Origin of the sequence: Enterovibrio litoreus (assembly GCF_045679545.1) — a bacterium.
Lineage (GTDB): Bacteria > Pseudomonadota > Gammaproteobacteria > Enterobacterales > Vibrionaceae > Enterovibrio.
The window spans coordinates 2594417-2709759 of record NZ_CP166194.1; the positions used below are offsets into that span (position 1 = coordinate 2594417).

Below are 115343 nucleotides of genomic sequence, written 5' to 3' on the forward strand. Positions count from 1 at the left end.
TACGGTAATGACGCGTCTGTTTAGAGCGAGAAACCAATTGAAAGAGTTCATGGACAATCAAAATGAGACACAAAGAGGAGCGAAGAATGGACGAGCTTGAATTTCGTCGTCGCCTTCTGGCTGACCCTCAAGATAATGATCCCGAGTTGTCGGCTGCAAAATTATCCTCACCGGCCAACCAAAAACTGGCATCTGAACTCGACAACTTAGATGCGCTAATTGATCAGGCTTTACGTGTAGATGTGCCCGACGATTTGGTCGACAAAGTGTTGTTTAAACAAAGCAGCCACGTGATCCGTGAAAAAAGAAAACCAAAATTTCATTTGGCTATCGCGGCCTCAATCGCCTTTGTGTTTGGTGTGATGCTTGGGCAGTTCAATTGGCAAGCATTCCCCATTTCGCCAATACAGCAAAACTTAGGGCAGATAGCCCTGCAACATTATTACGATGAGGGGCCGTTTGCTTTACAAGCCAATGAAGGGGCAAGTATTCAACAAGTGAATGCCAAACTGTCTCCGCTTGGAAAAAGCTTTAGTGGTAGTTTGCCAGGAACGGTTTCGTATCTTAATCACTGCAGTTTTGATAACAAACATGCTGTTCACATGGTGTTAAAGGCTGAAAATGGCCAAGACTTCACGGTATTTGTTGTCCCTCAGCAAACGCCGAACATGGAAAAATATACCGATGGGAATATGGAAGCCATTTCACTTCCTGTGAATAGCAGCAGTGTGATTGTTGTGGGTAAAGAAGGGGCAGACATTCTTCCACTTGCTGAACAATTGAAGCGCCATTTGAATCAAAAAGCGTAAACACACACTCTATTACACTTTAACTAGGGAGCCGATGGCTCCCTTTTTATTTTCTATGAAGAACAATAACCTGCGCCATGACGACTTCGTTTATGAGATGCCACCTCATAACTGGTCAGATTTCCAATTAATGATCGACACAATAGAATCCACCTAGCTTATTTAAAAGCACATAAAACTATAAAACTATTATAAATTTCATTGGATTAATTCACACCATGAATAAGAAGCGTCTGTTTATCCGTTCAGCAGTGGCAATCGCTGTTGCGGCAAGTTCTACATCAGCTCTCGCGGCTGGCTTCCAGCTAAATGCTCAATCAGCAACAGGCATTGGTCGTGCGTTTGCCGGTGATGCCGTTATCGCTGATAACGCATCGGTGATGGCACGAAACCCTGCAGCAATGGCTTTGTTTGATGAGAAAGCCTTCTCTATAGGCTTTGAAAGCATCACGACACAAATTGAAGTCAAAGATGCTAAGTACTGCGGTCCAGCTTGCGAAGTAACTAATGGTGCAATCCCTGCCACTACAGTTGATGACACTGACGATGTAGGTGGTACATCCATCGCACCAAACATTCACTTCATTATGCCATTGAACGAGAAATTCGCGGTTGGCGTTAATGCGTATTCCAACTTTGGCACCAAGACTGAGTTTGCTGACGACTATGTAGCAGCAGAATACGGTGGCTTGACCGATGTGAAAAGTTTCAACTTTGGACTGGCTGGCTCTTACCGATTGAACGAACAATGGAGTTTCGGTGCTGGTATCGATGTTATCTACGCGGAAGGCACCTTAATCCGAAAACCAAGTGCGCAGGTGACTGGCGCGTTGAGCCTTAACACTCAAACCCAACCTCTTGTTGGCCAGCCTCTACTAAGTGTTGATGGCGCAACGGGGATTGAAGTTGGCTTCAATGTCGGTACTGTTTACGAACTGGATGAAAACAATCGCTTTGGTTTTGCTTACCGTTACAGCCCTGAGTTTGAAGCTGAAGACGACAAAGGCCAGACAATCACATTGCCTCTGCCTGATATCGCAGAGTTTTCAGGCTTCCACAAAATCGAAGACACCAAGTTTGCTGTTCACTACAGTGTTCAGTACATCGGTTGGGGTGCATTTGATCAAATCGAATTCTCCAACCTTCAAGGTAGTGTAGTCAGTGGCGACTATAACAAAGCTTACGGTTGGCAAGATGGCTGGCACTATAGTATTGGTGGTACCTACTATCTGAATAATGATTGGACATTGCGTGCCGGTTACATGTACGACACCAGCGCACAGGATGAACTAACATCAATTTCTGTTCCAGACTCCGACCGTCAGTGGTTCTCTACAGGCTTAACTTACAACCTTGATCGCAGCTCAACGATCGACTTTGGTTTTACTTATCTGATGGGGGAAAAGGTGTCGGTTAATGAAAGCACACAAAACCCTCTTGATGGGTCAACACTTTCTTCTGTTTCAGCTACAACCCAAGCGAATGCAATCCTAATGGGCCTGCAATACAGCCGTAGTTTCTAACAAGGCTGAACATCACTTCTATTAGAAAAGGGAGCATTGCTCCCTTTTTTGTTCGCTGAAAATCGATAGAAAAGTCTCACTACTTATCAGTTATCTACTTTTTTCAGCGTACATAAGCATGCCTAATGGCGAATTTAGCCATACATGTGTTCGCTGAATTTCAGCGTACACATGTGCCAAACACCTCTTTATATAGACGATCTATCGGAAGATGGAACACATAGCAAAATTTCCATCTAAAAATATTCAACCTAGTTCATTAAAATTGCATCCAAAGCTTTGGTCAGTACCCTATAGCGACCTTCAAAAACAAGAAATCTATTATAATGAACAAGAACAAACTTCTTCCGCTGGCGATTGCCGCGGCACTTGGCTCTCTTTCTTCTACTTCAGCAATGGCTGCTGGCTTTCAGCTTGCGGAGTATTCTGCAACAGGCTTGGGCCGCGCATACGCGGGTGAAGCGGCAATGGCTGACAATGCCTCTGCACAATTCCGTAACCCTGCCATGCTGACTTACCTGCCTGGTACACAAGTATCAGCGGGTATGATTTACGTTGACCCAAACGTTGATGTAGATGGCACTACCACTAGCCTGACTGGCAAAGAAACTGCGACGTCATCACATGATTTTGCTGATGCTGCCGTCGTGCCGAACTTCTATGTGTCACACCAAGTGAACGATCAGGTGTTCCTTGGTCTTGCTCTAAGTTCTAACTTCGGTATGCACACCAAGCTAGACGACAACTTCAAAGGCACGCAGTTTGGCAATGAAGCCTCTGTGATGACCATGGAAATTAACCCTAACGTTGCTTACCGCATCAACGACCAATTCTCAATTGGTGGTGGCGTTCGCTTTGTAATGGGTGAAGGCAGCATTGGGGCGAAGAGCTCCGCTGACTTTATGGGCGGTCTAGTTCCTTCGGGCACCACACTAAAATACATGGAAGGTGACGACACATCTTGGGGCTGGCAGGCCGGTGCCGCTTGGCAGATCAATGATGCTAACCGTATCGGCTTTAACTACCGATCAGAAGTTGATTTGAACCTTGAAGGTCATGCGAATGGTTTTGCGTTCAATAAAGAAAAATACTCTAATCCAATGAATTGGATGAGTAACGAACAATATGCTGGAAGCATGGCACTCACTCTGCCTGCAACTGCCGAGCTTGCAAGCTTCCACCAGTTGACGGAAAAAGTTGCGGTACATGCTAGCGTGAACTGGACGGATTGGAGCACATTTGAAAAGCTGGAAGCGAACATTCCTTCTCTTTCTGAGCCTTCACAAATCGTAAAACAAGAGAATTGGAAAGATAACTACCGTTTTGCAGTAGGCGCAACCTATGAGCTCAACGACAAAACCCAGCTTCGCTCAGGCGTTGCTTATGATACAGCTGCAGTCGATGACGCAAACCGCACCATTACTATTCCAGAAACCGATCGTTTATGGCTAAGTTTGGGAGCTGGTTATGAGTGGTCTCAAAATCTCACGCTAGATGCAGGCCTCACTTACATTTTCGCAAAAGATGCAAACGTGGTTGAACCACGCCCAGGTATTGAGTCTGATGCATCAGGGGCGCTATTCGGCGGTAAATTCGAAGGCCAAACAACCGGAAGCGTTTGGCTGGCTGGCGTTCAAGCGACATATCGCTTCTAAGTAAGCAGATATAAAAAATGGCCACTCATTGAGTGGCCATTTTTGTTGCTACCTTTTTATTACTAGTTGCTATCTGTTTATTACTAGTAGTTATCAATTTCGTCTAACAAATCTTCATCAAGATATTGGTCGTCCGGTTCAGGTTCTTCAATCGCTTTGCCACCGCGTGCTTTAAATTCTTTATGCTGCAAGTAAGCATCACGGGCGAACGCATACGGGTCTGGTGAATTTTCTAACAACGGCTCTTGCGGCACCATAGCGGCACGATCTTCCATCCCATCTAGTGCCCACTTAATAATAGATTGAGGCAGAGTCAGCAGAGATAAAGGTGGATAAAGGTCATCAACCATATCGCCAGCACCTTCACGCAAGGTTATCGGACCATAGACAGGCACCATAAAGTAAGGGCCTTGTCCGATGTCGTAATACCCCATCGCATCACCAAACTGTCGGTCGTCCAATTTTTGAATATTTGCTGCCGAGGCGATATCTATCAAGCCAGCCAGTCCAAAAACGGTATTAATCCAGAAACGATTAAAGTGCGTCACCGCCGCCTCGCCTTCCAGCATCACGATACTGTTTATCATGCTCGCTGGCTCTCCAAGGTTATCAATAAAATTTGACACCCCTGTTCTGGCGAAGCTTGGGACGTAATTGACATAGGCGAGGGAAACCGGACGGGCTATGTACGGATCCAAAATGTCATAGTTGAAGGCCCACATGGCGCGGTTGAATCCTTCAAAGGGATCATTCGGGTGCGAGACGTCAAATTCAGCATTTGTTTCCGCATCCACGGCGCTTTCATCAGGCGCCTGCGCACAACCACTCAATCCAATAATAACGCCAACTGCCAATATCAGACGTTTCCACATTATTAATATTTTTCCTAAAAAAGAGGCTGGTTATTCACCAGCCTTATCCATTTTTCCTCAATTATACCCGAGTAACTTCAAAATGCATGCTCAGATAAGAACGACATGTCAAAGTGGGTCGGCGATAATTCGGCTAATTCTTTTGGTTAATCACTATCTGTGATGAACCGCCTAGGGCAAATGGCTCACTCTCACCAAACCAATCGCCATCTTTAGTCATCACATTGCCATCACGATCAATGCGAGCTTTGACCAGCACATTTGGTAGTGACGACATCAGACGCTCTGGGATCATACTGTCTGCATCGGTGAGCTCCACATCCAGCGGGAAACTGCTGAGAGGGATTCGCTTCGCGGCCACGGGCATTGGCGCACCGTCGGCAGAGTGAACAGAAACAATAAGTATGCCCTCATCAGGAATACCGACTGCGTCATCCAGTGAAATTGTCACAGAAACCGTTTGACCATTACCTGCACCAACTTGTGCTTGTGCGCGTGCAATACTGCGATCCAGCATCGAGATACGAGGGTCGTTTTCAGGCAGAAGCTGCTTCATGGTTGACCATGCGGCAATGGCTTCATCATTAGCATTGCGTTCGAACGCTTCGAATGCAAGTAGAGACAAGGCTTGCAGGTTGCCATGATCTGTCTTGATAACCTGACGCAGCAGATTTCGCGCTGTTTCAACGTTTGTTTCGTCACCACTCAACATCAAAGACTGGGCGTAGCCAAGCTTCACGTCACTGTCGTTTGGCATGAGTCGATACGCTTTACCCATCGCGCCTTCCGCGGTTTGAATATCACGATTCGCTAAACCAATACGACCTAACAGCAACCAGCCCATGGCATCGTCTGGCGTTTGTGAAAGCTTAGTGCGAAGCGACAAGGTAAGATCGGCCATTTCTTGGTCAGTCATTGGCTCTTCGCTGTCAGACATCAGACGACGCGATAGCTCAGGTAATCTTTCAGCTGTTTCCTGCCACGCGACAACCTGCTGGTGATTGCCTTCAAGGAAGTAAAGCGCATAACTCAAACCAACCAGAATAAGCACCCCCGGTAAAAGCATCAGCATCGATACTTTGCTTTGGGTCTTTGCGGTATTGCTTTGCGGAATATCGTCTAGCAGTGATTGTTGAAGCTCGACAGCCAATTCACTTTGGTTGTCGACTAGGCCTTCATCGGCTTCTTCATCCAACTCATCCATGCGATCACGAAAGAAGGCTTTATTCAATTCATCACGGCTGGCCGCTTCATCTTGGTCTTTACCCAGATAAATCGGCACCACAAAGAGTCCAACAGAGACAAGTACCATTAAGGCTGTGATCAGCCAGAACCACAATTCGGTCATCCGTTTGTATCCTTGTTATCTTTATTGGCAGACGGGTTATCTTTATTGGCAGGCGGGTTATTTTCGGTGTCGCCACCCAACAACACGGCGAGACGCGCTTGTTCATCAGCATCAAGCTGAGCTTGCGCGACGTTGGCTTTTGGTTTTCGACTGCGCATGACCAAAACGGTAAACCCAATAATCACAAACACTGCAGGGCCAGCCCACAGAATCAAGGTAGAAGGTGTCAGCGGCGGATTGTAGGTAACAAAGTTGCCATAACGCGCCACCATGTATTCCACAATCTCATCTTCATTCTTGCCTTGTTTTAGCATCTCATAGACCTTCAAACGAAGGTCTTGAGCCAGTCCGGCATTCGAATCAGCAATATTGTTGTTTTGGCATTTAGGGCAGCGAAGCTCTTTGCCTAATTTGTTAAATGCATCTTCTTGCTGAGGCGTATCAAATTCATACACCTCAATCGCGGCAGAGACCGAAAACACGGCGCTAGCTGCGAGCAGAAGCACTAGCCAAAAACGCTTAATCATCCTTTGGCCTCCGCAAGCATTTGCTCATACATTGGCCCAAGTTTATCCTGCCAATTTCGTTCATTAACGTCACCAACATGGCGATAACGGATCACACCATTTGCATCGATAAGGAAGGTTTCTGGCGCGCCGTACACACCCAGATCCAGCCCCAGCATGCCGTTACCATCAAACAGGCTCACCAGATAAGGGTTGCCCAATTGATTTAACCAACCAATGGCTTTAACACGATCGTCTTTGTAGTTCAGGCCGATAATTTTTACGCCATTAGCCGCTAACTCATTTAGGTACGTGTGTTCTGCGTAACAGGTTGGGCACCATGTTGCCCACACGTTTAGCAATAACGGCTGACCTTTGAAGATGTCTTGATCATACAATTTGCCGGCTTCGGTCAGATCTTCTAAACGAAATTCAGGCACAGGTTTACCCACCAGCACAGACTCTAACTTGGTTGGGTCATCCCCTTCCGCATTTTTACCAAGCTGCACAAAGAACACAGCAACCAGCGCCATAAACGCGACAAACGGGATAAAGAGTAAAGGACGTTTCACGTTCACGCCTCCTTCACGGGTTCAGCAGAGACTGCCAAGTCTGATTTTTTGCGAAAACGGTAACGCTTGTCAGACATGGCGAGCAAACCACCAATAGACATAATCAATGCACCCAACCAAATCCAGCGAACGAACGGCTTATAGTAAATACGGATTGCCCAAGCACCATCATCCAAACGCTCGCCCATCGCGATATACAAGTCTCGTGTAATGCCACGATCAATATCTGCTTCAGTCATCATTGAACGCTGTACGGTGTAAAAGCGTTTTTCTGCATGCAGTGTATTGATCCGCTTGTCACCACGATAAATATCGAAATCTGCCACGTAGCCATCGTAATTTGGGCCGTCTTTATCGCGCAAACCCGCAAAGCGGAACTCATAACCTTGCATCTGGACACTATCACCAGGCGCCATTTTCACATCACGTTCAATATCGTAGTTTTGCACCATCGCAATACCCAATATTGAAATCGCAAGACCAAGATGCCCGAATACCATCGCCCAGTGACTGCGGCCTAGCTTACCTAACCCAGTCATCAAATTGTGACGGTGCGTAGCGCGTTGGTACAATTCTATCGAGAGCAGAATGGCAATCCAAAGCCCCATCACTGCGCCTAGTGCCGCTAATGGTTTGAAGGTATCTGCGAAAATCCAAACCAGACCAACACCAATAGCAACAGAAGCCACACCACTGAAAAGTAATTCCTTCTTCACGTTTTTCAGGTTGTCACGTTTCCAACGAATTAGCGGACCAATCCCTAGAAGAAAAACAAATGGAACCGAAAGCCAAGTGAACAGAAGATTGAAGAAAGGTTCGCCGATAGAAACCGACCCTAAACCAATCTGTTTGTGAACCAAAGGCAGTAGCGTACCGAGCAGCACAACCACCAGCGCAGCAATCAGGAGAATATTGTTCGCGAGTAGCACGTTTTCACGTGATACCAATTCGAAGTTTCCGCGCGATCGCACTTCTGACGCACGTAACGCATACAGCAACAATGAGCCACCGATAACTGCGACAAGGAATGCCAGAATAAACAAGCCACGAGCAGGATCAGACGCAAAGGCGTGAACAGAAACCAGCACGCCAGAGCGAACCAAGAAAGTACCTAATAGACTTAAAGAAAACGCAGAGATAGCTAACAAGACCGTCCACGCTTTAAACGTGCCGCGTTTCTCTGTCACAGCCAAGGAGTGCATTAATGCAGTACCCGCTAGCCAAGGCATGAATGATGCGTTTTCGACAGGATCCCAGAACCACCAGCCACCCCAGCCAAGTTCGTAGTAAGCCCACCATGAACCCAGTGCGATACCCATGGTTAGGAAAACCCACGCGGCCGTCGTCCAAGGGCGAGACCAGCGCGCCCATGCGGTATCAAGGCGTCCAGCCATCAAGGAGGCAATGGCGAAAGCAAACGCGACGGAGAAGCCCACATAACCCATGTAAAGCATTGGTGGGTGAATAATCAAACCGGGATCTTGCAGCAGAGGGTTCAGATCTCGACCGTCTACAGGGAAGTAAGGCAATGTGCGTTCAAACGGGTTCGAGGTAACAATGATAAACAGTAAGAAACCAACACCTATCATACCCATGACAGCCAAAACACGCGCCACAGACTCTTGTGGCATGCCACGGCTAAAGATCGCAACCGCCAATGTCCAACCCGCTTGGATTAACACCCAAAGCAGCAAAGAACCTTCGTGATCGCCCCAAACTGCGGTAAGACGATAATACCAAGGCAGCGCACTGTTGGAATTACTGGCTACATAGGTAACCGTAAAGTCATTGACGTAAAATGCCCAGCTCAATGCAAAAAATGACATAAGCAGCATGAGGAACATGCCGATGGCCAAAGGACGCGCTGAGCGCATCATGGCTTGGTTTCCGACCTGAGCGCCCCAAAGAGGGTAAATGCTCAGCAAGACCGAAAAGCCCAGTGAAATCATGAGGGCAAAATTGCCCAGTTCAGCAATCATTAGTAGTTACCTTGTTTTTGCTGCTCAGTGTATTCAAGCGGCGTGTGGCTCTTGTTCATTGCTTCCGCAATTTCAGGTGGCATGTATTCTTCGTCATGCTTCGCAAGCACTTCACTCGCGTAAACAGTCGTCGCGTTGATAAGTTCGCCTTGCGCCACAATACCTTGCCCTTCACGGAACAGGTCAGGAAGAATGCCTTCAAATTCGACAGTCACTTCAGGGCCGATGTCCGCCACTCTAAACGTCACTTTTAACGATTCAGGATCACGACTCACTGAATCTTCAACCACCATGCCACCAATGCGAAGTCGCTGGCCAACATAAGGTTTAGAACCGTCGGGTTTGCCTTGCACGATTTCGGTTGGTGTGTAGAAAAGATCCATGTTCTGATTCAACGCATACACCATCAAACCAACGGTGGAGCCAACCCCTAGTACCAGAGCAAGCGCCAGCCCTAATCGTTTTTTACGTCTTGGGTTCATAAGGTGTTCTCCATCTTTTGGGCTTTCTCAATACGTTGCTCTCGGGCAACTTTGTTCTTAATTTCGCGATACAATTTTCGACGCGTGAGATGGGCCGAAAACACCACCCAAAACATGGCGAAAAACGTAATTGCAAATGAACTCCAAACATAAGCGGCATAGCCACCCATATCCAAAAATGCGGAGAAGGAACTAAAATGCATGGCTAAGCTCTCCCTACCAATTCACGTACCCACGGACGGTGCGATTCACGTTGTAATATTTGGTTTTTCAGCGCCATCAATGTCGCAGCGCCAAAGAAGAATGCAAAGCCAAATAGGTTAAGCAGCAATGGCCACAACATCTCAGAGGCTATCGATGGCTTGGCAAATTTAGTGATAGTTGCCCCCTGATGCAGGGTATTCCACCACTCTACGGAGAAGTGAATAATCGGCAAGTTAATCACACCAACCATCGCCAAAATTCCCGCGGCACGAGCGGCCGTGCGGTCATCATCAAATGCGTTGTAGAGCGCGATAACACCGAGATAAAGGAACAGCAAAATAAGTTCAGACGTTAAGCGAGCATCCCACACCCACCATGCACCCCACATAGGCTTGCCCCATACTGCACCAGTCACCAGTGCGATAAAGGTAAATACGGCCCCCACCGGCGCCATCGCCGCTGCCGCCCAATCAGACGTTTTGATTTGCCACACCATACCAATGAACGCGGCAATGGCCATCGACATGTAAGCGCCCATTGACCAAATGGCCGCGGGTACATGAATGTATATGATTCGGAAGCTATCGCCTTGCTGATAGTCAGCGGGCGCGAATGCCAAACCCCAAACTGTACCTGTAATCAAAGACAACAGTGCGAGTACCGCAAACCAAGGCAATAGCGTATTACATAACTTGTAGGTTGCCTCTGGCTTGGCATAAGGATGAAGCCATTTCCACATTACTTTTATCGCTCTCAATTAATCACAAAAATGGGGCTATTGAACGCTCACACGCAATGCTGCGGACACAGCAAACGGCATGAGTGTTGCCGAACCCACCAGCATTGCACCTAAAATCGCAAGCTGACCGTTGATCGGAAAGCCATTCGAGGCCATCTCGATCGCTGACGTTGCAAAGATCAAAACAGGTATGAACAAAGGCAGAACAAGAAGGCTGAGCAAAACACCACCTTTACGTAGCCCTACCGTAAGCGCAACACCAATTGCCCCCAAAAAACTCAAGGTTGGCGTACCAAGCAACAATGTAAGCACCACGGCTTTATAAGTTGCCCAATCTAAAGACAGTAATACTGCCAATAGCGGACTTATGATCAACAAAGGCAAACCTGTCAGCAGCCAATGGGCAACAATTTTAGCAAAAGCCAATACCGATAAAGGCTCTGGCATCAATAACATTTGCTCTAGTGACCCATCAATAAAGTCGTCACGGAACAAGCGCTCTAGGGATAGTACAGCGGCTAGCAACGCTGCTACCCAGATAATACCAGGCGCAATGTCAGCCAGCAGGTTTGGACCGGGCCCAATCCCTAGCGGAAAAAGCGTGATCACTATGATGAAAAACCACAACGGGTTCAGCATGTCTGATTGACGTCGATACGCAATAAGCAGTTCGCGTCGAATCACCTGATACATGGCCAATCCCATTACGCGCCCAACCTAATGCGGCGCAACAACGGATTTCCGTCAAACATATCTTGGTGGGTGGTGAACAACACCATCCCTCCGTCGTCTACATGTTTTTGAAAGAGATTTTCCAGCACTTTTACGCCTTGCTTATCGATTGCGGTAAGAGGTTCATCAAGTATCCACAGCGGCGATTTGCTGATCCACAGTCTGGCTAATGCCACTCTGCGGTTTTGCCCTGCCGAAAGCTGTGCTGCTGGCACATCTTCTCGTCCTGCTAATCCTACTCGGGCCAATGCATCCCAAAGCGCGCCTTCATCGGTCTCACCGTGCATTTTTTGATAAAATGCCAGATTTTCAAATGCAGTCAGCTCACGCTTCACGCCAGTGCTGTGCCCTAAAAAAAGCAGATTACTGTAAAATTCTTCACGTGATTTTGTCACTGATTTTCCCTGCCAAAGCACATCGCCGGATTCGGCTAACCCCAACCCTGCAATGATTCGTAGCAAGGTGGTTTTTCCGGCACCGTTGGGGCCTTCAACCTGAACAAGCTCGCCGGGCGACACGGTAAAGCAAAGGTCTTCAAACAGCACTCGTTCATCACGAATACTGTTGAGTTGACGAACTTCCAACATGAGAAATCAGTGTTTCCGATAAAGTATTCAAAATTGTGCCCGATAATAACATAGAGGTTTTTAATACTGTTAGTGGCGTGATCCCGCTCTTGTTCGCCATGCGTTAATAATTGTGAGTAAATATGAAAATAGATAACGTGAGCAACATCAGTGCATTAACGCTTGAGAGCCTAAAAAACAAACTTCAGGGCGAACTGTTGCAGGTCGGACAAGAGAAAACGTCTACGAGTTCCCCCACTCAGCCGGTATCTTCTCAAATTGCGCAGTTTTTAAGACTGCTCAACCTGTTTCCCCTTCTGCTGCACTCATCACCCTCTGCTACGGTGGGGAAATCCAATGAACCGAGCCCCCTCGGTGCGCTTTTAAAAGCACTTGTCATACCCAACACCCCAGAACTTGCGGCAAAGTGGTTGGCTGAGCGGCATGCCGACAAAGCACTGCTTGAGGCGTTAAAGTTTGCCGCATCAGGGGCGGACAGCGAAGGCGGAGGAAAACTCAAAGCACTCCTTATGCTACTCACTGAGCAACGGGTATTAGACGGTAACAAGGCCAATGAATATCATTGGTATTTCCCTCTGAGTCAGTTATTGCCAACGCCAGTACATATCACCGCTAAAAATAAGACCCGAGGTAAGCGGAAAAAATCCCTTTGGAGTGTCACGATTAACCTGACACTGTCAAAAAACCGCCAACTGAGCGCCACAGCAGAATTAGACGGAAAATCATTGGCATTGCATTTCTCGACAGATTCACCCTCGGTAGAGCAGCTGCTCGAACAGACTATCCCCGCCCTAGAGAAGCAGCTCAGTAAACACGACATTTGCGTCTCTCATTGCGAAATACGGGTGACAGAAGACAGTCAACCCACACTCTTAACGTCAGGAGTGAATATTCAAGTATGAAAAAGCCCAAAAGCGCAGTGGCGCTTCGTTATGACGGTGTCAACGCACCACAAGTCAGTGCAAAAGGCTATGAAGCTTTAGCCGAGAAATTGATTGAAGAGATGGAGAAGAATGGCGGTTTGATACACAGTGATGAAACTTTAATAAATTGGCTATCTGCATTGGAAGTGGGCGATGACATCCCAGAGCAATTGTACATAGTGATTGCAGAGTTGATTGCTTTTGCATGGTATTTAGACGGAAAAACCCCGCCCGGATGGGAAGGGTCTGTCGTCAACAAATCAGTGTGAGCGCAGCGCTTTCTCCTCAAAAAGAAGAGAGCCTATCTCACCATCCGTTGCTTTCTGATGCTCAGTAAAAGTTCCGCTTCGGCTTTTGGAAGATCACATTCTTCCATCAGCTCATGAATATCGGCACCTAACTCCACCATCTTGCTTGCTCGACTGTACAGGCGACCATCCGGATCGTGCATTTCTAACTCGTTTTGCTTATCAACCAAGTCATCGAATCGTTGGGAAAGCTCGGCAAGTTTCTGGCTCATGCCTATCGAGCCAGCACGCAATTCATTGAATTGCTTTGACAGGCTCTCATGCTGCTGGCGAGAGTTTTTATATAACAGCTCCATAGCCTGAAATTTTGCATCCAAGCTCAAGCGGGCTTTTTTCTCTCGACGCAGTAGCAAGAAAGCAACCACCGCCACAGTGATAGACACACCGAGCGGTAGCCAATGCAATGCGACGTCAAGCATTACAGCATAGCCATGTCTGACCACTCATCGTCAGAGAGCAGCTTGTTCAAGTCAACCAAGATCAGCAGACTGCCATTGCGGTTGCTAACACCTTGAATAAACTTGGCACTTTCATCCGTACCCACACTTGGCGTGGTGTCAATTTCAGACGTTCTGAGGTAAACCACCTCTGCAACGCTATCCACCATGATACCAATGACTTGCGATTCTGCTTCAATCACGATTACACGCGTATTGTCAGAAACATCGCCTTGCATCAAACCAAAACGAGAGCGCGTGTCGATAACCGTCACGACGTTACCACGAAGGTTGATGATACCCAGCACATAGTCTGGTGCACCCGGAACCGGCGCGATTTCGCTATAACGTAAAACTTCTCGAACCTGCATGACATTAATGCCATAGGTTTCATCTTCCAATTGGAAGGTCACCCACTGCAGAACCTCATCATTCACGTTATCTTTTTGAATTTCAGCTACCTGACCCATTTATTTTCCTCTTTAACGTGCTGTGCTGCGTCAATTACACCAACGCGTTGGCATCTATACCTTGATTTAGCATGGCAATTAGCGCTTCGACGTGAATCAATGCGCACATCTTTTGTTTTACTAATCCAGCCAACCAAGGCCGTTTGCCAGCTTGTTCACGCCATCGCACTTGTTCGCCCTTAAGTGACTCTGTGCCTAGTAGGGTATTGCAAGCCAACCCCCACTTGCTGTCACCCAAGATCACAATATAACTATAGCCGTCGCGATGGCTGTTATCTGTTATTTTTTCTGGCATTACCCACATTGCCGTATCGACAACGTCGAGTTGCTGATCACGTTCAGTCTGCAAACCCAAGTACCAGTCTGGTCGACCGATAAGATGATTGCAGTCTTCCAGCTTGTGAATCCCCCCAAGCTCCGCCAATGGCACAGCATAGGTCACACCAAACGATTCAAAGAACAAGACCTGAAATGCATACTCTGATGCAATGTTTTGCCAAGGCGGCGCAATGTCTTCATCGGCTTGCGTTTCAGGTTCAGTTTGTGTCTCTGTATCAGTTTCTGCATTAACTGATTGGTCGATCTCAACATGGTCGATGACAATCTCTTCAACCTGTTCGATGACCACATCATCAACCACTGCCTCAACGACAGCTTCAACCGTGGTATCGATATCAATCTCTTCGGCGACCTCAGGCTGAACATAAGTGGTTTCTGTTTCTACCGCTATATCAATAGCGGCTTCTTGAATCACTTCTGTAGCGGTATCTACCTTTGTATCAATATCAACGGCTAAATCCTGGGCTTCAGTCACCAATGTCTCAGCCAAAGCGTCGACCTGAGCGCTGACAACAGCTTCGACGACAAGCAGCTCTTCCTCTTCTACTTCAATTTCTACTTCTAGATCTTCTTCTAGCTGAAGTTGACTAAGCAGCTTTTCAACGGACGACAGATCCCTTTCTTCTTTGGTCAGCGTCGCGCCATGAAAATGAGTGATAGGTTCAACCAACACAGGCTGAGGTTTAAATTCAGCTGTTTCTGCAATCTGCTGCGCAGTCGCATCCGTGTCTTGCGCCTGTGGCAGACTATCGTCTACCAACAACGCATCAAAATAATCGTCCAGCGCCTGAACGCTGGACAAGCCACGGCTATCTTTCATCCTGTTCCAGTCGCTCCAAATAAGAGAGCAGCGTTTTATAAGCAAATACGCCGCGACAGTTTTTCGCATAATACGAAGGCGGCATGTGCTTTAAGCTGGCATCGCGAAATTTCGTATCAATCGGCACAGCGGATGTCCAAACCTGATCGGGATAACGCACTTTAAGCTCTTGCAACGTTTCCAACGAAGCCCGTGTGCGTTTGTCATACATGGTAGGAACAATGCACACTTTAAATGCTGAGCTTCGGGATTTTTGCATGATCTGTAATGTTCTGATCATGCGTTCCAAGCCTTTCATAGCCAAGAACTCTGTTTGAACCGGGATCAGAATACGATTACTGGCTGCCAAGGCATTCACCATCATCACCCCCAAAATAGGCGGACAATCGATCAGCGCGTAATCGTAATCTTCTTCAAGACAAGCCAAGGTTTTTTTCAGCATTAACCCCATTCCGCCACGATTACCCATTGCGCGATCCAGTGTGGCCAGCGACATATGCGATGGCAACAGATCGAGGTTTTTGTACTCAGTGTTCAGAATGAGAGGTTTAACCGTATCTCGATTGATAGTCTGCAGTTGGAATAGATCAAACAACGTGCGCGGCAGCTTGTCCGAATCGTAATTCAGATAGGTTGTCAGCGACGCATGAGGATCGGTGTCGATTAACAACACACGTTTGTTTCTTTCACTGAGAAGCCCAGCTAGGGTAATGGTCGAGGTTGTTTTCCCAACCCCACCCTTCTGGTTTGCAATGCTCCAGACTATCACAGCCGCTCCTTAAGACAGATTGAGCTCGACGAGGATGCGCTCTGCAATGCGATCAAGTGGCAGATCTTCCGTAGAAATCCCTGCTTTGGCCACTGCTTGCGGCATGCCATAGACAACACAGCTGTCCTCATCTTGTGCCCAAACGGTTGAACCTTGTTGTTTCAGCATTCTAGCACCGTCACGACCATCAGCCCCCATCCCGGTGAGGATCATAGACAGCACTTTGTCGCCATAGACGTTTGCAGCTGAACCGAATGTCACATCAACACACGGTTTGTAGTTCATACGATCGCCACCGTCGATAATTTTGACACGCGTTGAACCTGGGCGTCCATCAATCATCATCTGCATGCCACCGGGAGCCAGATAAGCAGTTCCCGCTTTCAATGGCTCACCATCTTCTGCTTCTTTCACAGCAATCTTACACAAGCCATTTAAGCGCTGAGCAAAGGCGGCAGTGAAGGTGGAAGGCATATGCTGAATCAACAAAATCGGCATCGGGTAGTTGGCAGGTAACGCACTGAGCACTTTTTGCAGTGCAACCGGGCCACCTGTCGACGTACCAATTGCAGTCAATTGATAACGCTTACCACTGGCTTTGAAACGACCTGTGGCTGAGGCTGTTCGCGCGATCGGGACAGCTGTAGGCGTTGGCGCACTGCCCGCTAATGGTCTCACCGGTGTACGTCCAGGTATTGCACTGGACGTTGAGGTTGCCATAGCAGGTGAAGGCGTCGCCGCTGGACGACGCATGAACGAACGCTTACGCGCAATTTCGTTCACACGTTGCTGCAACAAGCCGACTGCTTCATCACGATTGCGCGCGATGTCTTCGAATTTCTTCGGCAGGAAGTCAAGTGCGCCAGCATCCAACGCATCTAGCGTTGCTTTTGCGCCGTCATGTGTCAGTGAGGAGAACATCAAAATGGGTGTTGGATTGGTCCGCATGATCTCTCGAACCGCAGTAATACCATCCATAACTGGCATTTCGATGTCCATCGTAATGACATCGGGTTTCAGCTTAGCTGCTTTTTCTACTGCCTCTTTACCATTGACTGCACAGTCAATCACTTCAAGGCGAGGATCCCCGTTGATAATTTCACTCACTCGGCGGCGGAAAAAGCTCGAGTCATCCACCACCAGTACTTTCACTGCCATGTTATTCCTTCAAATTATTATCGACCAGCGTAGCGCTTGAGCAGATTAGGAACATCAAGAATCAATGCTATGTGTCCATCACTGGTGATGGTTGCACCCGCCATACCTGGCGTTCCTTGCAACAATTCATCCAGCGGTTTGATGACCACTTCTTCCTGTCCAATCAACGAATCCACCACAAACGCAACAGGCTGATGGCCCATCTGAACCACCACGACATGTCCGCTGTCTCTCACTGTCGCCCTTGTCTTACACAACCAATCTTGGAGGTAGAACAAAGGAATGGCTTTTTCACGAACAATAATGGTCAATTGGCCGTCAATCGTATTGGTTTTCGACAAATCCAAGCCAATGATTTCATTAACATTAGAGAGAGGAAACGCAAACGGATTGTTACCAATGCCGACCATCAATGTTGGCAAGATCGCCAGCGTGAGGGGCACTTTGATCGAGATAACAGTGCCGCGACCAAGCGCCGAGTCGATAGAAATCGTCCCGTTAAGCTGGGTGATAGCAGTTTTCACCACGTCCATGCCCACACCACGACCGGAGATGTCTGAAATCTCGGTTTTGGTTGAGAAGCCTGGCGCGAAAATCAGGTTGAAAGCTTCGGTGTCCGTCAAACGCGCTGCCGCGTCAGCGTCCATCACGCCACGATTAACCGCAATGCCACGAAGTTTTTCTGCATCCATACCGCCACCATCATCTTCAATGGTAAGCAGGATATGATCACCTTCTTGAGATGCAGCCAGCGTCACAGTGCCTACGCGAGGTTTACCGTTTTGCTCGCGAACGTCGGGCATTTCAATCCCGTGGTCAACCGAGTTACGCACCAAGTGGACCATTGGGTCGGCCAGTGCCTCAACCAAGTTTTTATCAAGATCAGTTTCTTCACCGCGCATTTCCAGCACGATGTCTTTTTTGAGCGTACGTGCCAAATCGCGAACAACGCGAGGGAAACGGCCAAACACCTTTTTGATGGGTTGCATGCGGGTTTGCATCACTGCACCCTGCAAATCAGCCGTCACAACGTCGAGGTTCGTAACCGCCTTCGCCATGTGCTCATCTTCGCTGTTTGCGCCTAAGCTCACCAAGCGGTTACGTACAAGTACCAGCTCACCCACCATGTTCATGATGGTATCGAGCGTAGACGTGTTAACACGTACTGTTTGTTCTGGCTGAGGAACCGGTGTTTTTTTCTCTTCCACCTTCGCAGGTGGTTTCGCTACTGCTGCCGGAGGCTTTGCTGCTGGTGCTTCTGCTTTTGGTGCGGGAGCAGGCGCTGGCGCAGGTTCTGCTTTTGGCGCTGCAGCCGGTGCAGGCGCTGCATTTTCGATAGGGCTTTTGCCCTTACCATGCAAGTCGTCTAACAGCCTTTCAAATTCGTCATCCGTGATTTCATCACCGCTTGGGCTTTCTACTGCCGCATTTTGTGGCGGCGGAGAGGCTTGTGCAGTGTTATCAAGGGCTGGGCCTTTACCAGAACCGTGTAGGTCATCCAATAATTTATCGAATTCATCATCGGTCATATCGCCACTGTCGGACGGGGCCGAAGGAGCGACGGGATCTGAACCACCCGCTGTTGGTGATTGACCTTTACCATGAAGCTGATCGAGTAGACGATCAAATTCATCATCGGTAATTTCGTCAACAGAATCACCAGCAATCGCATCACCACTGTCTGTTGGCATTTCAGTGACAACTTCAGGTTCTGGCTCTGGTTCTGGCTCTGGCTCTGGTGCAACAGCTTCAGGCTCTGCTTCGTCTTCAGATGCCGGTCTGCTGTATTTGTGCAATGCTGCCAACAACTCCGGATTTGCCGCTGGTGCAGGCTCGCTTTGCTGAACACAGGCAAACTGCTCATTCACGGTATCGAGTGCTTGAAGGATGATATCCATCACTTCTGCATTTATTTCGCGGCCGCCATTACGGAGGTTATCAAAGATGTTTTCGGCACCGTGACAGGTGTCGACCAGCTCTGTGAGTGACAAAAAGCCTGCGCCACCTTTAACCGTGTGAAACCCTCGGAAAATTGCGTTCAACAAATTACGGTCTTCTGGCGTTTTTTCCAGATCCACAAGCTGTTCAGACAATAGTTCCAGAATTTCCCCTGCTTCGATCAAAAAGTCCTGCAGGATTTCTTCATCCATTTCAAAGCTCATAACGCCCCCTAAAAGCCAAGGCTAGAAAGTAAATCATCCACATCATCCTGACTCTGCATCACATTTTTCTCTTGACGCTGTTCCTCAGTGACGACGGGACCTTCAGCCTCGATGCCAGTTTGTTGTACTGTTTCTGGTTCTAATTCTTCCTGCTCACCATCCAACCCGAATGCAGTCAGGATTTCGACCAGTTGTTTTTCAACTTCTTGAACCAAATCGATAACACGACGGATAACCTGACCTGTAAGGTCTTGGAAATCTTGCGCCATCAGGATCTCGGTGAGTTGACCATGTAACTTGGTGGTATCACCTTCAACCTGCGTCAACAAACCATCTATCTGATGACACAACTGCTTGAAGTTCTCAAGGTCAATGCGCCCCCCCATAAGATTGTTCCACTGCGGTCTAACCTGAGCGAGGCAATCTTGGAGGTTATCAGCGATAGGTAACGTCGCCTCTACTGCGTCCATGGTTCGATTGGCAGCAATTTCCGTTTTTTCCATAACAAAATTAAGGCGATCTCTTGCATCAGGGATTTCGCTATTAGCGAGATCATTGATACGGGGATCCAAACGAAAATTTGAGAGCGAATCGTGCAGCTGCCTGGTCAGTTTCCCAACCTCATTGAAAAGAGGATTGCGCGTGTCGCCGGACAATTTGACCAACAACTCATTTGCGCTTTCCTGATTTCCGTCTTCAAGCAGACTGACCAATTCTTTAGCTTGGTCGAGTGTTATCATTTTTTTTATTATCCTTCACTGCGCGAAGAAGCAAATCACATGCGTTCGAAAATCTTATCCAGCTTCTCTTTCAGGGTTGCTGCAGTAAATGGTTTAACGATATAACCATTTACACCCGCCTGAGCCGCTTCTACGATTTGTTCACGCTTGGCTTCTGCCGTGATCATCAATACCGGCAGATGCTTGAGATCAGCATCGGCACGAATATTTTTGAGCAGATCAATGCCCTGCATACCCGGCATGTTCCAGTCAGTGACGACAAATTCAATACCACCCTTCTTGAGAATAGGCAGTGCTGTTAAGCCGTCATCTGCTTCAACGGTGTTGTTGAAACCCAGATCACGAAGGAGGTTTTTAACGATACGTCGCATTGTTGAGAAGTCATCAACAATGAGGATTTTCATATTTGTGTCCAAAGTTGCCTCCGGTGAGGTCCCTTATAATTATAAAAACTTACTTTGACCAAGCAGTAAGCTTGGTCCGTAACCGCTGCATTGCCTGATTTTGAATCTGGCAAACTCGGGATTCGCTGACCCCGATAATGGCACCAATCTCCTTGAGGTTAAGTTCCTCGTCGTAATAGAGAGAGAGTACCAAAGCTTCTCTTTCAGGGAGTCCTTTGATGGCTTTGGCTAGGTGCGCCTTAAAGCTATCTTCAGCGACTTCCTCAAAGGGAAGATTCTCTTCACGATGACTTTCTGTCACGAAAGCATCTTCTGAAACGCCCAGATCTTCGATGCCAATGAGTCGGCCGGCATTGATGTCATTCTGAATCTGGTAATACTGGTCGAGGCTCATACCCAGACGTTTCGCAATTTCTTTGTCGCTAGGATCTCGGCCTAACTCGCCTTCCAGTTGCGAAATCACTTCGCTGATCTGGCGGTTATTTCTATGTACAGAGCGCGGAACCCAGTCACCTTTTCGAATGTCATCTAACATGGCACCGCGAATTCGGATCCCGGCATAGGTTTCAAAACTTGCACCTTTCGAGGCGTCATAGTTTTGTTGCGCCTCTAACAAGCCAATCATGCCCGCCTGAATCAAATCATCAACCTGCACATTCGGGGGCAAACGTGACACAAGATGATGAGCAATACGCTTTACCAGCGTGGAATATTGCTCAAACACTGTCTCCGTTGAGGCACCTGTCCTGCTGTAGGTGAGCGCTCTATTCACCGAGGTAGTCCCCAGCGGCTTCATCACGCACAAGCAAGCGCTCTACAAAAAACTCCAGGTGTCCACCTGGGTTTCGAGGTACTGGCCAGGTCAGCGCTTTGTTCGCCAGCGCGTTCAAAGCCAAGGCTGCAGGCGATTGAGGAAACGCATCAACGACCACTTTTTGCTTCTTCACTGACTGACGCACCCGCTCATCTAATGGAACACATGCTACTAATTCTAGATTAGCATTCAAAAATCTTTCTGTTACACGCGTTAATTTTGTAAATAAATCGCGACCTTCTCGATAACTGCGCACCATATTGGCGACAATTTTGAAGCGGGTAACGCCGTGTTCACGGCTTAGCAGCTTGATCAACGCATAGGCATCGGTAATGGAAGTAGGCTCATCACATACGACAATTAACACGTCTTGAGCCGCACGAGAGAAGCTCAAAACCATGTCTGAGATGCCCGCTGCTGTATCGACAAGCAGCACATCGACTTCTTCGTCCAAGGTACCAAACGCACGAATGAGGCCTGCGTGTTGTGCGGTCGAAAGCTCTGTCATGCCACGCATTCCTGATGAAGCAGGAATGATCTTTAAGCCATGAGGGCCTTCTACAATAATGTCTTTAAGGTCACAGACACCTTGCATTACGTGGCTAAGGTTTTTACCAACACGTATACCCAAAAGCACATCAATATTCGCCAAACCCAAGTCGGCATCCAGCACCATGACTTTTTTACCTTGCTTCGCCATGGCCATGCCGATACCCAAGGTAATATTTGTTTTTCCTACGCCACCCTTGCCACCGGTTACAGTGATCACTTTGGTGCGAGTCGGGTTTGTCAGACGGCGGAGGCCGCTTGCTTGATCTTGCATGGTTGTCTCAATCATAAAAGTCCGCCGCATTCGACTCTGGTACATCATGACTCCAGAAATGGTTTTGCTGCTCTGAATCTTGATCCATCAGTTCACTAGCCCTGTTAACCAGATATCTTCCACTGGCGTGACGAATGTCTTCTGGCACTCGTTGCCCATCAGCCAAGTAGGTTACTGGAAGCGCGTTTTCTATGGTTACGCTCAGTAACTCTCCTAAACTTAGAGATTCATCCAATTTCGTTAACACACACCCTGAAAGGGGAATGCGTCGAAAATGATCAATAGTCTCTTGTAACACGCGACGTTGTGAGGTGGCGGGTAACACAAGTAGGCTTCGGATATGTGAACCACTGCTTTGAATCAGCGTATCAAGTTGTTCTGATAGCCTCAGATCGCGCTGGCCCATGCCCGCGGTATCCAGCAGTATCAGTCGACGGTGACGTAACTGATACAGAATATCGGCCAGTGTGTCTGCATCTTTAGCAACTTTTACCGGACAACCTAAAATTCTTCCATAAGTCGCCAATTGCTCGTGCGCGCCGATACGAAATGTATCTGTTGTCACCAGTGCTATCTCTTCTGGGCCGAAGTCCATTGCCGCCCGCGCCGCAAGTTTCGCGATGGTGGTGGTTTTCCCTACGCCAGTCGGCCCTAAAAGGGCAATAACGCCACCGGTTTCCAATAAGTTCTCGCTTGAAGTAATCACCTGATCTGCCACAAGTTCTAGCAATTCGGACCATGCTTCATTAGGGGCGGTATCTTCCGGAATATATCCAGCCAATTGGTCAGCCAACACCGGAGAGATCCCCATTTTTTCCAAGCGTTTGATTAACATGGCGCGAAGTGGTTCTTTACGCTCAACTTCTTGCCACATTAGACCTGATAGTTGGTGTTCCAGCAGGCTGCGAATCGTTGCCATTTCTTTACGCATCGCTTCCATTTCATCAGGTTGGCGAGGCGCTGGCTTTCGTAATTCTTTGCGTGTGTCGTCAAGACGATTTTCCTGACGCATTGCGCTTCTTGGGTCTCGGCGCTCTAAGTCGTCACGTTTTTGACGATAAAGGCGGTCCAATTCCTGACCTTTGGCTTGCTGGTTGCTACGCGTCGCGGTTGAACCGTAACCTTGACCAGCAGCATGATGACTTTTTGCATGACCATTTTGTGCAGTGTTGTTGCTCGGCGTGCTGTTCGGTCGACGAAGCGATTGCTTCGCCGCACCATAGGCTGCTTCCGTTTCACGACGACGTACGTCATTTTGACGGGCAAGTAGTGCACTGAGTGAATCAACTTCTTGTTCGGGCTCTTCAACACGCTCGCTGCCTGGCAGTTGCGACTGATAGCGATCAAGCAAGCTTGAGAACTTGCTACCCAGCGCGCCACCAAGGGGCTTTTTGGCCGCTTCTTTGTTGATATCACGACGCAGATGAACTTTGTCATCAGCCACTCGACGCGGCTGTTGTGCGCGATCCATACTCTGCGCCATTTGTGTTTTCGCGGCTTCTTTGCGCTCGTCACGAGTTGGCGTTTCAGTATCAACGGCCGCCACGATTTCGACACCGCCGGTCACTTTCTTGTTCGACATGATGACCGCATCCGCGCCAAGTGCTTCTTTCACTTCGGCTAATGCAGTACGCATGTCTTTGGCAAAAAATCGTTTAATCTTCAAAATCGTTGTCCTGATTTACTGATGCTCGGCATCAGTTGCCAACCGCTCTTACAATTCTTATTTGTTTTTCGTCTGGCACTTCCTGATATGACAGGACACGCAATGACGGAATCGTGTTCTTAACAAACTTGGCCAAGGTAGAGCGAAGAACCCCTGAGGTTAACAATACAGCGGGTTCACCCTGAAGCTCTTGCTGCTGTGTTGCTTCGGACAAGCTTTGCTGTAGTCGCTCTGCAAGCCCTGGTTCTATACCTGTGGACTCGCCACCTGATGCCTGCATAGTTTTATGCAATATCTGTTCCAATTCAGGAACCAGCGTAATGACGGGTAATTCGGGTTCTATACCATTGATTTCTTGTACGATTAATCGCTTGAGCGAAATACGCACCGCGGCCGTCAAAATGTCAGGATCTTGACTCTTCGGCGCATACTCTGAAAGTGTCTGTATGATAGTTCTCACATCACGAATAGGGATGGCTTCGTTAAGCAGGTTCTGCATCACTTTCACCACCGCACCTAGCGAGACAAGATCGGGGATCAAGCCTTCAACCAAGCGTGGGGCTTGCTTCGCCAGCATGTCGATTAAATTCTGTGCTTCTTCATGGCCCAACAAACGCTCGGCATTGTTAGTCAACATCTGGCTTAAGTGGGTTGCTAGCACCGTGGCAGAATCGACAACGGTGTACCCCAGCGCTTGCGCATGCTCGCGCTGAGATTTATCAATCCAAACCGCTTCAAGGTTGAATGCAGGGTCGACGGTGGGCTCACCATCTATGGGGCCAAACACCTGTCCGGGGTTAATCGCCAATTCTTTGTCTGGGCGAATATCCGCTTCACCAACCGCGACGCCCATCAAGGTTATGCGGTAGCTGTTTGGTGGCAGCTCAAGGTTATCGCGAATGTGCACGGGCGGAATCAGGAAACCAAAGTCTTGTGATAGTTTTTTACGCACGCCTTTCACACGGTCAAGCAGCTCACCACCTTGGTCGCGGTCAACCATTGGAATTAAGCGATAGCCCACTTCCAAGCCAATCACGTCAACGGGTTGTACATCATCCCAAGACAGTTCTTTCGGCTTCGGTTTGACCAAATCTTGCTTTGGTTTTTCCTCTGCTACTTTCTTGGCATTCTCTTGCTGTTTGATTTTCCAGTATGCAAAACCACCACAAATGAGTGCCAACGTTAGGAAAGGAAAATGAGGCATACCCGGCACGACACCCATAACCACCAGAATACCCGTTGCGATGATCAACGCTTTCGGGTTATCAACAAGTTGGAAAACAACCTGCTGCCCCATGTCTTCGTCAGTGTTTTGGCGCGTCACCATGATGGCAGCGCCAATAGAGAGCAGTAGCGACGGTATTTGTGCGACCAGGCCATCACCAATGGTCAGCAAGGTATAGATTTCAATCGCATCCGAGAAACTCACACCATGCTGCACCATACCAATCGACAAACCGCCGATGATATTGATCGCCAGAATCAAAATACCCGCAATGGCATCGCCTTTTACGAATTTTGATGCACCGTCCATTGAACCGTAGAAGTCTGCTTCCTTGGTGACTTCAAAACGACGCGTGCGAGCTTGGTCTTGGTTGATTAATCCGGCATTCAAATCGGCATCAATTGCCATTTGTTTACCTGGTAATGCATCCAAGGTGAAACGGGCGCTCACTTCTGAAATACGGCCCGCACCCTTGGTCACAACCATGAAGTTGATGATCATCAAAATCAGGAAGACCACCAGACCAACCGCATAGTTACCGCCAATCACCACAGAACCAAAAGCGTCAATAACCTGACCTGCAGCACCGGGCCCTTCATGGCCGTGCAGCAATACCACACGCGTTGAGGCAACGTTCAGCGCCAAGCGAAGTAAGGTTGCTATGAGAAGAACGGTTGGGAAGGCCGCGAAATCGAGAGGTCGGCGAGTATAAATGGTGACCAAAAGGACGACAAGCGACAGCGCGATGTTGAATGAGAAGAACATATCGAGCAAGAGAGCAGGGACAGGCAGTATCACCATCGCCAGCGCCGCAAGCACCAAAATAGGTGCGCCGACCGCAGGCATTACACCAAGCTTGAATGGGAGTTTTTCTTGGACCTTGTCGTAGAACGGCAAAGAGAGCTTCATGGGTCGTCGGTCGTCTCGAGATAAATCACTAGTTGCTATCTAGCAAAAAACGAACCATGTTTTTTTGGCTTTTATTTCAACAAAATGGCACTAACTGTGTATTTTCCCGCCAATTAGCGCCGTAATTCTGTCGGTATCGGAAGCTGTTGGTTCGCCAACGATGTCGGCTTACGCCCACGCCCTTTTTGATACTGTTTAAGCTGGAACACATAAGCCAGCAATTGTGCCACTGCCGCAAACAGCCCATCGGGGATTTGCTGCTCCAGTTCTGTGCTGTAATACACGGCACGCGCTAATGGCGGAGCGGGAACAATGCTGATGTCATGCTCTGCAGCTATCTCTCGAATTTTGATTGCCATAAAGTCCGAGCCTTTAGCAACCACGATAGGAGCGCGGTCTATTTTGCTGTCGTAGCGAAGGGCAACGGAATAGTGCTCGGGGTTGGTGATCACCACGTCAGCAGAAGGCACTTCAGCCATCATACGGCGTTGAGCCATTTCACGCTGGAGCATTCGAATACGCCCTTTTACTTCAGGTTTACCTTCCGTATCTTTGTATTCGTCTTTGATTTCTTGCTTGGTCATTTTTAGCTGATCATTGTGCTGCCAAATCTGGAACGGCACATCAATCGCGACCACTACCAGCAAAGAGCAACAGATCAGCAGGACAAAATTGAGCAAGATATCGAGCGCGTGATACAGGTTAGTAGGAAACATTTCGACATTTAGCTGATAGAAGTCACCAATACTCGACCACATCAGATAAAAGGCCACCCCTGCCACCAGCGCGACTTTCAAAATCGATTTGAGCAGCTCCACCATACTCTGCATGCCAAACATGCGTTTTATCCCCTGCAGTGGGCTCATTTTGGAGAGCTTAGGTCTTGCTGCTTCCCAAGAGAACGACACCCCACCCAGCGCTGATGCGCCAAATAGCCCCGCGACAAACAGCATCAACAACACTGTCGTCAGTGGCCAAGCAATGTGAAAAATCGCCCCGTAGGTAATCAACCCTAAGGTGGTGACATCGAATATCTCTTCCCGTGAGAGCGTGAAAAGCTTGCGCATGGTTTCCATCAGCGCTTCACCCACACTTTCGCCAAACCACATTAAAGCGATAGCGCCAATCACCAATACCGCGACGGATGCCAGTTCTCTTGAGCGCGGTACTTGACCTTTCTCCCGCGCCTGCTCTCGCCTTCGGGGCGTGGCGTCTTCTGTGCGTTCTTGGCCTTCGTTTTCTGCCATTAGGCACCTCCGCTCACGTTACAGTCGAGACGAATCAAGTCACAGATGGCATTCACACCTGTATCCCAGTGGTTCAGATAATGCGGTAAGATCCCGCTGAGCAAATACATGCAAATCATCAAACCAACCAGCAAGGCAAAGGAAAAGCCGAGCGAGAAAATGTTTAACTGAGGCGCGGCACGGGTCATCACACCAAAGGAAATGTTGACCGTCAGCAGGGCAATAATGCCCGCCAGCGCCATGCCCAATGCCACACTGAACATGATGCCAAACCAATCAGCCAACGCGCGATAATCGGCAGACTGCAGCGTTTCACCAATCGGCAAGCTTTTGAAACTCAGTACCACCAGTTTGAGCATTTGCAAATGCCCATCGGTAGAAAGAAACAGCATGGTCGCGATAAACAAATAGAACTGACCAAGCAACGGTGTGTTTTGACCATTGGCGGGGTCAACCATTGAAGCGAAGCCTAGGCTCGACTGCATACCGATTATCTGACCGAGCAACACAAAGGTTTGCATCACGTACTGGGTGATCGTGCCCATCGCAATGCCGATCAGCAACTGCTGCGCTAACACCAAGAAGCCGCCAAAGGACACCAACTCGACGGTTTCGGGAATACGCGGTATGGCAGGCATCACAGCAAAGGTAATGGCGAGAGACAGATACAAACGCACCCGCACAGGGACGAAACGTGCCCCGAAAAACGTCATGGTCATCATCATGGCGGAGATGCGTGTCAGCGGCCAAAAAAATTGGGCCATCCACTCAAGAATTATGTGCGCGGGATATTCCATGCCGAGTGCTCAGTCAATACAGCAGCGTGGGGATTTCTTCCACCAAACGGATGAAATATTCCATGAGCATTCTCGTCATCCAATGTCCAAAGAACATCAAGGCAACCAGTGTCGCAATCAAACGCGGCAGGAAACTCAGTGTTTGTTCATTGATCGATGTTGCCGCTTGGAAAACAGCCACGATCAAGCCGACGATAAGACCCGGAATAATAATGGCGCAAACCATAATAAGGATGAGATACAGAGCATCTTGAAACAGCTCGACAAACGCTTCTGGTGCCATAGCGAACTCCTACCCAAAACTGCCGGCTAATGTGGACAAAATGAGGTTCCACCCATCCACCAGCACAAACAGCATGAGCTTAAATGGCAAGGAGACAATCATGGGTGACAACATCATCATACCCATGGCCATCAGTACAGACGCCACCACGAGATCGATAATCAAAAAGGGAAGAAACAACATGAATCCAATCTGGAAGGCGGTTTTCAACTCAGAGGTGATAAACGCAGGGATCAGCACTGTCATCGGAACTTGTTCAGGCTCGGTCGCATCCGAACCAGACATGTTTACAAAGGTTTCCAAGTCTTTCACGCGCGTTTGCTTGAGCATGAACTCACGCAGCGGTATCTGAACACGGTCAAAGGCTTCGCGAGAACTGATTTCTTCGTTCAGATACGGTTGTACCGCGGTCACGTTCATGCGGTCGATAACCGGTGACATCACAAAAAAGGTGAGGAACATGGCAATGCCGATGATGACCTGATTCGACGGTGTTTGCTGCAAACCCATGGCCTGCCGCAGTATCGACATCACTACCACTATACGGGTAAACGATGTCATCAAAATCACGATGGCGGGAAGGAAACCTAGCGCTGTCATGAGCGCCAGAATTTGCAACGTCACCGAATAGTCTTCACCCCCATCAGGGTTGACCGTCATCGTCAGCGCCGGAATTCCACCACCGCCATTCGTCGCGCGCATCATTGAGGCTTCACCCGCCTCACTGATCAGCGTTTCAGCGACCGTTTCAGACGCGGGCGCAGGCTCTTCTTGTGCGAACGCCAGCGGTGTGACAAAAAAACAACAAAGCGCCAGAAAAATGGCACTGACAGATTTAAGACGCATCATTTTTTCTCAGGATCTGATTAAGTTGAGAAGAAAAAGACGGACCTTGCTCTGGTTCAGCAACAGGCGTATCCAAGGTTTTCAGTAATGTAATTTGATGCGGTGTGACACCCACCAAGACTTGCTCGCCGTTAACATCGATCACAAGGACACGCTCTTTTTGCCCAAGCGGCAGTTGGCTTATGACTTTCAGCCCTGACTTGGCGCCCATCAGCGAAGGGACTTGCATACGCTTAAGTACCCATGCCAATCCAAAAATCACACCGATCACCACCAGCAGAGCCACAAAGGTTGTCGCTAGGTTTTCACCAGTAGAGACAGCCGCAAACGCGCTCGGCGAAAACAGTAACCCGATTGTCGTGAGTCGTAGAAGTGCCATTATTTCTCTTCTTCATGTTAGTTTTTTGAGCAATTTACCTGTTTAAGCAAAATTCAGGCCGAAAAAAAGCACGCCAGCAGAGGCGTGCTTTTTTGATGCATCTTTTCTGGCATTCAGGGGCAATGCCAGTGCAATGACTTATCCGCTCGATGACCTATTCGTTTGAGACTTACACATCCGAAAGATCAGACAGTTAGCGCAGTTTCTTGATACGCTCAGTTTGGCTGATCACATCCGTTAATCGAATACCAAACTTATCATTGACCACAACCACTTCGCCATGGGCGATCAAGGTGCCGTTGACCAACACATCCAGCGATTCACCCGCTAGGCGATCTAACTCCACCACCGAACCTTGGTTCAATTGCAGTAAGTTGCGGATATTAATATTGGTGCGCCCCACTTCCATCGAAATGGTCACGGGAATATCGAGAATGGCATCTAGTTTACGGGCTTCATCGGCATTAATTGGGGGCGCTTCGTCCACCAACTCATCCAGTGGCGCCGTTTGAACGTCATCACCGCCTTCCACTTCTGCCTGCTCAGCAAGCGCTGCAGCCCAATCGTCTTCTACATCACTCATGATTATCTACCACATCGTGTTTGTCAGTGTTAGTCATCGTGCTTCAGTCTGTTATCATCAATGTGCTCTAGCCCAGGCACATCTTCTTCTTCCAACAGCACGATGTCGCTTTTCGCCACTTCAGGGCGTTTCAATTTCTCGCTAATCTTAATGGCGAGATTGTCGTTAGCTTGTCCCATTTTTCCGCGGAACGTCGGTAAATCTTCGACATAAACCGTGCAAGCGTCTGGCATTTTCACCGGAATCACATCCCCGACTTCCAGTTCCATCAGATCACGCAATGAAAGCTGGGTTTCTAGCAGTTTCGCTGTTAACTCAACTTCCACATCCATCACTTCGTCTTGCAACGCTTTTGACCAACGAAGGTCAGTATCCATCTTGTCGCTTTGGATACCCGCATCCAGTAATTCGCGGATTGGCTCCACCATGGAATAGGGCATCACGACGTGGAAATCACCACCACCGCCATCCAATTCAATGTGGAATGAGCTCACCACAATCACTTCTGTTGGGCTCACAATGTTCGCCATTGCGGGGTTCACTTCGGAGTCGAGATACTCAAACTCCACTTTCATCACGGGTGCCCATGCGTCTTTGTAGTCTTCAAATACCAGTTTTAACAGCATTTGAATGACACGACGCTCAGTTGGCGTGAACTCACGGCCTTCGATACGGGCGTGGAATCGACCATCACCACCGAAGAAGTTCTCCACCAAAATGAACACCAATCGCGCTTCCATGGTCACGAGCGACGTCCCTTTCAAAGGACGGAAGCGCACCATGTTCAAGCTCGTTGGGACAAACAGGGTGTTTTGGTATTCGCCAAATTTCACCATCTGAACGCCGTTAATCGACACTTCAGCAGTTTTACGCAGCATATTAAACAAGCTGATCCGCATATGTCGCGCGAAACGCTCGTTAATCAGCTCCAGCGTGGGCATGCGCCCACGAACAATGCGGTCTTGCGATGAGAAATCGAAATTGGAGGCGGAAGCAACATCGCCACCGCCACCCGATTCGGGCTCATCGTCTTCTGTATCGTCCACACCATGGAGGAGCGCATCAATTTCGTCTTGACTGAGTAGATCGGTCACATTGCACCTATTGCATTACAAAGCCAGTAAACAACACCCGCTCAACCACAGTTTTGCCGGTGACTTTTTCCATTGCAGCCTGAACGGTGTCGACTGCTTGTTTTCGGACTTCCACTTGTCCTTGCGGTGTACGCAGCTGTTCCACGGTTGCCGCCCCAAATGTCGTTAGGAGGCTGTGTTCAACCAGCGGTAAATTCTGCTTTGCCATTGTTTCATTTCTATCGCCACGCACCATCAACTGAACATTAACTTGCACCAGTCTCTGTTGCATATCTCCTGTCACGTTGAACACAAACGGTTGTGGCAAGGTGACATAAATGGCCTGTAAATTGACTGGTTCGGCTTCTTCAATCACGATATCTTCTTGTGCCGAACCGCTGTCGCCGCCCATAAGGAATAAGAAAGCACCCGCACCGCCGCCCAGTAACACCAACACGGCGACAATAATAATGATCAGCTTCTTTTTGCCGCCACCACCACCACCGCTGCCACCTTCTATATCTTCATCTGCCATGAATCACCTCAAGCTCTCGATTAATCCAATTTCACATTCAAAACACTCGCAGCATCAATGCTACATTAAGCATAATAGTCAACGCGATCCTTTGATGAGTTGACGTAGAGCTCATGGTTGATACTTGATCGATCGAGTTCTTGTTCGCTTTCCCCGCGGCCAAACCCTGAAGCGTCACTTTGTCCACCTTCTCCACCTTGGCCATTCCCTTGTTGGGATTGGCTTCCAGCAAAAGCCTGACGTCCACCTGTATCTTGCTGTTGTACGGAAGACTGTGAAAGTTGCAAACCTTGCTGCTGCATCATTTCACGAAGGCGTGGCATAGATTGTTCTACCAATTCTCGTGCTGCCTGGTTGGCAACGGTAAATTGTACCGATGCCTGATCTTGGTTCATTGACAATTTAATTTGCATCCGACCAAGTTCGGGCGGATCTAAGCGAATGTCCACATGTTTAAGGTTTTTCGACAGCATCACGTTGACACGCTCTGATAAGGCGTTCGCCGCATCGGCCTGATTTTGGCTCATCTGCAACGGACTTTGTGCAACCGTGGTGTCTAATCGCGCCGCCGTGGTCGAACTTTGATTACCAAAACTAGATGCTAACTGTTGTGCCAATTGCTCGGTTTTCACGTCAGTGCCGGGACGGGTCGCATCTGACAATGATTGTGCCGATGCAGCCTCTAACGCAGCACTGCTTGCATTCAGTTGCGGCTGAATATCACTTTGCATTGCCGCAGGTGTCCACGGAATCGCGGCAAATGCTGACATGGCAGTAGCTTGTGCAGCAGAAGGATTCACTGCCGCATGCACTGCCGTCGCTGTTTGAGTCATGTTTGCTTGTGCTTGTGTGGTTAAACCACGCGCCGTTAACTCATTCATTAAGGCACTTGGCTCACCATCGCCAGCCAGTGGTGAGCCCTGACCAGATTGCGCAGCCAAGGCTTGAGCGCGAAGCATCGCGTCTTGCTGACTTTTAGGCAGTGACTCAAACGCAACACCGGCTTTTGCCAACATTTCAGGGGTAATTTCACCGTCGATGCCAGCCTCTACCACTTGCGTCGCGGTACCGACAATCTGAGTCTGCATCAACGGAGATTGCACCTGCTTTACGCTTTCTGAAAGCAACGCAGCACGTTCCGCGTCCGACAGTGTGTCAACGCCTGCCGCTGCTAACAAAGCAGGATCTGTTGTCTCTGCTGACTCACTCATGGCGCCCAACCCTGCCGCCATGACCGCTTGTTGGTCATCGAGAATCGCGACGGATACACCATTTTCGGTGAGAGCTTTATCCGTCACGGCAGATTTCTCTGCATCTGACAGCATGGCTTTCGTCATCACAGGTTGTTCACTTTGAAAGCGCTTGTCTTGTTGAGCCAAGAGCGCGGCCTGTTGTTCATCAGAGAGATTATCGCTATTCGCCAACACAGCAGCTTGCTTGCTCAGCAGCGCGGGATCGACGGCAAGATTTGGATCGCTCTCAGACGGCAACCTTTTGCCTTCTGTCAGTTTCTCCGGCTTAGCAAGCGTAACCTCTGCGCCATCAACTGACACTTTGGTATCGTTTTGAAGCGCTTGGCTAGATTCATTTAAGCGCTGCAACAAGGCCTCACCGTCTTGCTTAGCAAGTTGCTGCAACGCAGGCTTATCACTTTCTGCACTTTTAACATTGAGTGCCAATGCCGCATCTTCACTGCTGGTGCTTGAACCGAGGGAGGACTTCCCTTCGCTAGCTGAAGCGTTTTCAGCGTCAGGAATGTCTCCCTCAAGCGCCAAGTTTTCGGCACCATCACCATCAACCGCCGTCATGGATTTTAGCAAGGCATCACTTATGGCTTCTTCGCTTGCTGCATCACCCTCAGTTAATGCAGCGTCACTGGCTAGCTCTGGTGTCGCTTCACCCTCACCAGAAACCAACTGGGCAAGTTGGGCGAAAAATCCTTCGCCCTCACTTTCAGTGACTTCGGGAGACAGAACGCCTTTGCCTTCGCCTAGGGCTGCATTATTGTTTGAAACGCCTGAGAGTAAGAAACTGGTTTGGCTCATAGTGATCCCGCTTCATAAACTTTGTCGTAAAGGGCAGTCTGTGTAGGCTGGCCATTTGTTAATGAGTTTGAAGCAATTATCAGGCCAAGTGGCTAGAAGCGGCTTTTCTGACGGGCAAAAGCGAGGGTCGCGAACTCATCCATCTGTTTTTGATCCAAACGCTCAGCCCGCATTTTTTCTTCGTTGCGGCGTTTTTCAATCAACCATTCGATGGAGCGCGTTTTCTGTCGGCATTGCTGCCAATGCTCACGGCAACGTTCAACATTATCTTCAAATTCGCTTGCCGCTTGGCGTTGTTTTGCCAGTGTCTCATCTAGCTGGACGATAAAACGATTGAGGTGACCATAGCTGCTTGCGCTTAGCCCTTGTTGCCCGCGATCTGACATCTGACGGAAATACTCAAGGCGATAATGCTCGATCTGTTCAACCTGGACATAGTAGCCCTGCAATTCTTGCTGAGCCGCGACCAATATCAAATGCGCTTGGTGCTCGGTGTCTTTCGCTTGATCAAGTAATAAATTCATGGCGTTAGAAGACATACATCACCTACTGCAGAGAAGATCGTAACATGTTCACGCACATGTCATAAGGCACGACATCTTTCATTCCTTGTTGCAGATAGCCATCCAGCCTTGGTTTCAATGTGAATGCCTGATCAATACCTTGATCAGTGCCCGGCTTGTACGCTCCAATGGAAACCAAATCCTGATTTTTCCGACAAACGGAGAGAATTTGCCGTACGGCTCGCGCCATCAGCATATGCTCATCGTTAACAATATTGGGCATAACACGACTCACTGAACGTTCAACGTCTATTGCCGGATAATGACCCGCATCGGCCATTTCACGAGACAGCACTATGTGACCATCCAAAATGGCACGCGCCGCATCGGCAATGGGGTCTTGTAAATCATCGCCTTCCGTTAACACGGTAAAAAATGCCGTGATAGAGCCTTGCCCTTCATCACCATTCCCCGCGCGCTCAACCAATGCGGGCAATTTAGCAAACACTGATGGCGGATAGCCTTTGGTGGCGGGTGGTTCACCGACTGACAGTGCGATCTCACGCTGCGCCTGCGCAAAACGGGTCAAGGAGTCCATTAGCAGTAACACATCTAACCCTTGATCACGGAAATATTCAGCGATAGTCAGTGCAGTTTGGCAGCCCTTTAAACGCATGAGTGGGGATGCATCCGCAGGGGCGGCAATCACGACAGAACGTGCACGCCCTTCAACGCCAAGGATTTCATCAATAAATTCTTTAACTTCTCGGCCACGTTCGCCAATCAAGCCAACCACGACAACTTGTGCCGTCGTGCCTCGGGTCATCATGCCCAACGTAACAGATTTACCTACACCAGAACCGGCAAACAAGCCGATACGCTGACCTTTACCCACGGTCAACAGACCGTTAATGGCTTTAATGCCTACGTCTAACGGCGTATCAATGGGTTTTCTGGCGAGCGGATTGATCGTTGCTGGCGTAAACGACGCAGTTTGTCCGGTAAAAATATCACCCAAACTGTCGAGCGGGTTACCAACACCATCAATGACACGCCCCAACAACTCAAAGCCTACAGGGATACCCTGCTCTTCTGACATCGGCGTGACACGCGCCCCCGGCATCACACCTGATATCTGTTCGCTCGGCATTAAATAGAGGGTGTCACCGGAAAAACCGACCACTTCTGCTTCAATGTTGCCATTGAGGGTCTCGACCTTACATAAACTGCCCACTGGCGCACGGCAACCAATGGCTTCAAGGGTTAGCCCGACAACACGCACCAATTTACCGGAGGCAACGGGTCGCATTGATAGGTTATCAAGGGTTAACGCATCGAGGTTTTCAGACAGGCTGGCCATCATCTTCTCCGGCGTCACCTGTGGGTACAGTGTTGTCTATCTTTTCTTTCGGCTCTTCTGATGCTTCTGATGTTTCTGATGCATCGGCTGAAGTGTCAGCAGCATCTAATGACGTCTCATTAAGTTCGGATTTATCGTGGCGTATTTGCTCTTCGCCATCTTGCTCAGTCACGTTATTTTGCTCAGACGCCAAGGCTTCGTCAGAGTCTGCAGACACGACTTTGTCCGCGCCGAGTATGACATCGGCGTGATCTTCTGGCGCAATGGGTTCACGAGAAACATTTTGTCCAACAAAACGCGCCAAAATTTGTTTGATGCGATCTTCAATGCGGTAGTCCACGACAGAATCCCCACACGCAACCTGAATATCGCCACGATTCAAAGCAGGCTCACTCATCAATCGCCACTCACGATCACGCAACGACGCTTCGCTGTGCGCAGCAGTCACCACATCCATATCGTCAGGGTGCAAGTAGATAGTGATTTGACGCCCAGCCATTGGCAACGCATTCACCGCTTCACGCAAAGTGTTAAGAATCATTTGGGGATTGGTCACGACTTCCGTTTGAATCACCGCTTTTGCAAGGTGCATAACCATATCAATGACTTGTTGCTGAACTTGATGATCAATCTGCACCAACGGAAAGGCCAGCTTTTCGAGCATGGCATCAAGGTGCTGACAACGTTCTTCGATCACTTGTTGCCCTTCAGTTAGCCCTTGCTGATACCCTTCTTCTTTGCCTTCCTCAAACCCTGCGGCTTTACCTTCTTCGAAGCCCGCTTCACGGCCTTCTTCAAATCCCGCGGCACGTCCCTCCTCCATGCCTTCTTCCACTGCAGATTGTCGGATATCTTCCAACGCATCGGCAGTGAGCATAGTGAGTTCGATTTCAGGTTCTTGGTCTTCGTCAGTAGGCTCTGGTGGTTCCCAACTTGGATCGTAGTTGAGCGCAGTCTCTTTCGGCGCTGCGGCAGCTTCCCCATAGCGAGGGATAGACCAACGCTCTAAGGCATCATCTTGCTCTTCAGTGGCACGAATATACCCACGCCGACGATCTAAGCCCATGTTTCACCTGTGGTTTTAACTTGCATCTCGACCTGCGAGCACCATACTTTCACCTGTTTAAACAGCGCTTCTATCTTAAGATACTGAGCACCTAACGGCATACACATCATTAAAGGAACTCGTCCGCACCGCCACCGCTCAGCATAATTTCGCCAGCATCGGCCAGTCGACGCGCCACAGAGAGGATTTCTTTCTGTGCCGCTTCCACATCGGAAACGCGAATAGGGCCCATGGCTTCCAAGTCATCTTGCAGCATTTCTGCAGCACGCTTGGACATGTTGGCAAAGATTTTTTCGCGCAACCCTTCTTCAGCGCCTTTAAGCGCTTTTTGCAGCGCTTCTTGAGGCACGTCTTTGAGAATCGCCTGAATACCACGGTCGTCGACGTCTGACAGGTTGTCGAATACGAACATGAGATCTTGAATCTGCGATGCCATTTCTTCGTCGTTCTGCCCGATTTGCTCCATCAACGCCGATTCCAGCGCGTTATCCATGTAGTTCATGATGTCTGCAGCGGCTTTCAAGCCACCAATTTTGGCGGCTTGCGCACCGGCTTGACCGGCAAACTGTTTCTCCATGATTTCATTCAACTCATGCAATGCTGCTGGCTGGACTTCTTCAAGGTTGGCAATACGCATCACAAGGTCAAGTGCATCACGTTCTGCAAATTGGGTAAGGATTTCCGCAGACTGCTCTGGTTCAAGGTATGAAAGCACGATGGTTTGGATTTGGGGGTGCTCGTTAAGAATAATGGTTGCCACTTGACGGGGATCCATCCATTTCAGCGAGTCCAGACCTTTAGAACCACTACCAAGCAGAATTTGATCCACCAGGTTATTGGCTTTGTCTTCACCCAACGCGGCAATCAGTGCATTACGCACAAAATCTTCGCTGCCCATACCAATAGCGGTAAAACGTTGAATATCTTCAAGGAAATTTCGGTGTACAGCTGCGACCATTTCTTGACTCAGATCTTTCATCTGCGTCATGGCGCCACCCACCTTTTGAACCTGCTTTGGTTCTAAGTGGCGAATAATGCTTGCGGCATCTTGCTCAGTGAGACTCAGCAATAAAATCGCAGCCTTATCAATTCCTGATAGCTGGGCAACATCAAATTCCTTACCCGCGCCCTTTTCGTCATCTTTAGGAGGCATTTTCACTCACCCAGCTTTTCACGACCTGCGCAGCAAGATCTGGTTCATTGGCAACCAATGCTCGTATCGCTTTGAGCAGGTCTTCGTCTTTATGCAAATCTGGTAAATTCAGGTTCGATGAACTCATCGCAAAGTTGCCTGAACCATCTAAATCTGCACCAATCAGGCCGATGTCGTCATCTGGACTCAATGGTAGGCCATCTGGCCCCAACATCTCGCCATTAGGCCCAAGCATGGAATCGTCGTCTTTGGCTGGGTTGATGAGCTTCGACAATGCAGGTCGAATAAGCACCAAGACCACCACAATAACCACCAGTGCAGCGGCCAACCAGCGCACCCAATCGTTGAAGTTCGGGTGTTCATAGATAGGTACGTCGCCAAGCGCTTCCACTTCGGGTATCGCAAACGGCACAGCGATGACGTCTAACACGTCACCACGCATTTCTGAGTAACCCACGCCACCAATCAGCAGTCGACGAATTTTTTCGAGTTCGGGCTCACCCACTGGCGTACGCGTAATTTCACCCGATTCAGCATTAATGCTTGAGATATAGTCCACCGCAACAGAGACGGTTTGCCTTGAGACTGTGCCTGTTTGTGCGCGGCGATGACTAATGGTGGTATCCAGTTCATAATTTCGCGTTGCTTCACGACTCAGCGAGCCTTTGTCACCTGCGCCGCCGTTTTTCAGATCATTCACATCTTCAGGGATAGCGGCATCTGCGGGCGGCTGATTGCTCAACGCACCGGGAATTCCAGCCACGTAATCGCTGTTGTTGTAATTTTCACGGGTGTATTCGCTTCGCGTAGACGAGGTAGCAGGGTCGAAGCGCTTACGTGTCTCTTCCACTGCGCTGAAGTCCATGGTCACGTCCACCTGCGAGGTGTAATTGCCCAAGCCAAGTACAGGGATCAAAATCGAGTCAATTTTTTCGCGCAGTGCTTGTTCTTGTTTGCGCTCTAGTTCGTATTCTTTTCGGCGCTGTGACGCTAAAGAACTCTCATTACCCGAACTCAGTAATCGACCATGTTGATCCGTCACTGTCACGCGAGAAGTTTTTAAACTTGGTACTGCTGACGCCACCATATCAACAATGGAGTCCACCTCTTCTTGCCCTAGCTGCGTCGTGCCGCGAACAGTCAGGAAAACTGTCGCTGACGCTTCCTGATTGTGACGTACAAACACACTTTGTTTTGGCATGGCCAGCAGAACACGCGCTTTGCTGACCGCGCGAATTTTTTCAATGGCGGCGGCAAGTTGACGTTCACGACTAAGCTTAAGACGCTCGCGCTCTAGTTGTTGTGAAACACCAAAGCCCATGTCTTGCATCAAAATGTCGTCACCCTCTTCACGGGCAGAATTAAGGCCAGCACGACTGAGGTTGAGTTTGATAGAGGAATATTCTTTGACCGGAACGCGAATGGTATTGCCTTCCAGTTGGTATTCGGTTTTTTGTTGGTCAAGATGATCCAAGATAGGGATCAACTCTTCGGTTTCGTATGAACCTAATGGGCGCATTTCTGGCTCTTGCACCCAGACAAACAGAAGTGCGAGCAGAGCTAGGCAGATCACCACAGAGGCAACCAAGATCAGCTGACGCGCAATGTCTATACCTCCCAGTGGACCACTGGATGGCGAAACATCGCGTTCCATTAAATCTGGATCGTTTAACGAGCCACCATCAGATGCCATTGGCAGTGCTGCTGCGCCATCTGATACGGCTAGTTGCGTGTTGTCACTATCATCCGCCACGGGTTACTTCCTACTTTAAACAGGCATGTTCATCAGTTCTTTATAAACTTCGACGAGTTTATTACGTGTTTGAACCGTTGCATCAAACGCCACACTGGATTTGTTTCGCGCTAACATCACATCGGCCAAGCTGACACTTCTGTCACCTTGGTCAAAACGCGTTGCCAACTCTCCTGACGATTTCTGTAATGTGTTCACATGATTGATTGCGGTAGACAATAATTCGCCAAAATCTTGTGAGACTTGCTGACCAGTAGCGGCACGACCCACGTTTTGTGCGTCCAATGCCATGGTTTGCATTTCGTGCTGCATCGGGTTGATTTTCATGGTCCATCCTCACTGTCAAAACTTTGGCAATCCGCGCCGTACAAGACATAACGGCTAATCTGACTAATATTTATGCAACTATCGAGCCAGAAATTATAACGTATTAACTCACTAAAAAGCAGTGCTTTACTGCGGAATGTCGATCCCCGCGTCTCGCATTTTGGCTAACTTGTAGCGTAACGTTCGAGGGCTTATCCCTAAACGCTCAGCGACATCTTTCCGGCGGCCTTCGCAAGCACGAATGGTGTCGAGGATAATGGCAAACTCTTGCTCTCTCAGTTCTCCGCCAAGGCTCTCACTTGCGGCGTTCGATATAGATTCAGTTTTGACAGGAATCGCCTGAGGTTGAATGCTTGGCTGAGCAATGTCTTTGGCCGCAACAAGCGATTGGAAACTGCCTGCATCCTGCCAATCAATACCTTCCAATAAAATGTCATTGGCTTCAATTCTGCCTTGCTGACAAAGGATCAACGCGCGTTGCATGACATTATCTAGCTCGCGAACATTGCCCGGCCAACGATAGACCACCAGTTTTTGAACCGCACAAGGCTCAAGATTTGGCGCCGGCTCACCCAATTTACTGCAGTGACGCTGAAGCAAGTGTTGAGCCAGAGGAAGAATGTCGCCAGTGCGTTCACAAAGTGGCAGCCAAGAAATTGGGAAAACATTGAGGCGGTAATATAAATCCTCACGGAAATTACCTTCTTCGACATACTGGCGAAGGTCTCGGTTACTGGTTGCTAATACGCGAACATCCAACTTGATGCTCTTCCGGCTACCCAATCGTTCGACTTCTCGTTCTTGCAGCACACGCAGCAGTTTAGCTTGCAATGACAAATCCATTTCGCTGATTTCATCCAGCAGAATCGTCCCGCCTTGCGCTTGCTCAAATTTCCCTGGGCACGCTTGAACAGCTCCGGTAAACGCGCCTTTTTCGTAACCAAACAAGGTCGCTTCCAGCATATTTTCAGGAATAGCCGCACAGTTAATGGCAACAAATGGGCCATCGGTGCGCAGTGATTGGCGATGGATATGACGCGCCATGACTTCTTTACCTGAACCACTTGGGCCCAAAATCATCACGTTGGCATCTGTCTTCGCGACTTTGTCTGCCAATGCGATGAGCGCCAAACTTTTGGGGTCGGCAACCACGGCATCAGTCGTATCCGTTTTCACTGGTGCATAGCGACTGACCATGTTGAGCAGCACTTCTGGTGCAAAGGGTTTTGCCATATAGTCAATGGCACCCTCTTTCATCGCGGCAACGGCGTCTTGAATATTGGCGTACGCCGTCATCAGCAACACAGGTAACTTAGGATGATGTAGCTTTAAGTTTCTTAGCAAACCCAACCCATCCATGCCTGCCATTTGCACATCAGATACCACGATATCTACGGATTCATGCTTTAACAGAAGCAGGGCTTGTTCAGCACTGTCCGCTTCTAGCCATTGGTAACCAGCAAGCGCCAGCGTATCGACCAAGGCTTCACGCAATCCTTCATCATCTTCAACGATAAGTACTTTGCTCTGATTCATTGTGCTTCTCCTGATACCTTTTGCTGCTCGATATCGCAGTGTTCTGCCAATGGCAGACAGAGTGTAAAACAGGCACCCTGACCCGGTTGAGATTGCAATGTCAGCCTGCCTTTGTGGGCATGACAGACCATTTGTACAACGGCGAGACCAAGGCCCGTGCCCTGCTGTCGCGTAGTGAAAAACGGTTCGAGTATTTTACTTTGGATCTCTTGGGCTATACCGGGGCCATTGTCGGCAACGGAAAGAAATATTTGCCCATTCATCTCTCGGGCATCAACCACAACCTTGCAACCCTTTCCAGCCACTTGGATGGCGTTAACCACAAGATTCGATAGCGCACTTGCCAACGCATTGACGTTGCCAAGTAACTGAAGTGATTCATCGTCACAGTTAATTTCAAAGTCGACATTTTGGTTGCTCACCAGTGCTTCGACCATGGGTTCAAATTCATTGAGCAGATGTTCGATAGAGAAGTTGTTAACCACTTTGTTGTCACCGCCTTTGGCAAATAACAGCATGTCGTTAACCTGCTTTTCGAGGTCATGTAGCCTATCCACCAGCTTCACTTGAAAGCGTTTTCGGGTAGGCTCATTGAGATTGGTCGCACCGAGGTTGGCCGCATAAAGTAATGCACTCGACAAAGGCGTTCTGACTTGGTGAGCCAATGAAGCCACCATTTTCCCTAACGACGATAGCCGTTGAAGATCGCTGAAACGTGATTGCAATAAACGGGTTTCAGTCATGTCAGTGATGAGTATCAACTGGCCAGATGCAGACGCAGATATCGCCAGTTTCACTCGACGTCCGTCACGAAGTGACACTTCATGTCCATCATCTTCTCGCGGTGAAAAAGCACGATTTATCACATCAACCCAGCGCTGTTGTTCAAGTGGCGCACCGAGCAGTCGATTCGCCTCTGGGTTCGCCTCAGCAACGCGACCAAAAGGATCGAGCAAAATGACCCCCGCAGGCATCACATCCAACACTTGTTTGTATCGAAGAACCTGCTGGTCAACGGTCCCTAATGGTGAGTTTTTGGCTTCCATGGTCTTATACTTTCAGCTCTATATTTCTGGCGCTGAACAGCAATAAGCAGATAATGTGCCAACAATTGAATGAATTAACTCAATGATTTGATTGGAATTTAAACAAAAAAGCGAAGTCATTTTTTTGACTTCGCTTTTAAAAGCATCTTATGTAGGAGGTTCTTAGCTGAGAATGTCTTCTTTGTTGAGGCTGTATTTACGCATTTTCTCAACCAGGGTTGTTCGGCGCATCCCCAGCATATCCGCAGCGCGTGCAACGATACCCATTTGGGCTTCTAGTGCTTGTCGGATCATGTCAACTTCGAGATCCGCCAACATCGCTTTCAAATCAACGCCTTCGGGTGGAAGGCCTGATACCGGTGAGTTTGCAAAACCAGGCATGTCTTCTTCAAGATCATCCATAGCAAACACTGCGTGAAGCGCATCACGTTCCAGTGTTTCGCAATCCTCTAAGTGAAGAAAGGGCTCAGGCTGGAACTCTGGAATATCGCTGTAACGATATTTCTTCGGCAAGCGGTTCACATCGACCATCTGCCCAGGATAAAGAATAACCATGCGTTCGATCAGGTTCGCCAATTCACGAACATTACCCGGCCAATCATGTTCGACTAATGACGAAACAGCACGAGGTGTCAAATGAACCTGATTGCCTCCTTCTGCTTCGAGTCTCGTCATGAGCTCTTGAATCAAAAGTGGTATGTCTTCAATTCGCTCTCTCAGCGCAGGCATCTCGATAGGAAACACGTTCAAACGATAGAACAGGTCTTCGCGGAATGTGCCTTCTTCAATCATGGTATCGAGATTGCGGTGGGTTGCAGCAACCACACGCACATTGGATTGAATAGTTTTATTGCCACCAACACGCTCAAAACAACGCTCTTGCAATACGCGCAGCAGTTTCACTTGCATAGGCTGAGGCATGTCACCAATTTCATCGAGAAACAAAGTGCCGCCTTCAGCGAGCTCGAAACGTCCTTTACGGGCCGAAATAGCACCGGTGAAGGCACCTTTCTCGTGACCAAACAATTCGCTTTCTAGCAACTCAGGCGGTATGGCGCCGCAGTTCACTGGGACAAATGGCCCTTTACCACGCGGAGAATGGTAGTGAATATTGCGGGCAACCACTTCTTTACCCGTGCCAGATTCACCCAGAATCAACACGCTTGCGTCAGTGCCAGCAACTTGCTCAATCAAATGGCGCACATCACTGATGGAAGCACTGCGTCCAACCATGCTACGAAATAGTGTGTTTTTTCGACTAAGTTGCGGGATGTTAAATGCCTGCTTGCCCAAAAACTCCTGACAATGTCTGAGTGCATCAGATAATTGCGGATAATTTAGCGGCAATTCCAATTCACCTACAAAATTAGGTAAACCAGATAATTCAGCTTTGTGTTTTGCAAGCGCAATAACCGGAATGTGGTTATTTATGGCCAGGTTATCCAGCACCTGGGATAAACGCTGAGGTGAGTGAATATTACCCAGAAAACAAACGCCCTCTGTTTGCTTCCAGTGCGAATCATTTAGCTCAGTGGTTGAACATAGCAGGTATTGCTCACCAATAAACTCCAAGATAACGCCTACATCGTGACGAAACTTTTCATCATCTTCGATTACAAGAATCTTCGTTAAACCTTGCATGTGTGAGATATATCTGCCCCAAAACCATCAATGTCGTCGACGCGCATAATACCGCCCACAACAGAATAATCCAGCTATTGTAGTTATTGCTTGGTATAAGGCAACAAGAGACACCATAAAGCTGTGACTCTTGTGCCAAGACAGATTAGATTGTAGTGAAAACGAGGCGTTTTTATGCGTCTGCTTGAGTGATATTGTGATATTCAGCGGGTATTTGATCCCACGCTGACTTAATTTCGCGCAAAATGTCGATCACGTCGTCGATCGGGGCATCAAGATTATCTCTGTTCGCTTCAGAGATTTGACGGATCATAAAATCATAAAGTGCATCAAGATTTGAGGCAATTTCACCGCCCTCATCCATTGAAAGACACGTTCTAAGGCTAATCACGATATCCAGCGCTTTACCTAGGCGCTCACCTTTTACGGCAATATCGCCCTGCTGCATGGCTGCTTTACCTTGGATTAGGCGTTCAATCGCACCAGCCATCAACATCTGGATCACCTTATGTGGCGATGCAGCGCTCAACTGACTGTCTATTGACACCTTTTTGTAGGCCTGAAGTGACCCTCTCATAACAATCCTCACCTACTCGAATTTTTTATAAAGTTGTACTGACTTACGCCCTTTTAAATAACGGCTAGCGTCGGCGGCAGCACTATCGCGATGTCTTTTTATTAAACTAAAAATGTGCTCGGTTCGGGAAATCGCTGCCGACCAAGCTTCTTTTTCTGGTGCATCCGGCAACGCCGTTATCTCTGCCAGACATTGCTTTCTTTCCTTCAATATCCGTGCCATTTCATCAGCTTCTACCTTCTCTTCAGAGAGAAGAGTCAGCAGGCGACTGTCTATGACTTCTAATTGCATTAACACCGTGGACGTCGTCACTTCTTTATCCTGGCATGATGTTCATCATAGCGGATAGCTGTGACTGCATCTCACCCATCGCATTGTCCATGGCAGAAAACTGACGCAAAGTGCGATCTTCTAACCCTTGCATACGACGATCTAGGGTTTCCTGTTCATCTTGCAAGCGTATTCTTTGATCACCAAGGCTACTTTCTCTGTTACGTATTGTTCCAGTGAAACCAGTGAACGATTGAACGGTCTCTTCCACTTTACGAGCAAAACCATCGTTCCCCCCGAAAAAGCCTTCAAGCGCGGAGAAGTTTCGTGTCAACTGTTTGTCGAGCATCGAATTGTTGATCTCTAGCCGCCCGTCCATCGTGGTTGAGAGCCCTAATTCACTCAGCGTTTTTAGCGAATCAGGTGCACCTTCGATCGGTGTTGAGAACAGCGAACGCATTTGATTCACGGCAGAACGAATCACGCTATCCCCCACTAACGGGCCACCTTGCTGAGTCTCTGGGTCGTACTTAGATAAAGCTTTCGTCACCTGATAGAAGGCGTTATAAGCATCAACAAACTCAGCCAACGATGCTTTTACTTTGTCACGGTCTTCATCCACCGTCACAGTCACAGGGCCATCTTCCGGTGTTGTGACTTTCGACACCTCAATATCAACGCCGCGAATAGCATCAGAAAAAGTATTGGTGTCACTGGAAACCAGTGCCAATCCATCAATCAAAATGCGCGCATCTTTCGCTGCTTGCATTTCATTCATGGCATTGTTTTGACTTGCTGGGTTAAACGCAAATGCTTGCAATGGACTCGCAATCGGTGCGGTCACCGACAGTGCAAGTTGGTTATCTGCACCGGTTTTATCACCACCTAGAATCAAACGCGCACCGCTATCATCATTAATGACAGAGGCTTTGATTCCTGGATTAGACGGGTGACTATTAATTGTGCGGACGATATCAAGCAATGAGCTCTTATCGGCCGCAATGTCTATGGTTGTGGCTCGGCCACCGAGGTTTAACGTGAGTTGCCCAGCACCAAAATCTGCTTTGGGATCCAAACCGTCAGATACCAGTTTATGAGATTGAGCCAATTGCTGAACATCAATGGAATAGGCGCCGGTAACGGCTTGGTGGTCGGCGGTAGCGGAGACGGCTTCTGCGTTGTCTGAAACCGTACTCCGCGCCGCAAAGGTATTGTCACGGCGAAAGTCATACATCAGATCTTTCATCGTATCGAGGGAAGTTTTGAGCCTACCGTATGCACTAATGTTAGTTTCAACATCGTTCATACTCTTAACGATACGCTCTTGTTTGGGCGCGCGTTCGGCATCAACAATTTTGCTGACCATGGAACTAATGTCCATTCCACTGCCAAGGCCTGTCGCGCTTAAACCCATACTTCACTCACCTCAGTTATACCTTTTCTGCAACTAGCCCCCTCGCATGAAGAGACAGTTGCTGTGCTAGCTCTAGCATTTCCTTCTCCGGAATCTGTCGAATAATATCGCCACTACTCATTTCATAAACAGTGATAATACTCTTGCCAGAATCGTCATCGAGTCGGAATGATAAGCCTTTGTTAAAGGTAGACACAAACTCATCTAGTCGCTCAACCAGCGTTTCAAGCTGTGCTTGCTGTACTTCGCGTGTGCGTTCAAATTTGTTAATTTGTTCTACACGACGTTGGGACAGCTTTTCAGCACTCTCTGCCATTTTTTGCTGGTTTGTGATTTCGGGTTTAGTCCCCCCCACAGATTCTTTACTGCTAGCAACTTTTGTGCCGGACTGTGGAGTCACATGAGACAGGGATGATGTCGAAACGGATGATATGTCCATCTTATTTCACCTCCTGTTAGCCATAGACGGCAAGTAGCACACTCACCGTCATTTCCGCTACGTCTCTATTATCCTAGCAGGCTCAGTGCAGCTGAAGGAGCCTGCTTCGCTTGTGCAAGTATAGACGTACCAGACTGCTGCAGGATCTGAGATTTCGTAAACTGCGTCGTCTCTTTGGCGAAGTCAACATCACGAATACGGCTGTTAGACGCACTCACGTTCTCGTTAACATTGTCCAAGTTAGCAATGGTGTGGCTCAAGCGGTTTTGCTTCGCACCCAGCTCTGCACGGTGTGAATCGATATACTGCATAGCGTTATCAACCAGACCGACTGCTTTTTGTGCGCCACCCACGGTGCTCACATCAACGTCTTTTACCGTTTCTGCCGTTTTGGTTGCACCAGCCATACCTAATGACGTAGCCAGTGAACCTGTAAAGGCAATGTCAGCACCTGATGCGGCAACCACTTGTAGCTCACCATTTTCAGACACCGAAGCAGAAATTTTGCTGTCTGCTTGACCGTTAATGTAAGTCGCGATCTCTTCAACGTCATCGCCATCTTTTGCTGAGATAGAAATGGTTGAAGTTGTGCCATCTGCATTCGTGATGGCCATGTTCAACGAAGAACCACCTGTTGCTGTCCATGCAGCCATATCAACACTTGCAGCAACGGTTGCTTTGAAGGTGCTACCACCCATCATTGCTTCGTCAGCTCGGGTGTTTTTGAACTCCATCATGACAGCTTCACCCGCATCCGCACCCACTTGGAATGCTTTGGTGCCGAATGTGCCATTCAACAGTTTCGCACCACCAAAAGAGGTTGTTTCTGCGATACGGTTGATTTCATCTTGCAGTGCAACAACTTCTTCTTGAATCGCTTTACGCTCTTCAGAGCCGTTGGCACCGTTAGCTGATTGCAGTGACAGATCACGCATACGCTGCAGGATGTTGGTGGTTTCTTCCATCGCACCTTCAGCAGTTTGTGACATTGAAATGCCGTCGTTGGCGTTGCGCACTGCAACATCCAAACCGCGGCTCTGTGAAATCAAGCGGTTAGAGATTTGCAGGCCGGCTGCATCGTCTTTCGCGCTGTTGATACGGAAACCTGAAGACAGGCGTTCCATTGAAGCATTCAGCGAGTCAGTTGAATTATTCAAGTAGCGCTGAGCGGTCATTGCGGGCACGTTAGTGTTTACTGTAATAGCCATAACTATTCTCCTTCGGTACTAAGTCCGGCTTCCGCCCAGCAATCCAGGGAAAACCAGTTCTAAATCTCTCACACCCTATGTAACGGCACATTAAGAAAAACCTTTACACCTTTTTTCCTAATATTTTTACACCCCATGTTTCTTGGTACTGCTTGGGATTTTCCGTTGAATCATAGTGCTATGAGTGTTTTCGCCCTAGGCGAGAAAAACTTTAGGGATGATTTTGAAATTTTCGTTATAACCAAAGTGGCATATAAGACAAACGCAGGCAGGAAGAGCGATACAGAGGAGATTTGCAAATATTTAAAACCAAGAGATTTGAGCAGATACAAAGTGACAGGCACAAAAAAAGCGGCAATTGATTGCCGCTTTTTCGCTAAATTTGAACCTGCTACTGAAGCAAGTTAAGTGCCGCTTGTGGCAACTGCTTAGCCTGAGCAAGGATAGACGTACTTGCTTGCTGCAGGATTTGGCCTTTCGTGAGCTCCGTGGTTTCCTTAGCAAAGTCTGTATCGCGAATACGGCTGTTAGATGCAGACACGTTTTCTTGGATGTTCGACAAGTTACTAATGGTGTGGCTCAAACGGTTCTGCTTCGCACCCAAATCGGCACGCTGGCTGTCTATATACTGCATAGCAGAGTCGATAATACCCACAGACATCTGAGCGCCACCGACATCACTGACATCAATGTCTTGCGTCGTGATAGCTGCGCCAGGTCCAGTCAGAAGACCTAATGATGTCGCTAGCGCACCACCAAAGGTGACATTGCCTTGCAACTTCTCTTCCGCAACAAAGATTTGCAATTGACCATCGTCATCAACAGACGCCGTGACCATTTCATCGGATTGACCGTTAATAAAGGTAGCGACTTCTTCGATATCATCACCCGCTTTAGTATCAATCGTCAGGTTAATGGTGTTGCCCGATTTCGTGGTAAAGGCCATGGTGAGGGTTGCCGCTGCGGCAGACACTTCCCAACCCGCTGATTTACCAGAGGTGCCTACGAACTCAGTGCCGCCCATGCGATAATCATCGGCACGGATGCTAGAAAGCCCCATGATAATGGCTTCACCGGAGTCTGAGCCAATTTGGAAAGACGCTTCGCCAAACGAGCCATTAAGTAGGCGACGACCACCAAATGCTGTGGTTTCAGCAATACGGTTCAATTCATCTTGTAGTGCCGCGACTTCTTCTTGTATTGCAATTCGTTCTGAGCCACCATTCGCGCCGTTTGCGGATTGCAGTGACAAGTCACGCATACGTTGCAGAATATTGGTCGATTCCTGCATTGCACCTTCTGCCGTCTGCGCGATAGAAATGCCATCGTTAGCGTTTCGCATTGCGACGTCTAAGCCACGGGTTTGGGCAATGAGTCGGTTTGAGATCTGCAGACCAGCAGCATCATCTTTTGCGCTGTTGATTCGACTACCAGACGACAAGCGTTCCATCGACGTATTCAGATCATTCGTCGATTTGTTCAGGTAACGCTGCGCAGTCATCGCAGACACGTTGGTGTTAACTGTTACACCCATTTTGCTCTCCTTTGACTTTCGCGTATTTTTGCGAAACAGCCTACCCGCGACAAATAAATCCGATTGCTTAGCGGGACCAGCCTTCAGTTCGTTATTAGGGACGCATCAACCAATGTGATACTTTCTTGCTCAACCTAATACAAATAGTGTGCCAATTTTAAAAAGCCTTATTATTCAACATCATAAACAAAATCACCGGTCAGTATTTTGTTTGGGCGGCAACGTTTTTGTCCTTGGCCTATCGGAGAACGGCAATTCACCGCCTCCAGCTTTTGCCTTTTTACTGCCTGATCAACCATCTTGTTGGATCGACGAACAAAAGGCTTTATTTCATGAATGAGTCCAGGGAGTCAAAAACAACCAAACGCTCAAAAATGAAACAAACGTACTTATAGTTATAGGCAATGGGCATGGTATTTGCTGCTTTTTGTGTTATCGCAATTTGTAACCCCACGCACCCACTCAAAATGGATTCGTTATGACCAACCCTTCCCAACCACAAGACAACACAATGACGCTTGAGCAGGCTTTCGAGCATGGCGTTAGCTTGTACCAACATCAGAAAAAAGGTGAAGCCAGAGAGGTGTTTGAACAGATTTTGCAACAAGCACCGCAAGCAGTTCCTGTCATGCAGGTGCTTGCTGTGCTTGATGTTGAAGACGGTTGCTGGCAAGAAGCGATACGAAAACTCGACACAGCACTTAGCATTGAACCGGGAGATGCCTCCCTGCTGTTTGATAAAGCGCAGGTGCTGGCACAGCAAGGAATAAATAAAGACGCACTCGAGATCGTCGACAGTTTATTGGCGGTAGCACCTGAACATCAAGAGCTGCTAACCATGCGGCAACAGCTTACCGCAGCGATCGGCAATGTGGGGGAAAGCCGCCGAACGGCAAAGTATCAAGCCAATGTGCAATCGCAAGTTGCCAGCGTTATCGATGCTGAAGTCTCTGAAACATTAGCTCTTGCTGAGCAAATGCTGGCATCGGGGAATAAAGAACAAGCCAAGCAGCTCTACCAAGCCGTGGTCAGTGTCGCGGGCGAACAGCCAAAAGCATTATTAGGGCTAGCAAAACTGCAACTTAGCGAGGAAAGTTTCGCTCTCGCAAGGCAAACACTCCGCCGCGCATTTGATGTCGAACAATCTGATACCGAGTTCTTTATCTTACTCAGTCACAGTGAAATCAAGCTGGGGGAATACAAAGCCGCCCGTGATGTTTGTCGTCAAGGTCTTAAGCGCTGGCCGGACAACACCCTTCTTTGCCGCCTCTTGGTACAAAGCTACGAGAAAGAAAGCAATTGGTTAGAAGCGTACCGTACAGCCCTCGAGTACACACGTTTGCATTCGAACGATGCCGATTTGCGATATCGACTAGCAACCTCAAGCTTTAACTTATTGAGGGCGCGACATAACTTCACAACAACGGCCATTCTTGATTGCCAAAAACATATCACGCAGGCAGCGGCCATTGCCGATGAAGAAAATAAGCAGCGCCTGTCGCTCTATCTTGCTGAAGTCCTTTGGTACAAAGGAGAGGCATTGGCATCTAAGCAATTGCTTGAAACACATATGCAGCGCTTCCCTGATGATATAGAAGCCGGATTTAACGCCTGTTTTGTTTATCGTACCCTAGAAGAGTGGGAAAACTATTACCGCACGAATGAGCTAGGTCTGGCCTGCGGTCGCCGCTTACATTACCAAGGTGCATTGCCGCAATGGAACCTTGAACGACCCAAAGACGACATTGTGTTAGTGATGCCAGAACAAGGCGTTGGAGACGAGATTCTCTACTTCCATAATCTCAGGCTGGTGCTGGATAACTGTAAGAAAGTCTACGTGGCCTGTGACCCTCGCCTTGAGCCGATCCTAAGTCGCGCTTTTCCAGAAGCGATCATCGTGCCGATTAAGCGTATCGATCACCAAGATATTGATGTACCCAAAGAGGTCATGGAAGACATTACCAGTTGGATAGCGGGCGGTAGCTTAGCGGCGATATGTTATCAACAATTTGGCCGACATGTTTATCAAGCGAGCTATGTGAATTTAAGCGCGGATATCAATGACACTTGGTACGATCGCCTTGATGCCATTCGAATGCAGAACCCAAACAAAACATTGATTGGGCTATGTTGGCGAAGCGGCCTTGCTGCCGCCTCAAGGAATATTCACTACCTGATTGCCGATGAAGTAGCGCACTTAGTTCGACAGTTTCCTCACGCTATCTTTATTAACCTTCAATACGGTGAATGTACCAAAGAGCTAAACAAGATCGAAAAGCTTTCAGGCGTTCGCGTTGTTCAGCTAGATGGTTTGGATTTACGCGATGATTTTGAAGGAACGGCGGCGGTTATCAAACAGCTCGATGCCGTGATCACCGCAGGTACCGCTGTTCACCGCCTAACCACGGCTGTCGGTACACCTTGTCATGTTTTCTTCGCAGGCAAAGAAGACTCAGACTTTTTAGCGCCACACGCACTGTATTGTGACAATGAATTTGGTTACTTCTACCCACCAATGATGGAGAACAAGTACCCACTCATTGAAGCAATGGCTGCAAATATCCAAGCCAGAACCTAAGCTACGGCTTATCAATCTCAATGAACAACCATCACAAAAGAGGCCAGCAAATGCTGGCCTCTTCGTTTATTGTCGTTAGCACTTATTGATGACCCGCGACCTAATTCCCTTCCAATGCAATGTTTGGCGGGCACGATTGGCGCTTTTCACGCACTGACAGCAACAGAAGCGTCAATGCCGCTGCTCCTGCCAGCATCATGGCAATAATGACAGACTGGTAGTTTTGCCACTCAGCAATCACACCCACCGTGATGCTCGACATCAAACTCGCTAACAAGATACCGTTATTAAACAGCGTGGTAGCAAGCCCCAACTGGCGCGGCATTTTGTTTTGAATGACCACCATACCTAACCCTGCGCTTATGCCTACGGCAATGCCGTTAAGGATCTGCAAGGCATACATTTGCCACAGCACCTGAGTGCCGAACAACAAGGTATAAAAAATACATGCCGCTGCCGCACCAAACACCATCAGTCTTTGCGGTGCCACCTTAGCGGCCCAAAGCCCTGCAAGCACCATCACGGGTATTTCGACAAACGCCGCGAGACCCAGCAGTTGACCTGCAATGGAGCCGGCCATCTCTAACTCTTTGGTGACATACAGTGGTATCGTCGTCACGTACATGTTGTTGGCCCAGAACAGCATAAACACCGCACCAAGATACAAAGGCACACCGTCGATTTTTCGCCATTTCTGCGGCAGTTCTATCGCAGTGTCGTGCTTCTCGATTTTGACGGTTGGGTACATAAACCAAACTATCAGCACCGAAATTGCCATCATAGACGCGGCAAACAAAAATGCGCCGTTGAATCCATACGCGTCTTTAATGATGAACGCGAGTGGTGGGCCAATCACCCAAGACAATGACATCATGGCACGCATCAATGACAGAAACAGTGTGCCGTTTTGGCCCAAGTGCTCGTCAGCGTACTGACGTCCCATGGTAAAGTTTTGTGGCATGGCTGCCGCCGTAAAGCTGGCAATGAACACCATCACCAAGAGTGCCAAATAGTAGTCACGGATAAACACAAACAGCCCCATCACCACGATGAATGCGATTTGTGACCACATAATAATTTGGCGTCGATCCCAGCCCTGATCAGAAAGCTTGGCAATACGTTGTGACACAACAACGCCACTTAAAATCGATATCGCTAAGAATATCCCCATTTGCAATGGAGAAGAGTTAAGTCCATCTACGACATAAATCCCTGATAGTGGATAGAAAAAACCACCACTTAAGCCTGAGAACAGGCTCACTAACAAGTAGCTAAGCGGGGCTTTTTGGGTTAAAAAACGACCATAGTTTTTCATTTATGTCTCTCGCAATAAAACATTACGGTTTCTGGTTTAGTGATGAAACGGTTGAGTGAAGTTTAAGAATAAATATGCGTCTCGTGTGATAGCTATCAAGCAACCACTAATACTATTCATTCATAATCTTTCTGCTTACTGACAAGTTGGCTAAAACCAATGAAAATAATTTTTCTGATGACAAGGTAAAGCACGTGCGACCAACCATCGAGCGCATCAATAAGGCCGTTAGCCCATCCTGGCATTTCGTCGATTACCAGTGTGACCATTCGATCATGGCCTCACATTGTGGCTGGCATTATCACAACGAAATTGAACTGGTGCTTTATCACGATCCTCACAACGTTTCTCCCGGAAAAACCGTATTAGATGATTATATTGGTGACGCCACCCATGGCTGTGCCTATCTGATCGGCCCCGGTTTTCCGCACATGGTCACGCGCTCTTCAACGGCCACACCAGAAAAACCAAGCAGCTCGCATGTGCTTTGGCTCGATCAATCTTGGCTTCAATCCTTGATGGTCACTGTGCCGGAACTGTCGTCCGTCGGTGATTTATTGGTTCGTGCACACAAAGGGATCAAACTGTCCGCCGCTTGTGCAGACGCGTTGTATCCTTTGATGAATGGCACGTCGCAGCGTAAACCGCCCGCACAATTCTTGCGGGTGATCGAAATCCTTCTGCTGCTTAGCGAAGACAAAATGGCGCAAGCCGTGACATCTCGCCCGCTGTGTTTTTACGTCGCAAAAGAAACGCCTGTCATCGACAAACTGGAAAAAGCGCAGCAGTTTATCGCCGACCACTACAACACGCAAATTTCTGTTGAAGACATCTGTAGACATCTGCATGTGAGTGAAAGCTCTCTCTACCGAATGTTTGAAAAACACTTTGCGGAGAGCTTTTCTGATCACTTAAAAAACTATCGACTCGGCAAGGCATGTGAATGGTTGGTACGGTCAAATACGTCGGTGTCAGTGGTGGCGGAGCGTGTAGGGTTCACCAATTTGTCGAACTTTAATCGCCAGTTCAAAACGGCAAAAAACATGACGCCGACTGAATTTCGGCGCTTGTTTAGAAGCTAGGCTTTTGTTTAGAAGCTAGGCGTTGAATCCGAGGCATTTTGCGCCAGTTGAGTCAGACCTTGGTTTGGCTCAACGTTAGATGTAGTTAAACAACGATAAATCTTTCGCTTTCGAAAAGGCTTGTTGCGAGGCTTTCAGTGCCAGCAGGTTTTCATTCATGTCGATCACCGCGGTGGAGTAATCCAGATCTTCCATGGTGCCCAGCGAACGGTTAAGCACCAATTTGAAATCTTGGTGCATACTCTCCTGACGATCAAGCGTCGTTAGGCGCGTACCGACTTCTGAACGGGCTTTGTTTAAGTGCTTAAAGGCTGCAGCGAACTGTTCGGTTACCTGATGCAATTCAGCGGTCGCAGAGGCATCAAAGATGCTTTCGTGGGACAAATCGATGCCTTTTTTAAACGCATCAAACACGTTGAAGGTATCCTGACGCTCTAGTGCAATGGTGTCACCATCTAACATTTCGCCTTCAAAACGCAGCGTTAGCGTACCAAACTCCACACCCGTTTGAGGGTCGTACATGCCCGTGCTAACCACCGCGCCGTTTTGCATCAGTTCATATTGCGTCTGCCCGTCGCCATCGACACGGAAACTCACTGCATATTCCGAAATATCAGCATTGTTAGTATTCGTCGCACTGGCCAATAGCAAAAGTGAACCGCTTTGCAATTCGTATTCAGGCTGATAATCACCAAATGGATTTTTGATTTCCATGAAGACCTGATCGCCAGGATCGCTTGTTTGCACTTCTACCGCAGGGGCAACTTGTGCGGTGCGATGATAGCTATCGCCCGCGTAACGCACATCACCTGAGCTGTCTCGATAAAACGGTTGTTTGCTGGATTGCGTTCCCGCAAACAAAAAGTTGCCGGACTCATCTTTGGCGTTCACCAAGTTCATGAAGTTGTCGTACAGGCCCTTCAAATCTTGACGGTGGGCGGTTCGGTCATCGTCAGACAAAGAACCGTTAATCATTTCCATGGTTTTTCGTTTTGCGCTGTCGGTCAATTGCTCCGCGTCATCAATAGCAATTTCAGCACGCGTTTGACGGTTTCGCGCCAACGTAATGGAGTCAACATACTGATCGAGCTGTTTGTCTTGCTGGCGGAAATTCTGAATATAAATAGAAGCAACCGGATCGTCACCCGAGGTGAGAACACGTTTGCCTGTCGCAAGCTGATCTTGGTTATCCTGCAATTTTACCTGCTGACGCATCAAGTCATTCGAGACTGATTGATAATTGTGAAAACTGGCAATGCGGCTAATCATCACTCACATCCTTATCGGGTTGCACTTAGCAGGGTTTGAAACGCTTCATTTGCCGCCGTCATAATGCGAGACGACGCCATATAAGCGTGCTGGAACTTCATCATGTTTGCCGCTTCTTCATCAAGGTTAACCCCAGAGATTTCTGCCACGCGTCCGGCGGCGGCATCATGTTCAACACGGCTAATATCTTCAAGGCGAGCGAATGATGCTTTTTGTACGCCCAAATCCGTATTCAGGCCCTCATAAACGTCAACCAGGCTTGATCGCCCACCGTCCATGACTTTTTGCGTCTGCAACTTTTGCATGCGGATCAAGTTACCGTTTTCACCGTCAGCAGGAATCAAACTCACTGAGAACACATCTTCCGGCGCAGCACCTTCGGACAACTCAAACACAGTGCCATTTACATTGACAGGAGACGCGGGCGGATACGTTTGAGGGGCCAGCAAAATATTGCCTTTCATGTCCAGCACAGCAAATTGAGACGCATCAGGTGAAATGGCCACCTGAAACTCTTGTTGAGCGCCCGGTTGCAGCACTTTCAAGTCACCCTCGCCCGTTATCACGGATTTGGAGCTGACGTAGCTTTGTGCGGCAATTTTTGCTGAATCTTCCATTGTTACGCCAATTTGACCTGCTGCCTGACGCACCGGTCGGATAACCACGCGCTCACCAGCAGTTAAGCCAACATCCAGTTGAATCTTCAGGCCATCGACGGCAATTGATGGCGGTGTGCCCGTTGGCGTGACAGACATCATGTTCTTTTCTGGATCAACCACAGTGTATTGGCTGCCATCGTATTTCAGTTGGTAGTCGCCAATTTTCAGCTTCGATAAGTCGTCGATATAGACTTTCATCTCTGCAGTAGATGCTGGGCTTTTTATCACACGGTCACGAGCAATATTGTCGCTGTTAAAATCAACAAAAATATTTTCGCCAACGGCACCACTCAGATCATACCCCTGACTTTGAAGATCATTAATCGACATTGCAAAGCCCGCCGCTAGGCGTCCTAGCTCATCTCGCGCTTGCCCTAATGTCTGATCACGGTATTCAAACATGGCGCCAAGCTTACCGCGGATGTCTGCGTTATCAATCGGCTTCAGCGCTTTGCCTTCCACCAGCGCCAAACGACGTTTCTGATGATCAGGCACACCTGGTACCGTTTGAAGTTCACTGGAATGCAGGCCCGACACCAAGGTGTGTCCGCTGCCGATAATGACATTGTAAAGACCGTCGTCGCGTTGGTTGACGCTCACCTGCGTGAATTCAGACAACTCATTAATCAATCGCTGGTGACGGTCGAGCAAATCGTTATCAACAGACTGGCTTTTCACAAGGGCTTTATGGATATCGACAATCTCACGGCCGATATCATTCATCCGCGTCAATGTGGCATCAATTTCTACCGAGGTATCCATTTCTTGGGACTGCAATGCGTTGTTGATGTCATTAAGACCTGCCGCCACAAGGCGCGATTTTTCCAACACCACTTTTCGTGCACCCATGTCGCTCGGGCTATCTGTTAAGCCTTTTACCGCGCCGTAAAATTCATTCATATTTTCCGGAATTTTCTTGGCTGAGTGCGACATCATGTCGTCAAGCATGGTGAGCTGGCCATTTCGAGTGGCCGCGTGAGCTAGCGAAGAGGTGGTGATGTTAAATTCATTAACGGCAAATTTGTCATAGTTACGCCTAACCGCAGCGGCATGAACACCCGTGCCCCATTGGTTTGCAGACCAATAGGCAGAATCGTTGGCATGCTGTTCAACGGACTGACGGCTATAGCCTTCAGTGTTCACATTCGAGATGTTGTGACCCGTTGTATTCAGTTGCCGTTGTGCTGTCAAAACGCCCTGAGAACCAAGCGTCAGCAGATCAAACCCCATTCTGCCCCCGTATGCGGAAATGCATAGCCTACAAAAGTGTGTATTACGCTTTTAATTCAAGAATCATGCCATTAAAATTTACTCATATTTTTCAATTAGATAAAACTATTAAACAGCATATTAAGAAAGAGGTTTATGCAGGTAGGCAAGAGCTTGCCGTTAAGAAGAGAGCCAAGTCCAAAAACCAAAGGAAAAGCGAGGTAATAGATCGATACCAGCAAGGGATTTAAGCAGGTACAGGGAAACCACGACCATAGAGAAGAGCGCAAAACTGCCAAGCAGCAACAACGCAATTCGCCAAGCGTTGGCCACTTTTTGCTCTGCTCGAGACAGGTCTCGACGGTTTCGTCCAAATAGGAAAACGAGGTAATAATTCCAGCCAAATCCTCCCACGACAGTGCGGATATCGACAGCGTGGTTCGCTTTTCCGCGTGTACCAAACATCATTTTGAGTTGCAGCAATTGTGCATCGGTAAAGCTCAAGCCGACGTCTTTAGGAATTTTATCAAGAAAGGCTCGAATGAAAGGGTCACGATGGATAGAGCCCGCTTGACCAATCGTTTGTTTTGCCACTATCTGTTCGGCATCTGGTTCTGATTGCTTGTCTTGTTGCTCTGACATCAAAATCCCTTGTTTGAGAGAAGGCGTTACACACCACAGTACGATGACTCAACTCATTTATTGGTCCATCAACCCTTTCACACGTTCAAAAACACTGAGCACTTTATCTGAATACTGCGGGTCAGTGGCATAGCCTGCCTGATGTAATCCGCGGATGAATGTTTCAGGCTCTTCTGTACTTTGCAGTGCCGCTGAATAGCGTGGGTTTTTGTTTAGAAATCGCACATAGTCATTGAAGCTGTCTTCATATGAAGCATAGGCACGGAATGAGGCCATTTCCTGTACGGGAATATCATCATGAAATTCAAGTGTTTGAGTGGCGACTTTATTGCCTTCCCAACGCGGATCCGCTTTGATGTTGAAAAGGTTGTGGCTGCTGCCCCGTGCATTGGCGATGACTTTTTTACCCCATCCTGTTTCCAGTGCCGCTTGAGCAATCAAAATGGCGGGATCCGTCCCCAATGTGCGAGCCGCTTTTTGCGCATAAGGCGTGAGTCGCGAAACAAATTCATCAGGCGTTTCAAAAGGCTTTGATTCAGCGGCTTTCGGCACGGAATTTTGTTGTGCCAACATGTGCGGGCTTGGAACAAACATATCTTGGGACGAGAAAGCCTTCCTTTCCAGCCCCTCTTGCACCGCTTCTTTTTCTTCGTCACCCAACGCAGGAGGAAGTGGCGAGATCGGCGCAAGCTTAATGCGATCACTGGCGGTATTGCTGCCCGTATCCATAGGTTCACTGCTTTGTGATCCTTTAAATTGCTGAACGATCAAGTCTGCCAGCCCCAATGAGCCTTCTCGAGACAAAGCGCTGGACAACTGTTCGTCGGCCATTTGCTGGTAAAACTTCGATGTGCGGTTATCAACAAGATCAGACTCAAACGCTTCATTCGCCTGACGCATGGATTTAAACAGCATCTGCGTAAACAAGGCTTCAAATTGCTCCGCTGCGGCGCGCATGGCATCGTCCGACTGCTCACCACTGGCGGCTTTCTGACGCAGTATGTCCAATCGGCTGATGTCGTGAATAAATCCCGTGTCTAATGGTGTTTTCATGGCTTAAATCACTATGAGTTGGCCGTCGATAGCGCCCGCTTGCTTTAGTGCCTGCAAGATAGCCATCAGATCGGAAGGGGCTGCGCCCACACCGTTCACTGCGCGAACTAAATCATCCAGTGTGACACCGGGTTTGAAGTGGAACATGCGTCCATCTTCTTCAGTCACTTCTACGCCAGAATCGGGAACAACGACGGTTTCACCGCCAGAAAACGCGCCTGGCTGACTCACCTGTAAATTTTCATTGATGGTCACTGTCATGCCACCGTGAGTAATTGCCGCTGGGCGCAAACGGACATTTTGCCCCACGACAATCGTACCGGTGCGACTGTTCACAATGATTTTTGCTGCGGCATCCGCAGGTTCAAATTCGAGGTTTTCAATAGTAGAGAGGAACGCCACGCGCTGAGACAAATCTCGTGGCGCTCGCACTCGCACAGACATGGCATCCATCGCAGAGGCTGTGTTTGGCCCTAAAAAGCTATTGATAGAATCGGACATGCGCTGCGCAGTGGTAAAATCAGATTCAAACAGGTTGAATGTAATGTGATCTCCGCGTCCAAAAGGGCTTGGAACTTCTTGTTCAACTGACGCCCCGTTGGTGATCCGCCCTACTGTCGGCGTGTTACCCACAATAGAGGAGCCGTCAGCCCCTTCTGCGCTAAAACCACCGACAATCAGGTTACCTTGCGCGACTGCATAGGTTTTACCGTCGAGGCCTTTGAGGAAGGTTTGAACCAAGGTGCCACCACGAAGACTTTTTGCAGAGCCAATGGATGACACTGTGATGTCAATTTTTTGACCTTGCTTAGAAAAAGGAGGAAGTTCTGCACTCACGGCAACCGCTGCCACATTTTTGGTTTTTGGCTTGGTGCCCGGCGGCAATTGTATGCCGAAGTTTTTCAGCATGGCGTTAAAGCTTTGATCAGTAAAGGGGGTACTCTCCCCTGTGCCTGCAAGACCAACCACCAGTCCGTAACCCACTAATTGGTTACTGCGCACGCCAGCGACTTCCGACACATCCTTAATTCGGGCAGCTTGTGCGACGGGGCTTGCCAATACGGCAATCAAAAACAACTTTAGCCAATGCTTCACGTCAAATCTCCGGCAACGTATTACGTGTTAAAGAACGACATTAAAGAATCGTGCCAACCATCCCTGATCTTGCGTATCTTGTCTGTCACCCGTTCCCGAATACTGAATTCGTGCATTCGAAATACGGGTTGATGCCACGGTATTTTCTTGGCTGATATCATCAGGACGGATAGTGCCACTTAAACGAATGTATTCATCACCCGTGTTCAGCGTCAGCCACTTTTCACCACGAATAATGAGATTGCCGTTCGACAGTACATCAACCACTTCTACAGAAATGGAGCCGCTAATGCTGTTGCTCTGATCGGCGCTGGTGGAGCCACTGGTAGAATTATCATGACTTGCAGCATAAGACAGGTTGGATTCCCCAATGGTGACTTCTTGCCCGCCCATTTCTAATGGATCCATGCTCAAATCACTCGATTTGGCGGCATCACTGCTGGCGCTTTTTTTCGCCTGCGTTTTTTCTTCAAGCAGCACGGTGACAATATCGCCCACGCCACGAGGCTTGGTGTCATCGTAAAGATCTTGCGCTTTCACTGCGCTAAACAAAGAACCCGTTGCTGTTGCGTAGTGCTCAGGCTGACGTGTTGGATGAAGGGGAACCCAGTTAGGATCGCCTGCTATTGCATCTTCTCGCTCACGCAGTAAGCCAATCAGCCCATCGCCACTCGGTTCGGTATTGCCTTCAACCGCATCCGTGCCTGTGGTGCCCTGTACGATATCGCTTTGCGCCAACAAGGCTTCTTCGTTTATCAAGCCGCAGCCTGATACGGTGGCTAACATCAAGCCTGTGATCAGTAACTTCTTCATCCGCGATTTACTCCTTTTTAGCGACCGGTTATAGCTGCTGGTTAACGTAGCTCAGCATTTGGTCGACAGATGAAATGACTTTTGAGTTCATTTCATAAACGCGCTGCGCTTCAATCATGTTGACCAATTCTTCAGTCACGTTCACGTTGGATGTTTCCAGCATGGATTGTCGAATGCTGCCCAGACCATCAATGCCCGGGACACCTTCTTGTGGGTCGCCACTCGCACCTGTTGGCAGGTAGAGGTTTTGACCGATTGGCTCAAGACCACCTGGGTTAATAAAGTCCACTGTGGTGATCTGACCCAATACCGCATTCGCCGTTTGGCCACGCAGCCTTGCAGAGACTTCACCGTCAGTGCCTATGGTCACTTGAATCGCATCGGGTGGAACAACGATTTCAGGTTCAAGCGAGTAGCCTGCGCCCGAGGTCACCAACACGCCTTCGTCGTTCAGTGTGAACTGACCATTGCGTTGATAACCAATGTTGCCATCTGGCAGTAAAACTTGGAAAAAACCGTCGCCTTCGATCATCAGATCAAGTGCATTATTCGTGGTTTGCGCATTACCGTTGGTGTGAACACGTTGTGTCGCCACCACTTTTGAACCCGCACCCAGCATCAAGCCACTTGGCAGTTCGGTATTCTGCGAAGACTGACCACCGGGCTGGTTGATGTTTTGATAAAACAGATCTTCAAATACCGCACGGGATTTTTTGAAACCCACAGTTGAGGCATTCGCCAAGTTGTTCGAAATGGTCGAAATATTCGTCTGTTGTGCGTCTAGGCCGGTTTTACTTACCCATAAAGCTGGATGCATGATAATTCCCTCTTAATTAACCCATGCGCAGCAGAGAATTAGATGCTTGATCCATTTCTTCTGCAGTCTTCATTAGTTTGACTTGCATTTCAAAGTGACGTTGAAGGTCGATAAGCCCTGTCATTTCACTCACGGCGTTAACGTTACTGCCTTCCAGCGCACCAGTCAGTAGCGTGACGCCAGCGTCAGCTTCATAAACAGTGCCGGGATTAACCGGCTTGAACACACCATTTCGGTCTTTGAACATATCTGCGTTATCAGGACGAACGAGCTTGATGCGATCAACTTCTTCCATCGCTTCTGGTGGCGCGCCTTGCGGCAACACCGATACCGTGCCGTCAGTGCCAATTTCGATTTTGGATACAGGAAGTGGTAAGAAAATCGGCGCACCGCTTTCACCCAAGATCAAATGCCCGTGGCCATTTTGCAACATGCCGGTTTGGTCAACCTTCAAGTTACCCACGCGGGTGTAACCTTCTTGACCCGTTCCATCAAGCACCGCCAGCCAGCCGTCACCTTTAATCGCAACGTCAAGTTCACGCCCCGTGGTAATGGTTGAGCCTTGCGCAAAGTTATGCCCCGGGCGCTCGGTCATGTTGAACACGCGCGTAGGTAACCCTTCACCATAAGCTTGCATGGCGCGGGCTTGCTCTAAATCTGCACGAAAGCCTGTGGTACTGACGTTTGCCAAGTTATTGGCTCGCAGTTGCAAGGCTTGCATATCTTGTTTGGCGCCACTCATGGCAAGGAATAATGCGCGATCCATTTAGACGTTCTCCTGTCGCTTATGATTCTTATAAAGCAAAAAGAGTGCCAACATGAAATACAGATTTTTTACAATAGGTTAGCGCAAAGAACGTACAGTTTACTCAGAGGGTGTGGCGGTTTTGAGAAGACATTTAGGAAGAGAGTTGCCGCTCGACTAACGAGCGGCAAAACAAGGTAACGAGGAACTGAGGCGTAAAATTAGCGAATTTGAAGAATCGTTTGTTGCATCTGGTTGCCCACTTCCAGTGAACGCGAGTTCGCTTGGAAGTTGCGCTGTGCGGTAATCAAGTCCACCAGCTCTTGGGTCATATCGATGTTTGATTGTTCAATGGTACCGCTTTTCACTTTACCAAACGCGCCCTGCATGGCTTCGCCCCACACCGCTTCACCTGATTGTTGGGTTATCTTCCATTGGGTGTTGCCGGCCTGAGAGAGACCTTGCTGGTTTGATACGCGAACCATAGCAACACGTCCCAATGCAATGTTTTCACCATTGCTGTAAGTCGCCATGATGGTGCCTTTCGGGTCGATATCTACTTTCGCGAGATAACCCGTGGTTGCACCGTCTTCAGTAAACTTACGCATTTCAAACGGGGATGCGTACTGAGTTGGTTCTTCGAAGTTGATGGTCAGTGCTTGAGCACCATCCGCACCATTCATTTCAAGCCCTACACCATTGGGGCCAAATTCGACGGTTTGAATTGGCTGACCGCCGTTAACATTATTCACTGAGCCGTCACTGTTAAATTCCAGAGAATGACCCACTTGGCCTGTGGCGCTAGTAAACTCACCCGCTGTTAAGCTAACAGGCTTTTCACCCGTAGGATCGGTAGCCGTGTAGTAAACTGCCCACTTGTTCGGCGTCACGTTATCTTTCACGTAGTACGTGGTTAGCTTATAAGGCTGACCCAATGAGTCGAAGATCGTGGCTGATGTGGCTTTGTTATAAGTGTCTGGGTCTTCTGGGTTGAACAAAGCAGGATCTTTCTCTGCACCACCCGCAGGTAGGTTCAAACCAATCTCAACGTTTTCAGAGGCACGCGGCTGACCAAACTGATCAGGCACATTCAGCGCTTTAGGTTCGAACGAACCCACTTGCAACGTTTCATTATCAACGTTGTAGCCCAATAGGTACTGACCTTCTGAGTTAACAATGTTGTTATTTTTATCCAAGTGAAACGCGCCGTTACGGGTTAACTGATTCGTTTGTGTAGCCAGATTGTCGTTTGCCACGGCAAAGTAGCCATTCCCGCTAATGCGCAAATCCAGTGGGTTATTGGTATAGATGCTCGAACCTTCATGGAACTGCTGCGCCACGATAGAGGTTTGCACACCACCACCTGTCGTTGTCTTAGCATTCGAGAAAATCGAAGCCGAGTAAACATCACCAAATTCAGCGCGCGATTCTTTAAAACCAAAAGTGTTGGCATTCGCAATGTTGTTACTGGTGGTGTTCATGTCTTTTTGAGCTGCCGCTAGGCCACTCAGTGAGATATTCAATGACATTGCTGGAACTCCTCTGTCCTTTAGCTCTTACTTGCGCCGCTGACGCCAGCTTTACCTACTTCAAGCACTTCGGTGAGTTTGACCGGAGATGCATAACCCGCGATGTTTAACATCACATTGCCGTCACCATTGCCCAGTAGGACACTGTTAACGTTGGCATACGTTGAAAGCTCAAGGTCTTGTGACTTGCCATCAATGTTGCCACTTACGTTCATGCTGTAATTGCCTTCCGGCAATGGGTTGCCTGTGTCATCTTTTCCATCCCACTCAACACGGTGGTCGCCAGGGGATTTAGCACCAAGACTAAAGCTTCTTAGCAATTCGCCTCGGTCATTTTGAATTCGGACAATGACATCATTCAATGCTTGTGGCAGTTTCACCATTGCCGCAATGCCGCCTTCAGCCGTTTTAAAGCCATCATTGCCGGGTACCAATACGTCTTGGCCGACCAATGAAGAGGCTTGGAGGGCCTGACTTGATGTCATTGCGGCATTCAATGAACCAAACTGCTCATTCATTTTGCCTATGCCATCTACCGTCGCAAACGATGCCATCTGAGCGATCATTTGCTCGTTATCTACTGGCTTGAACGGGTCTTGGTTAGAGAGCTGTTTCGTCAGCAGGGAAAGGAAATCTTCCTGCTTTAGATCGGTCTGACCAGTGACTTTCTCACCTGTGTCGCCGCGCTCTGCACGTTGTTTTTCCTGCAGCGCTTTGAGTTGGTCAATGTAGCTTCCGCCACCAGCTCCACCTGCGCCATCAATCGGATTCATAGTGCCGTCCTCCTACCCTACTTGCCCATCTGTAGTGTACGCATCAGCATTTGTTTGCTGGCTTCTGCGACTTCTACATTGGTTTGATAAGAACGGGATGCCGAAATCATGTTGGCCATCTCTTCCATCACATTGACGTTCGGTTTGAAAATGTAACCTTCTGCATTCGCCATCGGGTGCTCTGGGTTATATTCTGCGCGAAGTGGCTTTTGACTTTCCACAATGCCTGCGACACTCACAGGTACACTCGCACCTTGTTGAAATCGGTTCAATTCAGCAGCAAAAACAGGGTGGCGTGCTTTATACGTCTCTGCCGCCGAACTGCTCACTGAATTTGCGTTTGCTAGGTTACTGGATGTGGTGTTAAGTCTCACCGACTCTGCACTCATGGCAGAACCCGTTACATTGAACACGTTAAATAAGCTCATCCATTATTCCCCTTTCAATGCCTTGGACATGTTTTTAAATTTTGACCCAAGGAAATCCAACGACGCTTGATACTCTAGTGCGTTTTGCATAAACAGGTTGCGCTCTACTTGCGAATCCACTGTATTGCCGTCACCCGTATCAGGCTGGTTTGGAATGCGATACATTTTTTGACCACTGACTTGTGTCGTGGCAGCAATATGCCGCCCGTCCGTTCTGCTCAGGCCAATATTTGCCCCAGAGGTTGCCGCTTTCAGGGCGCGTTCGAAGTCGACATCCTGCGCTTTGTAACCCGGCGTATTAGCGTTTGCTAGGTTACTTGCAAGGGTTTCAGCCCTTTGGCCACGCACACCGACTGTGTGTTGATGTATACCCAATGCTTTGTCGAACGATATCGCCATGAGGCAACCTCCTAAACTTTACTACTTGAACAAAAGCAATAGTAATGCCAACTTTACATTTCGCTAGCCAGGTAGCCACTAAATATATAATTTTCAATCAATTAGCCATTTCTAGACAAACAAACACAGGGAGAGCTGAGATCAATAGACACAAAAAAAGCGGCAATTTATGTGCCGCTTTTCTAGTGAAGTAATGTATTTACTGAATGATTATGCCGCTACTTCAACTTATAGATGATGCCTGGGTTACAGCGAATCATCTCAAAGCGGTCGGTCAGACCTGTCAGTGACTCAGATGCGCCCAGCAATAGATAACCACCTGGGTTCAAGCTGCCCGCCATTTGATTCAATACTTGGGACTTCATCTCTGGCGAGAAGTAGATCAGCACGTTGCGACAGAAGATAATGTCGAACTTACCCAACATGCTGTAGCTGTCCATCAAATTTTGCGGTTTGAAGGTGACCATGCGCTTGAGCGGATCTTTAACTTTCATTCGACCTTCGCCCGCATCTTCAAAAAACTGACGCTTACGCTCTGGTGACAAGCCTCTGCTTAACGCAAGGTTGTCATAAACGCCCGCTCGGCAGTTCTCCAACATGGTGGACGATATATCCGTTGCGGTGATAGAGACGTTGCTCAGCATGCCAGGCTTTCTTGTCTGCACTTCCTGAATTGTCATCGCGATTGAGTAAGGCTCTTGACCTGATGAGCTCGCCGCTGACCAAATCTTAATAGGACGGCGGCTTTCTGCCACTTCAGGTAGTAGCTTATTTGCTAAAACCTCAAACGGATAAGTGTCACGAAACCACAAGGTTTCATTTGTTGTCATGGCATCAATGGCAGCGACAGCAAGATCGCGGTTTCGATTTGTTAGGACAAGCTGAAAAAGCTCGGTGATGGACGCCAACTTATAGCGGCTAATCAACGGGCTCAGTCTACTTCTCACTAGATACTGCTTGCTGTCACCGAGAACGATGCCACATTTTCCTTCGAGATATTTGCAGAAATCTCGATATTCCTGATCAGTGATCGCTATATTCGTCATGGATTATTTTTCTTGGCCTTTAACCGCGTTAATTACTGCAGCACTCAATTCATCAGGATCAAACTTAGGAATAAATGCGTCAGCACCAACTCGCTTAACCATGGCCTCATTGAATACACCGCTGAGCGAGGAGTGCAATACTACATGAAGATTTTTCAGACTCGCATCCTTTTTGATTTCAGTCGTTAAGGTGTATCCGTCCATCTCTGGCATTTCGATGTCAGAAATAACCAACGCCAATTTGTCATAAATGCAGCCCTCTTTGGCCATCTCTTGCAGTTTGATCAGTGCATCACGTCCGTCATGCGCCAAAAGCACTTCATAGCCAATGGTTTCAACGGCACGCTTGACCTGTCTGCGAGCAACGCTTGAGTCATCCGCGACCAAAACAACGTTGGGTGCTGTTCCACCTTCTTCAAACACGGCTTTTTGGGCCAAAATTTCTTCGCTCACCTCTTCATTGACGGGTGAAATTTCGTTCAGGATTTTTTCCACATCGAGAATCTCAACCAGTTCGCCCTCAATTTCAGTGACTGCGGTTAAGTAGGTTGATTTGCCCGTGCCTCCCGGTGGTGGAAGGATCGATTCCCAATGCATATTCACAATGCGCTCCACCGAACCCACCAAGAAAGCTTGGGTGGAACGGTTAAATTCAGAAATGATGATGAAGCGGTTTTCTGGATCTTGAATCGGTAAGCCTCCAGTCGCCAAGCTCATATCAATCACTGACAAGGTTTTTCCGCGAATATGAGCAACGCCTTTCACCAGCGGATGAAGATTTGGCATCAGCGTCAGCTTGGGGCACTGGAGTACTTCTTTTACTTTGAACACGTTGATGCCATAACGCTGTTTACGCATCAGACGGAAGGTCAATAGCTCTAATCGGTTTTGCCCCACAAGTTGTGTGCGCTGATTGACCGTATCAAGAATCCCCGACATAAGATAAACTCCATATTGCCCTGTTATTGTTATCGTATTGCAGTAAGCAATTTCAATGGCGGTACACACTGGCACGCAAATTGAAGGAATACTGCAGCTATTTAATTTTTATACTAACCAATTTGAGACGTATGTGTTATCCACGATTAGCCTGGCTCTTTATCGGCACATTTCTCAGCGGCTTTAGCTCAATTATAGCCGCTGCTCCCACAAATCAACTTGAAGCAGTAAAAGAAGCTGCAGAGTCGCATGTTCAAACGCTTGTAGCCGTGCCAGATTTTGGAAAGCTGGAAGTAGAAGCGGGAAATATCGATTCACGTCTTCGTTTGTCGGATTGCCCCTCACCGCTTGAAGCCACCGTGCCCGGACGTCAGTCTTTGAACAAAAGTGTCACGGTGATGGTCAGCTGCCAAGAAGACAGCTGGCAGGTCTATGTGCCTGTCCAAATTCGATTGTTGACACCTATCGTGGTGGCCAAGCGGCCAATGGACCGTGGTGTCACCATTGGTCATGATGATTTGATTGTCCAATTGGTAGATTCGCGTTTCCAGCGCGGGCAAACCTACACAGATGCGGCAACCATCGTGGGTTCAAGGATCAAACGTGTGGTGGGAATGGGAGAGCCGATCCAAGGAAACGACATCTGCATGGTTTGCCGAAATGACGAAGTGGTGATAACCGCAAGCGGTAACGGACTGAATCTTATTGCAAAAGGTACAGCGTTAAGTGACGGTGCTCTCGGCGAGCAAATTAAAATACGTAACAGTAAATCGAATCGAATTGTGGATGGTACAATTACGGCAGTTGGGCAGGTAATTGTAAAATTCTAGTTTGTTGCAATTAAGTGCTAAAGTTCATATAAGCACGGCCGATACTGTGAGCAACAGAAGGTTCGGACATATATAAGGCTTTATTATGGCAAGTATCGATCATTTACGTTCTGGTCAACCGATAAACACGAACAGAACCAATCAAAATAAATCGCAGAGCAACTCAGTGGAAACGGGCGGCGCGGGTCAAGTGAACCCTCAACGTACCGACGCATTTTCAATGAGTGATGGAAGCAAAGCGATTGGCGCACTTAATCAGCAAATGGCCAGCGAAAGTCACTTCGACAGTGCAAAAGTTGCCGCAATTAAAGCAGCGATTGCCAATGGCTCTTACAAAGTCGATGCCGATCAACTCGCTGCAAACATTTTAAAACATGAAGACGACCTTCGTGGGATCTAGTGTTTCGAATGTCTGAGCAAAAAGCACTCTTTGATCAATTCCTTCAAACGCAGACAGAAAATGTCGGCGAGCTGCTTGACGTCCTAAAACAAGAAACGTCTGCAATTGCGGCACGGAAATCCCCCGACATTGCCACAACGGCTAAGCAGAAATTGGCACTGATCCATCGCATTCAGTTGTGTGATGCGCAAATTGCCAAATGCCCGGATGCACAATCCCCCTCCGACAATGCAAAGCAACAGATTGCTGATATCAAAACGACGCTTGAGCAATGCCATGAATTAAATGAAGCCAACGGTATCGCGTTACAACGCGCTCACCTCAGCATTCATAAACTCCGTAACCTGTTCCAAGAAGCCGCTGGTAAGAATGAAATGACCTACGACAGTGATGGTCAAGCATCAGGTAGCCGCACCCTTGGTACTAACGTTAAGGCCTAAACCTTCCTTCTGTCTTTCTGCTTAATTAGAAAGTACCCGTTACCATCTATCCAACACCTTCTCTTGCACATATCACTCTTTTTGGTCGCAATGCCCATGCTAACAGTCAATGGCAATTTGCCGATGTGGTAATGTAACCATGTAGAAATATAGAAATTTGGCAATGTGGCAATGTGGCAATGTGGCAATGTGGCAATGTGGCAATGCAGTAAAACCTAACCATAAGAAACGAAAAAAGCTGCCAAAGCAGCCTCTATCCGTGTATTCATACTTCGCCATCAGCGATTTCAGCAATCTGATTGAGTCGCACCAAGCACTAGAAGCGACTCAAAGCGATAAAGGACAAACTAGTGGTTAGAAAATAATCGCATCGTTTCTTGGAACATGATGCGATTCACCGTAGTCCTTCATTTTGTTCATTTGACGAAGATTGAGCTGAAGCTCGGTCACGTAGCTGTCGCCAACTTGGTAACTGGCAATCACTTCTGCCGCACGAATAATCCCGTCAGATGCACCGCTCGTGCGATCTTGGCCAAGTTGCTGGTCGTCTACTTGTGTCAAACCACTCACGCGAACACCATATACCTGCTCCGATAGCTCTTTATAAGCTTCTAGCTTTGAGGCTCGCATGGCGCGAAACTGTTTTTCTTCTAATGTATCGCCACGTTGCGCACTGATTGACGCCGTACCAACCGCTGAAAGAACCTCGTCAGAACGCATTTGAGTAATTGGCTGACAGGCTGTGAGTAGCAACAATATTGCCAGAGATAACCAAGTTTTCATCTTGTCTCCGTATACCATTAAGGCTTCAAAATGATGGTGTCAGGCATGTGTTTTCGTTGATCGCCACGAATAATCACGCCATCTTCAATACGCACTTTACGCAGAGTATCAATGTCTCTGCCAATACGCTCAGCGGGGAGAAAACCCTGCGCCGATGCCACAACAACTCGTGAGCGCATACCCACAATGCGTGCATTCACTAACACACCGCCGCCTTGACGAAGCATTGTTCCGGTTAACACGTAGTCGATTTGCTGCTCGGGATTGAGTTCTTTCCAATCGCGGCTCAACGAAAAGTCACCATCTTGAGTGACGCGAATTGTCCCCGTGTTCTTGAAGTCAATGAGCGTAAAGCCACGACGCTGCATTTGATAGATCATACCTTCAGTGACTGAATTACCAAGCCAATTGGTCTGATCCATTTCCTCGATATCAACAAAGGACACTATCGCTAGAGGCGTTCTTGCGGTCAGATAGTTGTTTGTTTCCAGTAGCTCTTCTGCAAGCCCGTCTAGAAAATAATCTAGCGTATGCCTTGGTGTTTGCTGCAACAGAAACTCACTGCCCGCATACGGTTCTTTACCGTTATATATCGGGTTGTAAGCACATGAAGCCGTGGCAAGGCTCAGTAATATCACTATCCAGTTTTTCATCGTTGTCTGGCTCCGGACACATTTAGGGTTGGCATTAAGCGCAACCGAGAAGAAACGACGACAAATTCATTGTTTCAACTTTTAGGAACATTATTTGCATCAATAGGGTTATATTTTCGCTGTCATTGTTAACCGCATTGCCGCTTTTCCCGCGATGTTATCTGGTCTAGCAATTTTTGTACCTACTATTGGAAGTCAGGGTCATGCGCAAAAAAATTATTGCTCCATTGGTCGCCAGTCTTGCACTCGCAACCGCTACAGCCAACGCTGCATGGTATGAAGTCACTGGCGTTAGCAGCATTCTGGAAAGTAAAGATCAAGCCAGAGCGAGAGCATTGGACGATGCCGTTTATCAAGCACTACGTTATTCAGGTGCCGATATTTCAGGCCTGGCAGACATTCGCCCGTACTTGACAGAGCCTCGCAATGATTACCAATTTAGCGGCAATGAAATCCGCCATATACAAGTACTTGAAACGAAAGATCGCGATGGTGTCATGAAATTGACAGCACGCATTGATATCTACCCGACGGCAAAAGCTTGCCACAAGAACCAATATAAAAAAGGCCTTCTACTAAGTCGGTTTGATATTGTCTCACCACAACAAGCGGCGCTTGGCGGTATTTTCCAGTTCGGCGATGATTTCACCGTGCTTCTTCAACGCCAATTTGAAACGCAAGCGCAAAGTTTTGTTGTTCAAGGGATCACGCCGCACAACGTTTCACCAACACAACCAGACATTGCGACAATGATTGCCGAAGACGCCGGCGCGCAATATGTCATGATTGGTTCGATCACCGACATGTCGGCAACCATCGACCAAAAAGTGCTAAGAGATGACAAAACTAACCGACAACTGGCGCTTTCCATTGACGTTCTGGATGGGAAGTCTGGGGAAGTTATTTACCAAAACATCTATCGAGACATTGCCGCGTGGCCGTTTGAACGACAAAGTAAAGTCGATACCAAGACCGCACGGTTTTGGACTTCCGCTTACGGGGAAATGGCACAACGAGTCAGTCGTAATATTTTATTGGACTTGGAAAGCAACCTTTCATGCCGTGCTACCACGCCGGAAGTGGTTTCAATCAATGGTCAATCAGGGCAAATCAATGCCGGTCGTGTTCATGGTGTGAAATATGGTGACGAATTGTCACTCTGGCACAATGCGTCTTTTACCGATCAATATGGCGTTAACCGCACGCAACTCAAGAAAAGTGAAATGGTATTAACCGTGACGCGTGTTTATGAAAGTTCAGCAGAAGTCGCCGTATCCCCCGTTGAGCTCGGACCAAGCATTCAAATTGGTGATATGGTAACCAAACACACGTTATAGCGTGATGAAAACCTTAACCTCAAGATTCTTTTAGGTATACTAACCGCTTAGCGCCCGCTCAATACCTCTGCGGCGCTTTGCGCTCCCATAGCTCAACAGGATAGAGCAGTCGCCTCCTAAGCGATCGATCGGGGTTCGAGTCCCTGTGGGAGCGCCAATTCATTGTGATTCATAAGTCCCCTCCGCTTTCAAGATTAAAGACCCTAGTTACATATTCTCAAAAGACAAAAACGCCCACACAATGTGCAGGCGTTAGCTTTGTTACTTTATTTCGTTTACTTGATAGTAAAAGGAATGGTCAAAGTAACTTTGATGTCTTTTTCATCCTGGAACAAGTTGGTGTAAGGTGCCCAGTTGTCAGCATCAGTGTCGTTCACATAATTAGTGTAGTACATGCCAAAGTTAGCACCTTTTAGCGCGCCACCTTGAATTGCATAGTTTGCAAACACACTACCTGAATATTCAAACAAATCGTCTACGCCAGCAATATCAGTAGATGCCATACCAAATGCACCGCTAAGACCAGCGCTAAAACCAGGAGCACCCAAGTCAGTGAAATCACGTGCTAACGATGCAAATGCTGCGAACTCACCATCATGGTTAAAGTCAGAGCGGTTGTTCCACCAAATATCGTAAGTACCGTTAGAACCACCGTATTGCTTAGTCAGACGGTATGCCATGTTACCAATCAAAGATGCATCTTTGTCTTCTGCAACGGTGTAAGTCGCTTCTGCACGTACAGAATAAGCACCGAATGATTTAGCCGACAAGAACGCCAGCTGGAAAGCTGTGCTATCGAATTGACCATCATCTTCAACAACATATAGCTGTGGAGATACGTACAAGCCACCTTCAGTGGTGTACTTCAACTTCACATGTGCATTTGCACGATCACCGTCAGTCAAACCAGCATATGCAGCATCAATAAGCATGCCGTTGTCGAATGTGTAACGACCACCAAAAGAGAATGCATCGCCAGCATCGGTTTTACCATCGGCATCGCGGAACTCATAGCTATCTTTGAACCATGGAGCCTTGTACTCGGTTGCATAAACTAAACCAAGCTGCAGGTTATCTTGACTAAAGCCAATCTCACCACCAGTGTATGTACCAGCAGCGTAAGACCAGTTTACACCGATTGCGCTTGGTACAGATGGCTGAAACCAACCCGCTTTCGCAGTGACGTTCTCACCCATTTTGAATTTAGCAGCAGCGGTTTGAACTGAAACACCGTTGTCGGTACATTCAGATGCCCACGTACCAGAACAACCAGTGTTTGCATCGGGAGTCATGTCATAAGGATTGTTGACATTCCAGAAGTTCATTTCATGGTCTGGGCTACCATTGTTATAAAGATCAAACGTGCTATATACGTTAAGGTCTAAGCCCGCCATGTCATTGACATAGCCCGAGCTGAAACCAAGGTTCATCATTACTGAACCATGATCGAGATTGGTTTTTTGCGGCGTATCTTTGCCTGTAGCAGTGTCAAAACCACCACGAGTACGGTCACGGAACCAAAAATTAACGCCACCAGCAATTGAAGAATCTTCAAAGAAGCCTTCCGCTTGTACTTGTGGTGCTGCCATCAGTGATGCACCAGCAATGACACCCACTACCGCCATGCTTAGCATTGAACGCTTGAACATTTTTTCCATGGAATACTCCTAAACATAAAATTCGCTGATGGAGAGTTCGTTACTTTAAGTTGGCCGCCGAAAGCTAACGTCACCAGCATTTAGATTGATTAAATGTATCAACGAGGTGCAGCTTAATTCGTATCGATAAAAAAAAAACAGAATGGGTGATAAAATTTGAATTAGTTCAAAATACGCAACAAAAAACAACATAAACATTTAAAATCAATGACTTACAACCAAACATAAAACATAAATAAATCCAAATTTCATGAGTAACCGCAAAGCTGTGATCAGTGGCACACAAAGATCGACACTTAAAAAGAGAAAGAGCCACACAGCAGAAAACCTAAAAGCTTAAAGTTGAACTCATGCGCATATTTTTATTGAAAGAGAATTGAGTTAGTGCGGGTAGACCAGTGAATGTACATTCTGTTCAGTGTTTGAAAAGAAAAAAGCCCCTCGCGAAACGCGAAGGGCTTTACATCGGACTAACTATTTTAACTTAGGCTTGTCTGCTATTGCGCTTCGCGTTGAGCTATAAAGGTTATCGCTTGTTTAATACGGCTAACCACGCGCTCTTTACCAATCAATTGCATGACAGCATCCACTGACGGTGACTGCCCTTGACCAGTAACAGCTACACGCAATGGCATGCCTACTTTACCCATTCCAAGTTCTAGCTCAGTACAGGTATCAGCGATGAGCTGATGCAGATTCTCTGTTGTCCAGTCGTTTAGCGCTTCGGCTTTAGACAGGGCAAACTCTAATGCTTCTTTGGCGACAGGGCGAAGATGCTTCTTCGCAGCCCCCGCCTCGAACTCTTCAAAATCTTGATAGAAGTAGCGGCTTTGCTCTGCCAATTCAATCAATGTGTTGCAGCGCTCACCAACAAGCTTGATCACTTCGGTAATGGCTGGACCATTTGCTGTGTCGATTGATTTTTGATCAAGATGCCATTGTAAGTATTTCGCAACGTACTCAGGCTCGGCGCTCTTAATATAGTGGTTGTTCAGCCAAAGTAGTTTGTCTGTATTGAATGCAGAGGCAGATTTACTTACCGATTCAAGGCTAAACAGGCTAATCATTTCTTCCAATGAGAAGATTTCCTGATCGCCATGTGACCAACCCAAACGAACCAAATAGTTTAGCAAGGCTTGCGGTAAGTAGCCTTCATCACGATATTGCATCACACTGACTGCGCCGTGGCGTTTAGATAACTTAGCGCCATCGTCACCCAAAATCATCGAACAATGCGCAAACTCAGGAACGGGCGCGCCAATCGCTTTGTAGATATTGATTTGTCGAGGCGTATTGTTGATGTGATCTTCACCGCGCACAACTTGGGTGATGCCCATGTCCCAGTCATCAATAACGACACAGAAGTTATACGTTGGGCTGCCATCGGTACGACGGATGATCAAGTCATCCAATTCGCTGTTAGCTATTTCAATGTGACCGCGGATTTTGTCATCAAAAACCACCGTCCCTTCTTTCGGGTTACGGAAACGGATGCAGAAAGGCGAACTCTCTGTAGCTTCAGTATTTGCCGCAATCACTTTGGGATGATTCGCATCGTAACGAGGTTTAACACCTGCAGCCATTTGCTCTTCACGAATTTCATCGAGAAGCTCTTTAGGTGCATAGCACTTATAAGCTTTATCTTCTGCAAGCAGTTGATCAACCACTTCGTTATAGCGATCAAAACGTTTGGTCTGATAGTACGGACCTTCATCCCAATCCAAACCAAGCCATTCCATGCCTTCAAGAATGGCATCGATCGCTTCTTGGGTTGAACGCTCAATATCAGTGTCTTCTATGCGAAGCACAAACTCACCGCCAGTGTGTTTAGCGTAGAGCCAAGAATACAGTGCGGTGCGAGCACCACCTACATGCAAGAAGCCTGTTGGGCTTGGTGCGAAACGGGTTTTAACTATCACGGGAAAACCTTAACTGCATAAAGCAAATTTGTTGAAATCGAAGTCGCTGCATTTTAGCACTGTTACGACAAGGAACAACACGGTAATCCACGCAAAAAAAATCGGGGCTAAGCATCCCCGATTTAACTGTTTTTTAGTTACGTTGATTCTAGTAGATGACTTTGCCACCCATATTGCGGCAAACGTAGGCAGGTACATACGTTGAATCGTTGTTATTGTTGTCGACAACGCAGCGATAAATTGGCACAGATTGTGCCTGTGCTGCAGCAGCCGCAAAACCTGACATAGAAGCAAATCCGATAATTGCTGTTGCGATAAGTGTACGCTTAAACATGTGACATCCCTCCAATAATGTGTCTATTGGAGTATAGAACGACAATTTAAAGTGCGAGCAATATCTCATTATTTTTTATCTAAAATTAATCATTGAGGGATACATTTGAGCTGATGACAAGTTGAGCATAATACAATTCGAAGATTAAATATCTGGCGACTTTGCATTGATTGGCACAAAGATTTAGCTATCTTTGCAAACACTTAAACTTGGAAGCAAAACGACGAAACCCACTAAGGCAATTTACGAACCCTATCGCCTGAGAACTATTGTTTAGATGAAGAAAAAGCCAGCGTGAACGCTGGCTTTTATTTGCAAATTAATCCTTTGGATTATTTGACAGAAAATGGCATTGTAAGTGTTAGTTTAAAATCTTCTTCATCTTGGAATGAGTTAGTATACCCAGTCCAGTTAGGAGCATCTGTATCATTCTCATAACGAGTGTAGTAGAAGCCTACATTTGCACCTTTTAGGGCACCATCTTGAATTGCGTAATTAGCAAATGCACTAATTGCACCTTCTTTAAGCTCTTTATAACCTTCAGCTTTAGCTCCAGTACCATAAGCACCAGAAACACCAGCATTAAATCCTTGAGCGCCAATATCACTGAAATCACGAGCAACTGATGCAAAAACTGCTAGCTCACCATCGTGGTTAAAGTCAGAGCGGTTGTTCCACCAAATATCATACGCGCCATTAGACCCACCATAGGTCTGCGTTAATCGATAAGCCATGTTTCCAACGCTAGCTGCATCACCAGAATCAGCAGCAGTCATAGTCGCTTCAGCACGAACGCTGTAAACACCAAAGCTCTTTGAAGCAAGAAATGCTAGCTGTGCTGCGGTATCTTTATATTGCTCGTCATCTTTAACAACATAAAGTTGAGGAGATAGATACAAGCCACTATCGGTTGTGTATTTCAACTTGAGGTGGAAATTTTTGCGATCACCATCAGTTAAACCAGCATAAGCTGTGTCGAACAGCAAACCATTGCTAAGCGTGTAGCGCGCACCTACAGAATATGCTGAGCCTGCATCTTTACCTTCAGAGGTACGGAATTCATAACTGCTCTGGAACCACGGAGCACGGTAGCTATCAGCAACTACAGCACCAACCTGTAGATCACCAAAATTAGCACCGATTTCACCACCAGTGTATGTACCAGCAGCAAAAGACCAGTTAACACCAAGTGCACTAGGTACAGATGGCTGGAAATAACCAAGCTTAGCTGTGGCGACATCGCCCATTTTAAACTTAGCCGCAGCAGTCTGCACCGCTACACCATCAGTAGTACACGCTGAACTCCAAGTTCCGTCACAAGAGTTGCTTGCAGGGGTCTTATCATATGGGTTATCCACATCCCAGAAGTTCATTTCATGATCTGGACTACCATTATTCTGCAAATCAGCTGTTGCATAAATATTAAAGTCAAAGCCAACAATGTCTGATACATAACCTGAATTAAAACCAAGGCCAGCATAGAGTGATGTAGAATTTACATTCGTCTCCATGCGTGTGTCTTCACCGTTTACAGTATTACCGCGATCACGGTTACGATGCCAAATATTTACAGCACCACCAATTGACGAATCTTCGAAAAAGCCTTCTGCTGAAGCGACTGGAGCTGTAACTATAGACACACCAGCAACAGCACCAAGAATTGCAACTCCCAATACTGAACGTTTAAACATTTTTTCCATGGAAAATAACTCCTAAAGGGATATTTCAAAATTCCAGTTCAATGCTTTAAAGGTTGGCCGCCGAAAGCAATGAACCGTATATTCGATTGACTAAAACGACGCGTATATCACCGCTTTAGATTTTTTCACCACCGATTGAACTCTCCCTCAACCGATGTGTCTCAGACTACTTCCCCCAAAAAAAACATCAATGAGAACTTTATTTGTTATTAAAAAAATATGACTCGGTGCAAAGTTCCATCCATGTTCGTGATCCTGATCTCCTATTTATATAAAACACTAAGATTAAAAATATAAAATAATAAAAATCATATAGTTAACTTAAGTATTTGTTGTGAGAAATGCCTATTAATAATTAACAGCGATCGATATCACACATTGAATAGTCATCGTGAAACACGCAAATCAGGCTAAAAAAGCAGCATAATTCTCGGAGTAAATTATTAGATCTAACTCGCAAACCACCTCTTACTGGCATAAAAAAAGCGTCGGCAGTAGCCGACGCTTTGGGTAACGCTACGCGTTAAATTAGCGGGAAAGTAACTGCATCATTCCCTCTTCATCTAGAATATCGATGCCTAATTCTTGCGCTTTGATGAGTTTCGAGCCAGCCGCTTCACCTGCTATCAACAAGTCTGTTTTCGCTGACACACTGCCCGTCACTTTCGCACCGAGGGCTTGAAGAGCGGATTTTGCATCGCTACGTGACATTTGCGACAGTGTGCCGGTGAGTACCACCACCTTTCCATCTAAAGGCAGAGATTCACTTTCATCACGTGCCGCAATCTCCGGCCAATGAACCCCTGCTTCAAGCAATGCATCAATCGCCTCTTTGTTTCTCTCTTCACTAAAGAAAGACGCCACATGTTTGGCGACAATAACGCCGACATCTTGTACCGCAATCAATTGCTCTTCAGTGGCGTTGCGAATGGCATCGAGTGTGCGGAAATGGTTCGCTAAGTTCGCTGCCGTGGCTTCGCCCACTTCTCGAATGCCTAAAGAATAGATAAATCGAGGTAGCGTTGTTTCTTTGGCTTTTTTCAACGAATCCACAAGGTTTTGTGCAGACTTAGGCCCCATGCGGTCAAGCATGGTCACTTGCCCAGCGGTTAACTTGAACAAGTCGGCTGGCGCTTGCACCAACTCTTTATCAATCAACTGCTCAACAATTTTGTCGCCAAGGCCATCGACATCCAATGCTTTTCGCGATGAAAAGTGTTTGATGGCTTCTTTGCGCTGCGCCAAGCAGATCAAGCCGCCCGAACAACGGGCAACCGCTTCGCCTTCGATGCGCTCCACATGAGAATGGCAAACAGGACATTCTGACGGGAATACCACGTCTTTGGTATCAGCAGGTCGGCGGCTTTCCACCACGCTGACAATTTGTGGGATGACATCCCCCGCACGGCGAATGATCACAGTATCACCAATTTTCACGCCTAAACGGGCAATTTCATCGGCGTTATGAAGTGTTGCATTCGATACCGTCACACCACCGACAAAAACAGGGTCGAGTTTTGCAACGGGGGTAATCGCCCCCGTTCGACCGACTTGGAATTCCACATCGAGTAAGGTGGTAATTTCTTCTTGAGCCGGGAATTTGTAAGCAATCGCCCAGCGCGGAGCACGGGCAACAAATCCCAGTTGTTCTTGAGTCGCAATATTGTCGACTTTGATCACCACACCGTCGATTTCATAAGGCAATTCGTTTCGGCGCGTCATGATGTCTTGATAGTAAGCAATCACATTGTCTAGACCATCAACTTTCTTCACTTCTGGGCTCAACGGAATGCCCCATTGGCGAAGCTGCTCTAAGCGACCAATGTGAGAATCACCAAAGGCTTGTGACATGACCCCTACGGAGTAGGCATAAAAGCGAAGTGGTCGCGTGGCGGTAACTTTAGGGTCGAGCTGGCGAAGGCTACCAGCAGCAGCGTTTCGTGGGTTCGCGAAGGGCTTTTCACCTTTTTTTAGGTTTTTCTCATTCAGTTTATCAAAGCCATCTTTGAGCATGAACACTTCACCGCGCACTTCTAAACGCGCAGGCCAACCACCTGAACCCTGCAATTGAAGCGGCACATTACGGATGGTTCGAACGTTGTGTGTAATGTTCTCCCCTGTACTGCCGTCTCCACGTGTTGCTGCTTGAACCAACACACCGTTTTCATACATCAAGCTCACCGCGAGACCATCTAATTTAGGTTCACAGCTAAAGGTAAAGTCTGCCGCGTTGTTTAGCCTGTCTTTCATGCGCTTTTCAAACGCGATAAGTTCGTCATCATCAAAGGCGTTATCAAGAGACAGCATGGGAATTTCATGACGCACTTGCACAAAGGCACTTAGCGGCTGACCACCCACTCGCTGGCTCGGTGAATCTTCCGTTACCCATTCAGGGTGTTCCGCTTCAATCGCCAGCAGTTCCTGCATCATGCGATCATATTCCGCATCTGGCAGTTCAGGCTTATCTTCGACGTAATAGAGGTGTCCGTGGTATGTAAGCTGCGCTTTAAGCGACTGCAATTTTTGTTGAATTTCCGTGGTCATCAATGCTGCCTAGTCAATCTTCACCATTCATCTTATGAACGGTTGATGGATAAGAATGGGCAATAGTATATACCCGAGTGACTTCAAGATGCAGCGGGATAGGCAATTAGCGCTTGTTGGATTTTCACCTCAGGATTATGATGCTGCCAAGTAGAAAAATAAGTGGTCATATGCGAAATATCACGTTGAGAAAATCCGGTATCTTGGGCGTATTGCTTGCGCTGATGCTTGTCATTTTTTCAACGCCTTCTTTTTCGATGGCTGGCAATGCTGACATATCATTGCAGACGACACACTCTGTGAGTGTCGATATCGATAGCAGCCAGCATGATGACGCACCAACATCTCTTCACACAGAAAAACGCTCACCCGCTAAATCACTCGCGCCTAACCTCGGTCAGTTACTTCGTATCGGCTCATGGTTGCCAGAGCGAATCAACAACCTTGAGCCAAACTATGAGTTGGTCATTGATCTCTCATTAGCAATACCTCATGCATTCCACCCCCACTTCCATGTCGCGCTTACCCATTGGCAAGACTGGACCAGAGGCTCACCAAACACGCCCTATCGTGTTGCGGGCTGGAAAGATTCAAACCTGCTTTATCGCTTCATCAGTCAATCTCACGCTTAGCGCGTCACCCAATATCTGAGTTCACGCTCAGCCATTAAACACATCTAAATACCTATATAAAAACAGGTGTTTAGATGAAATTTCTGACGCTATTTTGCCGCACACCTTTGCGGCCAAGAGTTTGACTATGAAGAAAAAAACGTCTCGAACGACCATGCTGAACCATTACCCAGCGTGGAAGTATGTGGTGCTTATTACCACCCTTATCATCATGTTCTTTAGCGCCCTGCCTTCTTGGTTTGGTGAAAATGCTGCTGTGCTGATTTCTCACAAAGAAGCAACACCTTCTGCGATATCCATCCAAAAAGCGCTTTCAAACAAAGATATTGAGATTAAGCGCATTGACCAAACGGGCAATAAAACCACGGTTGTATTGGATAATGCGGCGCAACAAAGTATGGCCAAAAACGTGCTTGAAAACGCATCAAACCCTGAAGACACAGTGGCATTGGCCATGGTGCCTGCTGCACCAAGCTGGCTATTAGACATGGGGTTTAAGCCGATCAAACTAGGACTGGATTTACGCGGTGGAGTGCAATTCCTGCTGGATGTCGATATGGATCAGGTCTTCCATGCCCATGCTAATCAAGCAGCTGATTCAATACGTGAACAAGCGCGTGAACTTCGCGTTCGCGGTGTTCGCGTTCAAGTCGCCGCAGATAATTCACTGCGCATCATCTCGCCATCAAGCAAAGCTAACGGTGAAATTCGCCAATATGCTCGAGACCAATATCCTCAGTGGGAAGTAAAAGGCAATGGTGACAACGCCTTAGTGATGCATTTGAAAGACGCAGAAATGCAAACACTGACGAACTTAACGGTTCAGCAAAACCTGCAAACCATGCGTAGTCGCATTGAAGAGTTAGGTATCACGGAAGCGGTAGTTCAACGCCAAGGTGAGCACCGTATCCGTATCGAACTGCCGGGCGTGCAAGACCCTGCATCGGCAAAAAATGTCATTGGTGCAACCGCAAGCCTTGCATTCTACCAAGTGGTTAGTGATGCAAAACCCGGCGCTATTGCCCTCCCTGATAGCAGCGGGCGAACGGTTTACGTGAATCGCAAACCTGTTCTGGCTGGCGAGCATATTGTGGATGCACGCGGCAGCATGGGCGAAATGGGCATGCCTGAAGTGAACATCTCTCTGGACGCTACTGGTGGCAAAAAAATGTCAGACTTCTCTGCCAAAGCCATCGGTCAGCCAATGGCAACCGCTTACAGCGAATATAGCCGAAATGCTGAGGGCAAAGCAGAACAAACCACCTCTATTATCAGCGTGGCAACCATTCAATCGCAGCTGGGTAATCGCTTTCGAATCACAGGTGTCGGCTCTTTAGAAGATGCTCAAGATCTCGCGTTGCTACTTCGTGCAGGTTCACTCACTGCGCCAGTCACCATTGTTGAAGAGCGAACTATCGGCCCTTCTTTAGGTGCGGAAAATATCCAGAACGGCTTTGCCGCCCTTGCGCTAGGCATGGGTTTGACTCTGCTGTTTATGGCGGTGTGGTACCGCAAACTGGGCTGGGTTGCGAACCTTGCACTGATCATCAACATGGTGATGTTGCTAGGATTGATTGCGCTGCTTCCGGGGGCTGTACTGACATTACCCGGCATTGCAGGGCTGGTCCTTACCATCGGTATGGCCGTCGATACTAATGTGCTTATCTTTGAGCGAATAAAAGAAAAAATGCGTGAAGGTCGAAGCCTGGCGCAATCCATCGACTTGGGCTTTAGCAGTGCTTTTAGCACCATTCTTGACTCCAACATCACGACCTTAATCTCAGCCGCTACCTTATACGCAATCGGTAATGGCCCGATTCAAGGGTTCGCATTAACGCTCGGCTTAGGTTTACTAACAAGCATGTTCACAGGAATTTTCGCGTCTCGTGCAGTGATAAACCTAGGTTGGGGCAAAGATACTCGTCGTGGAGTGAGGATTTAACATGACTATTATGAAAAACATGACCCAATGGCGCCATGCAGGCAGCATACTTTCTTGTGTATTGATGCTGGTTTCGATTTTCTTTCTGTCAACTAAAGGACTTAATTTCGGGCTGGATTTCACCGGCGGTATGATAAGTGAAGTGAAAATTGACCAATCACTTACTGCAACAGAGATTCAATCCAAACTTGAAGCGGCACTGAAGCAACCTGTTTCTGTGGTTGCTGCAGGTGAACCCGGTGAGTGGGTACTGCGCTACGCCGCACCGGAAACGCTGAGCGATCAACCTGAAATCAAAACCCTACTCACGGGTTTTTCAAATCATGTAGAAATGATTAATGTGAGTTTGGTTGGCCCGCAAGTTGGACAAGAACTGGCAGAACAAGGTGGGCTGGCCGTTCTGATTACGTTACTCGTGATCCTCGGTTACTTGAGCATGCGCTTTGAATGGCGATTGGCATCTGGGGCACTGTTAGCTCTCGTCCACGATGTGGTTTTACTGCTGGGCTTCTTCTCCATCACAGGCATGGAGTTCAACCTCACCGTACTTGCCGCATTGCTGGCGGTTCTAGGTTATTCGCTCAATGACTCCATCATTATTTCGGACAGAATACGCGAACTGCTAAAAGCCAATGTGACTCTGCCCATTGCTGAGCTTAACAACCGCGCGATCGTATCCACTCTGTCGCGAACCTTAATCACTTCAGGAACGACTTTAATTTCGGTCGGCTCTCTTTGGCTACTGGGTGGCGAGCCTCTCTATGGTTTCTCCATCACCATGTTCATCGGCATTGTTGCTGGTACATGGTCAACCATGACCGTTGCCACCATCATTCCCGAAATAACCAAGCTCAACCCCCAGCACTACATGCCTGCTGTCATCTCTGATGCGCCATAGATAGACGTCGCAAATCCCGCTGAAAATTCAGGCCCGTCTTTCGGGCCTGATTCTTATCACTCACCGCTATCTGCCACGCTTGGCGTTCATCTATTTAGATATATTTACAAAATAAGATGAACCAAACCACACTTCTCCTTTCGAACTGACTTCTTGATACGTTACATTCAGCTTTTCGTCGAGCAACCGAAACATGTACCGTAGTGGGCACTCACCTTTGACATTTTCTTCGTGCCCTTCGTCTTTCGTTGGTAAACACATCAAACAACGTCTTCTAACCAACCGTGTTGATGATTAGTTTTATTTTCAAGGAATCGCTAATGCAAGCAGCAACAATCATCACCCGACTTTCATTCATGCTCATTAGCAGCCTTTGTCTGGCACTGCTCCTTGCCATGCCCGCCAGATCAGAAAGCCCATCAACGGCCTGGCTCACTGACACTAATCATCCCCCATTGAAATCTCGTGTGGTGATAACTGGCGCTGCCAATCCCACTTCAAAAACAGTTGACGGTTTCTTGGAAATTCAGCTTGAGGGCGATTGGAAAACATATTGGCGAACGCCCGGTGAGGGCGGTGTTGCACCAAGCCTCAATTGGCAAGTGTCAACAAACATCAAAAACATTGAATGGCATTGGCCTGCACCGGAGCGTTTTGATTTATTAGGCATTGATACGCTGGGCTACAAACATAATGTGGTGATACCACTGACTTTTACCCTTGAGGATTTCAACCAAACCACGCTTTTCAAGGGCACGTTTACCCTTTCATCTTGCACAACGATATGCGTGCTGACTGATTACCCAGCAGAGCTGACCTTCAACCCCAACGAACTAGAAATAGATCCTGAAGCCCTACATCGTCATGCTCAAGGCATGAGCCAAGTGCCACAGACATCACCTTTGATTTCCCACCTTTCAACCACATGGGATAAAGAGGCGCAGCAATTAGAAGTCGTCGCGCAAAATGTAATGGGTTGGACATCGCCAGATGTGTTGATTGATGGTGAGTCACAAGCTGTTGTCGATGTGTTTTTCTCTGTCCCTTACGTCGTGGTCAGCGGCAACACACTTCGGGCGACATTTGATGCCAACAGCTGGATAAGCAAACCTGAACTCGGCAATACAGCGCTCAATGTCACTTTTATTGACGAAAACTTCCTCGCAGAACAAAGCAGCACCGCAACCCATGGCGTTGTCAAAACGGCGACTAGATTGACGTTTTTCTCTGCGATATTTTTCGCGCTTCTCGGTGGACTAATCCTTAACATCATGCCTTGCGTCTTACCTGTATTGGGCATAAAACTCAGCGGCGTTGTTACTGCGCAAGGATTAGAAAAAACACAGATCAGACGGCAGTTTATTGCTTCTGCGTTGGGTATTTTGTTTTCCTTTTGGGTGATCGCCGCATTTCTTAGTGTGTTGAAACTGACTGGGCATGCTTTTGGCTGGGGAGTTCAATTCCAAAGCCCCCTTTTTCTTGGCTTGATGGTGACGATCACGGCGTTGTTTGCCGCCAACATGTTGGGTCTATTTGAAATCCATTTACCATCAAACGTAAGCACATGGATGGCAAGCAAAGGCGACAATTCTTATGTGGGTCACTTCACTCAAGGAATGTTTGCCACCCTATTAGCAACGCCCTGCTCAGCGCCATTCTTAGGCACAGCGGTGGCTTTTGCGCTGACCACCAATACCTTTATGCTCTTTGTTATTTTCACGGCATTGGCTATTGGTATGTCATTACCTTGGCTGCTTGTTGCCACATTCCCTTCTGTTGCCCAACGCTTACCCCAGCCTGGTCACTGGATGAAAGTGGTTAAGGTTGTCCTTGGCTTCATGATGCTCGCAACCACCGTATGGCTTTTAACGCTACTAACAAACCATGTATCGACAGGCTGGGTGATCTTGCTAGCCTTGGTAAGTGGCATAGTGTTACTGCGACGAACGTCATCCGTTTACGGCAGAAAAGTCGTCGCTATTATGATTGCCGTTGGGATCATTTTCACTGCAATAGCCTTAGTAGCAGCCAGTTTGACGGCATCACGCTGGGCAACACCACTGCCTGCTGATATCGCATGGGAAAGATTATCAGAGCCTCGAATCTCCAAAGAAGTTGCTCAAGGAAGAACGGTTTTTGTCGATGTCACGGCAGATTGGTGCATTTCCTGCCAAGCCAACAAAATTGGCGTTCTGCTCCAAGAGCCGGTCTATAGCACCTTGGGCAGCGATAGCGTCATTGCAATGCAAGGTAATTGGACTGTTGCCAGTTCATCCGTCACACAATACTTGCAAAAACATGGGCGATTTGGCGTGCCGTTTAACATTGTTTATGGGCCGGGCGCTCCACAAGGGATCCCCCTCCCCGTGATTTTATCTAGCGACGCGGTTTTACGTGCGATTGACGTGGCGAAAGGAAAGACACATGAATGACCCTTCTCAATCACCGTTACCAGACGATCCCCAAACACCGGATCCAATCAGCACGACCCGAAGTAAGTGGCGCAACCCGGTTTGGTGGCTAAAAGAGATCGCCACGATCGTCGTGCTGTTCAGCGTGATCACATTGGCTTTAGATTGGTGGCAAAGCCGAGATATGCCAAACGGCAATGTTCCTCAAACCATCCTGACAACCCTATCCGGTGACACCATTGATCTGGCTACTGCCAGCAAAAATGAACCTGTGGTGCTGTACTTTTGGGCAACATGGTGCCCTGCCTGCAAGTTTGTTACGCCAACCGTTGATTGGCTCTCGGGCTCTTACAAAGTCGTTTCAATTGCGATGACATCAGGCAATCGAGACCGTGTTGCGGGTTACTTGCGCAGTCACGATATCTCCTTTGAGACGGTGAATGACGAGCAAGGTCGTTTAGGCAATACATGGGGGATCCGTTCAACACCGACGATTGTCATTGTGAAAGAGGGTGAAATCACCGCTATTACAACGGGAATTACAACCCCGCCAGGTTTATTGGCTCGCCTTTGGTTGCCCTAACGTTCGGTGCTACCTGCCATCGCTCTTGAACGATCAAAAATCACCTTGATATGTAAGCCCCTCATTTTCTGACACTAAAAAGCAACGATAACGAAGGGATAGCAGGCATCCCTTCGTTATCGTTAAACACTTCATTTTTACAATCGCATATCTGCGCTTTCGTTCTCTTTGTCCATCTTTGCCATTTAGTGATTTGGCTTCCTGATCGGTTCGCGTTTTTTCACCCCGTTGAAAATCTGCATTTTCTTTTTCGAGTGACCATCAATTTGTGCAACACACAAATTGAACAGCGCCAAAAAAATGACAAAACCTCTAGTGCACAAATAAAAAATAGAAAAAACAACCAACAACAAGAGGAAAGAAGATGTCACGAACTCGAGTATTACCCTTTGCTGCAGTGGCGACTGCAGTATCATCAGTGATGGTGCCGCAGATGGCCTCCGCACATGGTTACATGGATTATCCACCAGCACGCCAAGAAGTGTGTGACCGCGATGGGGGCTATTGGGATTCAACAAGCGGCTCCACGATTCCCAATGCCGCGTGTCGCGCTGCGTTTCAGGAATCAGGCTGGTATCCGTTTGTTCAAAAGCCTGAATTTGCCAAACTGGTTTCCAATTTCAACAGCCAAGGTGCAGTAGAAGCCGCTATTCCTGATGGTACATTGTGTGCAGCAGCTGACGCTAAAAAAGCCGGTCTCGACATTCCGTCATCTGAATGGCAAACCACCCCAATCGATCCTGCTGCGAATGGCAAGCTCACTCTGCTTTACCGTGCCTCGACACCGCATAACCCTAGCTTTTGGAAAATCTATCTGTCTAATGCAGGCTATAACCCAGCAGCAACCACTTTGGCATGGTCAGATTTAGAGTTAATTGCGGAATTCGACAATGTTCCCGTCGTCGTCATTAACGATAAAAAATACTACCAGATGCAAATCACCCTGCCGACAGATCGTTCAGGCAACGCCGTATTGTATTCACGCTGGCAACGCGATGATGCAGCAGGTGAAGGTTTCTACAACTGCAGCGACATTAGCTTTGGTGGTGACGTCATTGCACCAACGTGGTCCAGCATTGGCAGCTTCGTAAAATCGACAGACGACGCCTTGGCAGGAGATACGGTTTGGTTCCGTGTGTTTGACGGCAATGGCTCAGAGACGGTATTTGAAAAACTCGCTATCAACGCGAGCAATGCTGCCGAGTCTGTTTGGGCTGCACAAATAGCTGAATCAGTTAATACGACATCCACCACCGCACAAATTGGTAAGCAAGCCGAAGACGGGACAGTCACATGGGATAGCGCAGATCTTTACGGAAACTTGGTTTACGTAAAAGACAAAAACGCGAGCTTCCAACTTGAAGTGAAAAGACCAACTGCCAACACTGCACCTACCCTCAACGTACCGAGCGCAGTCAATGTTGACAGTGAACAGCGAGTCAGCATTGCGGTATCTGCCGCTGATACCGAAAACGACGCGCTCTCTTTCACGGCTAGCGCAGGCACGCTCACAACCAATGGAAATACAGCAACCATTGCCTATCTCGCCCCCAAAACCACAACCGATGTTACGGAGCAAATCACGGTGACCGTTTCAGACGGAACGGCTACCTCACAAGCTGTTATCACGATTAACGTAAAAGGCTCAGGCCCTATTGCGGAAAGCGACTGGCAACCAGTCAAGACATATGTAGCAGGAGATAGCGTCTTGCACCTAGGTGTCACCTACACGGCACAATGGTGGAATAAAGGCGAAGAGCCAGGCACATCAGCGGCATGGACTGCAGAAAGCGGTGCAAGCCAAAACTGGAGTAAAAGCCTCGCTTATTCGGGCGGCGATATCGTGACGTTTAACGGTAAAAGCTATAAAGCCAAGTGGTGGACGAAAGGTGACTTACCATCCAACGGTGGCCCTTGGGGTGCAGTGAAGTAATCTAAACAGAAAAATACTGTAGAAAAAAACGCCCCAGTTCACATTGGGGCGTTTTGTTTTTTAAAAACAGACGTCTATTTTATTTACGCGTGAGCGTGAAACTGCTTAATCTTGTCTCGGTAACTGTCTAAACGCTGAGGCGTCATCATCGAGCGCTTATCATCCGTCACGAGGCCGCCAAGCTGATCCGCCACCTGCTGAGCAGTTTGCAGCATCAGCTTAAAGTTCTGCTCTGCTTCGCCATAACACGGCAATGTCATGAACAGCGTGATGCCCGGCGTCGTAAATTGGTGGATCGTTGCCAGAGGGAAACTGCCAGGGTTGAACATGTTCGCAGCACTGAACAGCACTTGGCCCGTTCCAGCCAAATCCGCATGACGATGATAGATTTCCATCTCACCAAAAATCATTCCATGCTGCTCTAGGCAGTTAATCAGTTCTTCACCATTAAACTCTTGGTTGATTCCAGCCTGAACATTTAGGATCAACACCTGCTGTTGAGGTGCTTCTGGCGGTTCATCGATGGGTTCTACATCTATTTCTGAATCGACTTGTGCATCTTTGGCCGTTTCAATCACGTCCTCAACCAGAGTTTCCGGCTCTTGATTTGAAACAGCATCAGCACTTAATGGCTCACTCTCATAACTTGAATGAGGTGATTCATCGTCAGCGTCTGATTGATAAAAATCGACTGGTGATGATTTTTTCACAGGCTCAGCAATGTCTGCCGCCATAGAAGCTGTATCATCAGCGTCTGACGCAGAGAACGCAGGCAAATCGAGATCATGCTCCTTCCCTGCTTTAGCACTCACCTCTGACTGACTGGCAAACAAAGGGTCAACATCTGGCTTATCACCAAAGCTCAAACCCGGCTCTTTACGATCAGCCTTTGGTTTGTCGTCATTGCCCGCCTTAATAACACGGACTGAACCAATACCATCCTGATCAAAACCAGCGTTATCAGGTTCCGTTAACTTACCAATGGGTTTTTCACCAAATTTGGCAGGTTTCTCTTTTCTACTGGTCCACAGGCCATGCAACAACAATGCTGCAATAGCCACAGCTCCCAAAATGATTAAAACAAGGCGCAATTCCTGCATCATTTAATCTCAGCATCTATCCAATTAACGACGAACGGCGTACCTATCTAAACACCTTGGTACAACCTTTGGCAATGTCGCACATACATTTTGCTGACTACTGTACCAAAAAGCGTATGAAAGTTAACGTCCATACCGTGAGAACACTGAAAAAGTCACTGTTCTATCGAGCTTTTGACATTGCGCTCACCTAAAAATTCCTTTGAACTGCAAATTGCCAATCTTGGTATGAAACCGTTAACATTGCGGGAGTAATATTGAGGAGAGACCATGACACCGACCCAATTGACTCGGCAACCCGCCTCTGGCGCGAGCTATTTCCTACGCGGATTTTCATTAGCATTTACACCAGGCATTCGCCGATTCGTCATTATTCCATTAATGGTTAATCTGCTCTTAATGGGGGCGTTGATTGGCGTTGTTCTCTCACAACTAAGTGACTGGATTAACGGGTGGCTGTCCTACCTACCAGAAATGTTGAACTGGCTATCTTATTTGCTGTGGCCGCTGCTGGCCGTCGCGGTCCTTGTCATCTGCTCCTATTTCTTTAGTACCGTCGCCAATTGGATCGCCGCACCATTTAATGGCCTGCTAGCAGAGCACTTAGAAGCGAAGCTGACCGGAAAACGCCCACCCGATGACGGCATAGCCGATATCATCAAAGATCTCCCTCGCGTATTTAAACGCGAATGGCAGAAACTTTGGTACTACCAGCCAAAAGCACTCGGTCTACTATTACTGATGTGGATCCCTGTCATCGGCCAAACACTTGGCCCTGTGCTGTGGTTTTTGTTCAGCGCATGGATGATGGGCATACAGTATTGTGACTACCCATTTGATAACCATCGTGTTTCTTTCCACAACATGAAGGCCACATTGCGCGAACAAAAAGGCGCAACAATGAGCTTTGGCGCACTAGTGATGGTATTTACCATGACGCCCATCCTGAATCTGTTTGTGATGCCCGCAGCCGTCTGTGGTGCCACCGCTATGTGGGTAGACAAATACCGTGATCACTTAGCGCGTTACTAACCTCTCGCCTCCCCTCTATTTGGACCCCTCGTTGTTGTGCTTTTGAAGGGCACAACAACGTATTTTCACTCCTTATTTGTCAAAAATTGCGCGCTTCATCTGAAACCGAATCGATAACAATAAGATATAACTAACGATTCCTTTGCAAATTTTAAAAGAAAGTTATTCTCTTAGTCGTACTCCCTTACAAACCGAAGGAACGAAGAAGATGGGTAAGATTTACGAAGACAATACAACCACCATTGGCAACACACCACTGGTACGCCTAAACCGCGTATCAAACGGAAAAGTGTTGGTTAAAATTGAAGCACGTAACCCAAGCTTCAGCGTGAAATGCCGTATCGGTGCCAATATGATTTGGGATGCAGAGAAAACCGGCAAATTAAAACCTGGCATCGAACTGGTTGAGCCAACCAGTGGTAACACAGGCATCGCGCTGGCATATGTTGCTGCAGCACGCGGTTACAAGCTAACCCTGACCATGCCAGAATCAATGAGCCTTGAGCGCCGTAAACTGCTAAAAGCGCTGGGTGCAAACCTTGTTCTGACTGAAGCCGCTAAAGGCATGAAAGGAGCAATCGCAAAAGCAGAAGAAATCGTAGCATCTGACCCAAGCAAGTATCTGTTGCTACAACAGTTTAATAACCCAGCAAACCCAGAGATCCACGAGAAAACCACAGGTCCAGAAATCTGGGAAGATACTGATGGCGAAATCGATGTGTTTGTGGCAGGTGTAGGCACGGGCGGCACACTAACGGGTGTTAGCCGTTACATCAAGAACACCAAAGGCAAAGCGATTACTACCGTTGCCGTTGAGCCAGCAGAATCACCGGTCATTACTCAAACCGTTAACGGTGACGACGTACAACCCGCTCCGCACAAGATTCAAGGGATCGGCGCAGGTTTTGTTCCTGGCAACTTGGATTTGTCGCTCGTTGATAAAACGGTATTGGTGACATCCGATGAAGCGATTTCTATGGCGCGTCGCTTGATGGAAGAAGAAGGGATTCTGGCAGGCATTTCATCTGGTGCTGCTGTTGTTGCTGCCAATAAAATCGCAGAATTGCCTGAGTTTGCAGACAAAACTATCGTAGCTATTCTGCCTAGTTCTGGTGAGCGCTACCTAAGTACCGCGCTATTCGCGGGCATCTTTACCGAGCTTGAAAACCAGCAATAACAAGGGTTCTCAACCTAAATACAATAGTATAAATGACAACAAAAAAGCCCTACTAGGGCTTTTTTATTTGATTTTTATAGCCTGCTCTAGTAAAAATTCCCCGCCCTTTATTTTCCAGCTCGAAATTAATCCTCGCCTCGATGATGAGCCAGGTGTTGATTTGGGGAAAAATGTCACAAAAACTTGACTTGGATTAAGCTAGGGCACTCAAATCTTGGTTAGTTTAACGTCCATCGATAGCCAAAACTGGTCATTCAGTTTAAGCTATCCACAGATTTAATACATAAACCTAAATAAATAATGTATCGGGGTAAAACATGTATCAAAAGCAAGTAGAAATCACTGCTGAAAACGGTCTGCACACTCGTCCTGCTGCTCAGTTTGTTAAAGAAGCAAAAAGCTTTGAAGCAAAAATCACTGTGGAATCTGGTGGTAAAGAAGCTAGCGCGACTAGCCTGTTCAAACTGCAAACTCTAGGCCTGACCAAGGGTACTGTGGTTACTATCAAAGCTGAAGGTGCACAAGCTCAAGAAGCAGTTGATCACCTAGTTAAGCTGATGGACGAGCTGGAATAATCCAGCTTTTTTTCTATCCATTAGTTGTTTCCATTGATCAAATGTAGGGTAAGGCTATGATTTCAGGTATCCTGGCATCTCCTGGTATTGCTTTTGGCAAAGCGCTGCTACTTCAAGAAGATGACATCGTCATCAATAAAAATCCGCTTCCAGCTAACCAGCTAGATGCGCAAGTTGAGCGCCTATTCGAAGCGCGCGAAAAAACCAAACAGCAACTCGAAGTGATTAAAGAAAAAGCTCTTGCAACTTTCGGTGAAGAGAAAGAAGCAATCTTTGAAGGTCACATCATGCTGCTTGAAGATGAAGAGCTAGAAGAAGAAATCATAGCTTTCATTAAAGACAACAACGCATCTGTTGAATACGCGATCTACAGCGTCATCGAAGAACAAGCAACGACGCTTGAGTCTCTGGATGACGAATACCTAAAAGAACGTGCTACTGACGTCCGTGACATTGGCTCACGTTTCATCAAGAACGCACTCGGTATCACCATCGTGTCTTTGAGCGCTATCAATGAAGAAGTGATTCTGGTTGCTAACGACCTAACTCCTTCTGAAACTGCGCAAATCAATCTCGACTACGTTCTAGGTTTCATTACCGACATCGGCGGCCGTACTTCACACACTTCTATCATGGCGCGTTCTTTGGAACTGCCTGCGATCGTTGGCACCAACGACATCACCAAGCGTGTGAACAATGGCGACATGCTGGTACTTGATGCAATCAACAACAAAATTGTCATCAACCCTAGCGAAGCAGAGCTGAACAAATTCAAAGCGATCCGTGATGAATTCATCGCAGAGAAAGAAGAACTGGCAAAACTGAAAGATTTGCCAGCAATTACTCTTGATGGCCATCAGGTAGAAGTTTGCGGCAACATCGGCACCGTTAAAGACTGTGACGGCATCAACCGCAACGGCGGTGAAGGTGTTGGTCTATACCGTACTGAATTCCTGTTCATGGATCGTGACGCACTGCCTACTGAAGAAGAGCAGTACAAAGCGTACAAAGACGTTGCATTGGCAATGCAAGGTCACCCTGTCATTATCCGTACTATGGATATTGGTGGTGACAAAGATCTGCCATACATGGATCTGCCAAAAGAAATGAACCCATTCCTGGGTTGGCGTGCAATTCGCATCAGCCTTGACCGTCGTGATATTTTACGCGATCAACTGCGTGCAATTTTGCGTGCTTCTGCCCACGGTAAACTTCGTGTGATGTTCCCTATGATCATCTCCGTCGAAGAAATCCGTGAGCTGAAAAAAGCCATCGAGGAATACAAAACAGAACTACGTGCTGAAGGCCTAGCATTTGACGAAAACATCGAAATCGGTGTAATGGTTGAAACGCCTGCAGCGGCCGCGATTGCTCACCACCTAGCAAAAGAAGTCGAATTCTTTAGCATTGGTACAAACGACTTAACCCAGTATACTCTTGCGGTTGACCGTGGTAATGAGATGATCTCGCACCTATACAACCCACTGTCTCCAGCAGTGCTAACCGTTATCAAGCAAGTTATTGACGCTTCTCACAAAGAAGGCAAATGGACTGGCATGTGTGGTGAGCTTGCAGGTGACGAGCGTGCAACGCTACTGCTAATGGGTATGGGTCTGGATGAATTCAGCATGAGTGGTATTTCCATTCCACGCATCAAGAAAATTATCCGCAATGCTAACTTTGCTGATGTTAAAGCGATGGCAGAAGAAGCACTGGCGATGCCTACCGCAGATGAAATCACTGCGCATGTAGATAAATTCATTGCTGAGAAAACTGTCTGCTAGAATACGGCAGCAAAGTATTGATAACGCTTAGGAGCATACACTATGGGTCTGTTTGACAAACTGAAGAAGCTGGTTTCTGACGACAGCAGCGATGCTGGTGTCATTGAAATCATCGCACCACTTTCTGGTGAAATCGTAAACATCGAAGATGTGCCAGATGTTGTTTTCGCTGAGAAAATCGTTGGTGACGGTATCGCAATCAAACCAACTGGCGACAAAATGGTTGCACCAGTTAACGGTACCATTGGTAAGATTTTCGAAACCAACCACGCTTTCTCTATCGAATCTGAAGACGGCATCGAGATGTTCGTTCACTTCGGTATCGACACGGTTGAGCTGAAAGGTGAAGGCTTCAAGCGTATCGCTGAAGAAGGCCAAGAAGTTAAAGCGGGTGACACGATCATCGAATTCGATCTGGCTATGCTAGAAGAAAAAGCGAAATCGACTCTGACACCTGTTGTTATTTCTAACATGGACGAAATCAAAGAGCTGAACAAGCTGTCTGGTTCTGTTGTTGTTGGTCAAACACCAGTACTGCGCATTAAGAAGTAATTCTTTGTGTGTAAGAAAAAGCGCAGCCCTTGGGCTGCGCTTTTTTATTTCTGTTACATTCTGCCTTTTTCTATCAATAGGTTCCCGCCAATTGATATACCGTCAACCCCGCTTCTAGCTGATCAGCTGTGGCATTGCCAATGTATTCGACAGTGACCGGAGAACAAGGCATTAAGGTAAAACTGGCATCGCTAAACCGCCCTTCCCCGCTAAACTCTGGATGCACAAAGAATGCTGGTACACTGCTCGACAAAGTCACGAAAACTCGTCCATCGGCATGCGTTTTCACTTCTGTACAGATATCTGACTTGCGCAATGGTAGACGTTTGTACGCATCATCAAACCAAACATTGGTTGCGGTTTTCCCCTCACAATCCATCACAACGTGGAAAAAACCCTGATGCTTGCGCTCATTGATAATATCCAGATCACAATGCCAAACCAGTTGATTATCATCTTCTGACAGTTTGGTCTCAAATGGCCAAGTATCAATCACTTCGCCATGCCAGTCATACCATGTAACTTGCCCTGTAGCCGCTACGCGTCTGTGTTCATCATTAATGAAACGTAAGCTTAACGTATTCTCTTCTTCAACAAACACTGCAAGCTGCGGTGCGAAAAAGCGTTTCGCATGGTAGTGAAGTTGCTTCCATCGACCATTGTATTCAATACTCGACCATGAGCTCACCGGCCAGCAATCATTGAGTTGCCAGTACAATATGCCGCGGCACAAAGGTTTGTTTGCACGCCAATATTCACTGGCAGTTTTGATTGCCAGTGCCTGTTGAACTTGACTGAGATACAGCATTTGCGCGAAGTCTTTCGGGAATCGGAAATAGCGGGTAAACATCTCGGTGATGATGCTGTTTCCTCGCCCGTTTTTTTGGTGCTGTTCAAAGGTTGGGGAGGTGACGTTCCACTCTTCTTCCGCCGCAAAGGTCTTTACCGTAGGTAGTGACGGCCAGGACTGGTAACCAAACTCACTGCAAAAACGCGGTTTCACTTTTTGGTAAGCATCAAACGACTTACCGGAATGCCAAACATCCCAAAAATGCATGTCGCCTTTGTTATCGTCATGCCATGCGTCGCCAAAGTCGAGTTCACCATTACACGGTGAGCTCGCCCAAAAACGACGCGTTGGATCTTCTCGCTCTACCACTTCCTGCAATACGCGGTTTAAACGATCATAATTCACCACGTATTTTTCTCGATTCTCACGAGATTCGGGATACCAGCCAATCGCACCGATGACTTCATTGTCACCACACCATAATGCCAACGAGGGGTGATCGCTGAGACGCCTGACTTGCTCTTGTACTTCCTGTGAAACGTCTTTTAGAAACGCTGGCGTTGACGGATATAGCGCGCAAGCGAACATCAAATCTTGCCATACCAGTAAGCCGAGTTCATCACAGAGGCGATAGAACACATCACGTTCATACATACCTCCGCCCCAGACACGGATCATGTTCATGTTCGCGGCTTTCGCATCTTCCAGCAATTGGCGGTAGCGCTCCGGTGTTTGTTTGCCAGGCATAGCATCAAGCGGTATCCAGTTTGCGCCCTTTGCCATAATAGGTTTGCCATTAACAACAAATGTCATCGCTGAGCCGGCATTATCTTCTTGCGTATCGAGGTGTAACTCCCTCAAACCAAGTCGCTTTTCAACACGCTGTCCGTCGACGGCTACTGTGAGTGAATACAGCGGTTGCTCACCGTAACCTGCGGGCCACCAGCGATAAGGTTGTGTAATCATAAAGCGGCATTCAAGCTTGTCGCTATCAAGTGCCATCGCGTGACTGATCCGCTCACCGCTCGGTGTTTCCAGCACACACTCAGCGATAGCATCCGAATCAGGCGTCAATCGCTGTGAGGCGAGCGTAACAATCACTTCGCAGCTTCCGTCACTGTGCCATTGCTGTGAGGTTCTCACGCTGTTTAAGCGCACATTAGAGATGGGCTGTAAGCGAATGCTCTCATACACCCCGCTTGCCATGAGGCAAATCCCCCAATCCCATCCGCTGTGGCATTGCGTTTTTCGCAGCGTATTCATGTGCGGGACTTGGTTGTTGCCTTCAGCCCATGGTACTGGAAACGGCAAGCGCTCGGCTCTGGCTTTGGCTTCTAGGTCGGCGCGTTTTAGCGTAATACGAAGTGTGTTGATACCGGTGTTCAAAAATGGGCGTACATTGCAGCGATAATTTCGGAACATATTGCTACAAAGCATCACCACTTCATCGTTAAGGGTGATGGTTGCCACGGTATCGACCATGTTGAGGATCAAATCGACTTCTTTCGACTCAAGAAGTGCACTTTCGGCTTCAAACTGCTTTTCAAGCAGCCATTCGTGCTCGCCAACCCATTGTATGTCGCTCTCATTGCAACCGAGATAAGGATCGGGGATCACGCCTGCCTCTAATAAGGCGCTATGTACATCGCCCGGCATCTTAATAGGCACTGAAATGGAAAGGTCTGACAGCGATGAAAGCGTCCATTCACCATCGAGTGTTATTTGCGACATGGCATCTCTCCTATTGCAAAAATAGAGAGTGCGTAGGGTTCTTTTTGATTGGTATTGCTAGCGTTATTGGACAACACGCGCATTCAGCGACTCCGGTCAATTTGTATCATCTGTCGGAGAGAAAAACACAGAAAAACCGAGCCGTCGAGCGAGTTTGAAAGGAAGAAGATGGGCAAAATTCAAAACCGAAAGATCGGTCAAAATTAGTCACTTCTGAATATTACCGCCATCACATTCTTGCAAACAAAAAAGCACCGACTGGCGGTGCTTTCCAATTTCAAAATGTAAACCGATAAATTTAAATCATTGAACTAAATGATATTTTCCACTGCATCCATTGATGGCGCGTAGAAATATGCCCCGGTCACAGGCGTAGTGAAACGCAGCATCATGTCGGTTTTTCCATCGCGCTCACCGAACATGCTTTCTAGCATTGTTTTGTGGACATGCTGAGTATGGCAATACGCAAGGAACAGTAAGCCGTGATCACCCGACACTGAGCCATACGGCAGGCTGTGTCGCACCATTTTTAGCCCTTTGCCATCTTCTTTAATGTCAACACGACCAACGTGTGATGTTGCAGGCACATCTTCCAGCTCAATCGAATCGGGTTTGGTGCGGCCAATGATTTTCTCTTGCTTAGCAACAGACATCGGCTCCCATGCATTCAAATCATGCACATAACGTTGCATCATCACTACACTGCCACCAGCACACTCACCGTCAGCAATAATCGCCACATCACGACGTGCGTCATCACCGTCAGGGTTTTCAGTGCCATCTATGAACCCAGTCATGTCACGCGAATCGAGATAACGATAGCCGTAGGTTTCGTCCACAACGCTCACGTCAGACGAGATGTCAGAAAGAAATTTACGCAGTAGGAAGAAATTCAAATCATGGCGAGTTGAGTGCGCGTGCAGCAGAATGTCACAATCAGTCGCAGGCGCTTGAGTATCACCCTGACCTAGAGCACGAAAATCAACGAAATTTTCTGGAGTGGCAATACCATTTTCTTGGCAAAAAGCCGCCGTAAACGACAATGCAGCTTTCAAGTTAGCACCGGGCTGGTTGGCGTTAATCTCGTCAACCAGCGAGTGGATTACGCGACATTTGTTCAGTACCGCTGATGTTAAGCCTGTGACTTTCAACACAGTGTAAATTGCAAACGGCCCAGCATCGGCCACGATTGCTGGCTGTGAAACCGCCATTGTTACCTCCAGATAAATACAGATCAGTCAGCTTGTTATGTCTGATAGAAAGAAAAGTCTAAGCATAATGCCAATATTGTACTCAGACTTTGTCTCAGATCTGTAAAGATATCCAAGAGATGATTAAACCGACGTGATTTCCACCTGAAGTGATGCAAATTCGTCCAAAAATTCGTTGGTTAAATTGACCGACGCCGGTGTATTTAGCCCTGCACATATGGTCGGCGCCATAATGGTTCGCCATTCGCCATCAGGACATTGCTCTTGAACGATCAAGGATATCTTCACTTCATCTGCCGTCACCTCTAATAATTGAGCGGTGCCGACAAGAGATCGGCCCGAGGTGTCGTTATCAAATATAACGGTCTCTTCACCGGGAATGAGTGACACCGAGGTCTGGGCGCGGTGCTGTTTGCCTGCGCGATCCATTTCAAAATTCACATCAACTTGCCAGTCCGCCATCGCCAATGGACTTAGCATGGCGCTAAACAGGACAAGCCCTTTCTTCCACTCGTTCATTTTTCTTCTCTTAATATTGGCGCTTTAAATAAAAACTGAGTGCGGCGGCTTTTAAACAGATAAATAACCAGCCAAAGCGCAATCAGTAAGGTCACGGCACTGCTCCAATGGAAACGCCAGTGCAACATCATCAAATGCTTGATTTGCAGTATCAAGTCAGCACAAAACGCCGTGATTAAAATGGGTTTACCCCAATACCATATCCGGTCTAAAAACGCCGGGTACCGATGAAGGTTACCTGCCAGCAGCATCAATATCACGGCGGGAAACCCTACACCTAAGCCGATATAAAGGGCTTCATGACTTGGGTAAAACAAGGTCAATAGATCTTGTCCCTGCTCTCTGCTCACACCCGCGATGACAAACACCAGCCAAGCTCTTGCTAAAAAAACACAGCTTAACCAGAAAAGGAGGTTTGGCTTTGCATTACCATGTTTATCGAAATAATCTGGTGATTGGTACAAGTGCGTAATCATCTATATCTATTTCTAACGGGGGCTGATATCAATCAACAAGGCTTATGAGTAATAAAACGATGTTCATATTCGATCAAACCACAGCCAGAATGTCTCAGTATTCAGCGCTGGCGCAAAGCCCAAGCACCAATAATTGCGGAGTAACGCAGTAAATTTCGTGGCGGGATTCAAGTGGGTTCACACTTAGCCGCTCGTCCGTTTACCCTAGTGTTACCGCGGTGCCACTCACGCTCACCATCAGCATACCGCCATTTGGACCCACAACTTCATAGTCAAGGTCGATTCCGACAACAGCATTACCACCCGCTTCCACAGCTCGCTCACGTAACTCTTCAAACGCAATTTCTCGGGCTTTCGCCAGTTCGCGCTCATACGCTGCCGAACGGCCACCCACAATGTCTCGGATACTGGCAAAGATATCCTTGAAGATATTGGCCCCGAGTATTGCCTCACCGACAACAACGCCGTGGTAGTGAGTGATGTCTCGTCCTTGTACTGTTGGTGTCGTGGTTAAGATCATTTTATTCTCTCCCTAATACTGATTACTGGAACTTTGACATGTTTACCGCTTTTAGGTTTCATGACCCTTTGTTATCAGCGATATACTGACTTGCAATGATATAGTTGCATCAAACGCCTTGATAGCGAAAGAATGATAAGACATGACGAATCCAACACCCTCACTGGAAACTCAGCGTGAAGCGATGCAAATCGCCAAAGCCACTCAGAAGTCAAACCAAACCAAAGAGCAGACCAAGCTAGTGGCTCAGGGTATAGAAAAAGGCATTGCGCTGTATAAAAAGCAGCAAAAGGTGAAAGCCCGTGAGCGCGACAAAGACAGAAAAAAACAACTGCGACAAAAGGAAACCCAGAGCCATGATGACATCGATGTGACAGAGGCGTCAGCGCCCGAGTCTATGTCAGGTCGCAATGGTCTACCATGGGTACTACTGGCGCTAAGCTGGGTGGGATTTGCTGCCTACCTATTAATAACTCGATAAAAATTGGGGAGGGAACAATGAAAAAACCACTTATCGCACTGTTAAGTGGCGCAGCTTTGCTGGTATTGCAAGGGTGCGCACAAGGAGATGGAACCGTGAGTGACAAATCAAGAATGCCATGTGGTGATAGACCAAACTGTGTATCGAGCATTGATCCGCGTGAGGAATACAATGTCGCACCGTTTGAGCTGGTCTCAGAAGATGTTTCTATGCCGCGTTTGGTTGACGCCGTTCTGACCATGCCAGGCGCACGAGTAGGCGCACAAGAACCCGGCTATGCACGCATAGAATTTGTCAGCAGCATTATGCGCTTTGTCGACGATGTTGAGTTCAGAGTCGATGGTGAAAACCTGATCGTTCGCTCGGAATCTCGCGTGGGTTATTCCGACTTCGGCGTTAACCGCAAGCGAGCGGAAGCGCTGCGTACCTTGCTGCAAGAACAAGGATTCATCAAGTAAATGGACATGATCGCGCCTCGATCTGACAACCGCAATCTAGGTTAACGACACAAAAAACGCAGTGGATTAACTGCGTTTTTTCTTTTAGCCTTCTAGAGTACAAACGATGTCTCTTTTGCGCTCCTCGACCCACTCACGTTTGAAGGGGCCCCAATCGGTTAGGCGATAATAGCCATCGTTATGCCGACGCCCATCTTGAATAAATGCTAATTCGATACCTAGACCCGCCAACGATTTAATCACGTCTTGAATAGTACGACGTGGCCATCCTGTCGCTTCAATTAAGCGCGGAACGTTCGGGCGTTCCATTTCTTCTACCAAGAAAGCGAGATACAGTCTTCTTGCAAAAACCGGATTCAGTTCCATTGAGACCTCCTAATATGACTTTCCCCATTATTCAATGAAATGCAATTGACGTATTGCGCTTGATCAATATGAATGCGCATTCACAGGGGCACACTCGTCACTTAGGGAACTCTGACCCACTCCCCGTCATCAAGCCCAGCAGATATTGCCACCCAGGGTTGGCCATTCACCTCGAAGGTTTCACCCAGACGGACAATCCTCATATCATTTTTTGGCGTCTCGTCATCTCGTGTTGACTGCTTAACATGAACATAGCGAAGCTGACCACGAGTAATCACGGCATCCTTCGGCACCGCCAATGTGGGCAGAGGTGCTAGCGGAATGGCAACACGGCCGAACATGCCCGGATAAATGCCCGCTTGGCTTTCTAAACCAAACTTCACCGTAAAACTGCGTGAGGCGGCATCAGCGGCCGGTTCAACTTCCAGCGCTCGGGCGCTGAGCGCCTCTGCTTGGGTATCGAGCGAAACAGAAAATACCTCGATATCATTAAGCCTTGGCAAAACGGATTCACTAATAGCGGCTTCTAATCGCAAAGAGTTAGGGTTATAGATAGAAATGAGATTAGCACCGACCGTCGCGGTATCTCCCTGATTGACTTCTCGGCGACTAATCACGCCATCAAAGGGGGCTGTGATCACGCTAAAATCACGGGTCACTTCCGCTTCTGACAAGGATGCCTTTCGCCCAGCAAGATCAGCGTCAGCCGTTTCTAGGCGAGCACGTGCGGTATCTCTCTCGGCGACAGGTAATAAGCCTCGCTCCACCAGCTTTTGTACACGATTAAAGTTAATACGCGCATCGTTGACCTGCGCTTGAGAGGAAGCCAACGCTTGCTGCTGCTGAATCACTCTGGCACTTAAATCATCACTTTCAAGACGCAGCAATATATCTCCCGCTTGGACAGTGTCGCCAGTATCCACCAAGACATCTGCCACCTTTGCATTGATACGTGCCGACAAATCTGCCGATTGATGCGCTCGAATCGTCCCGCTAAATTGTCGCGACTGCGGCATAGATATCGCCTTCACTTCGCGATATTGAGCGCTGTCCGCCTGAGGCTCCTTCAAAACGATTTTTGATGAAGGTTCAGACGTGAACATGCCTGCCATGTAGGCAAAAATCAGCGCCATCACCACGAGTGAAGCCAGCATGGCTATTCCACGATGTTTCATGATTCAACTCCTTGAAGCGCATTAGAATTGTCAGACGTTTGCGTTGAGTTATCTGTTTGTTCGGGGTCCGATGATTCGCTGGTCGGTTTATCCGAAGTTGGGCTGCTTATCATGTAATACACCACAGGAACTACAAGCAAAGTAAACACGGTTGAGGCAAGAATACCGAAGATGATCGCCCATGCTAAACCGCTGAAAATCGGATCCAGTGTGATGACAATGTTCCCGAGCATCGTGGTACCTGCCGTCAGCAAAATGGGGCGCATTCGCACCGCGCCGGCTTGATACAAAGCTTCTTTTAGCGCGATGCCCTGAGCCAGCGCCTGATGAATAAATTCAATTAACACCAACGCGTTACGTACCACAATGCCTGCTAGCGCGATCATCCCTATCATGGCGGTTGCGGTGAACAACACCGGGTTGGGAACGCCATTGATGTCTTCAGCAAACGCGTTGAGCAACCAGAACCCCGGCATGATGCCAATCATGGTCAGCGGAATCGCCAGCATGATGATGCCAGACACCGCAGGCAAACCAGTTTGAATCACCAGCACGGCATACACACCGAGCAAAGCAACACCAAATGCGATGCCCAAATCACGGAATACATCGAGAGTGATTTTCCACTCCCCTTCTCCACTCCAATTCACATGAATGGAAGGCGGTAGATCCCACCCTAAACCTGCACCGTTATCCACGTACTGTCGCTCGTTGAGCGGACGCGCCTCTCCTTCTGGCTCACCAAAATCCGCCATAATGTCAGCAATAGCTTCAGCGGGCACTCGGCCAACAGTTTGCCCATAAACGTACACCACGGGCTTGAGATTTTTGTGATAAATGGTGTGCTCGACAGCGGTCTGCTTAAATTCGCCCAGCTCACTGAGCTGAACCAAAGGTCTAGGTGCCGATTCCGCCCCCGTGTCCGTTAATATTTGTGCAACGCCCTCTTTTCCTCGCACATACAGCGACAAAATGGCATTCAGGCTGTCTCTTTGACTTGCCGGCAATCGAATATCGATAACCAGCGGCGAGACTTCATCCGCCAGCTGCATCTCTCCGATAGGCAGGCCTTTGGTCGCTGCAACAATGGTGCGGTTAATGTCATCTAACGCAATCCCAGACAGCGCGGCTTTTTCTCTGTCGACCATAAACTGCCAAACCTGATGCTCATCGGTTGCCGATGTCGTCACCTCAGTCACAAAGGCTTCTTGTCGCATACGCGCAGCAACAGTATCTGCTGCCGTTTCTAATTCTGAGTAAGGAGTAAAAGCGTCGCCATACACTTCAGCAACCAAAGTGGCGATAACTGGCGGCCCCGGCGGCACTTCGACTAACTGAATATCAGCGTGATAACGCGAAGCGATATCCTCTATATCCGCTCGCCAACGAGTGATCATTTCATTGGACTGCTCACGACGCAGGGTTTTGTCCATCAGCACTACACGCAATTCACTTTGCTCAGGCTGCGCCCGCATAAAGTAGTGACGCACCATCCCGTTGAAATCCATGGGAGAGGCCAAACCAACAAAGTGAGAAACAGAGACCACTTCCGGCTGATGCAAAAGAAAATCAGATACTGCGCTGCTAACTAAAGCTGTTTTTTCCAACGCACTGCCTTGCGGCAAATCTATCACCACCTGAAACTCATTTTTGTTGTCATGAGGTAACAGCTTTAACGGCACCATACGTAGCGCAGGCAAAGACAATGCAATACCAAACAAAACAGCGATAAACGCAAGAAAGGAAACACGTCGGCGGCGCGAACAGAGAATGAAGGACAGCACTCGCTTATAGGCGCGATACATCAAGGTGGTTTCCAGCTGATACTGTCCACTGTCAGCAGCCGTATTGAGCAGCTTGTACGCTAACCAAGGTGTGACGAAAAAAGCCACTAAGGTCGAGAAGATAACCGCCACGGGCACATTGAATGCCATCGGTGCCATGTATGGCCCCATCATGCCAGTAATAAAGAACATCGGCAGGAAGACAATCACTATCGCCAGTGTCGACATCAACAACGCGCCGCGAATTTCCGCCATGGCCAGCGAGATCGCTTTTACCCGCGAGTAGCCTTTTTGCCGTAAATAGCGGTCGATGTTATCAATCGAGGCAATCGGGTCGTCAACAATCAGGCCTAACGCCAAAATCAGCGCAAACAGGGTGACGCGGTTGATGGTGTAACCGAACAGTAGATCAAGCAACAAGGTCGCACCATAGCTGACAGGAATTGCCAACGCGACAACCAGTGCGGCTCGCCAATTGAGGAAGAAGCCAACAAACACCACCACGGTGAGAATGGCTAAGCCTAAGCTCGACACCAGATTCGACACTTTATCATCTGCTGTCTGACCATAATTGCGGATAACGTCCAGATACACGCCATCAGGTAGCCAGCTTTGCTCAATCTCAGCAAATGCTGCCAGCACATCATCAGCGACCCATACAGCGTTAGATCCTTTTCGCTTTGCGACAGAAATGTAAACGGCAGGCCACGTTTGCCCAGCCGTTGCTTTGGAATGGGCAAGACCCGGCGAAAATAAGGTGTAGCTATCCGGCACATCAGGGCCATCGCTTATCGTCGCAACGTCTTTTAAATAGACGGGCTTGCCGTTCACGACATTAATGACCAGCATTTCTAACTCGCGAGGTGATTGGAAAAACTGTCCTGTTTCGACGGTAAATACCTGACCGTTGGTATTGATGCGACCTGCTTGTTCATGCACGTTGGACACGGATAATGCCCAACCAATATCATCAACGGTGGTTTGATAAGCCGCCAGCGCAGTTGCGTCAAACGCGATTTGAATTTTTCTTGGTAATCCGCCAGATACGGTCACTTGATGCGTCTGGTCAATCGCTTTGAGCGATTGCGTCATCTCTTCCGCAATTCGCCGCAAGTCGTGACTGTCTGAGTGATCGGGTGAGGTGGAATAGAGTGCCGCAACCACGATGGGAACATGATCAATCTCAACGGGTTTGACCACCCAGCTTTGCACGGACGTCGGCAGAATATCTTGGTGAGCATTGAGCTTGGTGTAGAGTTTCACCAAACTGTCTTCGCGATTCTGGCCAACATGAAAGCGAACGATCACCACAGATTTGCCTTTCATTGACTGGGAATAGACGTATTCCACGCCATCAATTTGAGAGAGTAATTGCTCCGCAGGCTCGGTGATTTGATTCTCAACTTGGCGCGGAGAAAGGCCAGGAGCAGAGATAATCACATCAGCCATGGGCACCACAATTTGCGGGTCTTCTTCTCTAGGGGTCAACACTAACGCAATCGCGCCTGCCACCAACGCCACCAGCATCAGGACAGGGGCAAACCCACTGAGTAAAAATCGGCTTACCCAATCCGTTGGCTTTTCGTTTGAATCTTCTGTCGCCATCGTCACTCCCTAACGGGTCTATTTCCAGACCTAAACAGTTGTTCTTCGAAACTGAAGCGAATTTCCCGACTTACGCACCGTCACCCGGTGATGCCACCCCTTTATCTCCGCACCATGCCACTTGAATAGCATTGATCAGATTTTCTACTCTTGGATCATCAATGCGATAGAACACCGATTGAGATGATTTACGTGTCGCCACCAGCCCAGCTTGACGTAAAACCGTCAAGTGTTGTGAGAAGGCGGATTGACTTAATGCACTGTTTTCCAAAAGATTTGAAACATTGCGTTCGCCTTCACGCAATTGGCAAAGCACCATCAAACGTTCAGGGTGCGACAAAATACGCAGCACCTTAGCCGCTTCCGTTGCTTCATCTAAAAATTCTTGTGCCATGGCTTCTTTACTCGATCAAAACGTCATTACATTAGATTTAACTAAAGTAATTTATATTAGTCAAATCTAATTTAGCGAGACTGGATATTTCAGCGTTATCGATGGAGTGGCTTTGTTGATAAAATAACGCTGATGACGCGTGACTTTGTGAGTCGATAACAGAGAGTGCCTTGCTTTCAAAACGTTGGAATGTCAATCTACGCCAAAAGACGACAAGTAAGAGGAAGCCGTCAATGACCACTGTGGTTTACGGGATAAAAAATTGTGACACCATCAAGAAAGCGTTGAAGTGGCTCGAGGCGAAAGAAAAACCTTTCACCTTTCACGACTACCGTAAAGATGGCATCGACCAAGACATGCTAAAGCAGTTTGTCGACGTGTTGGGTTGGGAAGCGATGGTAAACAAACGTGGTACCACATTCCGCGCCCTGTCTGAAGAACAGAAGAACAACCTAGATGAAACCAATGCCGTTGCGCTTATGTTAATGCATCCAGCAATGATCAAACGCCCGCTTCTCGCGCACAATGGCAATTATTACCTTGGCTTCAAGCCTGACGAATACACCTCCATTTTTAGCGAATAATCGAAAGTAAGGACACACCGACTCATGACAGACAGCGCTGTATTGTCTTTGGCCAAGGATTTGATCGGCCGCCCCTCCGTTACCCCCATCGATGAAGGTTGTCAGGAGCTGATGATTCAGCGCCTTGAAGCACTCGGGTTTACTATTGAACGCCTTGTGTTTGAAGACACCACCAACCTATGGGCGCGTCGTGGCACAGCATCACCATTGTTTGCGTTTGCAGGTCACACCGATGTCGTCCCAGCAGGCCCTTTGGAGCAATGGCACACACCTCCTTTTGAGCCGACGCTGATTGATGGCTATCTGCATGGTCGCGGTGCGGCGGACATGAAAGGCTCACTGGCTGCCATGGTCGTTGCCGTTGAACGTTTTATTGCCGATCACCCTAACCACACTGGCTCTATTGCCTTTCTGATCACATCAGATGAAGAAGGCCCATTTATCAACGGCACAACACGCGTGGTTGATACCTTGATGGCACGCAATGAAATCATCGACATGTGCATTGTGGGTGAGCCATCAAGTACACACGCAGTCGGAGATGTGGTGAAAAATGGCCGTCGCGGCTCTATCACAGGCGATGTCACCGTTAAGGGAATTCAAGGCCATGTCGCCTACCCGCAACTGGCACGAAACCCGATTCATCAGGCTTTGCCCGCACTGGCCGAGCTTGCTGCCATTCAGTGGGATGAAGGCAACGACTATTTCCCGCCGACCAGTTTTCAAATTCCAAACCTGTCGTCAGGTACTGGCGCAAGCAATGTGATCCCGGGAGACTTCAAGGTTCAGTTTAACCTTAGGTTCAGCACGGAATTAACCGCTGACGATATCAAAGCACGCGTACATTCTGTGCTGGATGCACACGGCTTAGACTACGATCTTGTTTGGACGTTTAGCGGCCACCCATTTTTAACCGACACCGGATCTTTGCTTGATGCGGTTGTGGATGCGGTAGATGAAGTGAACCATCAAAAACCCCAGCTTTTGACCACGGGTGGTACATCTGATGGTCGATTTATCGCGCAGATGGGCACGCAAGTGATTGAGCTTGGCCCAGTAAACGCCACCATTCACAAAGTGAACGAGTGCGTAAAAGTGGCGGATCTTGAGAAGCTAACGGATATGTACCAAAAAGTGCTGGAGAAGCTATTCGCCAAATGAGTTGGACCATATCATCTCTGACAGGGCAAACACGTGATCATCTGGTTGAACTGGATGATCGCTTGCTACACCGCGATATTGTGGATGATTTTCTGCGTCTGCAAGAAAGCGCAAAAGCCGCCGGTTTTGAACTTGTCATTGCTAGCAGCTTTCGCGATTTTGACCGTCAGAAAATGATTTGGAACAGCAAGTTTTCAGGCAATCGTCCGATCTTGGATGATAACGGTAATCCTCTTGATCCAAGCACGCTGAGCGATCATGAAAAAGTGCAGGCCATTTTACGCTGGTCTGCGCTACCCGGTGCTAGCCGTCATCATTGGGGCACAGACATGGATATCTATGCGGCAAATTTGCTACCAAAGGGCGCAAGCATTCAGCTTGAACCTTGGGAATACCTGTCCGGTCATCAAGCCCCTTTCTTTGATTGGCTGGAAGCAAACCTAGCCAGCTTTGGCTTTTTCTTCCCCTATCATGAAGACAGAGGTGGCGTTGCCTTTGAGCCATGGCATATCAGCCATAAAGCGGTCACAGTGGGTATACTCGATGCGTTAACCGAAGAGGTATTACGCAGCGTCATAGCAACGTCTGACATCTGTGGGCAGGACGCTATCCTTTTGTCACTCAAAGGGATATATTCGAAGTACGTTACCAATGTGTGCGAGGCCTGAACATGGACATTCTCACTAACCCCTACGTCATCATTTTTATCGTGGTCGCGGTGGTGGTCAGTAATATCATGGCGTTGAAGTACACCGCAAAATCTAAACTTGGTATGCGTCAGAGAGAGAACAAAAAAGACGACGCGGCAAGCAAAGAACAGCCAAAGAAAACCACGCCAACTGACGACGATTCTGACGACAAATCCTCGTATTGGTGATCCCACCGAATAAGGCGCGTTAACTTCGCCTTATTTCTCCCCTCTGCCACCTATATTTTATGCCAATTCGACATTCGAACTTTTTAGGCAAACGTTTGCTTTTTTCGCTAACAGCACAAAAGAGTTCTGGTATGATGCCAACAAATGGGTGATGTGAGCACTCTCATCACTTTGTGTTTGCCGTTTAACCCTAGATAGGAATGTCTCAATGAGCCTTGCGGATCAAGTTCTCGCCGTTAACGACGATCTTCCCATTCGTACCCACCAGCCTGTGCACAGTGGAAAAGTGCGTTCCGTTTACTGGCTGACTGAAGAAGACAGTCAGCGCCTTATCAAAGAAAAAGGCTACGATGTCGCCCCTGATGCCCCATTGGCAATCATGGTCATCAGCGACCGTATCTCCGCATTCGATTGCATCTGGCAAGGTGAAGGCGGTTTAAAAGGCGTACCCGGTAAAGGTGCAGCACTCAATGCGATCTCTAATCATTGGTTCAAGCTGTTCAAAGAAAATGGTTTGGCAGACAGTCATATTCTCGATATTCCGCATCCTTTCGTCTGGATTGTGCAAAAAGCCAAGCCTATCAAAGTTGAAGCGATTTGCCGTCAGTACATCACAGGTTCTATGTGGCGCGCCTATGAAAAAGGCGAACGCGAATTTTGCGGTATCGCATTGCCAGAAGGCTTGGAAAGAGACAAGAAACTGCCTGAGCTTTTGATCACACCATCAACCAAAGGGATTCTAAAAGGAATACCGGGTGTGCCAGAAGCGGACGACGTGAACATCACCCGCAAGAACATTGAAGACAATATCGCTGCGTTTAACTTCTCATCCGTCGACGATATTGCCCGTTATGAAACACTGCTCAAAGAAGGCTTTGGCGTGATCAGCAAGGCGCTGGAAGAAGTGGGGCAAACGTTTGTCGATACCAAATTTGAATTTGGGTATGTCACCGATGCCGCAGGTCAGGAGAAGCTGATCTATATGGATGAAGTAGGCACGCCTGATTCATCACGCATCTGGGATACGGCGGAATATAACGCTGGCAAGATTGTTGAAAACTCAAAAGAAGGGTTTAGACAGTTCTTGCTCAAGTACTTCCCTGATCCAGACATTTTGTTGAATAAAAACCGTATGCCTGAGCGCGAAGCATTGGCGCGCGACAACATCTTGCCTGAAGAAGCCTTGATGGATATTTCTCGCACCTATATTGGTATTGCTGAGAAAATCGTAGGCCATCCGATCCATTTAAGTGAAAATCCAAAACAAGAAATTATTGCTATCTTGAAAGCGGATTATGGCTTAGTTGATTGAGCTTAAATCACGATAGAACAAAATAAAAAAAGAGAGGATGCCTTGGCGTCCTCTCTTTTCATATCAGTAATCAGCAACCAAACTAGTTACGATTCAAACGCTCAACAGCTGCAACCAGGGCAGGGCTCAGGTTCGCCAATTGTTCTTCCGGCACAGGTTTACCTGCACTGTCAGTCACGTTGATTGACGTGCGGTTACCCAAATCACCCAACAAGATATTGTACTTGTTGCGATCTAGCTGAAGCGGCTGAACACCTAGCTCTTGCCAGAACTCATCATCCTGCTCTTTAAGCGCCACACTCAAGGTTCCTTGAGAGCGATTACGATCTTCAACGGTGAAGCCAAGTTCATTGAGAATATTCGGCAAACGCTCCCAGAACACATCGTAAGGCGCACGTGCAATGATGACAGGTAGACCACTGCGGTCTTTGCCTAAGCTGATTGGAATATTCTTCACCAACTCTTGCGCTTTCAAACGTGCTTCTTCACGTAAATCGTTGTCATAACGCGCTGCGATCAGATTGGTCATTTGCACATTGTAGCGTTCACGAGAAGCCAAGCTCAGGTTCTCTGATTCGCCGTTACGTTTCCATTCCACCATGTCGATGCGAAAGCCATAACGGGCACGATCTTCAATCGGCGTGAGCAGATAGCGACTTTCAATCACCTCCTCATCGTCTTCAATCGTCCACACCACCCAATCGGTTTCAATGCTATCCGCAGACGCTGTGCGAACCGGAATTTGAGTCTGTGACGCCATATCTTCAATGGTTTGCCACAAACGCTCTGCCTGCTCTGCACGCGGCATCCAGACAGTAACACCTTTTGTATCTTGCTCGTAACGCGCGCCAGGGATCAGCTCGAGAATCTGCTGAGGTGGTCGAATATCAATATCACGTCCGACAGGGCCGTCAAACTGACGCTCTGGAATACGGTAAGCACCGGAAAACTCAGGTTGTTGATCTGGCAAAGTCTGCCACTGAGACAAAGCAGGTGCGTCGAGATACTCGAAATCATCCGACGCTTGGCGTCGCTTATCGGCACTTGAACAAGCCGCCAACGAGGCGACCAGTACTACACTCAAGCCGAGTTTAAAAACAGGTTTCATTAAATCTCCAAAGAAGCATTACAGCACGCCTGCGTCAATCAATGCCTGTTTCACTCGAGGCTGTAAATCAGCATTCAAAACAGTGAGAGGCAAACGCAACGTACCATCAGCAATCAAGCCCATTTGATGCAATGCCCATTTAACAGGGATTGGGTTCGCTTCTACGAAAAGATCTTTGTGCAGCGGCATAATCTTTTCATTGATTGAACGGGCTTCATCCATTTCACCTGCCAGCGCCAGCTTCATCATTTTCGCCATTTGCGCAGCAGCAATATTGTTGGTAACAGAAATCACGCCCTGACCGCCCGCTGCGACGAAATCAAGACCAGTAAGGTCATCACCACTAAGTAAGATAAAATCTTCACGACAAAGTTCACGGTGTTGACGCACGCGATCAAGATCACCGGTCGCATCTTTGATACCAATGATGTTTTTGAACTCGGAAAGACGACCAACGGTTTCAGGCAGCATGTCTGCGACGGTACGACCAGGCACGTTATACAGAATCTGTGGTAATTCGCTAGATTCAGAAATGGCCTTAAAATGCTGATACAGCCCTTCTTGTGAAGGCTTGTTGTAATAAGGCACTACGCTCAAGCAACCCGCAATACCTGAGCCTGCGAACATCTTGCTGAAGGTAATGGCTTCATGAGTGGCATTTGCACCGGTTCCGGCAATAACAGGAATACGGCCATCCGCAAATTCCAGTGTTTTCAGAACAATCTTGATGTGCTCTTCGACGGTGACAGTTGCAGACTCTCCCGTTGTTCCTACAGAAACAATGGCGTCAGTTCCAGCATCAACGTGAAAATCAACGAGATTTTTCAAACTGGCGTAATCAATCTCACCAGAGCTATCCATCGGCGTGGCAAGTGCCACGATACTTCCTGAAAACATTTCCTTCTCCAAAAATGCGTTTTCGTCCATGGTACTTTTGGCGCTAGGCAAAAACAAGCGTCGCGAGTAGGCCTATTCCTTGTGTTTGCGCGGTTGATCACCGTGAAAATGAACGATATTGTTCATTGATACGTATACCTTTTCTCTAAATGACCAAATGCGTTTTTTCTTGTAGTCGCATTTTCGGTTCAGTTGAAACAGAAAATACGGATTTATTGCTCAAATACCCTTGCTTCACCGTGAGTGATTGTGCCGAAAAGACATCACGTTACCATGTCAATATGCATGGAAACGTTCAGACATTGAACGACCATATCGCTCAACAGTCAGCTAATGATAAAAATGAAAAAGGAAGACACATGCAAACCTTAACCGCTGGTGTATTAGCACCAGAATTTTCGCTGCAAGACCAAGACGGAAACACCGTATCGCTAAGTCAGTTCAAAGGCAAAAATAAGGTGCTGGTATATTTCTATCCAAAAGCGATGACACCAGGTTGCACCACTCAGGCCTGTTCACTGCGTGACAGCAAAAGTGAGTTAGAGGCGTTAAACACGGTTGTTTTAGGTATTAGCCCCGATCCGGTAAAAAAACTGAAAGGCTTTGAAGAGAAGAAAGCGCTTAACTTTACGCTGCTGAGTGATGAAGACCACGCTGTGGCCGATGCCTTTGGTGTTTGGGGACCGAAAAAATTCATGGGTCGTGAATATGATGGCATTCATCGCCTGAGCTTCTTGATTGGTGAAGATGGCAATGTTGAGCATGTGTTCAACAAATTCAAAACCAAAGATCACCACGAGGTTGTCATTAATTACCTCAAAGGCGAATAACCAGGTTAATAACAAAGAGAATACCGCCAAATACGGCGTTATTTACTGATAAAAAAAGAGAAAGCTGACAATTGTCGGCTTTCTCTTTCTGTCCGATTCGTTAACTCACTGCCACAAGAGCAGAGTGTCGATCATTCGTGAGGAAAAGGCAGTGCAAGGGCTTCGGGGAAATCACGACCACGTGCAATCTGCTTAGCTTTCTCTACAATCGCGTTTTGTTCCAACGAGGCAGTCAGTGCCAAAGAGGGTGTTTTCCAGCCTGCTGGCAATGAAACCCAGCCATTGGATTCACAGTGAGCCAGTATACGATCGGCTGCTTGCAGCGCTGAGGAGGCTTTAACCAACTCAACACGCGCATAGCGATCTCCTTCAAATGTCGCATCGGCCGCTCGTAAGCTTGGATCGCTTCCTGGGATTTGCTGCGCTCCACAAAGCGGCTTGCCACCGACTTCTGCGTGTTCAAATTCAGGCAACCATTGACTGAAATGAGAAATGGCGCGTTCAGTTCGTTGACGAATTTCGCCCCACTCCCAGCCACCATCGGCTTTCACCACCATATGTTCAGGCAAATTGGGCTGTGCTGACTCCGAAGTACTCGACACCAAACCGCCTTCAAACAACGTGATGTCTTGGCTCATACCATGTAACTGGATAAACCCCTGAGCGTAAGGTGTCAGCTGCGCCATGCCCTGCGGTGTGCCGCGTTCACCGTGTACAATGACTTCCGGCCACACCCCAGGCTGTGACGGCCAATGAGCAACATAAGCGGCTTTGTATTCCACCCAACGCTGACGAGGAAACGAGACAAAGTCATCCAACACGCCAGTACGAAAGCCACATGCATTAATGAGAAAATCAACGTGGTGTGAGTGCGCATTGCCGTCAGCGTCATGAGTTCGAATGGTCCAACTCTCTTGCGACGGTTCAAGACCTGTCACTTTCTGGTTTAAATACACGTGGCAATGAGGCGATTGCGCCAAGCCAAGATCAGCCGTGGCAGCTAAACGAAACACGCTAAGTCCGTATTCTTGCACCACAACCAATGGGAATTTGAATTTGTCATGTGGCATAAACTTCGCCACGGGGATTAACCAATCATCTGGCGTTTGCGGGTTTTCTGGCAATGGACGCTGTGCTAAACGCACCAGATCTTCTTTATCGTAGAGCGTGTAATACTGGTCAGGATCCCCCAAAACAGCGTTGTTTGGGTCGTTTTCAATGAGCGTACGGTAATGTTCAGTAAGCAGGGCAAGCCGGCTCAAAATGGCGTCAGGCTCGCCTGCATCTGTCGTTGGGATAGCAATCACGGTAGGACGACGATTCACACTGTGCGGGTAGGCACGCACTGTCGCTATAGATTGCTCCAACAATGCGATGCATTGTTCGTCGGAAATTTCACGATATAGATTACCGCCGGCATGTAAATGGCAAATCGGCGGACCACTGACCAGGCTTGCTCCCGCTTCAATCAAAAGCGTTTCAATACCTAGCCCTGCCATTTTTAATGCCGCAGTCGCTCCTGCAACGCCACCTCCGACAATACCCACTTTGAACGGTGCTTTTGTCGTCGCCAACCCTGAACGCTCATTACCCATCAAGATCGAAACTCTCATTTTAATTAAAATAATGTTTATCTGCGTAAACAAGAAGAGACCGTTAAAGGTCTCTTCTTGTTACCTTGTTCTGCCCAGTAAGGATCATTTTAGTTGGAAGATTCTTCCACTGCATCATCTTCGAGATCATTCGATGGCAATGCATTCCATACCGCCTTAACCAATGTTGCCAGAGGAATCGCAAAAAATACGCCCCAGAATCCCCAGAGACCACCAAACACCAAAACAGCCACAATAATCGCAACAGGGTGGA

At 47.9% G+C, this 115343-nt stretch carries 113 protein-coding genes and 1 tRNA gene (2 of these 114 running past the window's edge); 32 read left to right on the forward strand and 82 right to left on the reverse strand.

The window, feature by feature from the left end:
- The 4 genes from AB8599_RS11370 to AB8599_RS11385 all read left to right on the forward strand — a co-directional run.
- Nucleotides 1–100, forward strand: the final stretch of a protein-coding gene (locus AB8599_RS11370) for a sigma-70 family RNA polymerase sigma factor (RefSeq protein WP_407331034.1). The gene continues 476 nt to the left of window position 1, outside the view; the window shows 100 of its 576 coding nt (coding positions 477–576); its start codon lies beyond the left edge, outside the window; it ends in the stop codon at nucleotides 98–100.
- The gene (locus tag AB8599_RS11375) at nucleotides 87–809 is read left to right on the forward strand and encodes a DUF3379 family protein (RefSeq protein WP_407331035.1); all 723 of its coding nucleotides are present in this window, start codon (nucleotides 87–89) and stop codon (nucleotides 807–809) included. The genes AB8599_RS11370 and AB8599_RS11375 overlap by 14 nt, the downstream gene beginning before the upstream one ends.
- A gap of 218 nt (nucleotides 810–1027) precedes the next feature.
- Nucleotides 1028–2332: an outer membrane protein transport protein gene (locus AB8599_RS11380; protein WP_407331036.1), complete on the forward strand. Its 1305-nt coding sequence runs from the start codon at nucleotides 1028–1030 to the stop codon at nucleotides 2330–2332.
- Between the two features lie 326 nt (nucleotides 2333–2658).
- Nucleotides 2659–3987, forward strand: coding sequence for an outer membrane protein transport protein (locus tag AB8599_RS11385; protein WP_407331037.1), 1329 nt, complete (start codon nucleotides 2659–2661; stop codon nucleotides 3985–3987).
- A gap of 83 nt (nucleotides 3988–4070) precedes the next feature.
- Here the strand turns inward: AB8599_RS11385 and AB8599_RS11390 are convergent, their stop codons facing one another.
- The 10 genes from AB8599_RS11390 to ccmA form a co-directional block, all read right to left on the reverse strand.
- On the reverse strand, nucleotides 4071–4859 hold the full coding sequence (locus AB8599_RS11390) for a VacJ family lipoprotein (protein WP_407331038.1): 789 nt from the start codon (nucleotides 4857–4859) through the stop codon (nucleotides 4071–4073).
- A gap of 133 nt (nucleotides 4860–4992) precedes the next feature.
- The gene (ccmI, locus tag AB8599_RS11395; RefSeq protein ID WP_407331039.1) at nucleotides 4993–6207 is read right to left on the reverse strand and encodes a c-type cytochrome biogenesis protein CcmI; all 1215 of its coding nucleotides are present in this window, start codon (nucleotides 6205–6207) and stop codon (nucleotides 4993–4995) included.
- Complete coding sequence (locus AB8599_RS11400) at nucleotides 6204–6734, reverse strand: cytochrome c-type biogenesis protein CcmH (RefSeq protein ID WP_407331040.1); 531 nt, start codon at nucleotides 6732–6734, stop codon at nucleotides 6204–6206. The genes ccmI and AB8599_RS11400 overlap by 4 nt, the downstream gene beginning before the upstream one ends.
- Nucleotides 6731–7285 (reverse strand): DsbE family thiol:disulfide interchange protein, encoded by a 555-nt coding sequence (locus AB8599_RS11405; protein WP_407331041.1) that lies wholly within the window; start codon nucleotides 7283–7285, stop codon nucleotides 6731–6733. The genes AB8599_RS11400 and AB8599_RS11405 overlap by 4 nt, the downstream gene beginning before the upstream one ends.
- A gap of 2 nt (nucleotides 7286–7287) precedes the next feature.
- Nucleotides 7288–9264, reverse strand: a complete 1977-nt coding sequence (locus AB8599_RS11410) for a heme lyase CcmF/NrfE family subunit (RefSeq protein WP_407331042.1) — start codon at nucleotides 9262–9264, stop codon at nucleotides 7288–7290.
- Entirely contained in the window at nucleotides 9264–9746 is a 483-nt protein-coding gene (gene ccmE / locus AB8599_RS11415; RefSeq protein WP_407331043.1) for a cytochrome c maturation protein CcmE, read from the reverse strand. The genes AB8599_RS11410 and ccmE overlap by 1 nt, the downstream gene beginning before the upstream one ends.
- Nucleotides 9743–9949: a heme exporter protein CcmD gene (ccmD, locus tag AB8599_RS11420; protein WP_407331044.1), complete on the reverse strand. Its 207-nt coding sequence runs from the start codon at nucleotides 9947–9949 to the stop codon at nucleotides 9743–9745. Before ccmD ends, ccmE begins: the two co-directional genes overlap by 4 nt.
- 2 nt (nucleotides 9950–9951) lie before the next feature.
- Nucleotides 9952–10689 (reverse strand): heme ABC transporter permease, encoded by a 738-nt coding sequence (locus AB8599_RS11425; protein WP_407331045.1) that lies wholly within the window; start codon nucleotides 10687–10689, stop codon nucleotides 9952–9954.
- Nucleotides 10690–10725: 36 nt separating this feature from the next.
- Nucleotides 10726–11394, reverse strand: a complete 669-nt coding sequence (ccmB, locus tag AB8599_RS11430; RefSeq protein WP_407331046.1) for a heme exporter protein CcmB — start codon at nucleotides 11392–11394, stop codon at nucleotides 10726–10728.
- Nucleotides 11394–12008, reverse strand: a complete 615-nt coding sequence (gene ccmA, locus AB8599_RS11435) for a cytochrome c biogenesis heme-transporting ATPase CcmA (protein WP_407331047.1) — start codon at nucleotides 12006–12008, stop codon at nucleotides 11394–11396. Before ccmA ends, ccmB begins: the two co-directional genes overlap by 1 nt.
- Nucleotides 12009–12130: 122 nt before the next feature.
- On the opposite strand from ccmA, the gene AB8599_RS11440 reads away from it, so the two are divergent.
- Nucleotides 12131–12910: a flagellar hook-length control protein FliK gene (locus AB8599_RS11440; protein WP_407331048.1), complete on the forward strand. Its 780-nt coding sequence runs from the start codon at nucleotides 12131–12133 to the stop codon at nucleotides 12908–12910.
- Complete coding sequence (locus tag AB8599_RS11445) at nucleotides 12907–13200, forward strand: EscU/YscU/HrcU family type III secretion system export apparatus switch protein (RefSeq protein ID WP_407331049.1); 294 nt, start codon at nucleotides 12907–12909, stop codon at nucleotides 13198–13200. Before AB8599_RS11440 ends, AB8599_RS11445 begins: the two co-directional genes overlap by 4 nt.
- 32 nt (nucleotides 13201–13232) lie before the next feature.
- Here AB8599_RS11445 and AB8599_RS11450 read toward each other — a convergent pair whose 3' ends face one another.
- The 36 genes from AB8599_RS11450 to AB8599_RS11625 form a co-directional block, all read right to left on the reverse strand.
- Nucleotides 13233–13658: a DUF2802 domain-containing protein gene (locus tag AB8599_RS11450; RefSeq protein ID WP_407331050.1), complete on the reverse strand. Its 426-nt coding sequence runs from the start codon at nucleotides 13656–13658 to the stop codon at nucleotides 13233–13235.
- Nucleotides 13658–14146 (reverse strand): chemotaxis protein CheW, encoded by a 489-nt coding sequence (locus AB8599_RS11455; RefSeq protein ID WP_407331051.1) that lies wholly within the window; start codon nucleotides 14144–14146, stop codon nucleotides 13658–13660. Before AB8599_RS11455 ends, AB8599_RS11450 begins: the two co-directional genes overlap by 1 nt.
- A gap of 34 nt (nucleotides 14147–14180) precedes the next feature.
- Complete coding sequence (locus AB8599_RS11460) at nucleotides 14181–15305, reverse strand: chemotaxis protein CheW (RefSeq protein WP_407331052.1); 1125 nt, start codon at nucleotides 15303–15305, stop codon at nucleotides 14181–14183.
- The gene (locus AB8599_RS11465; protein WP_407331053.1) at nucleotides 15295–16074 is read right to left on the reverse strand and encodes a ParA family protein; all 780 of its coding nucleotides are present in this window, start codon (nucleotides 16072–16074) and stop codon (nucleotides 15295–15297) included. Before AB8599_RS11465 ends, AB8599_RS11460 begins: the two co-directional genes overlap by 11 nt.
- 9 nt (nucleotides 16075–16083) lie before the next feature.
- The gene (locus tag AB8599_RS11470) at nucleotides 16084–17232 is read right to left on the reverse strand and encodes a chemotaxis response regulator protein-glutamate methylesterase (RefSeq protein WP_407331054.1); all 1149 of its coding nucleotides are present in this window, start codon (nucleotides 17230–17232) and stop codon (nucleotides 16084–16086) included.
- 17 nt (nucleotides 17233–17249) lie between these two features.
- Entirely contained in the window at nucleotides 17250–19394 is a 2145-nt protein-coding gene (locus AB8599_RS11475) for a chemotaxis protein CheA (RefSeq protein ID WP_407331056.1), read from the reverse strand.
- Between the two features lie 8 nt (nucleotides 19395–19402).
- Nucleotides 19403–20134, reverse strand: a complete 732-nt coding sequence (locus tag AB8599_RS11480; RefSeq protein ID WP_407331057.1) for a protein phosphatase CheZ — start codon at nucleotides 20132–20134, stop codon at nucleotides 19403–19405.
- Between the two features lie 35 nt (nucleotides 20135–20169).
- Entirely contained in the window at nucleotides 20170–20538 is a 369-nt protein-coding gene (gene cheY, locus AB8599_RS11485) for a chemotaxis response regulator CheY (RefSeq protein ID WP_016960147.1), read from the reverse strand.
- 49 nt (nucleotides 20539–20587) lie between these two features.
- Nucleotides 20588–21310: an RNA polymerase sigma factor FliA gene (locus AB8599_RS11490; RefSeq protein ID WP_407331058.1), complete on the reverse strand. Its 723-nt coding sequence runs from the start codon at nucleotides 21308–21310 to the stop codon at nucleotides 20588–20590.
- Complete coding sequence (locus tag AB8599_RS11495; RefSeq protein WP_407331059.1) at nucleotides 21303–22190, reverse strand: MinD/ParA family protein; 888 nt, start codon at nucleotides 22188–22190, stop codon at nucleotides 21303–21305. Before AB8599_RS11495 ends, AB8599_RS11490 begins: the two co-directional genes overlap by 8 nt.
- Nucleotides 22183–23841, reverse strand: coding sequence for a flagellar biosynthesis protein FlhF (flhF, locus tag AB8599_RS11500; RefSeq protein ID WP_407331060.1), 1659 nt, complete (start codon nucleotides 23839–23841; stop codon nucleotides 22183–22185). Before flhF ends, AB8599_RS11495 begins: the two co-directional genes overlap by 8 nt.
- Nucleotides 23842–23872: 31 nt before the next feature.
- On the reverse strand, nucleotides 23873–25975 hold the full coding sequence (gene flhA, locus AB8599_RS11505) for a flagellar biosynthesis protein FlhA (RefSeq protein WP_407331061.1): 2103 nt from the start codon (nucleotides 25973–25975) through the stop codon (nucleotides 23873–23875).
- 113 nt (nucleotides 25976–26088) lie between these two features.
- Nucleotides 26089–27222 carry a flagellar biosynthesis protein FlhB gene (flhB, locus tag AB8599_RS11510; protein ID WP_407331062.1) on the reverse strand — a complete coding sequence of 378 codons (1134 nt, stop codon included), beginning with the start codon at nucleotides 27220–27222 and terminating at the stop codon, nucleotides 26089–26091.
- Nucleotides 27222–28019, reverse strand: a complete 798-nt coding sequence (gene fliR, locus AB8599_RS11515; RefSeq protein WP_407331063.1) for a flagellar biosynthetic protein FliR — start codon at nucleotides 28017–28019, stop codon at nucleotides 27222–27224. Before fliR ends, flhB begins: the two co-directional genes overlap by 1 nt.
- Nucleotides 28020–28032: 13 nt before the next feature.
- Nucleotides 28033–28302: a flagellar biosynthesis protein FliQ gene (fliQ, locus tag AB8599_RS11520; RefSeq protein ID WP_407331064.1), complete on the reverse strand. Its 270-nt coding sequence runs from the start codon at nucleotides 28300–28302 to the stop codon at nucleotides 28033–28035.
- Nucleotides 28303–28311: 9 nt separating this feature from the next.
- The gene (gene fliP, locus AB8599_RS11525; RefSeq protein ID WP_407333216.1) at nucleotides 28312–29148 is read right to left on the reverse strand and encodes a flagellar type III secretion system pore protein FliP; all 837 of its coding nucleotides are present in this window, start codon (nucleotides 29146–29148) and stop codon (nucleotides 28312–28314) included.
- Nucleotides 29138–29527 (reverse strand): flagellar biosynthetic protein FliO, encoded by a 390-nt coding sequence (gene fliO / locus AB8599_RS11530; RefSeq protein WP_407331065.1) that lies wholly within the window; start codon nucleotides 29525–29527, stop codon nucleotides 29138–29140. The genes fliP and fliO overlap by 11 nt, the downstream gene beginning before the upstream one ends.
- Nucleotides 29528–29720: 193 nt before the next feature.
- Nucleotides 29721–30110: a flagellar motor switch protein FliN gene (gene fliN, locus AB8599_RS11535; protein ID WP_016960137.1), complete on the reverse strand. Its 390-nt coding sequence runs from the start codon at nucleotides 30108–30110 to the stop codon at nucleotides 29721–29723.
- 29 nt (nucleotides 30111–30139) lie between these two features.
- Complete coding sequence (fliM, locus tag AB8599_RS11540) at nucleotides 30140–31204, reverse strand: flagellar motor switch protein FliM (protein ID WP_407331066.1); 1065 nt, start codon at nucleotides 31202–31204, stop codon at nucleotides 30140–30142.
- Between the two features lie 7 nt (nucleotides 31205–31211).
- Nucleotides 31212–31718 carry a flagellar basal body-associated protein FliL gene (fliL, locus tag AB8599_RS11545; RefSeq protein ID WP_407331067.1) on the reverse strand — a complete coding sequence of 169 codons (507 nt, stop codon included), beginning with the start codon at nucleotides 31716–31718 and terminating at the stop codon, nucleotides 31212–31214.
- Nucleotides 31719–31783: 65 nt separating this feature from the next.
- Complete coding sequence (locus AB8599_RS11550; protein WP_407331068.1) at nucleotides 31784–33763, reverse strand: flagellar hook-length control protein FliK; 1980 nt, start codon at nucleotides 33761–33763, stop codon at nucleotides 31784–31786.
- A 92-nt stretch (nucleotides 33764–33855) separates the two neighbouring features.
- Nucleotides 33856–34302, reverse strand: coding sequence for a flagellar export protein FliJ (fliJ, locus tag AB8599_RS11555; protein WP_407331069.1), 447 nt, complete (start codon nucleotides 34300–34302; stop codon nucleotides 33856–33858).
- Nucleotides 34303–34309: 7 nt separating this feature from the next.
- Nucleotides 34310–35626 carry a flagellar protein export ATPase FliI gene (gene fliI / locus AB8599_RS11560; RefSeq protein ID WP_407331070.1) on the reverse strand — a complete coding sequence of 439 codons (1317 nt, stop codon included), beginning with the start codon at nucleotides 35624–35626 and terminating at the stop codon, nucleotides 34310–34312.
- On the reverse strand, nucleotides 35610–36692 hold the full coding sequence (fliH, locus tag AB8599_RS11565) for a flagellar assembly protein FliH (protein WP_407331071.1): 1083 nt from the start codon (nucleotides 36690–36692) through the stop codon (nucleotides 35610–35612). The genes fliI and fliH overlap by 17 nt, the downstream gene beginning before the upstream one ends.
- A 109-nt stretch (nucleotides 36693–36801) precedes the next feature.
- Nucleotides 36802–37845, reverse strand: a complete 1044-nt coding sequence (gene fliG, locus AB8599_RS11570; RefSeq protein ID WP_407331072.1) for a flagellar motor switch protein FliG — start codon at nucleotides 37843–37845, stop codon at nucleotides 36802–36804.
- Entirely contained in the window at nucleotides 37835–39598 is a 1764-nt protein-coding gene (gene fliF / locus AB8599_RS11575; protein WP_407331073.1) for a flagellar basal-body MS-ring/collar protein FliF, read from the reverse strand. Before fliF ends, fliG begins: the two co-directional genes overlap by 11 nt.
- 15 nt (nucleotides 39599–39613) lie before the next feature.
- Nucleotides 39614–39925 carry a flagellar hook-basal body complex protein FliE gene (gene fliE / locus AB8599_RS11580; protein ID WP_407331074.1) on the reverse strand — a complete coding sequence of 104 codons (312 nt, stop codon included), beginning with the start codon at nucleotides 39923–39925 and terminating at the stop codon, nucleotides 39614–39616.
- A gap of 126 nt (nucleotides 39926–40051) precedes the next feature.
- Complete coding sequence (locus AB8599_RS11585; RefSeq protein WP_407331075.1) at nucleotides 40052–41461, reverse strand: sigma-54-dependent transcriptional regulator; 1410 nt, start codon at nucleotides 41459–41461, stop codon at nucleotides 40052–40054.
- On the reverse strand, nucleotides 41458–42507 hold the full coding sequence (locus tag AB8599_RS11590; protein ID WP_407331076.1) for a sensor histidine kinase: 1050 nt from the start codon (nucleotides 42505–42507) through the stop codon (nucleotides 41458–41460). The genes AB8599_RS11585 and AB8599_RS11590 overlap by 4 nt, the downstream gene beginning before the upstream one ends.
- Nucleotides 42508–42669: 162 nt before the next feature.
- The gene (locus AB8599_RS11595; RefSeq protein ID WP_407331077.1) at nucleotides 42670–44148 is read right to left on the reverse strand and encodes a sigma-54 dependent transcriptional regulator; all 1479 of its coding nucleotides are present in this window, start codon (nucleotides 44146–44148) and stop codon (nucleotides 42670–42672) included.
- 172 nt (nucleotides 44149–44320) lie between these two features.
- Nucleotides 44321–44725 carry a flagellar export chaperone FliS gene (fliS, locus tag AB8599_RS11600; RefSeq protein ID WP_407331078.1) on the reverse strand — a complete coding sequence of 135 codons (405 nt, stop codon included), beginning with the start codon at nucleotides 44723–44725 and terminating at the stop codon, nucleotides 44321–44323.
- Between the two features lie 12 nt (nucleotides 44726–44737).
- Entirely contained in the window at nucleotides 44738–45037 is a 300-nt protein-coding gene (locus AB8599_RS11605; RefSeq protein ID WP_407331079.1) for a hypothetical protein, read from the reverse strand.
- Between the two features lie 4 nt (nucleotides 45038–45041).
- On the reverse strand, nucleotides 45042–46409 hold the full coding sequence (fliD, locus tag AB8599_RS11610) for a flagellar filament capping protein FliD (RefSeq protein ID WP_407331080.1): 1368 nt from the start codon (nucleotides 46407–46409) through the stop codon (nucleotides 45042–45044).
- Between the two features lie 16 nt (nucleotides 46410–46425).
- On the reverse strand, nucleotides 46426–46848 hold the full coding sequence (locus tag AB8599_RS11615) for a flagellar protein FlaG (protein ID WP_407331081.1): 423 nt from the start codon (nucleotides 46846–46848) through the stop codon (nucleotides 46426–46428).
- A 68-nt stretch (nucleotides 46849–46916) separates the two neighbouring features.
- Nucleotides 46917–48056 carry a flagellin gene (locus AB8599_RS11620; protein ID WP_407331082.1) on the reverse strand — a complete coding sequence of 380 codons (1140 nt, stop codon included), beginning with the start codon at nucleotides 48054–48056 and terminating at the stop codon, nucleotides 46917–46919.
- Nucleotides 48057–48447: 391 nt separating this feature from the next.
- Nucleotides 48448–49590, reverse strand: a complete 1143-nt coding sequence (locus AB8599_RS11625) for a flagellin (protein ID WP_407331083.1) — start codon at nucleotides 49588–49590, stop codon at nucleotides 48448–48450.
- A 478-nt stretch (nucleotides 49591–50068) separates the two neighbouring features.
- Between AB8599_RS11625 and AB8599_RS11630 the strand changes: the two genes are divergently transcribed.
- Nucleotides 50069–52168 carry a tetratricopeptide repeat protein gene (locus tag AB8599_RS11630; protein ID WP_407331084.1) on the forward strand — a complete coding sequence of 700 codons (2100 nt, stop codon included), beginning with the start codon at nucleotides 50069–50071 and terminating at the stop codon, nucleotides 52166–52168.
- A gap of 100 nt (nucleotides 52169–52268) precedes the next feature.
- Here AB8599_RS11630 and AB8599_RS11635 read toward each other — a convergent pair whose 3' ends face one another.
- A complete protein-coding gene (locus tag AB8599_RS11635; protein WP_407331085.1) occupies nucleotides 52269–53483 on the reverse strand; it encodes a sugar efflux transporter in 1215 nt (404 codons plus the stop codon).
- Nucleotides 53484–53677: 194 nt separating this feature from the next.
- Here AB8599_RS11635 and AB8599_RS11640 point away from each other — a divergent pair, with 194 nt between their 5' ends.
- Nucleotides 53678–54565, forward strand: a complete 888-nt coding sequence (locus tag AB8599_RS11640) for an AraC family transcriptional regulator (RefSeq protein ID WP_407331086.1) — start codon at nucleotides 53678–53680, stop codon at nucleotides 54563–54565.
- Between the two features lie 75 nt (nucleotides 54566–54640).
- On the opposite strand, the gene flgL is transcribed toward AB8599_RS11640, so the two are convergent.
- The 14 genes from flgL to AB8599_RS11710 form a co-directional block, all read right to left on the reverse strand.
- Nucleotides 54641–55834, reverse strand: a complete 1194-nt coding sequence (gene flgL / locus AB8599_RS11645; RefSeq protein ID WP_407331088.1) for a flagellar hook-associated protein FlgL — start codon at nucleotides 55832–55834, stop codon at nucleotides 54641–54643.
- 11 nt (nucleotides 55835–55845) lie between these two features.
- Nucleotides 55846–57723, reverse strand: a complete 1878-nt coding sequence (gene flgK / locus AB8599_RS11650; protein WP_407331089.1) for a flagellar hook-associated protein FlgK — start codon at nucleotides 57721–57723, stop codon at nucleotides 55846–55848.
- A gap of 159 nt (nucleotides 57724–57882) precedes the next feature.
- Entirely contained in the window at nucleotides 57883–58344 is a 462-nt protein-coding gene (locus AB8599_RS11655; RefSeq protein WP_407331090.1) for a hypothetical protein, read from the reverse strand.
- A gap of 57 nt (nucleotides 58345–58401) precedes the next feature.
- Nucleotides 58402–59397: a flagellar assembly peptidoglycan hydrolase FlgJ gene (gene flgJ, locus AB8599_RS11660; RefSeq protein ID WP_407331091.1), complete on the reverse strand. Its 996-nt coding sequence runs from the start codon at nucleotides 59395–59397 to the stop codon at nucleotides 58402–58404.
- A gap of 3 nt (nucleotides 59398–59400) precedes the next feature.
- On the reverse strand, nucleotides 59401–60492 hold the full coding sequence (locus tag AB8599_RS11665; RefSeq protein WP_407331092.1) for a flagellar basal body P-ring protein FlgI: 1092 nt from the start codon (nucleotides 60490–60492) through the stop codon (nucleotides 59401–59403).
- 27 nt (nucleotides 60493–60519) lie between these two features.
- Nucleotides 60520–61305, reverse strand: coding sequence for a flagellar basal body L-ring protein FlgH (locus AB8599_RS11670; protein WP_407331093.1), 786 nt, complete (start codon nucleotides 61303–61305; stop codon nucleotides 60520–60522).
- A 28-nt stretch (nucleotides 61306–61333) separates the two neighbouring features.
- The gene (gene flgG / locus AB8599_RS11675; protein ID WP_407331094.1) at nucleotides 61334–62122 is read right to left on the reverse strand and encodes a flagellar basal-body rod protein FlgG; all 789 of its coding nucleotides are present in this window, start codon (nucleotides 62120–62122) and stop codon (nucleotides 61334–61336) included.
- Nucleotides 62123–62138: 16 nt separating this feature from the next.
- Nucleotides 62139–62888 (reverse strand): flagellar basal body rod protein FlgF, encoded by a 750-nt coding sequence (locus tag AB8599_RS11680; protein WP_407331095.1) that lies wholly within the window; start codon nucleotides 62886–62888, stop codon nucleotides 62139–62141.
- A 200-nt stretch (nucleotides 62889–63088) separates the two neighbouring features.
- Nucleotides 63089–64396 (reverse strand): flagellar hook protein FlgE, encoded by a 1308-nt coding sequence (gene flgE, locus AB8599_RS11685; protein ID WP_407331096.1) that lies wholly within the window; start codon nucleotides 64394–64396, stop codon nucleotides 63089–63091.
- Between the two features lie 20 nt (nucleotides 64397–64416).
- Nucleotides 64417–65169, reverse strand: a complete 753-nt coding sequence (locus AB8599_RS11690) for a flagellar hook assembly protein FlgD (RefSeq protein WP_407331097.1) — start codon at nucleotides 65167–65169, stop codon at nucleotides 64417–64419.
- 17 nt (nucleotides 65170–65186) lie between these two features.
- Complete coding sequence (gene flgC, locus AB8599_RS11695) at nucleotides 65187–65597, reverse strand: flagellar basal body rod protein FlgC (RefSeq protein ID WP_407331098.1); 411 nt, start codon at nucleotides 65595–65597, stop codon at nucleotides 65187–65189.
- A gap of 3 nt (nucleotides 65598–65600) precedes the next feature.
- Nucleotides 65601–65996, reverse strand: a complete 396-nt coding sequence (flgB, locus tag AB8599_RS11700; protein WP_407331099.1) for a flagellar basal body rod protein FlgB — start codon at nucleotides 65994–65996, stop codon at nucleotides 65601–65603.
- Nucleotides 65997–66214: 218 nt separating this feature from the next.
- Nucleotides 66215–67042, reverse strand: a complete 828-nt coding sequence (locus AB8599_RS11705; protein WP_407331100.1) for a CheR family methyltransferase — start codon at nucleotides 67040–67042, stop codon at nucleotides 66215–66217.
- Nucleotides 67043–67045: 3 nt separating this feature from the next.
- Nucleotides 67046–67981 carry a chemotaxis protein CheV gene (locus AB8599_RS11710; protein WP_407331101.1) on the reverse strand — a complete coding sequence of 312 codons (936 nt, stop codon included), beginning with the start codon at nucleotides 67979–67981 and terminating at the stop codon, nucleotides 67046–67048.
- A 269-nt stretch (nucleotides 67982–68250) separates the two neighbouring features.
- Between AB8599_RS11710 and flgA the strand changes: the two genes are divergently transcribed.
- From flgA to AB8599_RS11725, 3 genes are all read left to right on the forward strand, one after another.
- Nucleotides 68251–68811 (forward strand): flagellar basal body P-ring formation chaperone FlgA, encoded by a 561-nt coding sequence (gene flgA / locus AB8599_RS11715; RefSeq protein ID WP_407331102.1) that lies wholly within the window; start codon nucleotides 68251–68253, stop codon nucleotides 68809–68811.
- Nucleotides 68812–68896: 85 nt separating this feature from the next.
- Nucleotides 68897–69211: a flagellar biosynthesis anti-sigma factor FlgM gene (gene flgM, locus AB8599_RS11720; RefSeq protein WP_407331103.1), complete on the forward strand. Its 315-nt coding sequence runs from the start codon at nucleotides 68897–68899 to the stop codon at nucleotides 69209–69211.
- An 8-nt stretch (nucleotides 69212–69219) separates the two neighbouring features.
- Entirely contained in the window at nucleotides 69220–69651 is a 432-nt protein-coding gene (locus AB8599_RS11725; protein ID WP_407331104.1) for a flagella synthesis protein FlgN, read from the forward strand.
- A 354-nt stretch (nucleotides 69652–70005) separates the two neighbouring features.
- On the opposite strand, the gene AB8599_RS11730 is transcribed toward AB8599_RS11725, so the two are convergent.
- Both AB8599_RS11730 and AB8599_RS11735 read right to left on the reverse strand, forming a co-directional pair.
- Nucleotides 70006–70434, reverse strand: a complete 429-nt coding sequence (locus AB8599_RS11730; protein WP_407331105.1) for an LPP20 family lipoprotein — start codon at nucleotides 70432–70434, stop codon at nucleotides 70006–70008.
- A gap of 17 nt (nucleotides 70435–70451) precedes the next feature.
- Nucleotides 70452–71087 carry a FlgO family outer membrane protein gene (locus AB8599_RS11735; RefSeq protein WP_407331106.1) on the reverse strand — a complete coding sequence of 212 codons (636 nt, stop codon included), beginning with the start codon at nucleotides 71085–71087 and terminating at the stop codon, nucleotides 70452–70454.
- A gap of 203 nt (nucleotides 71088–71290) precedes the next feature.
- On the opposite strand from AB8599_RS11735, the gene AB8599_RS11740 reads away from it, so the two are divergent.
- Both AB8599_RS11740 and AB8599_RS11745 read left to right on the forward strand, forming a co-directional pair.
- Complete coding sequence (locus tag AB8599_RS11740; RefSeq protein ID WP_407331107.1) at nucleotides 71291–72424, forward strand: flagellar assembly protein T N-terminal domain-containing protein; 1134 nt, start codon at nucleotides 71291–71293, stop codon at nucleotides 72422–72424.
- Between the two features lie 81 nt (nucleotides 72425–72505).
- Nucleotides 72506–72581: transfer RNA gene (locus AB8599_RS11745), tRNA-Arg, on the forward strand.
- 118 nt (nucleotides 72582–72699) lie between these two features.
- On the opposite strand, the gene AB8599_RS11750 is transcribed toward AB8599_RS11745, so the two are convergent.
- The 5 genes from AB8599_RS11750 to ligA all read right to left on the reverse strand — a co-directional run bounded on the left by AB8599_RS11750 (nucleotide 72700) and on the right by ligA (nucleotide 80579).
- Nucleotides 72700–74082: an OprD family outer membrane porin gene (locus tag AB8599_RS11750; protein WP_407331108.1), complete on the reverse strand. Its 1383-nt coding sequence runs from the start codon at nucleotides 74080–74082 to the stop codon at nucleotides 72700–72702.
- 497 nt (nucleotides 74083–74579) lie between these two features.
- Nucleotides 74580–76001 (reverse strand): glutamate--tRNA ligase, encoded by a 1422-nt coding sequence (gene gltX / locus AB8599_RS11755; RefSeq protein ID WP_407331109.1) that lies wholly within the window; start codon nucleotides 75999–76001, stop codon nucleotides 74580–74582.
- 148 nt (nucleotides 76002–76149) lie between these two features.
- Nucleotides 76150–76335, reverse strand: a complete 186-nt coding sequence (locus AB8599_RS11760) for a hypothetical protein (protein ID WP_407331110.1) — start codon at nucleotides 76333–76335, stop codon at nucleotides 76150–76152.
- 332 nt (nucleotides 76336–76667) lie between these two features.
- The gene (locus tag AB8599_RS11765; RefSeq protein WP_407331111.1) at nucleotides 76668–78035 is read right to left on the reverse strand and encodes a multidrug transporter; all 1368 of its coding nucleotides are present in this window, start codon (nucleotides 78033–78035) and stop codon (nucleotides 76668–76670) included.
- Between the two features lie 528 nt (nucleotides 78036–78563).
- Entirely contained in the window at nucleotides 78564–80579 is a 2016-nt protein-coding gene (gene ligA, locus AB8599_RS11770; protein WP_407331112.1) for an NAD-dependent DNA ligase LigA, read from the reverse strand.
- Nucleotides 80580–80749: 170 nt separating this feature from the next.
- On the opposite strand from ligA, the gene AB8599_RS11775 reads away from it, so the two are divergent.
- From AB8599_RS11775 to AB8599_RS11800, 6 genes are all read left to right on the forward strand, one after another.
- The gene (locus tag AB8599_RS11775; protein WP_407331113.1) at nucleotides 80750–81211 is read left to right on the forward strand and encodes a hypothetical protein; all 462 of its coding nucleotides are present in this window, start codon (nucleotides 80750–80752) and stop codon (nucleotides 81209–81211) included.
- 121 nt (nucleotides 81212–81332) lie between these two features.
- Nucleotides 81333–83153: a protein translocase subunit SecD gene (secD, locus tag AB8599_RS11780; RefSeq protein ID WP_407331114.1), complete on the forward strand. Its 1821-nt coding sequence runs from the start codon at nucleotides 81333–81335 to the stop codon at nucleotides 83151–83153.
- Nucleotide 83154: 1 nt separating this feature from the next.
- Entirely contained in the window at nucleotides 83155–84051 is an 897-nt protein-coding gene (gene secF, locus AB8599_RS11785) for a protein translocase subunit SecF (protein WP_407331115.1), read from the forward strand.
- A gap of 320 nt (nucleotides 84052–84371) precedes the next feature.
- On the forward strand, nucleotides 84372–86483 hold the full coding sequence (locus AB8599_RS11790) for a protein-disulfide reductase DsbD family protein (RefSeq protein WP_407331116.1): 2112 nt from the start codon (nucleotides 84372–84374) through the stop codon (nucleotides 86481–86483).
- The gene (locus AB8599_RS11795; RefSeq protein ID WP_407331117.1) at nucleotides 86476–87045 is read left to right on the forward strand and encodes a protein disulfide oxidoreductase; all 570 of its coding nucleotides are present in this window, start codon (nucleotides 86476–86478) and stop codon (nucleotides 87043–87045) included. Before AB8599_RS11790 ends, AB8599_RS11795 begins: the two co-directional genes overlap by 8 nt.
- Before the next feature lie 364 nt (nucleotides 87046–87409).
- Nucleotides 87410–88978 carry a lytic polysaccharide monooxygenase gene (locus AB8599_RS11800; RefSeq protein WP_407331118.1) on the forward strand — a complete coding sequence of 523 codons (1569 nt, stop codon included), beginning with the start codon at nucleotides 87410–87412 and terminating at the stop codon, nucleotides 88976–88978.
- Nucleotides 88979–89061: 83 nt separating this feature from the next.
- On the opposite strand, the gene zipA is transcribed toward AB8599_RS11800, so the two are convergent.
- Nucleotides 89062–90081: a cell division protein ZipA gene (gene zipA / locus AB8599_RS11805; RefSeq protein WP_407331120.1), complete on the reverse strand. Its 1020-nt coding sequence runs from the start codon at nucleotides 90079–90081 to the stop codon at nucleotides 89062–89064.
- Between the two features lie 267 nt (nucleotides 90082–90348).
- On the opposite strand from zipA, the gene cysZ reads away from it, so the two are divergent.
- The 5 genes from cysZ (at nucleotide 90349) to crr (ending at nucleotide 95198) form a co-directional block, all read left to right on the forward strand.
- A complete protein-coding gene (gene cysZ, locus AB8599_RS11810) occupies nucleotides 90349–91110 on the forward strand; it encodes a sulfate transporter CysZ (RefSeq protein WP_407331122.1) in 762 nt (253 codons plus the stop codon).
- A 208-nt stretch (nucleotides 91111–91318) separates the two neighbouring features.
- Nucleotides 91319–92287, forward strand: a complete 969-nt coding sequence (gene cysK / locus AB8599_RS11815) for a cysteine synthase A (protein ID WP_407331124.1) — start codon at nucleotides 91319–91321, stop codon at nucleotides 92285–92287.
- Nucleotides 92288–92604: 317 nt separating this feature from the next.
- On the forward strand, nucleotides 92605–92862 hold the full coding sequence (locus tag AB8599_RS11820) for an HPr family phosphocarrier protein (RefSeq protein ID WP_274163451.1): 258 nt from the start codon (nucleotides 92605–92607) through the stop codon (nucleotides 92860–92862).
- A 56-nt stretch (nucleotides 92863–92918) separates the two neighbouring features.
- Nucleotides 92919–94646 (forward strand): phosphoenolpyruvate-protein phosphotransferase PtsI, encoded by a 1728-nt coding sequence (ptsI, locus tag AB8599_RS11825; RefSeq protein ID WP_407331125.1) that lies wholly within the window; start codon nucleotides 92919–92921, stop codon nucleotides 94644–94646.
- A gap of 42 nt (nucleotides 94647–94688) precedes the next feature.
- A complete protein-coding gene (gene crr, locus AB8599_RS11830) occupies nucleotides 94689–95198 on the forward strand; it encodes a PTS glucose transporter subunit IIA (protein ID WP_016960077.1) in 510 nt (169 codons plus the stop codon).
- A gap of 73 nt (nucleotides 95199–95271) precedes the next feature.
- On the opposite strand, the gene AB8599_RS11835 is transcribed toward crr, so the two are convergent.
- The 5 genes from AB8599_RS11835 to AB8599_RS11855 form a co-directional block, all read right to left on the reverse strand.
- Nucleotides 95272–97719 (reverse strand): glycosyl hydrolase 2 galactose-binding domain-containing protein, encoded by a 2448-nt coding sequence (locus tag AB8599_RS11835; protein WP_407331126.1) that lies wholly within the window; start codon nucleotides 97717–97719, stop codon nucleotides 95272–95274.
- Nucleotides 97720–98030: 311 nt separating this feature from the next.
- Complete coding sequence (locus AB8599_RS11840) at nucleotides 98031–98930, reverse strand: Dyp-type peroxidase (RefSeq protein WP_407331127.1); 900 nt, start codon at nucleotides 98928–98930, stop codon at nucleotides 98031–98033.
- A gap of 123 nt (nucleotides 98931–99053) precedes the next feature.
- Complete coding sequence (locus AB8599_RS11845) at nucleotides 99054–99449, reverse strand: hypothetical protein (protein WP_407331128.1); 396 nt, start codon at nucleotides 99447–99449, stop codon at nucleotides 99054–99056.
- Entirely contained in the window at nucleotides 99446–99925 is a 480-nt protein-coding gene (locus AB8599_RS11850) for a DUF2919 domain-containing protein (protein WP_407331129.1), read from the reverse strand. Before AB8599_RS11850 ends, AB8599_RS11845 begins: the two co-directional genes overlap by 4 nt.
- 199 nt (nucleotides 99926–100124) lie before the next feature.
- Nucleotides 100125–100445, reverse strand: coding sequence for a heavy metal-binding domain-containing protein (locus tag AB8599_RS11855; RefSeq protein ID WP_274163469.1), 321 nt, complete (start codon nucleotides 100443–100445; stop codon nucleotides 100125–100127).
- Between the two features lie 142 nt (nucleotides 100446–100587).
- On the opposite strand from AB8599_RS11855, the gene AB8599_RS11860 reads away from it, so the two are divergent.
- Nucleotides 100588–100926, forward strand: a complete 339-nt coding sequence (locus AB8599_RS11860) for a DUF2956 domain-containing protein (protein WP_407331130.1) — start codon at nucleotides 100588–100590, stop codon at nucleotides 100924–100926.
- A 17-nt stretch (nucleotides 100927–100943) separates the two neighbouring features.
- Nucleotides 100944–101384 carry a DUF1499 domain-containing protein gene (locus tag AB8599_RS11865; protein ID WP_407331131.1) on the forward strand — a complete coding sequence of 147 codons (441 nt, stop codon included), beginning with the start codon at nucleotides 100944–100946 and terminating at the stop codon, nucleotides 101382–101384.
- Nucleotides 101385–101468: 84 nt separating this feature from the next.
- Here AB8599_RS11865 and AB8599_RS11870 read toward each other — a convergent pair whose 3' ends face one another.
- From AB8599_RS11870 to AB8599_RS11885, 4 genes are all read right to left on the reverse strand, one after another.
- Nucleotides 101469–101750 carry a helix-turn-helix domain-containing protein gene (locus tag AB8599_RS11870; protein ID WP_028024704.1) on the reverse strand — a complete coding sequence of 94 codons (282 nt, stop codon included), beginning with the start codon at nucleotides 101748–101750 and terminating at the stop codon, nucleotides 101469–101471.
- 101 nt (nucleotides 101751–101851) lie between these two features.
- On the reverse strand, nucleotides 101852–102925 hold the full coding sequence (locus AB8599_RS11875) for an efflux RND transporter periplasmic adaptor subunit (protein ID WP_407331132.1): 1074 nt from the start codon (nucleotides 102923–102925) through the stop codon (nucleotides 101852–101854).
- Nucleotides 102922–106314, reverse strand: coding sequence for an efflux RND transporter permease subunit (locus AB8599_RS11880; RefSeq protein WP_407331133.1), 3393 nt, complete (start codon nucleotides 106312–106314; stop codon nucleotides 102922–102924). Before AB8599_RS11880 ends, AB8599_RS11875 begins: the two co-directional genes overlap by 4 nt.
- Nucleotides 106315–106384: 70 nt before the next feature.
- A complete protein-coding gene (locus tag AB8599_RS11885) occupies nucleotides 106385–106708 on the reverse strand; it encodes an ArsR/SmtB family transcription factor (RefSeq protein WP_407331134.1) in 324 nt (107 codons plus the stop codon).
- Nucleotides 106709–106941: 233 nt separating this feature from the next.
- On the opposite strand from AB8599_RS11885, the gene AB8599_RS11890 reads away from it, so the two are divergent.
- The 5 genes from AB8599_RS11890 (at nucleotide 106942) to AB8599_RS11910 (ending at nucleotide 110642) form a co-directional block, all read left to right on the forward strand.
- Complete coding sequence (locus AB8599_RS11890; protein ID WP_407331135.1) at nucleotides 106942–107292, forward strand: ArsC family reductase; 351 nt, start codon at nucleotides 106942–106944, stop codon at nucleotides 107290–107292.
- A gap of 24 nt (nucleotides 107293–107316) precedes the next feature.
- Complete coding sequence (dapE, locus tag AB8599_RS11895; protein WP_407331136.1) at nucleotides 107317–108453, forward strand: succinyl-diaminopimelate desuccinylase; 1137 nt, start codon at nucleotides 107317–107319, stop codon at nucleotides 108451–108453.
- The gene (locus AB8599_RS11900) at nucleotides 108450–109121 is read left to right on the forward strand and encodes a M15 family metallopeptidase (RefSeq protein WP_407331137.1); all 672 of its coding nucleotides are present in this window, start codon (nucleotides 108450–108452) and stop codon (nucleotides 109119–109121) included. The genes dapE and AB8599_RS11900 overlap by 4 nt, the downstream gene beginning before the upstream one ends.
- A 2-nt stretch (nucleotides 109122–109123) precedes the next feature.
- A complete protein-coding gene (locus tag AB8599_RS11905; protein WP_407331138.1) occupies nucleotides 109124–109330 on the forward strand; it encodes a DUF2897 family protein in 207 nt (68 codons plus the stop codon).
- A gap of 208 nt (nucleotides 109331–109538) precedes the next feature.
- Entirely contained in the window at nucleotides 109539–110642 is a 1104-nt protein-coding gene (locus tag AB8599_RS11910) for a phosphoribosylaminoimidazolesuccinocarboxamide synthase (protein WP_407331139.1), read from the forward strand.
- Between the two features lie 82 nt (nucleotides 110643–110724).
- On the opposite strand, the gene bamC is transcribed toward AB8599_RS11910, so the two are convergent.
- On the reverse strand, nucleotides 110725–111750 hold the full coding sequence (bamC, locus tag AB8599_RS11915; RefSeq protein WP_407331140.1) for an outer membrane protein assembly factor BamC: 1026 nt from the start codon (nucleotides 111748–111750) through the stop codon (nucleotides 110725–110727).
- Between the two features lie 18 nt (nucleotides 111751–111768).
- Entirely contained in the window at nucleotides 111769–112647 is an 879-nt protein-coding gene (gene dapA / locus AB8599_RS11920) for a 4-hydroxy-tetrahydrodipicolinate synthase (RefSeq protein ID WP_407331141.1), read from the reverse strand.
- Between the two features lie 359 nt (nucleotides 112648–113006).
- Here dapA and bcp point away from each other — a divergent pair, with 359 nt between their 5' ends.
- Nucleotides 113007–113477, forward strand: a complete 471-nt coding sequence (gene bcp / locus AB8599_RS11925) for a thioredoxin-dependent thiol peroxidase (protein WP_407331142.1) — start codon at nucleotides 113007–113009, stop codon at nucleotides 113475–113477.
- A 131-nt stretch (nucleotides 113478–113608) separates the two neighbouring features.
- Here the strand turns inward: bcp and AB8599_RS11930 are convergent, their stop codons facing one another.
- Together AB8599_RS11930 and AB8599_RS11935 are read right to left on the reverse strand one after the other, a co-directional pair.
- On the reverse strand, nucleotides 113609–115072 hold the full coding sequence (locus AB8599_RS11930; RefSeq protein ID WP_407331143.1) for an FAD-dependent oxidoreductase: 1464 nt from the start codon (nucleotides 115070–115072) through the stop codon (nucleotides 113609–113611).
- Between the two features lie 107 nt (nucleotides 115073–115179).
- On the reverse strand, nucleotides 115180–115343 hold the 3' portion of the coding sequence (locus tag AB8599_RS11935) for an AI-2E family transporter (RefSeq protein WP_407331144.1). The gene runs 919 nt beyond the window's last position; the window shows 164 of its 1083 coding nt (coding positions 920–1083); the start codon falls outside the window, past its right edge — the gene reads right to left on this strand; it ends in the stop codon at nucleotides 115180–115182.

Coding starts and splice junctions, on each gene's coding strand:
- AB8599_RS11730 (WP_407331105.1), bottom strand. CDS start 70,434: ATGAAAACTTGGTTATCTCTGGCAATATTGTTGCTACTCACAGCCTGT.
- AB8599_RS11880 (WP_407331133.1), bottom strand. CDS start 106,314: ATGGCGACAGAAGATTCAAACGAAAAGCCAACGGATTGGGTAAGCCGA.
- AB8599_RS11680 (WP_407331095.1), bottom strand. CDS start 62,888: ATGGATCGCGCATTATTCCTTGCCATGAGTGGCGCCAAACAAGATATG.
- zipA (WP_407331120.1), bottom strand. CDS start 90,081: ATGATGCAGGAATTGCGCCTTGTTTTAATCATTTTGGGAGCTGTGGCT.
- AB8599_RS11625 (WP_407331083.1), bottom strand. CDS start 49,590: ATGGGTGTAACAGTTAACACCAACGTGTCTGCGATGACTGCGCAGCGT.
- AB8599_RS11410 (WP_407331042.1), bottom strand. CDS start 9,264: ATGATTGCTGAACTGGGCAATTTTGCCCTCATGATTTCACTGGGCTTT.
- dapE (WP_407331136.1), top strand. CDS start 107,317: ATGACAGACAGCGCTGTATTGTCTTTGGCCAAGGATTTGATCGGCCGC.
- AB8599_RS11655 (WP_407331090.1), bottom strand. CDS start 58,344: ATGTCAGAGCAACAAGACAAGCAATCAGAACCAGATGCCGAACAGATA.
- fliH (WP_407331071.1), bottom strand. CDS start 36,692: ATGGGCTTAGATCGTCGGCGTGGGTATATTCGTGCCACTGAAGAGCAA.
- bamC (WP_407331140.1), bottom strand. CDS start 111,750: ATGAAACCTGTTTTTAAACTCGGCTTGAGTGTAGTACTGGTCGCCTCG.
- AB8599_RS11905 (WP_407331138.1), top strand. CDS start 109,124: ATGGACATTCTCACTAACCCCTACGTCATCATTTTTATCGTGGTCGCG.
- AB8599_RS11455 (WP_407331051.1), bottom strand. CDS start 14,146: ATGGGTCAGGTAGCTGAAATTCAAAAAGATAACGTGAATGATGAGGTT.
- AB8599_RS11910 (WP_407331139.1), top strand. CDS start 109,539: ATGAGCCTTGCGGATCAAGTTCTCGCCGTTAACGACGATCTTCCCATT.
- AB8599_RS11445 (WP_407331049.1), top strand. CDS start 12,907: ATGAAAAAGCCCAAAAGCGCAGTGGCGCTTCGTTATGACGGTGTCAAC.
- AB8599_RS11850 (WP_407331129.1), bottom strand. CDS start 99,925: ATGATTACGCACTTGTACCAATCACCAGATTATTTCGATAAACATGGT.
- AB8599_RS11710 (WP_407331101.1), bottom strand. CDS start 67,981: ATGTCGGGGATTCTTGATACGGTCAATCAGCGCACACAACTTGTGGGG.
- AB8599_RS11860 (WP_407331130.1), top strand. CDS start 100,588: ATGACGAATCCAACACCCTCACTGGAAACTCAGCGTGAAGCGATGCAA.
- AB8599_RS11765 (WP_407331111.1), bottom strand. CDS start 78,035: ATGGAAAAAATGTTTAAACGTTCAGTATTGGGAGTTGCAATTCTTGGT.
- flgM (WP_407331103.1), top strand. CDS start 68,897: ATGGCAAGTATCGATCATTTACGTTCTGGTCAACCGATAAACACGAAC.
- dapA (WP_407331141.1), bottom strand. CDS start 112,647: ATGTTTTCAGGAAGTATCGTGGCACTTGCCACGCCGATGGATAGCTCT.
- flgG (WP_407331094.1), bottom strand. CDS start 62,122: ATGCATCCAGCTTTATGGGTAAGTAAAACCGGCCTAGACGCACAACAG.
- AB8599_RS11450 (WP_407331050.1), bottom strand. CDS start 13,658: ATGCTTGACGTCGCATTGCATTGGCTACCGCTCGGTGTGTCTATCACT.
- fliE (WP_407331074.1), bottom strand. CDS start 39,925: ATGAAAATCAACCCGATGCAGCACGAAATGCAAACCATGGCATTGGAC.
- fliN (WP_016960137.1), bottom strand. CDS start 30,110: ATGAGTGATGTAGAAGACGATTGGGCTGCAGCGCTTGCTGAGCAGGCA.
- AB8599_RS11855 (WP_274163469.1), bottom strand. CDS start 100,445: ATGATCTTAACCACGACACCAACAGTACAAGGACGAGACATCACTCAC.
- fliD (WP_407331080.1), bottom strand. CDS start 46,409: ATGGGTTTAAGCGCGACAGGCCTTGGCAGTGGAATGGACATTAGTTCC.
- fliJ (WP_407331069.1), bottom strand. CDS start 34,302: ATGTCTTCTAACGCCATGAATTTATTACTTGATCAAGCGAAAGACACC.
- ccmB (WP_407331046.1), bottom strand. CDS start 11,394: ATGGGATTGGCCATGTATCAGGTGATTCGACGCGAACTGCTTATTGCG.
- ptsI (WP_407331125.1), top strand. CDS start 92,919: ATGATTTCAGGTATCCTGGCATCTCCTGGTATTGCTTTTGGCAAAGCG.
- AB8599_RS11775 (WP_407331113.1), top strand. CDS start 80,750: ATGCGAAATATCACGTTGAGAAAATCCGGTATCTTGGGCGTATTGCTT.
- cheY (WP_016960147.1), bottom strand. CDS start 20,538: ATGAAAATCCTCATTGTTGATGACTTCTCAACAATGCGACGTATCGTT.
- crr (WP_016960077.1), top strand. CDS start 94,689: ATGGGTCTGTTTGACAAACTGAAGAAGCTGGTTTCTGACGACAGCAGC.
- AB8599_RS11495 (WP_407331059.1), bottom strand. CDS start 22,190: ATGATTGAGACAACCATGCAAGATCAAGCAAGCGGCCTCCGCCGTCTG.
- AB8599_RS11800 (WP_407331118.1), top strand. CDS start 87,410: ATGTCACGAACTCGAGTATTACCCTTTGCTGCAGTGGCGACTGCAGTA.
- fliO (WP_407331065.1), bottom strand. CDS start 29,527: ATGGCACTTCTACGACTCACGACAATCGGGTTACTGTTTTCGCCGAGC.
- AB8599_RS11630 (WP_407331084.1), top strand. CDS start 50,069: ATGACCAACCCTTCCCAACCACAAGACAACACAATGACGCTTGAGCAG.
- fliP (WP_407333216.1), bottom strand. CDS start 29,148: ATGCGTCTTAAATCTGTCAGTGCCATTTTTCTGGCGCTTTGTTGTTTT.
- AB8599_RS11840 (WP_407331127.1), bottom strand. CDS start 98,930: ATGGCGGTTTCACAGCCAGCAATCGTGGCCGATGCTGGGCCGTTTGCA.
- flgC (WP_407331098.1), bottom strand. CDS start 65,597: ATGAGCTTATTTAACGTGTTCAATGTAACGGGTTCTGCCATGAGTGCA.
- AB8599_RS11875 (WP_407331132.1), bottom strand. CDS start 102,925: ATGAAACATCGTGGAATAGCCATGCTGGCTTCACTCGTGGTGATGGCG.
- AB8599_RS11390 (WP_407331038.1), bottom strand. CDS start 4,859: ATGTGGAAACGTCTGATATTGGCAGTTGGCGTTATTATTGGATTGAGT.
- AB8599_RS11835 (WP_407331126.1), bottom strand. CDS start 97,719: ATGTCGCAAATAACACTCGATGGTGAATGGACGCTTTCATCGCTGTCA.
- cysZ (WP_407331122.1), top strand. CDS start 90,349: ATGACACCGACCCAATTGACTCGGCAACCCGCCTCTGGCGCGAGCTAT.
- AB8599_RS11425 (WP_407331045.1), bottom strand. CDS start 10,689: ATGTGGAAATGGCTTCATCCTTATGCCAAGCCAGAGGCAACCTACAAG.
- AB8599_RS11900 (WP_407331137.1), top strand. CDS start 108,450: ATGAGTTGGACCATATCATCTCTGACAGGGCAAACACGTGATCATCTG.
- ccmI (WP_407331039.1), bottom strand. CDS start 6,207: ATGACCGAATTGTGGTTCTGGCTGATCACAGCCTTAATGGTACTTGTC.
- flgL (WP_407331088.1), bottom strand. CDS start 55,834: ATGATTAGCCGCATTGCCAGTTTTCACAATTATCAATCAGTCTCGAAT.
- cysK (WP_407331124.1), top strand. CDS start 91,319: ATGGGTAAGATTTACGAAGACAATACAACCACCATTGGCAACACACCA.
- fliI (WP_407331070.1), bottom strand. CDS start 35,626: ATGGCCAGCCTGTCTGAAAACCTCGATGCGTTAACCCTTGATAACCTA.
- AB8599_RS11375 (WP_407331035.1), top strand. CDS start 87: ATGGACGAGCTTGAATTTCGTCGTCGCCTTCTGGCTGACCCTCAAGAT.
- AB8599_RS11400 (WP_407331040.1), bottom strand. CDS start 6,734: ATGATTAAGCGTTTTTGGCTAGTGCTTCTGCTCGCAGCTAGCGCCGTG.
- AB8599_RS11440 (WP_407331048.1), top strand. CDS start 12,131: ATGAAAATAGATAACGTGAGCAACATCAGTGCATTAACGCTTGAGAGC.
- AB8599_RS11620 (WP_407331082.1), bottom strand. CDS start 48,056: ATGGCTATTACAGTAAACACTAACGTGCCCGCAATGACCGCTCAGCGC.
- fliL (WP_407331067.1), bottom strand. CDS start 31,718: ATGGCAGATGAAGATATAGAAGGTGGCAGCGGTGGTGGTGGTGGCGGC.
- AB8599_RS11470 (WP_407331054.1), bottom strand. CDS start 17,232: ATGGCAGTGAAAGTACTGGTGGTGGATGACTCGAGCTTTTTCCGCCGC.
- AB8599_RS11705 (WP_407331100.1), bottom strand. CDS start 67,042: ATGACGAATATAGCGATCACTGATCAGGAATATCGAGATTTCTGCAAA.
- AB8599_RS11890 (WP_407331135.1), top strand. CDS start 106,942: ATGACCACTGTGGTTTACGGGATAAAAAATTGTGACACCATCAAGAAA.
- fliG (WP_407331072.1), bottom strand. CDS start 37,845: ATGCCTCCTAAAGATGACGAAAAGGGCGCGGGTAAGGAATTTGATGTT.
- AB8599_RS11790 (WP_407331116.1), top strand. CDS start 84,372: ATGCAAGCAGCAACAATCATCACCCGACTTTCATTCATGCTCATTAGC.
- AB8599_RS11865 (WP_407331131.1), top strand. CDS start 100,944: ATGAAAAAACCACTTATCGCACTGTTAAGTGGCGCAGCTTTGCTGGTA.
- AB8599_RS11885 (WP_407331134.1), bottom strand. CDS start 106,708: ATGGCACAAGAATTTTTAGATGAAGCAACGGAAGCGGCTAAGGTGCTG.
- AB8599_RS11585 (WP_407331075.1), bottom strand. CDS start 41,461: ATGAATCAGAGCAAAGTACTTATCGTTGAAGATGATGAAGGATTGCGT.
- ccmA (WP_407331047.1), bottom strand. CDS start 12,008: ATGTTGGAAGTTCGTCAACTCAACAGTATTCGTGATGAACGAGTGCTG.
- secF (WP_407331115.1), top strand. CDS start 83,155: ATGACTATTATGAAAAACATGACCCAATGGCGCCATGCAGGCAGCATA.
- AB8599_RS11725 (WP_407331104.1), top strand. CDS start 69,220: ATGTCTGAGCAAAAAGCACTCTTTGATCAATTCCTTCAAACGCAGACA.
- AB8599_RS11690 (WP_407331097.1), bottom strand. CDS start 65,169: ATGAATCCGATTGATGGCGCAGGTGGAGCTGGTGGCGGAAGCTACATT.
- AB8599_RS11480 (WP_407331057.1), bottom strand. CDS start 20,134: ATGATAACACTCGACCAAGCTAAAGAATTGGTCAGTCTGCTTGAAGAC.
- fliS (WP_407331078.1), bottom strand. CDS start 44,725: ATGAGAGGGTCACTTCAGGCCTACAAAAAGGTGTCAATAGACAGTCAG.
- AB8599_RS11670 (WP_407331093.1), bottom strand. CDS start 61,305: ATGAAGAAGTTACTGATCACAGGCTTGATGTTAGCCACCGTATCAGGC.
- flgE (WP_407331096.1), bottom strand. CDS start 64,396: ATGTCATTGAATATCTCACTGAGTGGCCTAGCGGCAGCTCAAAAAGAC.
- AB8599_RS11380 (WP_407331036.1), top strand. CDS start 1,028: ATGAATAAGAAGCGTCTGTTTATCCGTTCAGCAGTGGCAATCGCTGTT.
- fliR (WP_407331063.1), bottom strand. CDS start 28,019: ATGGAATATCCCGCGCACATAATTCTTGAGTGGATGGCCCAATTTTTT.
- bcp (WP_407331142.1), top strand. CDS start 113,007: ATGCAAACCTTAACCGCTGGTGTATTAGCACCAGAATTTTCGCTGCAA.
- AB8599_RS11845 (WP_407331128.1), bottom strand. CDS start 99,449: ATGAACGAGTGGAAGAAAGGGCTTGTCCTGTTTAGCGCCATGCTAAGT.
- AB8599_RS11460 (WP_407331052.1), bottom strand. CDS start 15,305: ATGAAAGATAGCCGTGGCTTGTCCAGCGTTCAGGCGCTGGACGATTAT.
- flgB (WP_407331099.1), bottom strand. CDS start 65,996: ATGGCGATATCGTTCGACAAAGCATTGGGTATACATCAACACACAGTC.
- AB8599_RS11595 (WP_407331077.1), bottom strand. CDS start 44,148: ATGCAAGGTTTAACGAAGATTCTTGTAATCGAAGATGATGAAAAGTTT.
- AB8599_RS11930 (WP_407331143.1), bottom strand. CDS start 115,072: ATGGGTAATGAGCGTTCAGGGTTGGCGACGACAAAAGCACCGTTCAAA.
- flhA (WP_407331061.1), bottom strand. CDS start 25,975: ATGAAGCTCTCTTTGCCGTTCTACGACAAGGTCCAAGAAAAACTCCCA.
- AB8599_RS11820 (WP_274163451.1), top strand. CDS start 92,605: ATGTATCAAAAGCAAGTAGAAATCACTGCTGAAAACGGTCTGCACACT.
- AB8599_RS11385 (WP_407331037.1), top strand. CDS start 2,659: ATGAACAAGAACAAACTTCTTCCGCTGGCGATTGCCGCGGCACTTGGC.
- fliQ (WP_407331064.1), bottom strand. CDS start 28,302: ATGGCACCAGAAGCGTTTGTCGAGCTGTTTCAAGATGCTCTGTATCTC.
- AB8599_RS11795 (WP_407331117.1), top strand. CDS start 86,476: ATGAATGACCCTTCTCAATCACCGTTACCAGACGATCCCCAAACACCG.
- ccmD (WP_407331044.1), bottom strand. CDS start 9,949: ATGCATTTTAGTTCCTTCTCCGCATTTTTGGATATGGGTGGCTATGCC.
- flhB (WP_407331062.1), bottom strand. CDS start 27,222: ATGGCAGAAAACGAAGGCCAAGAACGCACAGAAGACGCCACGCCCCGA.
- AB8599_RS11590 (WP_407331076.1), bottom strand. CDS start 42,507: ATGGAAGCCAAAAACTCACCATTAGGGACCGTTGACCAGCAGGTTCTT.
- AB8599_RS11870 (WP_028024704.1), bottom strand. CDS start 101,750: ATGGAACTGAATCCGGTTTTTGCAAGAAGACTGTATCTCGCTTTCTTG.
- AB8599_RS11735 (WP_407331106.1), bottom strand. CDS start 71,087: ATGAAAAACTGGATAGTGATATTACTGAGCCTTGCCACGGCTTCATGT.
- AB8599_RS11760 (WP_407331110.1), bottom strand. CDS start 76,335: ATGTTTAAGCGTACACTTATCGCAACAGCAATTATCGGATTTGCTTCT.
- AB8599_RS11615 (WP_407331081.1), bottom strand. CDS start 46,848: ATGGACATATCATCCGTTTCGACATCATCCCTGTCTCATGTGACTCCA.
- ccmE (WP_407331043.1), bottom strand. CDS start 9,746: ATGAACCCAAGACGTAAAAAACGATTAGGGCTGGCGCTTGCTCTGGTA.
- AB8599_RS11750 (WP_407331108.1), bottom strand. CDS start 74,082: ATGGAAAAAATGTTCAAGCGTTCAATGCTAAGCATGGCGGTAGTGGGT.
- AB8599_RS11635 (WP_407331085.1), bottom strand. CDS start 53,483: ATGAAAAACTATGGTCGTTTTTTAACCCAAAAAGCCCCGCTTAGCTAC.
- AB8599_RS11550 (WP_407331068.1), bottom strand. CDS start 33,763: ATGAGCCAAACCAGTTTCTTACTCTCAGGCGTTTCAAACAATAATGCA.
- AB8599_RS11475 (WP_407331056.1), bottom strand. CDS start 19,394: ATGAGCTTTGAAATGGATGAAGAAATCCTGCAGGACTTTTTGATCGAA.
- flgK (WP_407331089.1), bottom strand. CDS start 57,723: ATGGGGTTTGATCTGCTGACGCTTGGTTCTCAGGGCGTTTTGACAGCA.
- AB8599_RS11740 (WP_407331107.1), top strand. CDS start 71,291: ATGCGCAAAAAAATTATTGCTCCATTGGTCGCCAGTCTTGCACTCGCA.
- flgJ (WP_407331091.1), bottom strand. CDS start 59,397: ATGAAAACACCATTAGACACGGGATTTATTCACGACATCAGCCGATTG.
- ligA (WP_407331112.1), bottom strand. CDS start 80,579: ATGACCACGGAAATTCAACAAAAATTGCAGTCGCTTAAAGCGCAGCTT.